We start from the raw sequence: 115097 nt of genomic DNA, 5'->3' as shown, positions 1-115097 counted from the left end.
GCCGGCGATCCGGCGGGCCTGTTCGAGCGCCCGGCCGCGGCCGAGTTTGTCCGCTTTCGTGGCGACGACGAGCGTCTTCAGGCCGTGGAAGACGAGCCACTGCCGCATGAGGCGGTCGTCTTCCGTCGGCGGGTGCCGGACGTCGACGAGCTGGAGCACGAGTCGGAGCGCCTCCCGCGTCTTGAGGTAGCCCTCGACGAGGCGGCCGAACTCGCGCCGCATCGCCTTCGACACCTGGGCGTAGCCGTAACCGGGGAGGTCGACGAGGACGAAAGTGTCGAAGCGATAGAGGTGGATGAGCCGCGTCTTCCCCGGCGTCCGGCTCGTCCGGGCGAGGTTGTTCTGCCCGGCGAGGGCGTTGATGAGGGACGATTTGCCGACGTTGGAGCGGCCGACGAGGGCGATCTCCGGCCGCTCCGGCGGCGGAAGGTCTTTAAGGCGCGCCGCCATCCGCCAGAGGTGGGCCCGGCCGCTCATGTTTTCACCAGCGCCGCGTCGAGCACCTGGTCCATGTGGTCGACCAAGATGAAGGTGAGCGCCCGGCGGACGACCTCGGGAATGTCCTCGAGGTCTTTTTCGTTGTCCTTCGGGAGGATCACCCGCCGGAGGCCCGCCCGGTGGGCGGCGAGGCTTTTTTCCTTGAGGCCACCGATCGGAAGCACCCGGCCCCGGAGGGTGATCTCCCCGGTCATGCCGACGTCGTTCGCCACCGGAATGCCGGTCAGGGCCGAGACGAGGGCGGTGGCGATGGCGATGCCGGCCGACGGGCCGTCCTTCGGGATGGCCCCTTCCGGAATGTGGATGTGGACGTCGGTCTTCTCCCGGAACGCCGGGTCGATGCCGAGGCGCTCCGCCCGGGAGAGGACGTAGCTCATCGCCGCCTGGGCCGACTCTTTCATGACATCTCCCAGCTGACCGGTGAGGAGGAGCTTCCCGCTCCCGGGAAAATGAGTCACCTCGATCGACAGCGTCTCGCCGCCGGTTTCCGTCCAGGCGAGGCCGGTAACGACGCCGACCTCCGGCGCCCGTTCGGCGATGCCGTGCCGGAACCGCGGCCGGCCGAGATACGCCTCCAGCGTCCGGGGCGTGATGACGACGCGCTTTTTCTCGCCGGAAACGATGAGGCGCGCCGCCTTCCGGGCGAGGGCCGCCAGCATGCGCTCCAGCTCCCGGACGCCGGCCTCCCGGGTGTAGCGGCGGATGAGCTCGAGCAGGGCCTCTTTTTCAAAGGCAACCTGCCCGCGCCGAAGGCCGTGGGCCTCGAGCTGCTTCGGGATGAGGTGCCGCTCGGCGATGTGGAGTTTTTCGATCTCGGTGTAGCCGCTGATGGAGATGACTTCCATGCGGTCGAGCAGCGGCCGCGGGATCGTGTGGATCGTGTTGGCGGTGGCGATGAAAAGGACCTCTGAGAGATCGAACGGCTCTTCGATGTAGTGGTCGGAAAAGGCGTGGTTCTGCTCCGGGTCGAGCACCTCGAGGAGGGCGCTCGCCGGGTCGCCGCGGAAATCGGCGCCGAGCTTGTCGATCTCGTCGAGGAGCATCACCGGGTTTTTCGTTCCGGCCGTCCGGAGCCCCTGGATGATCCGCCCCGGAAGCGCCCCGACGTACGTCCTCCGGTGGCCCCGGATCTCCGCCTCGTCCCGGACGCCGCCCAGGGCGATGCGGACGAAGCGGCGGCCGAGGGCCCGGGCGACGGAGCGGCCGAGGGACGTCTTGCCGACGCCCGGCGGGCCGACGAGGCAGAGGATCGGCCCTTTCATCCGGTCGACGAGCTGACGGACGGCGAGGTATTCGAGAATGCGCTCCTTGACCTTGGCGAGGCCGTAGTGGTCCTCGTCGAGGATCCGCTCCGCCCGCCGGAGGCTCTTGGCATCCTCGGTCCGCTCCTCCCACGGGAGGGCGATCAGCCACTCGATGTACGTCCGGATCACATGCCCTTCCTGGGCCATCGGCGGGATGCGCTCGAGGCGTTCGAGTTCCTTGTCGATCTTCTCCCGGACGTGAGCCGGGAGCGCCTTTTTCGCCGCCTCCGCCCTGAGTTCCTCCACCTCGGCGCTCCGACCTTCCCGCTCGCCGAGCTCCCGCTGGATCGCCTTCATCTGTTCCCGGAGGTAGTATTCTTTTTGCGTCTTTTCCATCTGCTTTTTGACGCGCTGACTGATGCGCCGCTCGAGCTCGAGCACTTCCTGCTCGTTCGAAAGGAGCTCGAGAAGCCGCTCCAACCGGCGCTTGACGTTCGTCTCTTCGAGGAGCGTCTGGCGATCCTGCAGCCGAAGGGCCAGGTGCGCGGCGATGACGTCGGCGAGCCGCCCCGGTTCGGCGATATCGGCGATGCTGGCGAGGGTCTCCGGCGAGATCTTCCGAGAGAGGCGGATGACCTGCTCGAATTCCCGGACGACGGCCCGCATGAGGGCCGTCGTCTCGACGTCGTCGCTCGTCTCTTCTTCGAGCCGCTCGTAGCGGACGGAAAAATACGGCTCCACCGTTTCATAGGCGACGATGCGGGCCCGGGCTTCGCCCTCGATCAGGATCCGCACCGTTCCGTTTGGGAGCCGAAGCATCTGCTTGATGAGGGAGATCGTGCCGACGCCGTAGATATCGTCCGGCGCCGGCGAATCGAGATGCGGATCTTTTTGCGCAGCGAGGAGCAGCCGATGCGCGTCGACCATCGCCGCCTCGAGGGCGGCGACGCTTTTTTCCCGCCCGACGTCGAGGTGGACGACCATTGTCGGAAAGACCATGAGCCCCCGAAGGGGAAGCAGGGGAAGGATGGACTCGGCGCCGCGGGCCATCTCGGTCATCGGCGACACCTCCGTCCCCTCATTCTAGGCCTCTTCCGACGGCGACGCAAGGTCGGCCACGCCGGTCCCCGGGGCGGCGGGCCGGTATCCGCCCTCCCGCCGGACGGCGGAGCGATCGAGAAACCCCGGCACCGGCGCGGACGCCGGGGCGGACGGCGCCGGCAGGAGGGCGGCGGCCAGCACCTCTTCGATCGTCCCGGCAAAGACGACCTCGAGGCCTTCGCACGAACGGGCTTCTTCGTTCGCCTTCGGGACGACGACGCGGCGAAGGCCCGCCTCCCGGGCGGCGTCGAGCTTGGCCCGAACCCCGCCGACGGGAAGCACCTCCCCGCGGACGCTGACCTCGCCGGTCAAGGCCGTCCGGGGATCGACCGGCCGGCCGGTGAGGGCGGAATACAGCGCGACGAACACCGTGACGCCGGCGGACGGGCCGTCCAGGGGAGCGCCGCCGGGAAAGTGAACGTGAAGGTCGTGGTCGACCACCCGAAAACCGAGGCGGCCGAGGAGCGTGCGGACGGTCTCGGCGGCGCCGAAGGCCAGGCTCTTTCGGGTGAGGGTCCGGCCCCGGCCGCCCAGAGCCTCTTCTTCGACGATCCCGGTGACGGTAAACCGGCCAGCGCCGGGGCGGCGGGCGGGGACCGCCGTCGCCTCGACGTCGATCACCGCGCCGAGGCTCGGCCCGTAGACGGCCAGTCCGAGCGCCCGGCCGACCTCCGGCCGCTCCGGCAGGCGGGCCTTCGGCCGCGGCTGAAGCCGGCTCGTGTCGATCACCCACCGGATGTCCCGGACGCGGAGGTCCCGCCGCCCCTCGGTGAGGGCGACGCCGTAGGCGAGCTGGACGACCGCGACGACCTCACGGCCGTTCTGGGCGTAACGGGCGAGGAGTTCCAGCGCTCCCGGCTCGACGGCGGCGCCGAGCTTGCCCGCCGCCCGCCGGGCGATCGTCTCGATCTCCCGCTCGGTGAGGGGACGGAAGTAGACTTCGACGCAGCGAGAACGGAGCGCCGGCGGAAGCTCCTCCGGCAGGCGGGTCGTCGCGCCGACGAGACGGAAGTCTGCCGGAAGGCCGTTCTGGAAGATGTCGTGGATGTGCGGCGGGATGTTCGGATTGTCGGGGCTGTAGTAGGCGCTCTCCAGCCGAACGAGGCGATCTTCAAGGACCTTGAGGAGCTTGTTCATCTGGATCGGGTGGAGTTCACCGATCTCATCGATAAAAAGGACGCCGCCGTGGGCCCGGGTGACGGCGCCGGGCTTCGGCTGCGGCACGCCGGCCTGACCGAGCGCTCCGGCCCCCTGGTAGATCGGATCGTGGACCGAGCCGATCAGCGGATCGGCGATGCCCCGTTCGTCAAAGCGGGCCGTCGTCGCGTCGATCTCGACGAAGGGGGCGTCGGCGCGAAACGGCGAGAGGGGATTTTTCTTCGCCTCTTCCAGCACGAGTCGGGCGGCGGCCGTCTTTCCGACGCCGGGCGGCCCGTAGATGATGACGTGCTGGGGGTTCGGCCCCATGAGCGCCGCCCGCAGGGCCTTGAGGCCCTCCTCCTGACCGACGATCTCATCGATCGACGCCGGCCGGGTCCGCTCCGACAGCGGCTCGCTCAGGGCGATCGCCCGAAGCCGCCGCAGCTCCTCCATCTCCCGGCCAGTGCTCTGGTGCTGGGCCAGCCGGCCGGAACGCTCCCGGCGGAGGAGGTTCCAGAAATACAGCCCGACGGCCAGCCCGACGAAAATCTGAAGCACGATGAGGAAAATCTGGACGCTGATCACGGCACCTTCGGCCTCCTCGCCCACGCCGCTCGAGGGCGGCGGACGTCTTCTGCCCATTATGGCCGAAGGGCCGAGGGGCTAAACGCCGCCGGCAAGATGCCGGGGTTTCGGAGACCGGGAGCTACCGCCGGCGCGCCCGGAAAGCCGCCGGAAGGTCGGAGGCGAGGGCGCCGGCCGGATTCCGTCCATCGGTTCCGCCCGTCGGTTCTGCGGCGTCGAAATCGGGACATAAAAAAGCCGGTGCCCGGATGCTTCCGGACACCGGCAAGCCCGCCGGCGGCGCGTTCAAAGCGCTGACCGATCGCGCGCTCGAGATCGATCGCGCGCTCGAGGGGTTTCCGCTCGCGCGTTCGAGGTTGTTCGCCGCGTGCGCCCTCAGGCGGTCTCCTCCGTCTTCAGGGCGATCAGGCGGCCGTCCTTCCCGTAAAGAAGGGGCGGCAACCGGCGGGTGACCGTCTCCGGCGTCACGACGACTTTGGCCACGTCCTTGCGGGACGGGATCTCGTACATGACGTCGAGCATGATCTCCTCGAGGATCGCCCGAAGCCCCCGGGCGCCGGTCTCCCGCCGGACGGCTTCCTTGGCGATTTCCCGAAGCGCCTCCGGCATAAACTCAAGCTCGACGCCGTCCAGTTCGAAGAGCTTTTTGTACTGCTTGACAAGCGCGTTCCTCGGCTCGGTGAGGATGCGGGTGAGCGCCTCTTCGTCGAGGGGATCGAGGACGGAGATGACCGGCACCCGCCCGACAAACTCGGGGATCATGCCGAACTTGATCAGGTCTTCCGGCGTGACCTTCTTCAGGTATTCGCCTTTCTTCAGGTTGACCGACTGGACATCGGCGCCGAAACCGATCACCTTCGCCCCGAGGCGGCGCTTGATGATCGTCTCGAGGCCGTCGAAAGCGCCGCCGACGATGAAGAGGATGTTTGTCGTGTCGATCTGGATGAATTCCTGATGCGGGTGCTTCCGGCCGCCCTGGGGCGGGACGTTGGCGACGGTGCCTTCGAGGATTTTGAGCAGCGCCTGCTGCACGCCTTCGCCGGAGACGTCCCGGGTGATGGACGGGTTTTCCGACTTCCGGGCGATCTTGTCGATCTCGTCGATGTAGACGATGCCCCGCTCAGCCTTCTCGATGTCGAAGTCGGCCGCCTGGATGAGCCGAAGCAGGATGTTTTCGACATCCTCGCCGACGTACCCCGCCTCGGTGAGGGTTGTTGCATCGGCGATGGCAAAGGGCACCTTGAGCATCCGGGCAAGCGTCTGGGCGAGCAGCGTCTTCCCGCTCCCGGTCGGGCCGATGAGGAGGATGTTGCTCTTCGACAGCTCGACGTCGTCTTTCTTCTTATCGGAATAGATCCGCTTGTAGTGGTTGTAGACGGCCACGGAAAGCGCCTTTTTCGCCTGCTCCTGGCCGATGACGTACTCGTCGAGGAAGCGGCGGATCTCCACCGGCTTCGGCACGTCTTTGAGCTCTTCCGTCGCCGTCTGGTCGTTGTCCTCTTCGATGATCTCGTTGACGAGCTCGATGCATTCGTCGCAGATGTAGACGCCGGGGCCGGCGACGAGCTTTTTCACCTGATCCTGCGTCTTGCCGCAGAACGAACAGCGGATCGGGCTCCGGTCGTCGGTCTGTTTGGCCATCTTCCTCACCCCTTTTCCCGGTGCATCGACTGGGCGCTCGTGATCACCTCGTCGATGATCCCGTACGCCTTGGCCTCCTCCGCATCCATGAAAAAGTCCCGGTCGGTGTCCCGCTCGATCCGTTCGAGCGGCTGCCCGGTCCGTTCGGCCAAGATGCGGTTCAGCCGATCCCGGGTCCGGATGATCCACTCGGCGTGGATCTTGATGTCCGCCGCTTGCCCGCGGGCCCCGCCCAGCGGCTGGTGGATCATGATCTCGCTGTTGGGAAGGGCGTAACGCTTCCCTTTCTCGCCGGCGGCAAGAAGCACCGCGGCCATCGACGCCGCCATCCCGATGCAGATCGTCGAGACCGGCGCCTTGATGAACTGCATCGTGTCATAGATGGCGAGCCCGGCGGTGACGGAGCCGCCCGGCGAGTTTATGTACAGATAGATGTCCTTGTTCGGGTCTTCCGCTTCCAGAAAGAGGAGCTGGGCGACGACGAGATTGGCCACGTGATCGTCGATCGGCGCTCCGAGGACGATGATCCGATCCTTGAGGAGACGGGAGTAGATATCGTAAGCGCGTTCGCCGCGCGTCGACTGGTCGATGACGATCGGAACGAGCATCCCTCTCCGGCCGGAGCAAAGCCTCCGCCGGACGTCACCTCCTTTTTTCTTCGATCCTTTCTACCCCTCATTGTACCGGATTCCGGCGCGTTTGTGAATGTGCGGCGCCCGAACCCGGGCGCCGCACGGGATCGGCGCCGGCCGACCACCCGGTGAGGCGCCGAACGGCCGACCACGCCCGACAGTCTATGCGTTTTCCGCGCCGTTTACACCTGTACCGCCCAAACCGCCGGAAGTTCGCGGCCCTCCTTCCGCCTCCGCCCCTTCGGCGCGGGCGTTTTTCGCGTCGGCGGCGCCTTCAGGCGGCACCGATCCGACGCCCGCCGCTTCCTCGCCGGAGGCGGTCCACTTCCCTTCGGCGCCGTCCGCTTCGCCGTCGGTGTCGGTCGCCTCTCGGACGGTGACGTCGGCATCGGCGAGGAGGCGATCGATCGCCTTCCGGACGCGGAGGGAACGCTCGATCACGGCCATGGTCCCCTGTCCTTCCAGCGCCCGGGCGGCCTCCTCCGGCGAGACGCGCCACGCCTCGGCGATCTTCCGGATCTCCGCTTCGCGCTCTTCCGGCGTCGGTTCCAGGCCGTGCTTTCTGGCATATGCTTCGAGGGCGAGGCGGATGGTGACGCGCTTTTTGGCCGTCTCCCAGAACTCGGTGATGAGGTCGTCTTCCGTCTTGTTCGTCATCTGAAGGTAGGCCTGAAGGGGGATGCCCGTCGCAAGGAGCGCATGCTCGAGCTCGTGGACCATGTCGTGCGCTTCTTCCCGGATCATGACGTCGGGAAGATCGACGGCGACCCGAGCGGCAAACGCCTCCGCCGCCTGATCCCGAAGCCGTTCTGTCGCCTCTTTTTCCCGCTCGGCTTCGAGCTCCCGGCGGATCGACGCCTTCAGTTCGTCCAGAGAATCGAAGTCGCTCACTTCCCGGGCGAAGTCGTCGTCAAGCTCGGGATAGCGCTTTTGTTTGAGCGTCTTCACGGTGACGGTGAACGTCGCCGTCTTCCCGGCGAGATCGGCCTCCCGGTAATCGTCGGGAAAGCGGACGTCCACCGTTCGCGTTTCGCCAACGGGAAGGCCGATGAGGCCCTGCTCGAAATCCGGCAGGGTGCGCCCGGCGCCGACCTCGATCTCGACATCGGTCCCCGCGGCGATCTGCTCGCCGTCGATGAACCCTTCGTAGTCGACGGTCGCCAGCATCCCCTCGGCCACCGGCCCGTCCACCGGCTCGAGAACGGCGACCTTCTCCCGCATGTCGCGGAGCTTCGCCTCGACGTCGGCGTCCGTCACCGGCCGGATCACCTTCTCGAGCACCAGGCGCTCCGCCTCCTCCGGCCAGGTGACGTCCGGACGGACGGTGACGACGGCCTTGAAGACGAGGGGGGCGTTTTTGTCCATGCGGACGATTTCGATCGCCGGCCGCTCCACCGGCTCGATGCCCGTCTCCCGGACGGCCGCCGCATACGCCTCGGGCAGAAGGTCGTCCAGCGCTTCGTCAAACAGGACCTGGACGCCGACCCGACGCTCGAAGATCGGCCGCGGCACGCGCCCTTTGCGAAAACCGGGGACGCTGACCCGTTTGACGACCTTTTTGAAGGCCTGATCGAGCGCCGCTTCCACCCGTTCGGCATCGACTTCCACCGTCAGGGCCACGCGATGCCGATCGTGCCGTTCCAGCGTCGCCTTTACGCTCACGTCGCTCCCTCCACTTCTTAAACTCCCTTATTATAGCACATGTTCCGCCGGAGGCAATCAGGAAAGCGATTGCCGGAGGCAATCGGGAAAGCGATGTCGGAAGCGACCGGGGGGCGGGCGGCCACCGGCGCCGTCCGCGACGCGCCGCATCCGGCGCGATCCGTTTCGAAACCGTTCGATGCTCGAGGTTCTTGCTCGACTTTTTTATTTTTCTTTGGTTTTTTCGTCATTCTTATTTTTTTCGTCATTCTTACGATACTCTTTATAGGATAAAATGACGCTCAGCAGGACGACGACCCAAAATACGGGTCTTCAAGCGAGATGACGCCCCGGCCGTGCACGCCCAAAAGCTTCATCGCGAGCAGCAAAGCGATGACATAAAGAACCAGGCCCACGTCGAAGAACACGTCCGAACGGCGCTTTCGAGGAGATTCGACGACAAAACCGATCAACATCCCCGCGACAAAAGCGAAAACAATGAAGAAGCGAAGCAGCGGACGCTCGCCTGCCGGGATAAATGCATCATAAAGAATGATCGAAGTGACCAGAATAAAATGGGCAATATGAGAAAAAGAGGCCCGGCGAAAAACCTCGTCCCGCGGCGTTCGCATCCGGAACCGATCCCCTCCAAAAGGCTAGCTTTTTCGCTTATAGCAAGAAACGCGCTTTAATTATCCTTTCTCTCATTTTCTACTAAGAAATATTGAACTTCAATGGGCTTAGTAAATGATGCATCTTGATAATGAACTCATGTAACGTAATAACCATAAGGACCGGGATCATATGGATCCGTCACGCGTGTGACCCATGACCCAACATAAGAGTAGGTTGAGGGATCGCAACAATTTTTTCACCCATTTAGCACTTGATGTGGAAACTAATGATTGGCTATAAGTTAGCACGAGGAAAAAGTCAACAATAACATTTTCAAGACCCCTCCTTTTCCACAGTTAATATTAATTACTGCCGAAATTGTACAAAGTCATGCAGGAAAAATCAAGAGGTGAAATCAATCTGATGATGTGCGTCCGTTCTCCGTTCAACGTCCTGCGAGCGCCCCGCTTCCCGCCTCCGGTCGACGTACCCCGTCTGTCCCGGCGCCAGGCGCCCGTCGCGAAGCCCCTCCGGCGAGACGAAAAGATCGAACGACGTCTGCCGGAGCGGCCGGTCGGAAGCCCCTTCTTCCTCGCCTGCCGCCTCGACGGGACCGACCCCCGCCGCGACGACCTCGACCGTCAACCGGACGGCCCGCCCTTCGTACGCCCGCCGCACGATGCGGACCGGAATCCCGGGCGGTCCCTCGCGAAACGCCCACTCCTCCGGTCGCACCGGGAAGCACCCGGCCGCGCGGAAAGCGAGAGGGATGCGGGTGCCGTCCCAAAGGCCGCCCGACATCGCCCGGTTTGCCCATCGATCATCCGAGGTTCGACCGTCCGCCGTTTCGCCGCTCGTGCGTTCACCGAGCGGTGAACGGTCAGCCAGGGCCGCATCGTTGGCCGACGCGCGCCCCGCATCCCCGACGTACCCGGCAGGCGCAAACCGCTCCCCCCGCCACGTTCCCGGGACGAGGGCCGCCCCGGCGACAAAGGCGGCGACAAACGGCGTCTTCGGCCTCAGATAGACCTCATCCGGAGGGCCGATCTGCACCACGCGCCCCGCTTCCATGACGGCGACGAGGTCAGCAAGCGCCAGCGCTTCTTCCCGGTCGTGGGTGACAAAGATGACGGTGCTTCCGGTCGCCCGATGAATCTTCGCCAGTTCCCTCTGCATGGCGGCCCGAAGCGGCGCATCGAGCTGGGAAAACGGCTCGTCCAACAAAAGGAGCCTTTTCGACGCCGCCAGCGCGCGGGCAAACGCCACCCGCTGCTTCTGTCCCCCGGAAAGTTCCTTTGGAAATCTTTTTCGGAAAGGCTGAAGCTCCGTCAGCTGAAGGAGCGCCTCCACTTCGCGCCTCATTTCATCATCGGCGTCGCGTTTCCCATCGCCCGCGCTTTTGCCGTCCCGGTCCGACGGGCGACTCGGCCGCCTTCCGCCGGCCACACGGCCGAAAAGCCCCTTCCAGCCGAATGCGGCCCGCTGAAGGCGGCGACGTCGCTGAAGCAGAGGAAAGGCGATATGCGCTTCGACCGTCATGTGGGGCCAAAGAGCGAACGATTGAAAAACCACTCCGACGTCCCGCTCTTCCGGCGGCACCCCCTCCCCCGCCCGGCTCACGACCCGTCCGTCAAAAGCGATCGTCCCCGCCTCAAGAGAGACGAAACCGGCGATGGCGTTCAAAAGCGTCGTCTTGCCGCTTCCCGACGGGCCGAGCACGGCCAAAAAAGCGCCGGACGGAACGGTGAGCGACACGTCCTTGAGCACCGTTCGCCCGCCCAGTTTGACCGAAACCCCGTAGAGTTCGACTTTCACGATCATCCCCCGCTTGCGGCCGGTGGCTCAGCTACCGTTCGGTCTCGCCCTTAAAACCGCCCCTGCGAAGCGCTTCGGCAAGGACAAAGAGAAGAAAGACAGAAACCGCGATGAGAAAAGCGAGCGCCCGCGCCTCCGTAAGCGCTCCGCCCTGTTCCAGCTGGAAAATGCGCATGCCGACCGTCTCCTGCCCCGAGGAAGCCAGAAGGACGGAAAGCGTCAGCTCCGTCCCGGCCAGCAGGACGACGAGCACCATGCCGCCCAGGAGCTCCCCGGCGATGAGGGGAAAGACGATGCGCCCAAGCCGCGCCAAAAGCCGCGCGCCGCTCATCTGGGCCGCCTGTTCCAAGCGCCGGTCGAGACGCGCCAGAGCGGCTTCGGCGGACCGCACGCCGATCGCGCCAAAGCGCACCGTATAGGCGATCCAGAGCATGGCGAGCGTCCCATAGACCCCGCCGGCCAAGCGCCCGACCGGCGACGCCCAAAAAACGATGAGCCCGAGAGCGACGACGATGCCCGGCAGCGCAAAAGGAAGGGTCATGAGCCCCCCCACCACCCGCCAGGTGAACCCCGGCCGCCAGCGCCGCCGAAGGGCCACCCCGGCGCCGAGGACGACCGTCGTCACCGCCGCCCCGATCGCAATCAGCCCGCTGTTGAACACCGCTTGCGCCGTCCGCCCATCGGCGAGCACGGCGGCAAAATGCTTCAGCGTCCAGTTTTCCGGCGTCGGCAGTAGCCCGTAAGCCCGGACGATCGCTCCCAGACCGAGCCCGACCAGAGGAAGAACGCTCGTCAGAAACAAAAAAGCGAGAATCAGCATAAAAAGCGGCCACCTGAGCGGCCCGAGATCAACACGACCTTCCCACCCGCCTTCGCCAAACGCCTCCGACACGTCGCGCCGGGACCCCATCCAAAAGCCGTAAAGCCCCATCAAAGCGATCGCCATGAGGAGCAGGCTGAGCGCCGCCGCCCGAGCGAAGGCCGACGGTCCGAAACCGGCGATCTGTTCGTAGATGTACGTCGAAAGCACCGGCACGTTCGCCGGAATGCCGAGAAAAGCAGGGATACCGAAATTGTCCAGGGCCGCCAAAAACGCCAACGCGCCTCCCGCGGCCAGCGCCGGGCGCAAAAGCGGCAGCACAATGAGGAGGAAAGCCCGAAGCGGCCGGGCTCCCGAGGCGCGGGCCGCCGTATAGAGCGCTTCCGGGACGCGACGCGCGGCCCGGATGACAAAAAGATACACGAGCGGATAATGCGTAAGCCCCATGACCACCGTCATGCCGCTTAAGCCGTAGACCGACCCATCGGGCCACGGAACGCCTAAAACGCCAAACGCCCGGTCCAGCAGGCCGTTTTTTTCGAACAGCGCCGCCCAGCTTAATGCGACGACATAAGACGGGAGAATCAGCGGTAGCCAAACGAGCGCCGAAATGAGGGAACGACCGGGTAGATCGGTGAAAGAGACGACCAGCCCGAGCGCCGCGCCCGCGGCCAGAGCGATCGCCGTCCCGCCGGCGACCATGACCGCCGTGTTCCAGAGCATCGCCGTCGTCCGTTGCGCGGCAAAAAGCGAAAGCACCTCAGCCGTCGGCCCATGGCGAAAACTTTGAACCAGGAGCGCCAGGAGCGGCCCAGCGAAAAAAGCGACGATGGCGATGACCGCCGCCGCCTCTCCTCCCCGGCGCACCGCGTTCCACCATCGCGCGTTTGCCTGCCGCGCGTGCGCTACGGCCTGCCCGTAACGTTCCTTCACCACGGTCGATCTCCACCGCCGATTGCCGTGGCTCTCGATGTCAGCGGAACAGGGCGGCGAACTTCTCTTTTTCCGCTTCCCGCGTCTGGGCCATCTCCTTCGGGTCCGCCGCCAGCACCTTGAGCGCCTCCGCCGGGCGCATCCCTTCAGGAGGCGCGATCCCCGGGCGGATCGGCGTGTAACCGAGTTCGGCCTCGAGCTTCTGCCCCTCTTCCGAAAGGATGAAGTCGACGAACGCCTGCGCCGCCTTTATGTTTTTCGTCCCTTTCACGATGGCCACCGGCTCGGTGATCACCGGCACGCCTTCTTTCGGATAGACGAGCTCGACCGGCGAGCCCTCTCGCTTCGCCCGGGCGGCCATAAAATCGACGAGCATGCCGTACGCTTTTTCGCCGCCGGCGACGGCCGTGAGCACCCCGCCGTTCCCTTTCCCGACGACGACGCCGTTTTGCTTCATGTCTTCATAAAATTTCCAGCCGAACTCCGACTGCCGCACGAACACGCCGAGGTTATAGGCGGCCGCGCCCGAGTAGAGCGGGCTCGGCATCATCGCCTTGCCGCGCGCCTCCGGAGAAGTGAACACACGCCAGGAATCCGGAAGCGTTTTGACTTTCTTCGTGTTTACGACGATGATGCTGGCCATGACCTTCGTTCCGGCGTACGTTCCGTCGGGATCGACAAACGCCTGGGGGATCGCCTCGACGTTCGGCGAGCGATACCGTTCGAGGAGCCCTTCGGCCTTCAGCGCTTCGAACGTCACCGCATCGGCCAGGAGGAGCACGTCGGCTTTCACCCCGCCGGCCAGCTTTTCCGACCTGAGCTTGGCGACGATTTCTTCCGTTCCCGAGCGAAAAACGACGACATCCACCGCCGGATACCGCCCGCGGAAGGCCTCGACGAGCTTGTTCGCATCGTCGTCCGGTTGCGAGGTGTAAAAATGAAGCGTCCCTCCAACCGGAGCTTTACCGCTTCCTTCGGCATCTTGAGCCTGACCTTGCCCGCTTTGTCCGCAACCCGAAAGCCAAAAACCGACCCCGACCGTCACGAAAACGAAAGCGAAGATCGGCCTTGCCAGCGCTTTTTTAACCATCGCTTTTCCTCCGCTCGTCCTCACGCTTTCTGGTCATTGCCGTCCATGTCGGGTGTACCCTAGCCCGCGTCTAGGTCAAGTATAGCGATCAAGTCCAGTATCATGTGTAAATTGCCCTCTTCGGCGAATGAAAGGACAGGTCACTCAGGCATTCACAACGTGCAGCATGGCCGGCTCAGTGGATTTCTGTTGTTCCTTCTTCCACTGCCAATACTCATCCATATTCAGGTAACGGTGCCCAGTGGTCCACGTCTCGTCTATCTCCATGAGTAGCGCTCCAAGCAACCGTATTACGGATTCCCGGTTGGGAAAGATGCGGATGACTCTTTCACGGCGGCGAATCTCCTCGTTGAGTCGTTCCACGCCGTTCGTGGTACGCAAGCGCCGCCGATAGCGATCCGGCAAGACCAGCACGGCCGTGACGTCGTCAAAGCCCTCCTCTAGCACCTTGACGGCCTTGGGTGCCTTCTCAGCGTACTCCTCCACAAATTCATTCATGAGCAGTCGGGCCGTCTTGAGGTCGGGCGCATCAAGAATGGCTCGTACACGCTTGTAGACCTCCTTCTGCAACGCCTTGGGTGTGGCGTCCAAGATATTGCGCATGAAGTGGGTCTGGCACCGTTGCCAGGTGCATCCCTGAAACTCCGTCTGCAGTGCCTTCACCAGCCCGCCATGACTGTCAGACACCACAACGTCAACGCCGCGGAGACCCCGGTTCTTCAGCCAGGCAAAGAACTCCCGCCAGCTGGCCTCCGATTCGCTGTCGCCCAACATCAAGCCAAGAATCTCACGGTACCCTTCTTCGTTGATGCCAACAGCGATCATGGCCGCTCGAGAGCGAACACGCCCTTCCTCCCGAATCCGGAGTACCAAAGCGTCCACCAGCAGGAACGGATAACGATGCTCAGCAAGGCTGCGATTATTCCATCCCTGAACGATGGGATCAAGGCGCTTGCACAGCTCGGAGACCGTGGACTTCGAGAACGTCGTGCCGCACAACTGCTCGGTGACTTTCGCCACGTCCCGGGTGGACACGCCGTTCACCACCATCTCCATCAGGGCGATGATGAACGCTTGTTCGCTGCGCTGGTACCGAGCAAACAGCTCTGTGGAGAACTGGCCATTCCGGACCCTCGGAACCCGCAACACCAGCCGCCCCACACGGGTTGTCAGGGTGCGGGTGACTGTTCCGTTGCGATAGCCTTGGCGTTCTTTCGTGCGCTCGTATGGCGCCGCTTTCAGATGCTCCTGCACTTGCGCTTGGAGGATCTGGTTGACCACACTCTCCACCAGCTTTGCCACGCCTCCATCCCGCTGAAAGAGGCCTTCCAAAATCTCGTCGTCCACGGTAATCTGGTACTGAGCCATCCGGTATCCCTCCTGGTGAAGTGGTTTCTTCTCCGTCTCACATTCTACCAAAGAGGGCCGGATGGCTCATTTTATGTCACCTGGACCATCCGTTTTTACACATGATACCGGACACGACTAGTATAGCGGAGATGTGTTAAGGCCAGATGAACGGAAGATAAAGATTGTGTAAAGCGGGCGATCATTGCGCCGACCACTGGCCGCGTGCCCGTCGCCGGCAGGGCGATGAACTTTACCTGAGCACCGGCTGCATTCAAACCGGTGATAAGGCCGTTCTGTTCGATGTCCCGGGCGAGTTCTTCGATGTCGCCGAAGACTTTGCGTATCCGGTCGCCGATTCCGATCTTGTCGATGTCGACGAGCATGTTCTCGTTTCCCGACCGTATCTGGGATTGACCGTCAAATATAACGTCCCCGTCGCCGGAGGCGCCGGGAGAAACCCCGCCCGTTTACCGGTCAACCGCGTGATTATCGAGCCGTCACGGGCGAAGACGGCTCAAAAAAGACGGCCCGGGTGGGCCGTCGGCAGGACATTTTCATTTCACGCCTTCGAAGAAGATGCGGGTATCTTTAGGAGAAAGAAATTCCTCCGTCGGGATCGTGCCTCTCCCGATCCCCGATGCTCACCGCCCGCTCTGCGCCGGCGAAACGGCCAGCGTCGGCACGCCGCGGAGCGTGTCTTTCACCGGGCAAATGCGCTCGACGTGTTCGATAAGCGCCCGAACCCGATCCGCGGCGGACGGGGAGTCGATCGCGATCCGATAGCGAATTTCTTGAAATCCCGGGCGGACGTCCGGCGCTTTTTCTAAAAATCCGTCCGGATCGAGGTCGCCCTCCACATCAATCGTCACGCCGCGCAGCTCCACGCCGTGCCGCTTGGCCAGCAGACTCACCAGGACGCTTATGCACCCGCCGAGCGCCGCGAGGACGAGCTCCACCGGGTTCGGGCCCTGGTCCGTTCCGCCGAGCACCGGCGGTTCGTCGATGACGATCTGTTTGTCGCGGATGTGCGCGACGGCGCGCACGCCCTCTCCGGACCACTCGACGCGAGAGGCAAAGGTCTGTTTGGCCATGCGGTTTCCCTCCACTCCTGATCTTCATCTGGCATGAACGTGATAGGCGCGGCGCCCTTGGCGGCGCCATCCGGATGCGGTCATCCGTCCCCCCTCGGTGAATCCTGAACCCGCCCCAGCAGTTCATCGCGCGTATTCACGCGCCGGCTCAACCGTTGATGCGGTCGGCGCAGACGATGGGACTCAACTTCATACACATATCCGTTGATGACCGTATCTTTGGGAATCAAGGGGTGATTCCGCAAATACTCGACCTGGGCAATGGTCGCATCGTCAACACTTTCAAAAGTCCGGAACCACCGAGCGAATGCTCCAGGGTCCGTCAGCGTCAGTTCGGGAAGCGAGGGGTCCAGCTGAACGCGTTCCACATCGATGTTGAATTTGGCCCGGAGCGCCTCGACGATTTCCTGGCCCTGAGCCGTCATCATTCCACATTCCGTGTGATTGATCACGATGATCTCTTTCGTTCCAAAGAAATTCACACTCAGAGCCGCCGAACGGATGACATCATCGGTGACCACGCCCCCGGCGTTGCGGTAGATATGAGCATCGCCGGGCTGGAGGCCGAGCATTTCTTCCACATCCAACCGCTCATCCATGCATGCCAGGACAAACAACCGCCGGTTATTGGGAATTCCCCTTTGTCTCCGAAGCACCCACGCTTCGTGCTTTTGGATGGTTTCGTCGATTTGCTGACTCAAGCTCACGGACCCTTCCCCCCTTCATCGAACCGGTAGATTGACGAACATCATCGTCCGCCGCACAGACGGCGGTCAGCCGGATACCGGCGCCGACACTTTGGCAAACGCCTGATCGAGATCCCAGATGAGGTCGTCGACGTTTTCCAGGCCGACCGACAGGCGGATGAGGTCCTCGCTCACCCCGGAGGCGCGGAGTTCTTCATCCGAGAGCTGCGAATGCGTCGTCGTCGCCGGATGGATGATGAGGCTTTTCGCGTCGCCGACGTTGGCGAGATGCGACCAGAGCGTGAGGCTTTCGATGAACTTCCGCCCGGCTTCCCGGCCACCGCGGATGCCGAAGGTGATGACGGATCCCGCACCTTTGGGCAGGTACTTCTTCGCCAGTTCGTGCGACGGATGCTCGGGAAGTTCCGGATAGTTCACCCACGCCACCGCCGGATGGCCCTTTAAGTACCGGACGATGCGCCGGGCATTTTCCACGTGCCGGGCCATCCGGAGGGGAAGCGTCTCCAGGCCCAGCGCGACCTGGAACGCGCCTTGCGGGTGAATCGCCGGCCCCATGTCCCTGAGGAGCTGGACGCGGGCCTTGACGATGTACGCCGCCGGGCCGAACGCCTCGCGGTAGACGACGCCGTGATAGCTCGGGTCCGGTTCGTGAAGCGACGGATAGCGTTCCTTCGGCCAGGCAAAGCGTCCGCCGTCGACGATGATCCCGGCGATGGTCGTGCCGTTGCCAGTGAGCCACTTCGTCGCCGAGTAGACGACGACGTCCGCGCCGTAGTCAAACGGACGCACCAACACCGGCGTGGCGAACGTGTTGTCGACGATGAGCGCCACCCCGTACTCGTGGGCGATCTTCGCCACCGCCTCGATGTCGAGCACGTCCAGGCTGGGGTTCCCGATCGTCTCGGCGAAAATCGCCTTCGTCTTCTCGGTGATCGCCCGGCGGAAGTTCTCCGGATCGCGCCCGTCGACGAAGCGCACCTTGATCCCATAGCGCGGGAGCGTCACGGCAAAGAGGTTGTACGTGCCGCCGTAAAGCTGGCTCGCGGCGACGATCTCGTCGCCGGCGCCGGCGATGTTCAGGATCGCCAGCGTGATCGCCGCCTGACCGCTCGCAAGCGCCAGCGCCCCAACGCCGCCCTCCAAAAGCGCCATCCGTTCTTCAAGGGCCGTCACCGTCGGATTGTGGATGCGGGTGTAAATGTAGCCCGGCTCTTTTAAGGCGAACAAATTGGCGGCGTGCTCGGTGTCGCGAAAGACGTACGACGTCGTGTTGTAGATCGGGAGGGCCCGCGCGCCCGTCACCGGATCGGGCTGAAGCCCGCCGTGGATGGCCAGCGTCTCCAGCGCCCACTGCCGTTTTTCGCCCATTCTCCGATCCCTCCCGGATAATGTTCAATCGGTGCACGCTTCAAGCGACGGTCGGAATGTCCGATCGGAATGACGACAGGGATGCCGAACTCTATAGGAATGCCGAGCGAAAGTCCTGCGTCACCGATCCGGGGCACGATTCGGCCTGTTCCAGCTGTTCCCGGATGATTCCGCCCCATTTTTCAAACTCGGTGAGAAATCCATCGTGGCCGTAGAGGGTGTCCACTTCAAAGTAGCGCGCTTCAACGCCACCGGCCCGAAGCCGATCGACGAAGGCGGCGATTTCCTGCGGCGGGTAAAGAAGATCGCCGCGATAGGCGAGGGCGACGACGCGGGCGCGGATGCGCTTGATGGCTTCCTCGATCCCGCCGCGACCGCGGCCGAGGTCGTGGGCGTCCATCGCCTTGAGCAAATACAGGTAACTGTTGGCGTCGAATCTCCGAGCGAGCTTTTCGCCGTGATGGATAAGATACGATTCGACCTGGAAGCTGACCTCGTCATGCCGACGCCCCCACCCATCGCGCTCGGCCCGTTCAAAGCGGCGGTTGAACTGATCGGGACTGCGGTACGTCACCATTCCCGCCATCCGGGCGATGATCATCCCCGCTTTGGGGGGATGCGCCGGGTCGTAGTAGCCGCCGTTCCACGCCGGATCGGAGAGGATCGCCAGCCGCCCGATGGCGTTAAACGCGATGGCGTAATCCGAAAGACGCGGCGTGACGGCGATGGGGATCAGAAGGTCCATCCATTCGGGGTACATCACCCCCCACTCGAGCGCCTGCATCCCGCCGAGCGATCCGCCGATCACCGCCCGCAGGCGGCGGATGCCGAGGCGCTTTAAGGCGAGATATTCCGCCTGCACCATATCGCGCACCGTGATGAACGGAAACTCGGGGCCGTACGGCCGGCCGGTTTCGGGATTGGTCGACGTCGGGCCGGTCGAGCCGTCGCATCCGCCCAGGACGTTAAACGTCACCACCTGATAGCGGTCGGTGTCGATCGGCTTGCCGCTCCCGATGAGCCCGGCCCACCAGCCCGGGTCCTCGTCGGTGCCGACGGCCACGTGATTGCCCGTAAGCGCGTGGCAGACGAGCACCGTCGGACCATCTCGCGGCCCGACCCGCTCGTAGGCCAGCCGCACATCCGGAAGGACGCGGCCGCTTTCCAGGCGGAGCGCGCCGATGGACACCGTTCCCACTTCACGCGTTTTAAGGTCCATGCTCACCATCGACGCTCCCCTCTTTCCGTCTTGGTCTGAAAAAAACCACAAAAATACGATGGCCGTGAAACCCGATGACCATGAAAAAATCCCTCTTCTGGATAAGAAGAGGGATTTCGAACCGCCGTCGAAATGCCCTCTTCTTATCTCTCGGCACGACCGCGCGCAGGACGCTCCCCCTTCCCCCGTCCATGGCGCTCGGCACGTTCCGCAGGAATTGGCACCAGATCCTGCGCGGCACCGCGCTTTCAGATTCACGCCGGGCCTCAAGCGGTTCCGACCGTGTGTGACCGGGCGTCCTCGCAGGATGGTTGCCGGGCTTCATCGGGCCAGTCCCTCCGCCGCTCTCGATAAGAAGCAGGGTCGGATCTTCGGTTGTCAGGTGCGGTCCGCTTTCACTCGGAGGAGGCCGCATTTCCGGTCGGCCGCATCTCCGGTCGCGCATCAAAAAATCCCTCTTCGTTGATGAAGAGGGATTTTCGCTCCCGCGATCCTCCCCCTTCTTATCTCTCGGAATGGCTAGGCACCCCGGACCTCCGGTCCAAGGCCTCCATTCCGCAGGAGTTGGCACCTTTTCCCGCGGATCCAGCGTCGGCACAGGCGGCTTCCCCGCCGAGTCGTGCCGACTCCCCGGGACGGTTGCCGGGCTTCATCGGGCCAGTCCCTCCGCCGCTCTCGATAAGAAGGTTTCGCTGAGACGCTTCGTGTTGGGTGTCATTCCGTTGTGACCGAAAGCTTGCGACCATTTTATCAACCGGTCCGCCGGTTGTCAAGAACTTGAGGGCTCGAGCTTTTTTCGCTGTGCCTGTATCTCGGTCTGACCTGCATCAGGCCATCTTCAGTTTTGGGGGATTCCACGATTCTTTCTTTAAACAAGATTGGTTTTCATGCATATATTCCCCGTGTTTTTAATAAAAAAGACAATACTCCACCTCCCTTTTTCCAATCCACGGAAAAAAGGTAAACAAATCTATCCTTCTTTTCCTCCACTACGCTACCTGCACAAAACTCCTCAGTTTCCCTGACCATCCCTCGCGCAGACGTCCAAGCGCCATCCCCAGCATGACCACCAGCGCAAACCCCACCCGCACGCGCATCTTCTTCAGCCCTCGGATGGTGTGCGTCTCAAAGCCGTACATCGTATCTAGACGGGAAAACACGCACTCCACCGCCGTGCGCTTGCGGTACTCTCGCGCCCATCTCGCGCTCCCGCGCGCAATCGGCGGAAACAAACGCCGATCCACGTCCATCCGAATGCGCAATCCTCTCGCCACGGGGCACTGAGCCACTCCGGCACAGGAGAGGCCGTAGGCCTTTGCCGGACACCGCTTTTTCAGCGTTCCGCGCTTCTCTTCAAAGCCTCCTTCGGCCATGGTCCGCATGGTTCCCGTTTCTGGACACACGCAGAACACGCGGCCTTTGTTGTCATACACCACGTTTGTTTGCCCCTCAAGAAGCCGCGTTGCCTCGCCGTCGCGCCAACTGGCCCGGATGTCGATCACCGGCCGGATGCGGTGTTCGTCCCACAGGCGCATGATAAGTTTTGAGTCGTCATAGCCTTTGTCCGCGGTAAGCACTTCGGCACGCGCGAGCACTTCTGGACGTTTTGCTTGCAGCTTTTCCAGAAAGGCATGGGCTGTGGCGACATCGGCTTTTGAGGCGGGTGTCACGGTGTAGGCCACCGGCAGTTCATGAGTGCTGTCGACGATGAGATGCAGCTTGTATCCAAACCACCGGAGCTTTGTCGCGTTTCCCTCGCGGTCGTGCACCGTCTTAAACCCATAATCCGCATCTCTGTCTCGCCGCCCGTCGGGTGCGGTGTTTTTCGGCCGGTAGCGCGCGTACGACCGGATGGCTTTGCTGTCCAGAGCCAGGCGTTTTCCGTAGTCGGGAAGGTATGTGGCCACAGCTTGCTGGAGCGCGACAAAGAGGGACTCCAACTCGGCCTCATGGGCTTCAATCCGTTTCCAGAAGCGACTGAAGGCCGCGGCACTTGGCACGCGGTCACCGAAGCCCAAAAGCCAGCGCAACTGTCCGTTTCGGCTCAGTTCGCGTCGCAGGGATTCGACGCTCGGGTGCTGGAACACGACGAGGGCGATATACGCATTCCACATGGCCCGCACGGGATAATCGTCCCGGCCCCTGCCGCGGGCTTTCTCCAGTTTTTGCATGAGCGCTTCGTCCGGGAGATGTTCAAGGACAAGCCTCAGGCGTTCGAGATCGCCGAGTCCGGCAATTTCGTTCCACGAAAACAGGGAGCCTTGTGGTATAATGGCCATACAGGTCTACTCCTTTGGGCAGGTTCTCCTCCTTTTGAGTTTACCAAAAGGAGCGGCAACCTGCTTTTTTATGTTCAAATTTTGGGTTCCTCTTTTGTGGGGTAAGTATTGTCAGACAACTTTTTCGACATGGCTCTGAACGACCCAGAAAGCGTTTGCCCCCACCTTTTCGGTGGGGGATTGACCGTTTTGTGAAGGTGAAAGTGAGCCGAATACCAAGGGATTCGGACAGCGAAAAAGGCTCGGCTCGAGCTTTTTTCGCTGTCCCTATTCTCGGCCTGATTTGCATTAGGCCATCTTCAGTTTTGGGGGATTCCACGATTCTTTTTTAAACAAGATCGGTTTTCATGCATATATTACCCGTGTTTTTAATAAAAAAGACAATACTCCACCTCCCTTTTTCCAATCCACGGAAAAAAGGTAAACAAATCTATCCTTCTTTTCCTTCACTACGCTACCTGCACAAAACTCCTCAATTTCCCCGACCATCCCTCGCGCAGACGTCCAAGCGCCATCCCCAGCATGACCACCAGCGCAAACCCCACCCGCACGCGCATCTTCTTCAGCCCTCGGATGGTGTGCGTCTCAAAGCCGTACATCGTATCCAGACGGGAAAACACGCGCTCCACCGCCGTGCGTTTGCGGTACTCTCGCACCCATCTCGCGCTCCCGCGCGCAATCGGCGGAAACAAACGCCGATCCACGTCCATCCGAATGCGCCATCCTCTCGCCACGGGGCACCGGGCCACTCCGGCACAGGAGAGGCCGTAGGCCCTGGCCGGACACCGCTTTTTCAGCGTTCCGCGCTTCTCTTCAAAGCCTCCTTCGGCCATGGTCCGCATGGTCCCCGTTTCCGGACACACGCAGAACACGCGGCCTTTGTTGTCATACACCACGTTTGTTTGCCCCTCAAAAAGCCGCGTTGCCTCACCGTCCCGCCAGCTTGCCCGAATGTCGATCACCGGTCGGATGCGGTGTTCGTCCCACAGGCGCATGATAAGTTTTGAGTCGTCATAGCCTTTGTCCGCCACAAGCACCTCGGCACGCGTGAGCACTTCTGGACGTTTTGCTTGCAGCTTGTCCAAAAGGGCATGGGCTGTGGCGACATCGGCTTTTGAGGCGGGGGTCACGGTGTAGACCACCGGCAGTTCATGAGTGCTGTCGACGATGAGATGCAGCTTGTATCCAAACCACCGGAGCTTTGTCGCGTTTCCCTCGCGGTCGTGCACCGTCTTAAACCCATAATCCGCATCTCTGTCTCGCCGCCCGTCGGGTGCGGTGTTTTTCGGCCGGTAGCGCGCGTACGACCGGATGGCTTTGCTGTCTAGGGCCAGGCGCTTGCCGTAGTCGGGAAGGTACGCGGCCACAGCTTGCTGGAGCGCGACAAAGAGGGACTCCAGCTCGGCTTCATGGGCTTCAATCCGTTTCCAGAAGCGACTGAAGGCCGCGGCACTTGGCACATGGTCACCAAAGCCCAAAAGCCAGCGCAACTGTCCGTTTCGGCTCAGTTCGCGTCGCAGGGATTCGACGCTCGGGTGCTGGAACACGACGAGGGCGATATACGCATTCCACATGGCCCGCACGGGATCATCGTCCCGGCCCCTGCCGCGGGCTTTCTCCAGTTTTTGCATGAGCGCTTCGTCCGGGAGATGTTCAAGGACAAGCCTCAGGCGTTCGAGATCGCCGAGTCCGGCAATTTCGTTCCACGAAAACAGGGAGCCTTGTGGTATAATGGCCATACAGGTCTACTCCTTTGGGCAGGTTCTCCTCCTTTTGAGTTTACCAAAAGGAGCGGCAACCTGCTTTTTTATGTTCAAATTTTGGGTTCCTCTTTTGTGGGGTAAGTATTGTCAGACAACTTTTTCGACATGGCTCTGAACGACCCAGAAAGCGTTTGCCCCCACCTTTCGGTGGGGGATTGACCGTTTTGTGAAGGTGAAAGTGAGCCGAATACAAGGGATTCGGACAGCGAAAAAGGCTCACCTTTTTACCACAAAAAGTGCCCCCTGCACCGAAGCCGTTCCTTTTTCCGACCGGTCGGGATATACCGAGCTGAGCCGGAAGGCGCTCACCATCGTGGCCAGGACGAGTCCGTAACTCGGAATTCGGAAGCCGCGCCCAAGCCGCGTCCGATCTCTCCCGTACCTTTGCGGCGCCCCGGGCCCAACGCTTCAAAACGGGCGGGCTCGGGCACCGGGGGCCCCGGCCCCGTCTCCCAGCCGGTAGCGCAGCACCCGCCGGCGGCTGAACGCCAGGAACCAGTACATCACGGTCATGCCGAAGGCGAAGACGATCAGCGTGTAGATGAGCGCCCGGTCGTTCTCCCCGTTGGCCACGGCAAAATAGATGGCCAGCGTCAGCGTATCCGTCTTCCCCGGGATGTAACCGGCGAGCATGAGCGTGGCGCCGAATTCCCCGAGCGCCCGGGCGAACGAGAGGACGATGCCGGCGAGAAGCGTCGGCCAGGCGAGTGGCAGGGTCACCGTCCAGAACACCGTCCACGGCGATTTGCCGAGCGTCCGCGCGGCAAGCTCAAGCTTTTTGTCGACGCCCGAAAACGCGGCGACGGCGTTTTGATACATGAGCGGGAAAGCGACGACGCTGGAGGCGACGACGGCGCCGAGCCAGTTGAAGACGAATTCGACGCCGAAAAGCTCGTAGAACCATCGGCCGAGCGGGCCGTTTTTGCTGAAAAGCGTTAGCAGAATAAACCCGAGCACCGTCGGGGGAAGCACCATCGGCAGAATAAACAGCGTCTCGAGGATATCTTTGCCGGGAAATCGACGGCGGGCCAAAAGATAAGCGACCGCAGATCCGGTGACGGCCACGATCGCGGTGGCGACGAGGGATACGCGGATCGAAAGCCAAAGCGGCCAGAAAAGTTCGTTCATCGCGCGACCTCCACCCCATCCCGATGACGCTCGCTCCCGTTCCTTCACGCCTCCCGTGTGGCGGGCTCGCGCACCGATCATCCTCGCGCCCCGATCATCATCGAGTCCATTGCGAATGATCCCGGCGAGGACGGGGGACGGCGTCGCGAAAAGAGCGAGCGGACGGCCGAGGACAAGAACATTACGGCGACCCGGGAACAAAGCCGTACCGCTCCAGCACCGAACGGCCGTCCCCCTCGGTCAGCGCCTTAATGAACGCTTCCGCCTTATCCGGATGTTTCGATCCTTTGATCACCGCGCCGGGATAGACGATCGGCCGGTGCCACGACGGATCGGCCGTGTCGGAGACCTCCACACGGTCGGAGATCGCCGCATCCGTCTTGTACACGAGCCCGCCGTCGACTTCGCCCGACTCGACGTAAGCGAGCACCTGACGCACATCCGTACCGAAGACGAGGCGTTTGGCCTTTTCCATCTCATCATAGACGCCGAGATGTTCCAGCACTTCCTTGGCGTACGTCCCGGCCGGAACGCTCTTCGGTTCACCGATCGCGAGCTTCGCCTTTTGGTCCGTCTTCAGCCGTTCAAACGTCAGCCGCAGGTCCTCGGGCGTCCCTTTTTTTACGGCCATCACGAGGGTGTTTTTCACCACGTCGACCCGCGTCGCCGGGTCGATCAACCCCTTCTGTTCGAGTTCATCGACCTGCTTGGCACCGGCGGAGATGAAGACGTCGACCGGCGCGCCCTGCTCGATCTGTTGCATGAGCTGCCCGGAAGCGCCGAAGTTAAAGCGGAGCTTGACGCATTCCTTCTGTTCGAACGTCGGCTGATATTCGGTCAGCGCGTCTTTCAGGCTGATCGCCGCGGAGACGATGAGCTCCGATGCCGCTTTGCAACCCGCCCGGCCCCTGCTCTTCTCGGCGTCTGTCCCGGCACCCTGGGACGTTCCGGTCGCGGTCGGGTCGCCCGATGAACCGTCTGCCGTGCCGGAGCCGCTTCCGCCGGAGGGCGCCGGGTTCCCCGAACTGCAGGCGGTCATGAGTCCGACGAACAACAAGACGACGAGCGCCCAGGCGAGCGTTTTTGAGCGAAGCGGTTTCCATCCTGGTGTGCTTCTCGTTTTCATCATTTTTCCTCCCCCTTGCTTCCGTGCAAGGCTTTTGATTCACCGCATCGTGTCGGTTTGATCGCATCGACATTCTTCCCTCTGCCGGCATGCCGAGATCGTCTCTCCCCATGCTTCCCATCGCGCGGTTTCGGTCGCCACCGGCGGGCGTCCGAGCGCCCGGCGCAAGCGGAGACGATTTCCTCCTTCGCTTGTCCGAGATTTCTTCCTTCGCTGGTCCGATCCCTTTGCAAAATCGAAAACGCCCCGACCGATAAGCGGCGGGGCGTCTACGCATCCACGCACGTCAACGCGACCCACCTCCTTATACCCTACCGAGGAAGGCATGTCCGTTTCCAGACATACCCCGTGAGCGCAGGACACCCGGGGACGATCGGGTGTGCCCAGCGCTCAGGCCGCCGTCCATCGCACCGGGGACGCACCGCGTGCGGAAGGGCCGAGCGGCTCGGAGTGGTCGAACGCCTTCAGGGATAAGATTGAATTTTAAACCAGGATAAACAATACCAAAACGAGCCGGGAAAGTCAAGCGCGATCCGGCTCTAAGCTAAAAAGTGGGGTTGTCTAAGCAGGAAAAAGGCGGTCGGAGCGCTCACGGGATCGTCCCCCCATCCCATCCCAAGGAGGCTCCGACCGCCTATAAAACGGTCTACGGACACGCGTTCGGTCTTCAAGGCCGGATCCTCGATCGCCTTGAGCAAAATGAGCATCACGTCGACGGGGTTGCCGGGCGGCCGAAAATGGTGAAGACGCCTTTTCCGGCAACGGTATCCCAATTCGTCATGCCGATTGGGAAATCAAGCGTCTGCAAAAGCGGCTTGAAGAGCTGGAGACGGAGAACGAGATCCTAAAAAAATTTCAGGCATACTGGAGGGAGGTCGAGAAGTCAAGTACCGATTCATCCGGGAAAACGCAAAGACCTACGAAGTAAAGGTGATGTGCCGTCTGCTGCGAGTAAGCAGGCAAGCCTACTACGATTGGTGCAAGCGCCGTAAGAGCCAGCGACAAATCGACAGTGAGTTGCTCATGGACGCCATTCGTGAGGTATACCGTGAATTCAAAGGTCGCTATGGGAGCCCACGTATTGCGCTGGAACTTTGTAAGCGAGGCATCTTCACGAGTAAGAATCGTGTGGCTCGGCATATGCAGCGAATGGGCCTTGTGGCTCTGCCATGGCGCCGCAAACATCGTCTGGGTCGCAAGCCGTCCGCCGGGCGGATTGTGGAGAATCTGGTTCAGCGAGCCTTTTCCGCTGAGACCAAGAATGTGCTGTGGGTCGGAGACATCACCTACATTCCGCTGCAACACGGGTTCCTGTACTTGGCCACCTACATCGACGTTTTTTCCCGCAAGGTGGTTGGATGGGCGATGAAAACCCGCATGACCGAGCAGCTTGTCATTGATGCATTCTTGCAAGCAGTAGGCCGGGAACAGCCGCCAGCGGGCCTCATTGTCCACACAGATCGAGGATCGCAATATACGAGCCGACGGTATCAAGAGACCGTGAAGCGTCATGGCGGCGTCATCAGTATGTCACGGCTGGGTGACCCGTACGACAATGCAGTGATGGAGGCGTTTTACAAGACGCTGAGTGCGACCCGTTGCGCTATAAGTCTTGCATGACCGGGACGAAAAGTGCGGGACGATAATGTCCTAACCTGCTTCCCGACGGCAGGAATGAGAGGCCCATGCCGCCTCGAAACTGCCGGCCTGAGACTCCGTGCGACACGTTGCGCGATAAGCCTTTAACGGCGAAACGCGCGGGATGCTAGACGTCCTAACTCGTTTACCGATGGCAGGTGTCAATAGCGGATTAAAACTCCCCAAAAAAATCGCGTTCGATTCCCCACAAACAGCGGATTCAGTTCCCCAAAATCATCGCGCATCATTCCCCAGACGTATGTTCGATCTACGCGGTCACCTCCTCCTTCAGCGCATGGGTCACCCCGGCGCGCAGCTTGTCCTTCATCCGGTAGCTGTTGCCGCGGATGTTGATGGTGGTGGCGTGGTGCAGGAGCCGGTCGAGCAAGGCAGAGGCCAGCACCTGGTCACCGAAGAGTGTCCCCCAGTTGGTGAAGCTGGTGTTGGACGTGATGATCAGGGAGCCATGCTCGTAGCGCTCCGACACGAGCCGGAAGAAGTTCGCGGCGTCCAAGGCGTCAAGCGGCAAGTAGCCGACTTCGTCGCAGATCAGCAGCTTCGGCTGGGTGTAGATGCGCAGGCGCTTGTCCAGCCGTCCCTCTTGGTACGCCCGTCGCAAGTCAGCGACCAGCTTCTGCATGGTCACGAAGTAGACGCTCATGCGCTGTCGAATCGCCTCCATCCCCAGGGCCACCGCAAGGTGGGTCTTGCCCACCCCCGGCGGTCCCAGGAAGATGACGTTGCTGCCCTCCCGGATGAACGTCAAGCCGGCCAGTTCGCGTATTTGTCGCTCATCGACGGACGGCTGGAACGAGAAATCGAAATCTGCAAGGGTCTTGTGATACGGGAAGTTGGCCATGCGGAGTCTGGCGTGCATGTAACGGCTGTATCGCTCCTCCTGCTCAGCATCCAGCAGTCTGTGCAGGAACTCCGCATAGGTCGCCTGGTGCCCCGCTGCCCACTCCACGCACGCCGGCAGCACCGCCGCGGCGCGCTTCAATCCCAGCTCCAGCAGCTGCTCCTCGGCCTTGGCCAAAACCAACGCCTCACTCATTGCCCCTGACCTCCCATCGCGATCTGCTCATAGACGGACAGCTCCCGCTGCTCCACGTCCGGCCCGATTTGCAACCCTGGCACCTTGCCTCGATCCGGATGAGGCGTCCCAGCCGGGATGCCCTTGAAGTGCTCAGGGTCGGTTGAGACCTGGTGCCTGCCTGTGAGCACGCGGTGTTCGGCAATGACCTGCCCGCCGTACTCGATCTGCAGGCGGCCTGACTCAAACTCCCGGACCAGCACGGTGTGCCCCACATACCGCCATGGAACGGTGTACATGTTCGTGTTCCAGGAGATGCGACAATCGCTCATGACCTTGCGCATATCGGCGTACGCCAGCGTGTACCGGCTCTTAGGCAGGGGCTTAAGCGTCTCGGCCTGAAACCGCACCACCGGCTGCTCCCGCGTCGTGCCGTGGATGCGCACATTAGCCACCGTATCCCGCCAGATGGCACCTTGCCGGTTCAGGTCGTCATGGTCCACGAACGAAACCGGCCAGAAGCTGGACCGGATATACCCGATGGGCCGTTCAATCTTCCCTTTGGTGCGACTTCGGTAGGGCTTACAGGCCTTGGGCACGAATCCGTAGTACTTGGCGAAGTCCATGTACGCCGGCTGCCAGTCGACGTGTCCATGACCGTCGTTGGCCACGACCAGCGGGGAGCAGTTGTCGCTGAGCATGACCTTTGGAACCCCGCCGAAGAACTCCAGCGCGTTCCGGAGCGCCTGGAGGATATGCCGTTGGTCCGCCGCTCTGATAAACTCCAGGTAGAGCATGCGGGAGTAGGCGAGGACCATGGCAAAGCACCATACCTTGCGCCGATGGCCCTGCGGATCCAGGTAGGGGAATGCGCCCAGGTCGATTTGCGCTTGTTCCCCCGGAGCCGTCTCAAACCGCACGGTTGCCTTGGCAGAGACAACCGGGCGGAGAGGGTGCATGAACTCGCGCAGTACGGTAATTCCGCCGGTATATCCCTGCTCCCGGATCTCGCGAAAGATTCGCTCCGCATTGAGGACGCCGATACGCATGCGCTGCTCCACATAGGCCTTGTACGGCTCCAGCTTGTGGCCTTTCACCCTACGGCTGCGCGACTTCACCCTCCCCTCCTCCTGCTGCCTCGGCTCACTCACAGCCTTGCGGATGGTTTTGCGGTCATGGCCGTATCTTCTGGCCAGTTCCGAGATGCTGACGCCCTCCTCATACAGCTTCCTGATCTCCATCTTCTCACTCTCCCTCATCACCGGCACCTCCCCAAAAGTGATGGCAGGTGCCATAGTTCGACACAGGGGTGGGGAATTCATCCCGATGATTTTGAGGAAATCATGCCGGTGATTTTGGGGAATCTTTATCCGCTGCTATTGGGGATTTTACATCCGATGTTGACACAGGAATGATGGGACCATGCCTCCCTGAAACTGCCAGCCTAAACTCCTGCAGGCGTCGGAAGGTACCGGCCTTCCGGGGTCTGAAGCCAGGTGAAGTCGGCGTCAAGGCACCTAAAGCCGTCAGGCCATGGTGTATACGCCGGGGCGCCATAAGGCCCGCATGGTGAGAATGGGAGTGGGTGGCTCCCTCCCCGACGAAGCCGCGAATGTACGGGCCGTCATCAGGGCCAGGGGGAAACCTCTGGTTGTCCTTTCGGACTAGCACCTGACGCGGAGTAAGAATGGAGTCTATGAAACGCGTCCACCCGGCTATGGGGGTGTGTGGGTGCTCGGCCCAAAGCGGTCACCTAAACGGGCGTATGTAAGGCTAGGGAAGCGGGAACGTGGAAAACCGACCACGGCCTAGACTCTTAGTGAGTCTATAAACCGCCGGTGCGGGGCCGGTCCCTATAAGGCGCAACGCCGAAATGGGTTTAGGTTTGTGAGAGCGCGGTCACGACTGATGAAGGCCCTGTAATGGGGCTGGAGGAACAGACCGCAGTCTACCGATTCAAGCGGCATCTCAACCCTCAGATCACCGGTCGGGTAAGAACGTGGGTACATCCCATGTCCTGCCTTGCCGTTGCAGGAGGGAGGGATGCCACAGTGATCGCCCTACGATACAACGAGTACTACGACCTGCAACATGTCTTTGACCACCTGTACGAGCGGTCCCGGAAGGCAGAGTCTCTGGAGGATCTATACGAAATCGTAACCTCCAGGGAGAACATTCTCCTGGCCTACCGGAACCTGAAAGACAATGAAGGTGCGGAGACCCCGGGCGTCGACGGCCTGACCGTTCGGGGCCTTGCCCGTATGAGCGAGGACGAACTGGTTAACATAGTCCGGGGCGCCCTGGAAAACTTCGAACCCCAGCCTGTCCGGAGAGTGTTTATCCCCAAACCCAACGGGGATAAACGACCGCTCGGCATCCCCACGATCCGGGATCGGCTCATACAGCAGGCGCTTAAGCAAGTGCTGGAGCCCATTGTGGAGGCCAAGCTGTACAAGCACAGTTATGGCTTTCGACCCCTGAGGTCGACCAAGCACGCGATCGCAAGGGTAAAATACCTAATTAACAACGCGGGGCTCCATTATGCCGTTGATATCGACATCAAAGGGTTCTTCGACAATGTCAACCATACGGTCCTCATGCGCCAGATTTGGAACATGGGGATTCAAGACCGGAGAATCCATGCGATCATCGGCAAGATGCTGAAAGCGCCTGTCGAAGATGAAGGCATTCCTTCGAAAGGAGTTCCTCAAGGAGGAATCCTCTCCCCACTCCTTTCGAACATTGCCCTTAATGACCTGGATCAGTGGGTGGCGGGTCAGTGGCACCATTTGCCTAGCCACCGCCAGTACTCAGGAGAGGATATAAAGATCAGAGCGTTGAAGAAATCCCGCCTTAAAGAAGGCTGGATCGTCCGATACGCCGATGACTTTGTCATCCTCACGCGTGACTGGCGGACGGCCTGGAAGTGGTTCCACGCGGTCAAGCAGTTCCTCAAGATTCGGCTGAGGCTTGACATCTCACCCGAGAAATCCAAAGTGGTCAACCTCCGGAAGGGGTCTCTGGAATTCCTGGGACTGGCCATTAAGGCCATCCCAAAACCCTCCTCACGTCAAGGACATGTTGCCGTCTCCGGAATCAAACCCAAGAAACGGCAACAAATCAAACAGACGCTGAGGAAAGGGATCAAGGAATTGGCCAGGTCCCCCTCCGGAAAGCTGGTCGCCTGGCTTAACAGTATCATCCTGGGCCTCCAGCGCTACTTCGAGATGGCTTCCCGGGTGCAGATAGAGTTCAGCCGAATCTGGTACGACCTCAGGAAGCTCCTTCACAATCGTCTCAAAAACAAAGCGGAATACGGGATTCCCCGCGATCCCCCGGAAACCTACCGTCGGCTGTACGGTAGACACCGGTACGCAACGTGGACCATCGAGGGAATCCCGATCTTTCCGCTTCCGGCGGTGAAACACAGTTGGCCTGATCAATTCAACCAGGCCGCCTGTATATACACCCCCAGCGGGAGGAAACTGGCCCACAAGTACCTCCACCCGAACGTGGCGACGGAGATCGAGAAACTCATGCGGTCAAACGTCGGCGATCGTTCGGTGGAGTACCTGGACAACCGCCTGAGCCGTTACTCCATGGTTCAGGGCCGCTGTGAGATTTCCGGGGTATTCCTCCCGGCTGAACTGGTGCACGCGCACCACGTCATCCCCGCTAGCCAGGGTGGTGATGACAGCTTTGGAAATCTCCGGATAATCCACAAAGCGTACCATGCTCTGATCCATGCGACGGCCCCTGAGACGATCGACCGGCTGTTGAAAGAACTTCAACCCGGTCAGAAGGAGCTTGCGAAGGTCAACAAATATCGTAGGGTTCTCGGGCTTGAGATGATACGTGCGAATCGGTAGATGGAACGCCGTGTGAAGGGAAACTTTCATGCACGGTGTGGGCCAGGGGAAAAGGGGGAGGAAGTAATCCCGGTAAGGGGTGAAACCAAACCCTTACCTATTGGCATTACGGCTTTGAGACGCACACCATCCGAGGGCTGAAGAAGATGCGCGTGCGGGTGGGGTTTGCGCTGGTGGTCATGCTGGGGATGGCGCTTGGACGCCTGCGCGAGGGATGGTGGTCATGCGCCCCTCAGACTGGACAAATGCTAAAACTATGTTGTATCCTTCTGTCAAAGGAGGGGCGACCTGTGAAACGAACAAAATCCATCCCCGGCTCCATCAAATTCAAAGCGGCTTTGGAACTGATCAAAGGCGAAAAAACGCTCGTCGAACTTTCCCGGGAATACGGCGTTCATCCGAATACCCTCTTGAAGTGGAAGCAAACCCTCCTGGAAAAAGGCGCTGAGCTCTTTGAACCCCCGAACAAAGAGCAGGAATACCAGAAGCGCATTCGTGATTTGGAACAGCTCCTCGGCAAAAAGGAGGTCGAAATCGCGCTCCTAAAAAACTTCCTCGGGCAGGGGAGCTAGATCAACTTCCGCTTCAGGAGCGCATCCGTCTGGCGCAAGAGGCGCTGGCCAGGCGGCTGGCTCCCCTGCCGATTCTCCTCAAGACACTTCGCATTCCACGAGCGACGTGGTATTACCAGAAAAAGCGCCGGGAAACCGAGAAGAAACGAAGGGAGTCTGATGCAGCGCTCAAAGCTGAGATCGAAGCCATCCTTCAGGAACATCCGGAGTACGGCTATCGCCGCCTCGAGGCCGAGCTTCGGCGGCGGGGAATGGTCGTCAATGGAAAGCGGGTCCGTCGTCTTCTCCACACGTTTGAGCTTTCCCTCAAACGAAAGGTGAGAAAACCGAAGCCCAATCCGCTGCTCGAGACGGTCGTCCTGGCCAAGGAACGGGCGAATCTCGTCGCCGGCCTTCTTTCCGAACGGGAACCAGACGCCTTTGAGGTGCTCTACACCGATTTCACCCAGCTCGTCTATGGCGGCGGGAAGGTTTGGTTTTTGCCGATTCTGGACCATCGGACCCGCATGGTGATCGGATATGCCATCTCTTTCTCGCCGGATGTTCGGACCGCGCTTCAGGCTTGGGAACGGGCCAAAGCGTTCATCCTGACCCAAAAGAGGGAGCGCCCGAAAGCCATCCTCCATCACGATCAGGGCGGCGCCTTCTTGAGTCACGCGTGGGTCGGTCATCTCCTGCTTGAAGAAGGACAGCGACTGTCGTACAGCCTGCGGGGACCGAAGGAAAATCCCATTGTCGAATCCTTCTTCTCGCGTTTCAAAGCAGAGCATCAAGACCTTCTGCTTGAAGCAAGGAGCATCGAAGCCCTCGATGCGCTTTTGGCCGAACGGATCCGGTACTACAACGAGCATCGGCTGCATTCAAGCCTGCGGTACAAAACGCCCCAAGAAACGCTCAAAGAAGCCCTGAGCACAAGCTAGGTCTGAATCACATAGGGATACCGATCAAATTGTCTAATTTAAGGGGCGCGGCTCCGGTCAGGGAAATTGAGGAGTTTTGTGCAGGTAGCGTAGTGGAGGAAAAGAAGAATAGATTTGTTTGCCTTTTTTCTGTGGATTGGAAAAAGGGAGGTGGAGTATTGTCTTTTTTATTAAAAACACGGGGAATATATGCATGAAACCCGATCTGGTTTAAAAAAGAATCGTGGAATCCCCCAAAACTGAAGATGGCCTGATGCCCATCAAGCCGAGGTATAGGTACAGCGAAAAAAGCTCGTGATTGCGCGGACTTGACCCGCGGAGCCATTTTCCTTACAATATTATTACAATATTATCAGTCCTCCCACAAGTCAAGCCTACGGCTTACAAACTTCCCGCCAATCCTACCTCCACAACTCGCCACCGGACACCCGGGGGCAACCGTCAGAGGCGTGACCTTCAACTTACCTGAGTGTTTCCCTCGATTTTCCAGGGTGCGGTGCAATAGAGGGGTGAGAAATGACTCAACTCTTCACCGCCTAACCGCCTGCCTGCGGAAAATTGCGGAACGAGGGACGCGACAAGAGCTTGGGAGGATTGACCGCATGGCGCGAAGATCAATTAGCGGCGGAATTACAATCATGCTGCTTACAACCATCCTCTTATTCTGGACAGGCATAGCCCAAGCAGCCGCTTCCATTTGGATAGACCTAGGAAGCGGGTGGCGTGCCCGCATAGACTCTCCTGATTCGGCAAAGCCTTACTACCACATCCACTTCTATTACAAGGGAGCTCACCGCAGTTGCGTGCGCCTCGACAACTTCCAGCCATGCGATAACACCCGCGGACTAAGCGACGTGCCAAATTCCCTTTGGGAGAAAGCACAGGCCAATGCGAAAGTACAACAAGCCATAAAGAAGCAACAACAACTTAGAAGGCCGGTGAAAAACCCCATCGTTTTGAAGGAAAACTGGACTCATGGATCGAATTCATTCCATCAAAGCAAGCAAGCATTCCTTTCCCAAAAAGGAGATTCAAACATGCGGCCTCGACGATTGACTTCCCATCAACCCAAATTGTTTCAGCACATTGATATGGAAGCCCTCGTGCCACACAATCACATCCTTCGCCAAATCGATCGCGTCCTGGACTTCTCTGCGATCCATGAGTGGGTCGCCCCGCTTTATTCGGAACGCACCGGACGTCCGGCCGTCGATCCGGAACTCGTCATGCGGATCATCTTACTGTCTTACCTCTTCAATCACTCTGAGCGGGAACTCTTTCAAATGCTCCCCATGCACGCCGGTTATTTGTGGTTCTTAGGGCTCGATTTCGAGTCCGTGCTTCACCCGGAGGCCGGGGGTCCGAGGCTTCCGGATCGCACGACCGTGGTCAAAACACGGAAACTTTGGCGCAGGCATGGCATTTTTGAGAAAGCCATGCGCCATGTGGTGGATCAGTGCATTGCCGCAGGGCTCGTTCAGCCGGAAGTGCATGTCGCGGTGGACGGCACCCTTGTACGAGCCAATGCTTCCATCCACAGTTTAAAGCCCATCGCGCCGGTCCCCGTGGAGTCGCTTGACGCTTATCTGGCCCGGCTGGAGGAAGAAGATCGCTCGTTTTCCGACGGCGGAGACGAAGACGACTCCTCTCCGTCTGACCCCCATCCTCCCGATCCGGGCCCGAACCTTTCATCCCCCGGCTCCCCTTCGGCTTCGTCGGGAAGGCCACCCAAGAAGCCGGGCGATTTTCGGGGGGAGCGGTTTTCCAACCGGACCCACCGGAGCATGACCGATCCGGATGCCCGCCTTTATCGAAAGAGCTCCGGTCAAGAAGCCCATTTGCGTTATCTCATTCATCATACGGTGGACACCCGCTCCTCCGTCATCTTGCGGACCCAGGCCAAGATCATCACGGGCACTGCGGAACGAGAGGCCGCCATCGAAGCTCTGCTGCACATCCGGCGTGAGCACCCCTCTCTTCGCATTCAAAGCGTCTCCGGAGACGGTGGATATGCCGATACGGAAACGCTCGATCGGCTTTTGAAGATGGACGTCGTTCCCCTTATTCCCGTGCGATCGCTTCAAAAAGAAGCGCTCCCCGGGTGGCGCCGAGCCGTTCGGGATCCGGAGAAAGCACGCCAAAGATGGAGCAAGATCAAGGCGGTGCTCGTTCGGAACAAAGTTCGTCGCCTGAATGGTCAAACGCATTACCGAGCCATTCGGAAACGACGCGTTGTCATTGAACGTCTTTTTGCCGAAGGCAAAGCGCAGCACGGCTTAAGCCGTGCTCGAAGCCGTGGCTTGGAAGCGATGCAAGAGCAAGCCATCCTGACGGCCGTGGTGCAGAATCTCAAACGATTAAGCCGGTATGTGCGGAAGCGCCCACAGACCGGGAGTTCCGTGTGCCTCAAACCGGCATACGAAAGGCTCACAAGGGGAGTGGCGGCGTTTTTGACGGTTCTATTCGTTCGGACGTCACACCTCGTCGGGCGAAGATGGTCGATCCAGTGGACTTAATTCACCAGCCTTTTAGTGAGGCGGCTAGACAGATAAAAAACAAACACCTCAACCTGTGGCACTACGCTGATATACTCATAGCAATCGGTCTCATTGTTGCTGCCACAGGCACCTTCTTCTTCCCAGCAGACGACATAGGGGCATGGGCCAACTTCATTCGGGCATTGGTGGGTATAGCTTGACTGCCACCCTTACCCCACGCGAGGCACTGGGCGGCCTTATTTGGTCGCCCGGCGCCAATCAAAGGAAGGGCAGCCCGAGACAATGATCCGCGCGATCAATCTGTGCATGCGCTTTGGTAAGAGGCTTGTATGGCAAGACGTGTCGGCCGAGTTCACTTCCTCTACCGTGACGTGCCTGTTGGGCCGCAACGGTACTGGCAAGACTACTTTGTTACGTTGCCTCGCGACCCTGATTGTACCAGTATCCGGAGAAATAATATGGTTTAATCAGTTTCGATGGTCAAGTGCAGCCGGATTGTGGACCAATTACATCAATATTCAACATGCACGATCCGAGATCTTTTATTTAGAAGGCTGGTGAATTAAGTCCACTGGATCGACCATCTTCGCCTGACGAGGTGTGACGTCATAACGAATAGAACCGTCAAAAACGCCGCCACTCCCCTTGTAAGCCCTTCGTATGCCGGTTTGAGGCACACGAAACTCCCGGTCTGTGGGCGCTTCCGCACATACCGGCTTAATCGTTTGAGATTCTGCACTACAGCCGTCAGGATGGCTTGCTCTTGCATCGCTTCCAAGCCACGGCTTCGAGCACGGCTTAAGCCGTGCTGCTCTTTGCCTTCGGCAAAAAGACGTTCAATGACAACGCGTCGTTTCCGAATGGCTCGGTAATGCGTTTGACCATTCAGGCGACGAACTTTGTTCCGCACGAGCACCGCCTTGATCTTGCTCCATCTTTGGCGCGCTTTCTCCGGATCCCGGACGGCTCGGCGCCACCCGGGGAGCGCTTCTTTTTGAAGCGATCGCACGGGAATAAGGGGAACGACGTCCATCTTCAAAAGCCGATCGAGCGTTTCCGTATCGGCATATCCACCGTCTCCGGAGACGCTTTGAATGCGAAGAGAGGGGTGCTCACGCCGGATGTGCAGCAGAGCTTCGATGGCGGCCTCTCGTTCCGCAGTGCCCGTGATGATCTTGGCCTGGGTCCGCAAGATGACGGAGGAGCGGGTGTCCACCGTATGATGAATGAGATAACGCAAATGGGCTTCTTGACCGGAGCTCTTTCGATAAAGGCGGGCATCCGGATCGGTCATGCTCCGGTGGGTCCGGTTGGAAAACCGCTCCCCCCGAAAATCGCCCGGCTTCTTGGGTGGCCTTCCCGACGAAGCCGAAGGGGAGCCGGGGGATGAAAGGTTCGGGCCCGGATCGGGAGGATGGGGGTCAGACGGAGAGGAGTCGTCTTCGTCTCCGCCGTCGGAAAACGAGCGATCTTCTTCCTCCAGCCGGGCCAGATAAGCGTCAAGCGACTCCACGGGGGCCGGCGCGATGGGCTTTAAACTGTGGATGGAAGCATTGGCTCGGACAAGCGTACCGTCCACTGCGACATGCACTTCCGGCTGAACGAGCCCTGCGGCGATGCACTGATCCACCACATGGCGCATGGCTTTCTCAAAAATGCCGTGCCTGCGCCAAAGTTTCCGTGTTTTGACCACGGTCGTACGATCCGGAAGCCGCGGACCCCCGGCCTCCGGGTGAAGTACGGACTCAAAATCGAGCCCTAAGAACCACAAATAACCGGCGTGCATGGGGAGCGTTTGAAAGAGTTCCCGCTCAGAGTGATTGAAGAGGTAAGAAAGTAAGATGATCCGCATGACGAGTTCCGGATCGACGGCCGGACGTCCGGTGCGTTCCGAATAAAGCGGGGCGACCCACTCATGGATCGCAGAGAAGTCCAAGACGCGATCGATTTGGCGAAGGATGTGATTTTGTGGCACGAGGGCTTCCATATCAATATGCTGAAACAATTTGGGTTGATGGGAAGTCAATCGTCGAGGCCGCATGTTTGAATCTCCTTTTTGAGAAGGGATGCTTGCTTGCTTTGATGGAATGAATTCGATCCATGAGTCCAGTTTTCCTTCAAAACGATGGGGTTTTTCACCGGCCTTTTAGAGAGTAGTGTTAGATTGAATGCAGATCTAACTGCGGAGGAGAATCTTCGGTACCTACAGACTCTTGAGCAGGTTTCTGTGTCGCGGCAGGAGCTTCATCGTCGCCTCTCAGAATTTCAACTCGATACTTATAGTTCTGTGCCAGTCCGCTATTTATCTAAAGGGCAACAACGCAAAGCCAGCCTGCTTCTATCAATGTTTACGCGACGGAGAATTTTGCTACTGGATGAACCCACCGAAGGGCTTGACGATCATGCACTTCAGACTTTTGAGCATTGGCTCCGTATCACAAAATACGGGCGCGTCGTTATTCTGTCTACGCACGATCTGTCTTTTGCGAAACGAATTTCTGACCAGATTCTAGTGTTGGATGAACATGGCATCAAATCTGGATAGAGACTTCCTTAGGTGAGGCAACAGAACAGGATGATCAAAATACCAGGTAAAGCATGCGCACTCAAGACATTTTCCACCATGAGGCAGTCGCGCCCGGCGTTCGTCCTTGGTCTCGTTGCGTGGCTTGGTGCTTCTGCTTATTTCGCCTTTCGTTTCGCTGCCGCTGAGCAGAGCGGAGATCCATGGTGGCGAGAGCTGCTTACCATGTTAGTATCTTTGCAGATTCTTTCGGGAAGTATCGCGCCTACCGCAAGCGAAGTAAGGACAGAGCTAACATCAGGCCGATTACCTACTGTTATGCTTCTGAGTGGAACGTTATGGAAGGCATTCAACGAGAGTGGAGTAGTACGATCAATTTATGTCTGGCTCCGCTCAGTAGCAACGTTCCTAATTATCGGCGCTATAAGCGGGTTCCCGTCTTGGCCACAACTGGCTTTCGGTCTTACATTGTTATTGGTCAGCGTCATTGGTTTACAAGCATTTGCAAATATACTGGCCAGTCTTACGATAGTGCTCGGCAGACATGCCACAATCGGCATTGCCATCGGACAGCTGGTCGTGATCGCGATGGTAGTGCTATCGAGCAAGCCCAGCGTCTTGCTGCCTTTTGGCTTGGGGAGGGTTCTTGTAAGAACAATGGTTCAGGGGGGAGACCTGCCGGCAGGGGGGGCGATACAAACACTCGCGAATGCCTTTCTGTACTTGATCGCCTCGTACGTTGTGATAACGTGGATAGAATGGAGAGCCCTCACCATGGGAAAGTTCTTCGATCACGACTGAGGGTGCCATAGTCATGGTAAGGAGGAAGGTTGTGCATGAAAGTATATCGGTACTTGCGAACGGAAACCTTAGAACTCTACCGCGTCTACCTTGAGGATTTCGCTACGGCGGCGCACATGGCGCTCATCGACCACCGTCGCCCCACACGCCTAGAGGACTACCCGGAGGCAGTCCGAAAAACGGAGTTGGAGGTTGGCAAGTTCGAGCCAGACGTGAATTTCGTTGCCGCTTATGTGTTCTTTCCAGCCGGGTTGACCCGGGATGTTGTAGGGAACTTGGTGGAACTGGCGGACGGTCTTCTGATGGACTCGGCCCCGATTAATTACTACCATAACATTTATTCGATCTCAGTGCCATCATCAGACGAAGAGAGAGTGAAAGGACACATGATGCAATATCTGCAATCCATGGGATACTACCTGACAGATCTTGAGGCGGCTGTGGATCCGGCAAGCTGGAATTATTTTCTCCAAAGGTTAACTTCAAGAGCGACTTCGGGCGCCTGAATCCGTGAACGGTTGGTCTGGGGCTGTTGTGTGGGGAAAGGGATGGATGAAGCAAAGGCGTCGAGTTCCACGAAATGCGGAAGTTCCCCAACAACCCTCTGGGCAGACGTTCCGCCGTCATGCCTCGGTAGCCAGCCTGTCCACCGCCTGGAGGGTCAAGAATCGCAACGGCACCGTATCCCCCGAGTTTGACAGTAACCGCATGGGCAAGCCATTCCGTGGTGGCTTTTTTCTGTCATCGCCGGTGTTAAACTGACCCGGGATCGCCGGGTAGGAACTGACCCCCCCGGCAAATACACCTTCCGAATCCAGCCACGGAGCGGGAGGTGTTCTCGGCAACATGCTGGGAGGTGGAAAGGTGAAACGCCTATACGAGCTTCACGGCGAGGGTCGGTCCATCCGGGAGATCGCGCGAATCCTCGGCATCTCCCGGAACACGGTGCGGCGGTACTTGCGCGCCACCGAGGTGCCCAAGCCGGCACCTCGGGCGACTCGCGGCTCGAAGCTCGACCCGTACAAAGCGTTTATCCTGCAACGGGTCGCGGAAGGTGTGGAAAACTGCGTCGTCCTTCTCCGCGAGCTGCGGATCCAGGGTTACGAGGGGAGCTACACCATCCTCAAGGAGTTCGTCCGGCCCCTGCGTCGCCCCCGATCCATCCCCGGTACGGTCCGGTTCGAGACGCAGCCAGGCATGAGGCGCAAGTGGATTGGGGCAGCTGTGCCTATACGCTGCCGGACGGCACGGTCCGGCGAAAGTGGGTCTTCGCGATGGTGCTCAGCTGGTCCCGGGCCCTGTACGTAGAGTTTGTCGACCGGGCCGACACCGCGACGTTCATCCGGTGCCATCTGAACGCGTTCCGGTCCTTCGGCGGAGTGCCCGAAACGGGCCTGTACGACCGGACCAAGCTGGTGGTGTTGGGACTGGACGAGAACGGCGAGCCCAAGTGGAATGAACGCTTTCTGGACTTTGCCCTGCGGCTGGGTTTTGCCATCCGGCTCTGCCAGGGCTACCGCCCCCAGACCAAGGGCCGGGTGGAAAGCGGCATCAAGGACGTCAAGGGCAACTTCTGGCCCGCGGTTCGGTTCACGGATCTGGATGACCTGAACCGGCAGGCACTGGCGTGGTGTGATCCCGTGGCCAACGTCCGCATCCACGGCACCACCCATGAGCGGCCCGTGGACCGGTTGGCGATCGAACGAGGGGCCTTGCGGCCGCTTGCTTCGCAGGAGCGGCTTAGGCCCTGGCTGCGCGAGCAGCGGCAGGTGGGCCGGGACGGTGACGTGCCGTGGGAACGGGCGTGGTCCGGCCTGCCGTGGCCCTGGCGGCCCGGCCAGCTCGTCCAGGTCCAGCCGGGCGAGGGCGTGGTCGAGCTCTGGGTCGGTGACCAGCGGGTGGCGGTGCATCCCCGAGCCCTCCGGCCGGGCCAGCGCTTCACGCACCCGCAGCAGTGGGCGGGGTTGTCCGCGAAGCGTGACCGCCCGCGGCCGGAGCCCCGGGCGGTGCAATGGCCCACGGTGGAAGTCGAGCGACGGTCTTTGAGCACCTACGAGGCTCTGGTCGAGGCGGTGAGTCGGCGATGATCGCCCTGGAGAAGGCCCGGCAGTCCCTGGAGCAGCTGGGCTTGAGCCACGCGGCGGCGGTTCTCGAAAGCCGCCTGGAGGCAGCCGCCCAGAAGCAGCTCCCCTACCCCGACTTCCTCGTGGACCTGCTGGGCCTCGAGGCGGCGGCGCGCCGGGAGCGCTACCTGCGGACACGGACACAACTGGCGCATTTGCCCTTTCACCGCACCCTGGAGCAGTTCGACTTCGGGTTCCAGCCGTCCGTCGATGAGCGCCAGATTCGCGAGCTGGCTACCCTCTCCTTCGTCGCCGACGCCGCCAATGTGATCTTCCTCGGACCCCCAGGCGTGGGCAAAACCCACCTGAGTGTGGCTCTCGGGATCAAGGCGATCGAGGCCGGCTATGGGGTGTACTTCGTGCGGGCTCACGAGCTGCTCGAAGACCTGCGCCGCGCCCAAGCCGAGCACCGGCTCGACCGGCGCATGCGAGTCTACCTGGCCCCCAAGGTGCTGATCATCGACGAATTCGGGGTCTGGCCCTACGACCGGGCTGCGGCAACCGCTCTGTTTGCCCTGATCTCGGCCCGTTACGAACGGGGCAGCATCATCTTGACCAGTAACAAGGGATTTGCGGAGTGGGGCGAAGTGTTGGGCGATTCGGTGATCGCCACCGCCATCCTCGACCGGGTGCTTCACCACAGCCACGTCATCAACATCCGGGGCGAGAGCTACCGGCTTCGGGAGAAGAAGCGGGCGGGACTGTTCGGCGGGACTCTAACCCGAAAGGGGGGATGCCGCGGCTCTAAACATAGTAAGTGACCGGAAGGGGTGGGTCAATTTCCAAGCGGCGCCAAGCGGGTCACTTCTAAGTCGGCGTTGACGGCAAAAGCCGATCGAGCGTTTCCGTATCGGCATATCCACCGTCCCCGGAGGCGCTTTGCATGCGAAGACAGGGATGCTCACGCCGGATGTCCAGCAGCGCTTCGAGGGCGGTCTCTCGTTCCGCAGGGCCCGTGATGATCTTTGCGGCCTTCCCGACGACGCCGAAGGGGAGCCGGGGAATAAAAGGTTTGGGGTCCGGATCGGGAGGATGAGGGTTGGACGGAGAGGAGTCGTCCTGGACCTCGTCCCCGCCGTCGGAAAACGGGCGATCTTCTTCCGCGTTTTGACCCCGGGCGTGCGATCCGGAAGCCTCGGACCCCCGGCCTCCGGGTAAAGCACGGACGCGAAATCGAGCCCTAAGAACCCCAAATCCTCGACGTGCATGGAGCATTTGAAAGCGTTCCCTCTCAGAGGGATGGAAGAGGGAAGAACGTCAGATGATCCGCATGACGAGTTCCGGATCGACGGCCGGACGTCCGGTGCGTTCCGAATCAAGCGGGGCGACCCCCTCATGGATCGCGGAGCAGTCCAAGACGCGATCGAATTGGCGAAGGATGGGATTTTGTGGCACGAGGGCTTCCATATCCCTATGCCGAAACCATTTGGGTTGAGGGGAAGTCAATCGTCGAGGCCGCAGGGTTGAATCTCCTTGTTGAGAAAGGGATGCTGGTTTGCTTTGATTAAATGCATTCGATCAATAGGTCCGGTTTCCCTTCAAAACGAAAAGTTTTTTCACAGGCCTTCTCGGCCTTTTTCGATGTCCCTTTTTCTTCGGACCTTCATCACGAGTCCCATCGGCGTGTTGAATCCGACATCCCCATGATCTGGTTGATCACCCGCAAGCTGGGTGATTCAGGCCATGCCAAACCAAGGCCAGGTTCTTGGTTACCTGGCCCAGGAGATCCGCCTTCTACGATCGCCTGCCGTTTAGGACACCCCTCGAACCAAGCGCCTCATGTGTTCTTGCTGCTTCTCCCGGACCTTCCCCAACGCCAGCGCCAGCATCACACACAGAGCCAACCCGCAGCGTAACCGCATCTTCGCCAACCCTCGAATGGGGTGCCGTTCAAACCCAAACGAGACGTCCCATCGGCTGTTCACCCGCTCGACCGCGTCCTCCCTCGGTACTCCTGGGTCCCTATATAGCTCTCCCGTGCAATCGGGGTGCAAATCCGCCGGTCCACCGCGAGCGCCACGCGTACCCCTCCTTCAGAATCTCCGGACGTCGTTTCGCCAGCTCGTCCAATAGGACATGCCTCTCTGACGTCCGAGCGCGACCCCTTGGTCCCCGTATACGCCACAGGCAACTCATGCTTGGCGTCGACCACCAGATGGAGCTTATAGCCAAACCACCGAACCCCTTTCTCCCAAATCGTCCCGTCCTCTCGGCCCCGACGGTAGGTTTTCGTCCCGTACTCTGCATCCAAATCCCGCCGTCCGTCTGCCTCCTTTTCTTTCGAGGGACGGGACGCCCACGAGGCGATCGCCTTACGGTCCATCACCAAACGACGCCCAAATTCCGGAAGCTCTTGGCTCAGGGCCTTCACCAACTCGTCGAACATCGATTCGATCCACGATCCGTGCGTCATCAAGCGGCGGAAAAATCGGATGTAAGCGGCTGCGCTGGGAACTGCGCGCAACCCACAGATCGATCGCAGTTGCCCGTTTCGAGACAGTTCCCGGCGCAGGCTCTCGATCGACGGGTGCTGAAACACGATACCGGCCCCCATCGAGTTCCATATCGCCCGTACCGGGTCGTCCTCTCGCCCATGACCTCTCGATTTCTCCAGTTGCACCATAAACTTCGTCCGGCAGATGTTCCAGAACCAGCCAGAGGCATTCCAGATCTCCAAGCGGCTCAATCTCGTCCCAGGAAAGTATTTTTTTCGGTGAGATCTCCATTCGCTTTGAACAGCGATGATCCCCGCCTGCCTCCCGAAACTTTACACGCTCCTTTGGAAGGCGCTTTCAGCCCGGCACCGGGCGATTATGGTATAATCACCCCAAGGCCACCAGAGCGACGCCATCGCCGCCTGCCGAGGGGGAGCCCGATGCCGCCGATCGTCCATCGGAAGACGTTCGTCCGGGAAGAAGGAATCCGGGATGAAGGGACCGGGAACGCGGGCGCTTCGATCGTCGTCGAGGGACCGCTTTCGCCGGAGGCGCTTCAGGAGCTCGCGATGCACCCGGAACTGACGGCCTTCCGGCCGCCGGAGGCGCAGCATGCGGCCCTCATCGCCATCGCTGGCCTGCCGGAAGGGCGGGTGATCGTGGCCCGGGACGGCCGGACGATCGTCGGCTACGTGACATTTCACCACCCGGACCCCCTCGAGCGATGGGCGGAGGCGCGGGACCCGCGGATCCTCGAGCTCGGCGGCATCGAGGTGGCGCCGCCGTACCGACGGAGCGGCATCGCAAAACGGCTCTTACGGGTCGCCTTTCAGGCGCCGGAGATGGAAGACTATCTCGTCTACTCGACGGAATATTACTGGCACTGGGACCTGCGCGGAACCGGGCTCGACGTCTGGGACTACGGCCGGCTGATGGAGCGGCTCATGGGCACCGTCGGACTCGAACGGATGGCGACCGACGATCCGGACATCGCCGCCCATCCGGCGAACGCCCTGATGGTGCGGATCGGCCGGAACGTGCCGTGGGAGACGGTCGTCGCCTTCGACCGGCTGCGGTTTCGGCGGCCGATGTTTTGAAGCCAAGCGAAAGGGGAGCGGCGATGCTCGTCGCCGACATCATGCATACCCCGGTCATCACGGCGCCCCGGACGGCGACGATCCGGGATGCGCTCGAGCTTTTGCACCGACATCGCATCCGGCATCTTCCGATCGTCGACGGGGACGGCCGCCTGTTCGGCATCGTCACCGACCGGGACCTCCGGGAAGCGGTGCCGTCCCGGCTGGCCGTCGACGACGCGTTGCTCGCCCGGCTGGCGGAACCGGTCGAGGCGATCGTCCGCCGGGAGGTGATCACGACCCATCCCGGGGAGTTCGTCGAAGAGGCGGCCCAGCTCATGCGTCAGCACAAGATCGGCTGCCTTCCCGTGATCGCCGACGACGCCATCGTCGGCATCGTCACCCACTCCGACCTCCTGAGCGCCCTCATCACCCTGCTCGGCGTCGACGCCCCGAGCACCCGGTTGGAAGTCGAGGTGCCGGATCGGGTGGGGATGATCGCCGACCTCACGGCGATCTTCAAACAGCAGGGCATCAACATCGTGAGCCTCTTCGTCTATCAGAGCCCGGAGCCCGGCCGGCGGCGGGCGGCGATCCGGGCCCGGACGATGGACCCCCGGCGGCTCATCGCGGCCATCCGGGCGGCGGGTTTCGTCGTCCGCTGGCCGAAGCTTTCGGACGACCGGCCTGAAGGAGGCAAAGGGCCGGCATGAGGCCGTCTGAAGACGCAGGGGCGCGGGAGACGCAACCGCTCAGGCCTCCGTCGCCGGAGCCCCCGTCGTCGAGGTCGGGCCGAACGGATTCGCCCGGGCCGAACGTCGGGGCGCCGGAGCCGGGCGGGAAGGCGGCGCCCGGGCCGGGTGGACCGCCGCCGGAGCTGTTTTCGCCGAAACCCTGGCCGAGGCCGATCTGGCCGGCGCGTCCCGTCGGATCCGGCGGCCAGGCCGTCCTCATTCACCACCCCGACCTCATCCGCTACCGGTTTCACGATGAGCATCCGTTCGACCAGCGGCGGCTTCTCCTCGTCCTGGACCTGCTGGAGGCCCTCGGGCTCGTGGCGCCGGAAGAGCGCCTCGTGCCGGACCCAAGCGCCTGGGACGAAGAACCGCTCCTTCGGGTCCACGGCGCCCGCTATGTCGAGGCGGTGAAGGCCGCCGGAAGAGGCGGCCGTGCCGGAACGCCGCCGCTTATTCCCGGAACGGCCGGCGAGAGCATGGAGATGGCCGGCGCGGGCGATGCGGCGGTCGACGAAGACGAGGCAGAGCCCCACACAGCGCCGGCCGCCTTTTCCGCCGACGATTTCCTCGACTACGGCCTCGGCACCGAAGACGTGCCGATCTTCCCCGGCATGCACGAGGTGGCCTTTCTGACCGTCGTCGGCGCCCTGACCGGCGCCCGGTACATCATGGACCACCCCGGACACCACGCCGTCTTCCTCGGCGGCGGGCTCCATCACGCCTTTCCGCACAAAGCTTCGGGATTCTGCATCTACAACGACGCCGCCGTCGCCATCCGCTACCTTCTCGACCGCTACGACGTCCGGGTGCTCTACATCGACACCGACGCCCACCACGGCGACGGCGTTCAGGCGATCTTCTACCGGGAGCCCCGGGTGATGACCGTCTCGATCCACGAGACGGGCCGCTACCTCTTCCCCGGCACCGGCCACGTCACCGAGCGAGGCGAAGGCCCGGCCTTCGGGACGAAGGTAAACGTCCCGCTGGAGCCGTTTACCGAGGACGATGACTACCTCGCCATCCTCGAGCGGGTGCTGGTGGCCGCCTTTGAACGCTTCCGGCCGGACGTCGTCGTGAGTCAGCACGGGGTCGACGCCCACCGCTACGATCCCCTCACCCACCTCGCCTTAAGCACCCGGGCCTATCGGGCCATCCCGCGCCTCATCCACACCCTTGCGGACACCTACGCCGGCGGCCGCTGGCTCGCCCTCGGCGGCGGCGGCTACGACCTCTGGCGCGTCGTCCCCCGGGCGTGGACCTTCCTCTGGGCCGAAGCCGCCCACCGGCCCCTCGTTGACGCGGAGGTGCCGACGGTGTTCCTCGACCGCTGGCAAAAAAAAGCGCCGGTCCCCCTCCCCCGGCGCCTGCTCGATCCTCCGTTTCCGCTGATTCCTCGGCGCAAAGCGATCCGGGAAAAAAATGCCGTCGTCTTAAAACGCGTGCTCGAATTCCTCCGCTGAACGGACGATCGCCCGGGCGAGGGCGGCGCTCCGGCCGGCCGCCTCTTTTAAAAAAGCGGGGAAATCCGCCGGCGCCGCCCCGTCCGCCCGGTCGGAGATCGTCCGGATGAGGAGGAAGGGCACGCCGTTTTTGTGTGCCACCTGCGCTGCGGCGGCGCCTTCCATCTCGACGCACAGGCCGCCGAAGCGCTCCCGAAGCGCCTTCACCATCTCCCGGTCGGCGACGAACCGGTCGCCGGAGAGCACCCGGCCGACGGCCGGCCGGCGGCCGAAAAGCGCCTCGGCCGCCGTCACCGCCCGCCGGATCAGGCGGGGATCGGCGGGAAAGACGCTCACCGGCTCAAAGGGGATCTCTCCCGGACGAAAACCGAGAGGCGTTGCGTCGACGTCGTGCTGGAGGGCGTCTTCGGCGACGACGAGATCGCCGATCTCAAGCGCCGGATCGAGGGCGCCGGCAACGCCGAGAAAAAGGAGCGCCTGAGGCCGGAGGTGGTCGATCGCCGCCTGCACCGCAAGCGCCGCGTTCACCTTGCCGACGCCGCTTTTTAAAACGGCGACCGGCCGGCCGTCCATCCGGCCGACGCGGGCCTCGACCGGCCCCGCCCGGCGGACGTCCACCGCTTCCATCCCTTGAAGGAGCTCGGCGATCTCTTCGTCCATCGCCCCGATGATCGCGACCATGGCGCCCTCCTTACGCCGGCCGGGTCGACTGCCGGAACTCGATCCGGTGCGGCAGCACGACCGTCTTCGTCGGCACGTCTTCGTTCTGGATGAGCTTGGTAAGAAGCCGCATCGCCACCGCGCCGATGTCGTACATCGGTTGCACGACGGAGGTGAGCATCGGCCGGACCATCTGGGCGATGCGGGTGTTGTCGAAGCCGATCACCTCGACGTCGTCCGGGACGCTGAGACCGGCGTCCTGCACGGCGTGGACGGCGGCGATGGCCAGCTCGTCGCTCGCGGCAAAAATCGCCGTCGGCCGCGGCTGGAGCGCCAGGACCGTCTTCATCCCTTTCAGGGCCGCCTCGTAGTGGGGCGGCACCTCGACGATGAGCGTCTCGTCGACCTCGACGCCGCCTTCGGCGAGCGCCTGCCGGTAGCCTTCGTACCGGCCCCGGCCGAGGCTCGTCGAGAGGCGGTCGGAGAGGAAGGCAATCCGCCGGTGACCTTTTTTGAGCAGATACGAGACGGCATCGTACGCCGCCTGCCGGACGTCGATGTGGACCGACGGAAGCTCGCCTTTCGGGTCTTCCGTCGCCACGAGAACGACCGGCACCGGCGATTTGAAGAGCCGGCGGTGCTCTTCCGTCACCTGTGAGCCGAGGAAAAGGAGGCCATCGACCTGTTTTTCGAGCAGATTCCCGATCAGCTTGAGCTCCTTGTCGATGTTCTGGTCGGAGTTCGTCAGGATGATGTTGTAGTGGTACATCGTGGCGATGTCCTCGATCCCCCGGGCGAGCTCGGCGAAAAAGACACTCGAGATGTCCGGCAGGATCACGCCGATCGTCGTCGTCTTCTTGCTGGCGAGCCCTCGGGCGACGGCGTTCGGTCGGTAGCCGAGCTCCTCAATCACCCGGAGGACCTTCTTCCGGGTGCTCGGCTTGACGTTGGCGCTCCCGTTGATGACCCGCGACACCGTCGCCATCGAAACGCCGGCTTCCCGGGCGACGTCGTAGATCGTCACGCCCATCGGATCCCCTCCCCCGGGTCTGGAACCGCTTTTATACTTCTTTGACTATGATACGCCGTCCGGGGGATTTTCGCAAGTGGTTTGATGTTTTTTCATAAATGGCCAAAAGCCTTTCTGCCGGGCCGCGGGAAGCGCTTTCGTGTCGGAGGGAAACGAACGGCGTTTTTCGGCTGAAGGCGCTTTCGACGGAAACCGGCGTGAAAAACGATCGCCGCAGGCGATCATCTCGCCTGCGGCGTTTCGGTCGTCTCCGGCATTGCGCTTTTGCCCCGCGGGACCCCGCCGGGCGGCCGGCACTGCGTCGGCGCCCGGCGGCCCTCAGCCGAACCGGCGCCCGGCGGCCCCTCAGACGAACGCCGGCGCGGCGGTTTTGAGCTCGGCCATGAAACGGCGGAAGGTGTCGAGGTCGATCTGCTGCTGAGCGTCGGAGAGGGCAACCGACGGGTCCGGGTGTACCTCGATCATCACGCCGTCGGCGCCGGCGGCGAGGGCCGCCTTCGCCAGCGGGAGGAGGATATCCCGGCGCCCGGCGGCGTGTGAGACGTCGACGAGGACGGGAAGGTGCGTCTCCTGCTTCAAGATCGGCACGGCGGAGATGTCGAGGGTGTTCCGCGTCGCCTTTTCGTACGTCCGGATGCCCCGCTCCGTGAGGATGACGTTCGGGTTGCCGTGGGAGAGGATGTACTCGGCGGCAAACTTGAACTCTTCGATCGTCGCCGCCATCCCCCGCTTGAGGAGGACCGGCGTGCTCAGGGCGCCGACTTCCTTGAGCAGCGCGAAGTTCTGCATGTTCCGGGCGCCGATCTGGATGATGTCGACGTACCGGACGGCGACGTCGAGGTCTCCCGGCGTCATAATCTCACTCACGACTTTGAGGCCGTAGCGGTCGGCGACCTCCCGGAGAATCTTCAGCCCTTCGACGCCGAGGCCCTGGAAGTCGTACGGCGACGTCCGGGGTTTGAAGGCGCCGCCCCGGATGAGGCCGAGGCCGTGCTCGGCGATCACCCGCGCCACGGCGTCCGTCTGCGCCTCGCTTTCCACCGAGCACGGGCCGGCGATGATGACCGGCGTGCCGCCTCCGATCCGGACCGAACCGACGGTGACGACCGTGTCTTCCGGCTTCCGGGCGCGGCTCACGAGGAGGGCGTCCTCGTGCTGCTTCTGCTGAAGCTTGAGGGACGCGGCGAAGATCTGCTTGAAAAGCGCCCGGATCGTCTGGTCGTCGAAGGGCCCGGTGTTGATCCGGACGAGGTGGTCGAGCATCTCCCGCTCCCGCACCGGGTCGAAGCGGTTGATCCCCTGCTTGAGCTTGAGCCGCCCGATCTCCTGCACGACTTCCGCCCGCCGGTTGAGCCATTTCAAGATCTCCTCGTTGATCCGGTCGAGCTCCCGGCGGAGCGCCTCCAGCTGGCTGGTCATGGCTTCTCCCTCTCCTTACGCTGGCGGTCGGGCCTCCTCCGCGGCCGCCGCGGCCCCTTCCGCCGCGGCGCGGTTGGCGGCGACCTTTCATGTTTCTTTAGGGCTTTTAACCGCTAAAGCTCTATTGTCCGCTATTATAGCAGCCGCGGCGCCGGCTGTCACGCCACAAGCGCCCGACAGCCTCTGTATAAATTGCTCGCTTTACAACCGGCCGGCGTTGGCGTACAATGAGGCACAAGGATCGTTCGGAACGCGAAATATTCGTCCTTCCAGGGAGGCCGGCAGCGTGCGACGGACGTTCCGCCATCTCGGCCCGTTTCTCAGGGAAAACCGCCATCGGTACGCCTGGGGGATTCTTTTCATTTTCCTCGCCGACGTGGCGCAACTCCTCACGCCGCGGCTCATCGGCGGCGCCGTCGACCGGCTCGCCGCGGGGGCGATGGAGCCGGGCTTCCTCGTCGCCACGGCGACGATCCTCCTCGTCGCGGCGGCGATGACGTTTCTCTTTCGCTACGCCTGGCGGATGCTCATCTTCGGCACCGCCCGGAAGCTCGAGTACACCCTGCGGGACCGGCTGTTCCGCCACCTCGTCACCCTCTCCGCCGGCTGGTACGACCGGCACAAGGTCGGCGACCTCATGGCCCACGCGACGAACGACATCGGCGCCGTCCGGTTTGCCTTCGGCGGCGGGGTGGTCATGTTTTTCGACACCGTCATCCTCGTCGTCCTCGTCGTCGGCACGATGATCGCCACCGTCGATCTCCGGCTGACCGCCTTGGCCACCGCCGTCTTCCCCTTGATCGCCTTCCTCTCCCGGCGCTTCGGCCGGGAGATCCACCGGCGGTTCAAGGACGTCCAGGCGGCCTTCGGCCGGGTGACGGAGCGGGTGCAGGAAAACTTAAGCGGCGTCCGGGTCGTCCGGGCCTACGGCATCGAAGCGCTGGAAGAAGCGGCGTTCGATGCCGCCAGCCGGGAACTCCTGGAGAAAAACCTTCACCTCATCCGGCTGCAGGCGCTGTTCCAGCCGCTGGTGCAGCTTTTCGTCGGCATCGCCATGTTCGTCGTCCTCCTCTACGGCGGCTTCCTCGTCCTCCGCCAGGAGATCACCGTCGGCGCGTTCGTCGCCTTCAGCGCCTACCTCATGATGCTCGTCTGGCCGATGCGGGCCATCGGCTGGGCGATCAACATCCTCGAGCGGGGGGCGGCGTCAATGGAGCGGCTGAACGCCCTCTTCGACGCCGAACCGGAGATCCGGGATGACGAGCGGACGGATCCGGCGATCCGCTCGATTCGAGGCGAGATCGCGGCCCGGAGACTTTCGTTCCGGTATCCCGGCAATGAGGCGGCCGCCCTCGCCGACGTCTCCTTCACCGTGCCGGCCGGCGGGACGCTCGGCATCATCGGACCGACGGGGAGCGGCAAGTCGACCCTCGCCGCCCTTTTAAGCCGGCTCTACGAGGCTCCCGACGAGACGCTGTTCATCGACGGCCGGCCGATCGCCGCCATCCCGCTTTCGGTCCTTCGCTCATCGATCGCCGTCGTGCCGCAGGAGCCGTTTTTGTTTTCGGCGACGATCGAAGAAAACCTCCGCTTCGGCGCCGAAGACGCCTCGCCGGAGGCGATCGCCTGGGCGGTGGAAGCGGCGGGGTTTCACGAAGCCCTCGAGCGCTTCCCGGACGGCCTGAACACCGTCGTCGGCGAGCGGGGGGTGACGCTTTCCGGCGGGGAAAAACAGCGCCTCGCCCTCGCCCGGGCCCTCCTCCGCCGGGCGCCGATCCTCATCCTCGACGACGCCCTCTCGGCTGTCGACGCCCGGACGGAGCAACACATCCTCGCGCGGCTTCGGGAACTTCGCGGCCGGCAGACGATGATCATCATCGCCCACCGCGTCTCGGCGGTCATGTTCGCCGATGAGATCCTTGTCCTGGACGGCGGCTGCATCGTCGAGCGAGGCACCCACACCGAGCTCATGCAAAAAGGCGGGCGTTACGCCCGCCTGGCGCGGCTTCAGTCCCTCGCCCTGGACGACCCGTTCGACGGTGAAGTAGCCGTGAAAACGACGGCCGAAGGCGGCACCCCGACCGATCCGGCACCGAGCGGCGCCGGCCAGAGCGCCGCCGATGGGGCCGATGCCGGCAAGAACGTTGCCGAAACGGCCGAAGCCGGCGAAAACGCCGCCGGAAAGGTCGATGCCGGCGAGGGCGCCGCCGAAACGGCGGCCGCCGGGGCGCCGGGCGGCCGGGCCGACGCTCTGCCTGCCGAACGCCCCGCCGAACGCGCCGGCGAAAGGAGCGTCCGCCGATGACCGACCGCGATCGACGCCCACGGGATCCCCGCAAGCGACGGGAACAACCGGAAAAACGTCCGACGACCGAACGTCCGCAGGGAGAAACCAAACCGCGGGAGGATCCCGGCGCCGCCGGTCGGCCGTCCGACCAGGCCCTCGTCCGCCGACTCGCCCGCTTTGCCCGGCCGTACGCCCGACCGCTGGGGGCGGCTGTCCTCCTCGTCCTCGCCGCCACCGCCGCCGAACTCGCCGGACCGCTCGTGATCAAGACGGCGATCGACGCTTACTTCGTCCGAAGCGGCGGCGCGCCGGCGCCGGACGCCGTCCCGGGCCTCGTCCGCCTGGCCTTTTTCTACCTCGGTCTCGTCGTCGGCGGGTTTTGGCTCACCGCCGTTCAGACGCGGCTGCTCCTCGCCACCGGCCAGCGGATCCTCTACGACATCCGCCGGGCGATTTTCCGCCATCTGCAGACGCTCTCGATCGGCTTTTTCGACCGGATGCCGACCGGCCGCATCGTCACGCGGGTGACGAACGACGTCGAAGCGCTGTCCGAGATGTTTTCCACCGTCTTTGCCGTCCTGATCAAAGACGCCGTCGTCCTCGCCGGCATCGCCGCCGTCATGCTCGCGCTGGACGTCCGGCTCGCCCTCGTCGCCTTCCTCACGCTGCCCCTCGTCGCCCTGACCCTCCGGATCTATCAAAAGATCGCCCGGGAGGCGTTCCGCCGCGTCCGAAGCCGCCTCGCCCGGATCAACGGGGCGCTCGCCGAATACCTCTCCGGCATGCGCGTCATCCAGCTGTTTCACCGGGAGGCCGCCGTCGCCGACCGCTTCGCCGCCACGAACCGCGACCACTACGACGCCAGCCTCAAAGAGCTCCGGGCGCAGTCGGTGTTCCGACCGGCGATGGACGTCCTCTACGCCCTCGGCCTCGCCCTGCTCCTCGTCGCCGGCGCCCGGACCCTATCCGGCGACGGCGCCGCGGCGGAGGTGGGGCTTGTGTACGCGTTCATCGATTATCTCGGCCGCCTCTTCCAGCCCATCCGGGAGATTGCCGAAAATTACACCGTCGTCCAGCAGGCGATGGCCTCCGCCGAACGCATCTTCGCCCTCCTCGACACGCCGCCGGAGGTGACCGAACGGCCTCGGGCCCGGCCCCTGCCGACGGTCCGGGGGGCCATCCGCTTCGAAGGCGTCTGGTTCCGCTACCGGGACGACCGTTGGGCGCTTGAAGATGTTCACCTCGCGATCGAGCCCGGCGAGACGATCGGCGTCGTCGGCATGACCGGCGCCGGAAAAAGCTCGCTCATCCAGCTTCTCGTCCGCTTCTACGATCCGACCCGCGGACGGATCACCCTGGACGGCATCGACCTTCGGGACCTCCGCCTCTCGGACCTCCGGCGGGCGATCGCCGTCGTGCTGCAGGACCCGTTTCTCTTCGACGGGACCCTCCTCGACAATATCCGCCTCGGCGATCCGTCGATCGACGAAGCGGCCGTCCGGCGAGCGGTCGAGGCGATCGGCCTGGAAGCGACCGTTCGCCGCCTTCCGGAAGGTCTCCGGACCCGCGTCGGCGAACGGGGCGGGCGGCTTTCCGCCGGCGAGCGGCAGCTCGTCGCTTTCGCCCGAGCGTTCGTCCGGGACCCCCGGGTGCTCATCCTCGACGAAGCGACGGCCCACATCGACAGCGAGACGGAGATCGAGGTGCAAAAAGCGCTGGAGCGGCTTGCCCAGGGTCGGACGACGATCGTCATCGCCCACCGCCTCGCCACCGTCCGAAACGCCGACCGCATCATCGTCCTTCACCGGGGCCGCATCCGGGAGGTCGGCTCCCACCGGGAGCTCATGCGCCAGGACGGCCTCTACGCCGCCATGGTCCGGCTCCAGGAAGCCGCCGGCGCGGACGTTTTGGACCTCCCGGACGGGATATTCCGCCGCTTTCCGACCGAAGCGGCCGGCCGCCCCTGAACCGGGGTGTTCGACCGGCCGCTGAATCGGCCCTCGTTCGCCGGGCCGGCGCCCGCTAGCCGCGCCGGAACCCCCGCTTTCGTCTGGGAAAGCGGAGCGTGAGCCGGAAGCGGACCGTCCGCCGGGCCGCCCGTTCGACCACCGCCGGAACATCGTTCGCCCCTCCGACCTCCGGCCGGCCGGCCCCGCCGGACGAAAACGGAAACGTGACGACCCGCCCCGCCGTCTCGCCCTGCAAGCGCCCGAGGAGCGGGCGAAGGGCCGCCTTGGTCTGGGCATCCAGCCGCACTTCCCCGCAGGCCGGGCACGTCCACACCGGGACGCCCCGGATGAGATGCGGCGGATAATGAACCGCCCGCCGCTTCAGCACCATCGGTCCCCCGCACCGGGGACAGCGGTCGAACAACCCCATCCCTCCGTCCTTCGCCGGCGGTTTCCCGCTTTACCCCCAACCGTTCTGGACGTTTACCGGACCTATGTTAAAATAAAGAACAGCGCACGCACAATATGAAAAAATGGAGGGAAGGGCATGCGGCGCGTCGAAAGCCCTCTCATTGGCCGGACCTACCGGTTCGGCCCGTTTCGCGACACCGTGGAAAGCCTCGGCTTTGCCATGAACGAAACGTTCGATTACCATACCGCCGCCTTTGATTACGTGCTCCATAAGAGCAAGACGGACGTCGACTTTTACCTGCGGCTCGACGTCGACGCGGTTCGAGGCTACATCGAACAGCCGCAGGCCGAAATCATCGTCCGAGATATCCGCCTCCTCCGGGCCGTATACCATCGCGGCTTTGATTACGACGGCGACATCCCCCGGGAGATGATCGCCAAGGCGGAAGCCGTCCTCCGGACGCTGCACGAGCGGCTGAAGGCGGAGGCGGCGTTTCGCATTGCCTGACGCCGACCCTAACGTTAAGGAGAGACCGGACCCGATGGCCATGGACGAAGACCGCGGATCGGTCCGTTCCGTCGAACGGGCGCTCGACATTTTGCTCGCCTTTACCGAACAGCGGGAGCTCGGGCTGACGGAGGTCGCCAAAGCGGTCGGCCTCCACAAAAGCACCGTCTTTCGCCTGCTGCACACCCTGGAGCGGAAAGGGTTCGTCGTCCGGGACCCGGACACCGACCGGTACCGCCTCGGCTTTCGCATCTTCGAGCTCGCCGCCAGCATGAACCACGCCGACGATCCGCTGGCCCTCGTCCTGCCGGAGATGGAGCGACTCCGGGATGCCGTCGAAGAGACCGTGAGCCTTTACATCCGAGACGGTCTGGAGCGCATCCGCGTTCAGGCCGTCCAGAGTAATCAGGTCATCCGCCGCGTCGCCCCCATCGGTCAGCGGCTGCCGCTTTTCGTCGGCGCCTCCAGCAAGGTCCTCGTCGCCTTCTCGCCGTCGGACGTGCTCGAGGCGCTCCTCGAACATCCGGACTGGCCGGCGGGCGTCGACAAGGCCGCCTTCCGGCGGGAGATCGACGACGTCCGCCGGAAGGGCTACGCGATGAGCTTCGAAGAACGGGAGGAAGGGGTGGCGGCGGTGAGCATCCCCGTCTTTCGACCGAACGGCGACATCTTCGCCGCCCTGACCGTCTCCGGACCGGTGCAGCGCCTCTCCCGGCGGCGGATGGAAGAGATGCTGCCGGAACTCCTCGCCTCCGGCCGGCGAATGGAAAAGCTGGTCCGCTGACGCCGGCCCGCGGCGTCCGACGAAGGGAAAAACCCGTTTCCGACGGCCTCATCAGCCGCTCGTCGACCCTTCCGCCGGCGGCGTGACGATGAGCCCGTTTTTGAGCGCATAGTCGACGAGCTCGGCCCGGGTTTTGAGCTCGAGCTTGCGCAAAATGTTCGCCCGGTGCGTTTCCACCGTCTTGACGCTCAGGTGGAGCGCCTGGGCGATTTCTTTGTTCGAATGGCCCTGCGCCATGAGGACGAGCACTTCCGTCTCCCGCGTCGAAAGGAGCTTTTGCCTGCCGGCGGACGGGTTCCCCACGTCCCGGATCATCCCCCCGTAGCGAAGGCGGACCCGCTCCGGGAGATACGGCCGCCCTTTTGCCCCCTCCCGGAGCGCCCGCACGATCTCCTCCGGTTCATCGTGTTTGAACACCACGCCGGCCACGTCGGCGGCCAGCATCGCCTGCAAATGCGCCGTGTCGTCGAACATCGTCAGCATGACGACCCGGACGCAGGGAAAATCTTCCGCCAGCCGCCGGGCCACGGTGATCCCGTCGAGCCCTTTCGGCATGTGGACGTCCAGGAGAACGGCGTCGACCGGTTTCCGGAAGACTTCCCGCAGGGCTTCCTCCCCCGAAGCCGCCTCGCCGACGACGGCGATGTCGCCTGCCCGCTCCAGGATGAGCCGGAGCCCCTGCCGGACGACGGCGTGATCGTCCACGATGACCACCCGGATCATCGCCTTCCCCCCTTTGCATCGCCCCGCGCCCTGGACGCCCACGCCGCCTCTGACCAGGGCGCCTTCGGCGGACAGAGGCGTTCACAGCGGTCCGCCGCCTACGGCGGCTCCGGCCGGGGAAAGCAAAACCAAAGGCGCGTGCACCGCCCCGGCCGCGACTTGATCCAGAGCCGTCCGCCCATAGACGCCGCCCGTTCCGCCATGCTGCGGAGGCCGAGCCCCGACGCTTCGGCCGCCCGGCGGACGTCAAATCCCCGGCCGTCGTCGACGATGAGCACCCGACACGTACACGTTCCGCAGCCGACCCGGACCAGCACCGTCCGGGCTCGGCCGTGAAAGACGGCGTTGTGAATCGCCTCCTGCACGATCCGGTAAACGTGGGTCGCCTGCCGGCCCTGAAGCGCCGCTTCGACCGTCGGGGGAAAGGCCCCAACCACCTCGATCTCCACCGTACGGCCGGTCCACTGCGCCGCCAGCTGCCGGAGCGCCGACGTCAGGCCGAGATCGTCGAGGGCCGGCGGATAGAGCGCCTGCGACAGCGCCCGGAGCTCCCCGACCCCTTCTTCCAGCAGTCCGATCAGGTGACGCACCTTCTGCTCCTTCTCCGGGACGCCCTGCACCTCGTAGGCGAGATCGTCCAGGCCGAGGCGCACGCCATAGAGCAGCTGCAGCACGCCGTCATGGATTTCCAGCGACAGGCGCCGGCGCTCTTCTTCCAGCACCTCCAGCGTCCGGCGGTGGAGCTCCGCCCGGCGTCGGAGCGCCTCCGCCTGGCGTCGGACCGTCGCGTCCCGGATCGTGATCACCATATGCCCCGCCTTCGGCTCGACGTCGACCAGAAACGACCGCGTCATCGTCACCGGTACCATCGTCCCCCAGCGGGTCGGCATCTCCGATTCCAGCTCATCGATCGCCTGCTGGGCGGCAAGAAAACACCGCTCCTGGCCTTCGGCGACTTCCCGCTCCTGACAGAACCGGCAGTACGGCACCGGCTCTCCGAGCTGCCAGCCGGTCATTCGCTCTGCCGCCGGGTTGAGGTACGTGATCGTCCGGCGGCGATCCATGACCACGACGCCGTCGTTTAAGGCGTTCAAAATTTTGCCCAACGTCTGGGCATCGAGCGCCGGCGTCCCCATCGGCCCCCTCCTTTCCCGGCCGTGTTTCCGGCGATCCGGCGATCGTTTCGGCTCCGTTCCGGCCGGATGCCCCCGGCCGAGATGCGACGACAGACATATGAAGCGAAAACACCATCGATTCAGTGGATTCCCCGATAGGCTTGAAAGCGGTCCCATGATACGCTTTTCTCAACCGCCGTTCTGGGTTACCAAAACCATACCATACTCCGGATGGGGGAGGAAACCGATGCGCTTCAAAATCGTTATCGTTGGCGGCGGGACCGGCGGCATCACCGTCGCGGCGCAGCTCCTTCGCCGCTGGCGGGCCTTATCCGGCGAAATCGCCATCGTCGAACCGTCGGAAAAACATTACTACCAACCGCTCTGGACGCTCGTCGGCGCCGGCATCACGCCCCTGGACGTCACCGTCCGGGAGGAAGCGCGGGTCATCCCGCCGGGGGCCGTCTGGATCCGCGACGCCGTCGAACTGTTCCTCCCGGGAGAAAACCGAATCGTGTTAAAAAGCGGCGAATCGATCCACTACGACTGGCTCGTCGTCGCCGCCGGCATCCAACTCGACTGGAACAAAATCGACGGCATCCAAGAAGCGCTGGAATCCGGGCCCGTCGGCTCGAACTACGCCTTCGACACCGTCGAAAAAACGTGGAACGCCCTTCAGCGGTTTGAAGGCGGGACCGCCCTCTTCACCGCCCCCAACACCCCGGTCAAGTGCGGCGGCGCGCCGCAGAAGATCATGTACCTCGCCGAAGACTACATGCGCCGAAAAGGCGTGCGCGCCAAGGCGACCGTCCGCTTCGTCTCCGGCGGCACGATGATCTTCAGCGTGCCGAAGTTTGCCGCCACCCTAAGCCGCATCGTCCGCGAGCGAAACATCGAGACGCAGTTTCGCCACAACCTCGTCGCCCTCGACTCCGTCAAGCAGGAAGCGATTTTTGAAAATCTCGAAAGCGGCGATCGGGTGCGGATGCCGTACGACTTCATCCACGTCGTCCCGCCGCAGAGCGCCCCCGACTTCATCAAAGAAAGCCCCCTCGCCGACGCCGCCGGCTGGGTCGACGTCGACATGCACACGCTCCAGCACAAACGCTACCCGAACGTCTTCGGCATCGGCGACAACACGAACCTCCCGACGGCCCGAACCGGCGCCGCCATCCGCAAGCAGGCCCCGGTCCTCGTCCACAACCTCCTCGCCGCCATCCGGGGCGAACCACTTTCCGCCCGTTATGACGGCTACGCCTCCTGCCCGCTGGTAACCGGCTACGGCCGCCTCATGCTCGCCGAATTCGTCTACGGCGACGTGCCAAGCGAGACGTTTCCCTTCGACCAGGCCAAAGAGCGCTTTTCCATGTACGTGCTCAAGAAGGAACTCCTCCCGATCATCTACTGGGACGGCATGCTCAAAGGCGTGATGTGACGCAAAGGAGGAACGCCGATGACCGCCGAACACGCCTCCCGCACCACCCTCGATGCGCCAACCCTCGAAGCCGTCCTCGCCGATCCGGCCGTCGAACAGGCCCTCGTCGACCTCCTGCACGACCTCCCCGAGTGGGCGGCCCGCCTCAAGGCCCTCGGCAACCTCCTCGCCTTCGCCGAACATCTCTTCGCCGACCGGGAGTCCCTGACGTACCTCCTCAGCGGCCTGAAAGAAGATTTGCCCCCGGTCACCCTCGACCGGGAGACGCTGGCCGCCCTGCTCCGGCTGCTCGACAAGGCGCCGCGCCTCGTCGCCTTCCTTGACAAGATCGAACCGATGGTCGAGTTTGCCGTCGCGCTGGCGGAGGATCAGGAGTCGCAACGCTACCTCCATGAAAGCGTCCAGAGCTACGTCGCGCCGTTCAAAGAAAAGGCCGACGAGGCCAAAGCCCTCGTCGACGCCATCCGCCGCCGGGCGCAGGAAGACCGCACGCCGGTCGGCGTCTTCGGCTTGATGAAACTCCTCAAAGAGCCCGTCGTGCAGGAACTTCTCATCACCCTCCGGGCCGCCGTCGCCGTCCTCGGCGAACGGAAAGGAAACGTACGATCGTAAGCAACAAGAATCAAAGGAGGCGACCGGCATGCTCCTTCGGACGTTTGTCGATGAAAAGCTCGCCCACTACTCGTACCTCGTCGGCTGCCAGGCGACCGGCGAGGCGATCGTCATCGACCCGATGCGGAACATCGAGCCGTACCTCGAGACGGCCGCCCGGGAAGGCGTCCGCATCGTCGGCGCCGCCGAAACCCACATCCACGCCGACTTCGTCTCCGGCGCCCGGGAGCTCGCCGACCGGGTCGGCGCCACCCTCTACCTCTCCGACGAGGGCGACGAAAACTGGAAGTACTGCTATCTCGACGGCCTGCCCCACCGCCTCCTCAAGGACGGCGACGTCATCCAGATCGGCAACATTCGCCTGGAGGTCCTCCACATCCCCGGCCACACCCCCGAGCACCTCTCCTTCCTCCTCTACGACCTCCCGGCGACCCAAAAGCCGATCGGCATCTTCACCGGCGACTTCGTCTTCGTCGGCGACGTCGGCCGCCCCGACCTCCTCGAAGCGGCCGCGGGCCTCGCAGGCACCGCCGTCCCCGGCGCCCGGCAGATGTTCCAAAGCTTAAAGCGCTTCAAAGCCCTCCCCGACTACCTCCAGGTCTGGCCCGCCCACGGCGCCGGAAGCGCCTGCGGCAAGGCCCTCGGCGCCGTCCCGTCGTCCACCGTCGGCTACGAGAAGCTCACCAACTGGGCGCTCCAGATCGACGACGAGGACGCCTTCGTCGAGGCGCTCCTCGCCGACCAGCCGGAGGCGCCGAAGTACTTCAAGCACATGAAGCGGATCAACAAAGAAGGCCCGGCGCTGCTTCGAGAACTCAAAGAACCGGTCCGCTTCGGCGCCGACGACGAGACGCTCGAGCGCCTTCAGGCGGAAGGGGTCCAGATCGTCGACGCCCGGCCCCAGGCCGCCTTCCAGGAGGGGCACCTCCCCGGCTCGATCAACATCCCCCTCGGCAAGTCGTTTACCACCTGGGCCGGCTGGCTCGTCGACTACGACCGGCCGCTCGCCGTCGTCGCCGATGAGGCGGCGGCGGAGGAGATCCGCATCGCCCTCCGCTCGATCGGCATCGACCGGCTGGAAGGCATCATCGCCCCGACCGACGTCCTCGCCCGCGGGCCGGAAAAGCTCGACCGCTACGCGAACGTCCGGCCGGAAGACGTCAAAGACCGCCTCGGCGACTTCTTCATCCTCGACGTCCGGAGCGAAAGCGAGCGGAAGGCGGGGGCCCTCGAGGGCTCGACCCACATCATGCTCGGCGATCTCCCGGACCGGCTCGCGGAGGTGCCGAAAGACCGGCCGATCCTCGTCCACTGCGAGCTCGGCGGCCGCTCGACGATCGCGGCGAGCATCCTCCGGGCGAACGGCTACCGGGAGGTCTACAACCTCCTCGGCGGCTACGCCGAGCTCAAGCAGGCCCTCGGCCGCGTCGACGCCCCGCTCAACGCGTAACAGCTTCGAACGCATCGGCGCCTTTTTGAAGGAGTAAGAAGGCGTAACGGCCATGAACGCGTAACGGCCTTGAACGCTTCGACGCCTTTTTGAAGGCGGAACGGCAAACCAGACGCGACGGCAGCGCGACGGGTGTTTTACCTGCCAGTCCAAAACCGGCCGTTTAAAACGGCCGGTTTTTCCTTTATTCGCGATGATTACGTTGGGAACATCAAAAATCAGCGAATTCCCCGATCCATATACCGGTATAGGGATGTTACCTTAGCCGTAAGGGGAAGGCCTTATTCGACGAAATCGCGGCTTCCTCGCCGCGCCGAAAGCATTGTGTCGGGCCGCCGTCGTAAGCGCTTACTTCAAGATGGACGAAGGACGGTCGAACACCGGGAAGGAGGAACGCGATGAAATACCGCATCGTCATCGCCGGCGGCGGAACCGCCGGCATCACCGTCGCCGCCCGGCTCCTTCGCGCGCGCCGCGATCTCGCCGGTCACATCGCCATCGTCGAACCGTCCGACGTGCATTACTACCAGCCCCTCTGGACGCTCGTCGGCACCGGCCTCGTCCCCCGGGACGTCACCGTCCGGCCGCAGGCCCCGCTCATCCCAAAGGGAGCGACGTGGATTCGGGACGCCGTCGAGACGTTCCTCCCGGAAGAAAACCGCATCGTTCTCACCAGCGGCGAAAGCATTCGCTACGACGTTCTCATCGTCGCCGTCGGCCTCAAACTCGACTGGGACCAGGTGCCCGGCACCCGGGAAGCGATCGAAGCCGGCGTCGCCGGCAGCAACTACACCTTCGACACCGTCCTGAAAACGTGGGAGGGGATCCGGCGTCTCGAAGAGGGCGTCGGCCTGTTCACCTTTCCCCACACCCCGATCAAATGCGCCGGCGCGCCGCAGAAGATCATGTACCTCGCCGACGACCGCCTGCGGCAAAGGGGCGTCCGCTCCCGCGTCACCCTTCGCTACGTTGCCGCCACGCCGTCCATCTACAGCGTGCCGAAATACGCCGCCACGCTGGAGAAGGTCGCCCGGGAACGGAGGATCGAGACCGTCTACCGCCACACCCTCACAGCAGTCGACCCCATCAAGCGGGAGGCGACGTTCCGCAACCTCGAAAGCGGGGAAACGGTGGCCATGCGCTTCGACTTCCTCCACATCGTCCCGCCGATGACGGCCCCGGACGTCGTGCGGGAAAGCCCTCTCGCCGACGCCGCCGGCTGGGTCGACGTCGACAAGCACACCCTGCAGCATACCCGCTTCCCGAACGTCTTCGCCCTCGGCGACGTCGCCAACGTGCCGACGTCCAAAACCGGCGCCGCCATCCGCAAACAAGCGCCGGTTCTCGTGGAAAACGTCCTTCAGTTCTTGCGGGGCGAACCGCTCACCGCCCGTTACAACGGCTATTCCTCCTGCCCCTTCGTCACCGGCATCGGCCGTCTGGTGCTGGCCGAGTTCGGCTACGACGGCGAAATCATGGAATCGTTCCCGTTCGACCAGGCGGAAGAGCGCTTCTCCATGTACGTCCTGAAAAAAGACCTGCTTCCGGTGATCTACTGGAACGGCATGCTGAAGGGCGTGCTCTAAGTCGCCTCGGCCAGGGCCGCGCGGAGGGCGTCCGGGTCCGTCACCGGCGCCCGGCAGACCATCCTCCGGCAGACGTACGCCGCCGGCCGGCCGCCGACCGGCCGCATGGCCGCCGTATCCGGAAGCGCCCGGTCCCACGCCTCGGCCTCCGGGCCCGCCGGCGGCCGGACGAGGACGAGGGTGTGCGGCCGGTACCCCTCCCGCGTCGCGCGAACGAGCGCCGCCGTCGCCGGATGCTCCCGCTCGCCGACGATGACGACTTCCGCCCCCGATCCTTCGACGACGAGCCGGGCCGCGAGCAAGAAGGCGTGTTCCGCCGGCCGCGCAAAGGCCCGCCCGCCGAAGGCCGTAAACAGCGCCTCCAGCGCCTCGGCATCCTCCGGCCGGCCCAAAAGCCGCGCGAAGTGCGCTCGGACGAACGCCAGCACCGCGTTTCCCGACGGGATCGCGCCGTCGGCCGCCTTCCGCACCGAAACGCCGCCGGGGCCGGCGGCGGCGGTGTGGCGGTACCCCCCTTCCGGCGCCCGAAACCGGGCGTCGGCGTAGGCAACCCAGCGCCGCGCTTCCTCGAGGTAGGCCGGCGCTTGGGCGGCAAAAAAGAGTTCCAGCGCTCCCCAGGCCAGCGCCGCGACGTCGTCGAGCGTCGCGATATTTTTTCGCTCCCCGTCGATATAGCGCACATACAGCGTCCCGTCGCCGCCTATGAGCCGCTCGCGGACGAACCGGTACGCCGCCTCGGCCCGTGCCACCCACGCCGGGCGTCCAAGAAGCTCGCCGGCCCGGGCGAGGGCGGCGATCATGAGGCCGTTCGGACCGGACAAAATTTTCCGATCGACAAACAGCCGGTGCCGCGCCTCCCGGTACGCCCGAAGGCGCTTGCGGGCCGCCTCAAGGCGCTGAAAAAGCGCCGCTTCCGACATTCCGAATCGATCCTGAAGGGCCTTCGGCTCAAAGCGCGTCAGGTTCGGCGCGCTTTTCCCTTCGATCGGCCCCGGCGATCCGATGTCGTACGCCGCGGAAAAAAGGGCGCCGTCCTCCTCCCCGAGCACCGCGCGCACCTCCTCCGGCGTAAAGAGATAGTACGCCCCTTCGACGCCATCAACGTCGGCATCTTCCGCCGTGTAAAACGCCCCCTCCGGCGCCCCGAGCCGCTCGAAGACGTACGCGACCGTCTCCTCGGCGAGATCCCGAAACGTCGCCTCCCCCGTCGCAGCCGCGGCCTCGGCGAGGGCGTAGAGGAGGAGCGCCTGATCGTAGAGCATTTTTTCAAAATGCGGCACCCGCCAGGCGCGGTCCGTCGCGTAGCGCATCCAGCCGCCGCCGAGATGGTCCCGGATCGCCCCGGCGGCCATCTTCCGAAGGGACTCCGCCGCCATCGCCGTCGCCTCCGGCTCCTTTTTCTCTGCGCCGTAGCGCAAGAGAAAAAGGAGCCGGTGCGCCAGCGGAAACTTCGGCGCCGTGCCGAAGCCCCCGTGCACCGGGTCGTACTCCCGCCGGAGCGCCCGGTACGCTTCGTCGACCAGGCCCTCCTCGAAGGGCCGCGCCTCAAAGGCAAAAAGCGACCGGAGGCCGCGACGAGCATTTTCCGCCACCTGGCGGACGTCCTCCGGCCGCGTCCGCCAGAGCTCCACGATCCGCGGCAAAAGCTCCAGGAGCCCGATGCGGCCGAAGCGGCGCGTCTTCGGAAAATACGTCCCGCCGTAAAAGGGGAGTCCCTCCGGCGTGAGGAAGACCGTAAGCGGCCAGCCGCCCTCCCCCGTCATCGCCTGCACGGCGGTCATATAGAACTCATCGACGTCCGGATGTTCCTCTCGGTCGACCTTGATCGGGATGAAATGCTCGTTCAGCCACCGGGCGACGTCGGCATCCAGGAACGACTCCCGATGCATCACATGGCACCAGTGACACGTCGAATACCCGATCGAAAGAAAGATCGGCTTTCCGGCCTGCCGGGCCTCCTCCAGCGCCGCATCGCCCCACGGTCGCCAGTCGACCGGATCATCGGCGTGCAGCAAAAGATACGGCGATCGCTCCTCAGCCAACCGGTTTCGCCCCATCCGCTTTCCCTCCCCAAAGCCTCGCCGAAGACGTCCGGCCTCCATGACTTCGCAGCCCAAAGCGGCTACAATAAATGAATGAATGAAGGGCCGAAAGAAACAAACGCCCAGGAGCAATCATCGAACACCCAGGAGAAGAATGACAGAACAGAGAAAAGAATGACAGAAGAGAAGGAGAACGCAAACGGCGGAGGGATGTCGATGTCGGCCGAACTGTACCACGCGCTCGGAGGCGAAACGGGGATCCGACGGATCGTCGAGGCCTTCTACCGCCGGGTCGCCGAAGACCCGATCCTCAAGCCGATCTTCCCCGAAGACCTCACGGAAACCGCCCGCAAGCAGTTTCTCTTTCTCACGCAATTTTTCGGCGGACCGGCCCTCTACTCGGCCGAGTTCGGCGCCCCGATGCTTCGGGCGCGGCACCTCCGCTTTCCGATCAGCCCGCGGCGGGCCCGCCGCTGGCTTGAACTTATGCGGGAAGCATTCTCTGAGGCGGGAATCGACCCGGCCACGACGGAACTCGCCTTTCTCCGGCTGACCAAAACGGCGATGCACATGGTGAACATCGACGACGGCGAAGAAGACGTCCCCGACGCGCCGCGGCGCCGGCCGCGCCTTGATCTGTGATCACAAATACACCATTTTTCTCGTCATCCCGCCGTCGACGATGAGGTGGGCGCCGGTGATGAAACCCGCCTCCCGGGAGGCGAGAAACAAGATCGCATACGCCACGTCTTCCGGCCGGCCTACCCGGCCGACGGGATGCCACGCGTGGTCTTCCGGCGTCGGCCGCGCCGCCGGATCCGGATCGTCCGCCCAGTCCGCCGGATCGATCCACCCCGGCGAGACGGCGTTCACCCGTATCCGTGGACCGAGGGTGATCGCAAGGGCGTGTGTCAGGGCGACGAGTCCCCCTTTGGCGGCGCTGTACGGTTCCGTATGCGGTTCGCTCATGAGGGCCCGCGTCGAGGCGACCATGACGACCGCCGCCCCGTCGCTGAACGCCGAAAGCAGCGCTTCCGTCAGCCGGTACGGAGCTCTGAGATTCACCGCGAGCACCTCATCCCAGGCCGCAAGCGGCCGCTCCCCCAGGCGACCGGTCCAGCCGATCCCGGCGACGTGCGCGAGCACGTCGATCGTCAAAGCGGCGGCCCGGACTTCGGTCGCCACCCGGTCGATCGCTTCCGGATCGCGAAGATCGCCCACCACCGCCCGCCCGGATCCGCCGACCGAATCGACCTGCGCCAGCGTCCGACGAAGGCCCGCTTCGTTCCGGTCGATGAGCACGACGCGGGCCCCCTGTCGGGCGAAGACGACCGCCGTCGCCCGGCCGATGGCGCCGGCGGCGCCGGTGATGACCGCCGTGCGCCCGTCGAAACGAAACGGCGCCTGCTCCATCGAACCCCTCCTTTGCCTCCCGGCGGTTGCCACCTTCTCTTCGGGCCTTCTTTTCGGGCGGATTGGGCCCGAGGCTCGCCACCCAAGCCTTCCCGACTCGGGCAACGGCCGGCCCTTCGCACCGCGGTCTCACGTTACCGGGATTATACCCGATCGCCCAAAAAACGCCAAACCGCCGGCCCGTTCGGACCGGCGGCTTGGTCCCATTGCCGGAGGAACCGCGCCCTTGATTTAGACATTTTGTTCGGTCTTCCTATGGGATGCAGACCTCGCTTGTGCTCAGGGCTTCTTTAAAGCGTTTCTTGGGGCGTTTTGTCCCGCAGGCTTGAATGCAGCCGGTGCTCGTTATAGGTCCGGATCCGTTCGGCCAAAAGCGCATCGAGGGCTTCGATGCTCTTTGCTTCAAGCAGAAGGTCTTGATGTTCTGCTTTGAAACGCGAGAAGAAGGATTCGACGATGGGATTTTCCTTCGGTCCCCGAAGGCTGTACGACAGCCGCTGCCCTTCTTCAAGCAGGAGATGACCGACCCACGCGTGGCTTAAGAAGGCGCCGCCCGGATCGTGATGGAGGGTGGCTTTCGGGCGCTCCCTCTTTTGGGTCAGGATGAACGCTTTGGCCCGTTCCCAAGTCTGAAGCGCCGTCCGAACATCCGGCGAGAAAGAGATGGCATATCCGATCACCATGCGGGTCCGATGGTCCAGAATCGGCAAAAACCAAACCTTCCCGCCGCCATAGACGAGCTGCGTGAAATCGGTGTAGAGTACCTCGAAAGCGTCCGGCTCCCGTTCGGAAAGAAGGCCGGTGACGAGATTCGCCCGTTCTTTGGCCAGAACGACCGTCTCGAGCAGCGGATTCGGCTTTGGTTTTCTCACCTTTCGCGTGAGGGAAAGCTCAAACGTGTGGAGAAGACGACGGACCCGCTTTCCATTGACGACCATCCCTCGCCGTCGAAGCTCGGCCTCGAGGCGGCGATAGCCGTACTCCGGATGTTCCCGAAGGATGGCTTCGATCTGCGCTTTGAGCGCTTCATCCGCCAGAGCCCGTCTCTTTTCGGCCTCCTCTCGCTTTTTCTGGTAATACCAGGTTGCCCGCGGAATGCCAAGCGCCTTGAGGAGAATCGGCAGGGGAGCCAGCCGCCTGGCCAGCGCTTCTTGCGCCAGACGGATGCGTTCCTGAAGGGAAAGTCGATCTAGCTCCCCTGCCCGAGGAAGTTTTTTAGGAGCGCGATTTCGACCTCCTTTTTGCCGAGGAGCTGTTCCAAATCCCGGATGCGCTTCTGATATTCCTGCTCTTTGTTCGGGGGTTCAAAGAGCTCAGCGCCTTTTTCCAGGAGGGTTTGCTTCCATTTCAGGAGGGTATTCGGATGAACGCCGTATTCCCGGGAGAGTCGACGAGCGTTTTTTCGCCTTTGATCAGTTCCAAAGCCGCTTTGAATTTGATGGAGCCGGGGATGGATTTTGTTCGTTTCATGAGTCGCCCCTCCTTTGACAGAAGGAGACAACATAGTTTCAGCATTTGTCTAGTATGAGGGGCGCATGACTCATTCACCGTTCGGCCGTTGACAAGATCCGGACCGGCCGCCTAGAATGAAAAGACGAAAATCGGACTGTTTCCGATTGAAAACAATGCGAAAGGAGATGTCTGCCGATGGCCACGACCGACACCCACACCGCGCCGGCGAAGGCGGCCGATCGTCCACGCGGTCTGCAATATTTTCCGATCGCCCTGTTCGCCAGCGTGATGGGTTTTTCCGGAACGACGATTGCAGCGATGCGGATTGAGCCGCTGCTCGGACTTCCGCCGGCGGTCTCGCTTCTTTTGCTCGGGCTGACTTCCCTTCTTTTCATAGTGCAGCTCTTTCTCCTTCTCTATCGCATGTTTGCCTACCCGGAAGAAGTCCGGCGAGACTTCGACCACCCCGTCCGGATGAACTTTTTTGGCGCCGTCTCGATCAGCTTTATGCTCCTCGCCGTCGCCTACCTCGATGTGGCGCCTTCGGTTGCCGCCATCCTCTGGTGGATCGGCGCGCCGCTTCACCTCCTCATCACCCTCTCCGTGCTCCGCAAGCTCATCGTCCAGTCGCGGTTTGAGATCGTCCACTACAACCCGGCATGGTTCATTACGATCGTCGGCAACCTCATCGCGCCGATCGCCGGCGTCGCCGTCGCGCCGCCGGACGTCAACTGGTTTTTCTTCAGCATCGGCCTCGTCATGAGCGTCGTCTACATTCCGATGTTCTTCTACCGGATTTTTTTCCACAACCCGATTCCCTTGAAGCTCCTGCCGACGTTCTTCATTTTGATGGCGCCGCCGGCGGTCGGCCTCGTCAGCTACGTAAAACTCACCGGCCAGTTCGACGGTTTCGCCCGGGTCCTGTACGGCTTTGCCTTCTTCATCGGCCTCCTCCTCGTCGTTCTTTTCCCGATGTTCTACCGCGTGCCGTTTTTCCTTTCGTGGTGGGCGTACACTTTCCCGTCGGCAGCGATCACCATCGCGACCGTCCTCATGTACCACGAGACGGGCGTCGAAGCCTACCGCTACCTCGCCTACGTTCAGATGATCGCCCTCCTCATCCTCATCGTCGACTTCAGCCGCCGGACCCTTGGCCTCATGGCCCGGCGGGAGCTGTGCGTGAAGGAAGACTGATTCAAAAAGCTCCGGCAGCGGTCGACCGGAAGCGCTTCCTCCGGCGGACCGCGTGTCCGGAGCTTTTTGCGCCTTTTTCGCTTTTTTCCGCCCTTCATCGGGCGGGATCGCCCGACGACCGGCGGAGGCGATCGAGCGTCCGCGAGCGGCCCCCGCCGCCAGAAGATGCCCGTCGTAAGAGGCGTAAGATACGCCTGACGGAAGAAACGCCCGCCTTTAAAACGCCCGCCGCCGGATGCGCCCGCCCCCGCCCGGCGAACGCCTCCCTATGCGCTCCGCCCTTCTTTTCGGGCGACGATCCAGACGAGGACGCCCCGGGCCCACGTCCGCTTTTCTTCGATCGCAAAACGCTCGGCGATCCACCGGTCCGTCAGCCGGTTGAGATGGCAGCCGTCGGCGAGACGGGACCACGCCGGCGTGAGCCGGTCGAGCGCCCAGCCCGCCCAGCGAGGATCGTCGATCCGGACGTGCTCCAGGGCCAAAAACCGGCCGCCCGGCTTCAGCACCCGTCGGATTTCCGCCAGCGCCTTTCGGGGGTCCTGCACCGAGCAGAGGACGAGCGTCGAGACGACGGCATCAAACCTTCCGTCGGCAAACGGCAGCGCTTCGGCGGAGGCCGCGATGAGCGCCCCCGCTAGGCCCCGTTCCCTGAGGCGGCGCTCGGCCTGCCGGCGCATGGCGGGATTCGGCTCGATGCCGGTCCAGCGAACGCCGGGGCCGTAAAACGGCAGATTTCTCCCTGTCCCCACGCCGATTTCCAGCACCTCGCCGGCCAGCGGCCGAAGAAGCGCCCGGCGCAGGCGCTCGAGAAAGAGCCGCTCGAGGGGGGCCATCAGCGGATCGTAGAGCCGGGGAAAAAGCTCCATGAACTTCTTCCTTTCGCTCCGAATCAGTCCGAATGCGCTCAAATGCGGTGCGATCATCATACCACATTTTCGGCCGCCGTTTCGCCGTCAGCGCTTAAGCACGTGCACCGGCTTGCCAAGAAAGACGTCCGCCGCCTCCATGACCGCTTCCGAAAGCGTCGGGTGAGCGTGGACGGTGAGCGCGAGATCCTCGACCTGGGCGCCCATCTCCACCGCCAGCGCCAGCTCGGCGATCAACTCCGAGGCCCCGGGTCCGACGGCTTGGGCGCCAAGGAGCGCCCCCGTCTCGGCATCGCCGACGAGGCGGACGAACCCTTCCTTCTCCCCCAGCGTGAGCGCCCGGCCGCTCGCCGCCAGTGGAAATGTCCCCACCTTCACCCGGTGACCGGCCGCTTCGGCCTCCGCCGCCGTCATGCCGACCGCCGCCACCTCCGGATCGCTGTAGACGACCGTCGGCACGGCCCGGAAATCGGCCTCCGCCCCGGCCACCCCGGCGATCGCTTCCGCCGCGACTTTTCCTTCCGCCGACGCCTTGTGCGCCAGCGCCGGACCCGGGACGACGTCGCCGATGGCGTAGATCCCGTCCGCGCTCGTCGCCATCCGCCGGTCGACGGCGACGAGCCCCCGACCGTCCACCCGGACGCCGGCGGCTTCCAGGCCCAAGTCGTCGGTGTTCGGCCGCCGCCCGACGGTGACCAGGACGTAGTCCGCCGTGAGCGTCCGTTCGCCCTCGGCGGTCTCTACGCGCACGCGCACCCCTTCCGGCCCTGCTTCGGCCCCCAGGGCCCGGGCGCCTTCCAGAACGGTGACCCCGTCGGCCTGAAGGCGGCGTTTCACCGGCCGGACGAGGTCCACCTCAAAGGCGGGAAGAATGCGCTCCGCCCCCTCGACGATCGTCACCCGGCTGCCGAGCCGGGCATAGGCCTGTCCGAGCTCGACGCCGATGTATCCGCCGCCGATGACGACGAGGCGCTCGGGAAGCGCCGGCAAGGAGAGGGCTTCCGTGGAGGAGAGGATCCGCCCGGCGAGCCCCCCGAACGGAAAGCCCGGAAGCTCGATCGGCCGGGAGCCAGTGGCGACGATCGCCGCCCGAAAGCGGTAGTTGATCGCCTCCCCGCCCGCCTCGATGACGCGAATTTCCCGCGGTCCGCGAAAGAAGGCTTCGCCGCGGACGATCTCCACACCGTTTCCTCGGAGGAGCTTTTCCACGCCGCCGGTGAGCGTCCGAACGACGTCCGCTTTCCAGGCCATGAGCCGCGGAAAATCGAGGGAAAGCTCCCGGGCGGCAAGGCCGAAAGCGGCGCCTTCCCGGAGGCGGCGGACGTCGTGGGCGACGGCGATGAGGGCTTTGGAGGGAATGCATCCGACGTTGAGACACACGCCGCCCAGCGCCTCCCGTTCGATGAGCGTCACCTTCCGGCCGAGCCGGGCGGCGCGGATGGCGGCGACGTACCCGCCGGGCCCGCCGCCGATGACGACGACGTCGGCGTCGATCGTCGTCTCGCCGACGACCATGCTCATCCCTCCATGAAAAGCGCCTGGGGATTTTCCAGCAGGCGCTTCACGTGATTCAAAAAGCGCTGCGCCGTCGCCCCGTCCAGCACCCGGTGGTCAAAGCTCAAAGACAGGTCGAGCACCTGGCCGACCTGCACGAGGCCGCTTCGGACGACCGGCTTTTCGGCGACGCGGCCGAGGCCGAGGATCGCCGCCTCCGGCGGATTGAGGATCGGCGTGAAATGACCGCCGCCGACGGTGCCGAGGTTGCTGATGGAAAACGTGCTCCCGCGAAGTTCCTGCGGTTTGAGCCGCCCCTCCCGGGCGCGGGCGGCGAGGTCCTGAATTTCCCGGGCAATCTCCCAGCCGTTTTTTCGATCGGCATCGAAGACAACGGGCACGACGAGGCCCTGCGGGGCATCGACGGCGATGCCGATGTGGTAAACGCGCTTTTTCACGATCTCCTGCCGCTCTTCGTCCAGATAGGCGTTGACCTCCGGGTAGGCTTTCAAGGCGGCGACGACCGCCTTGACGACGAAGGGGAGGTAGGTGAGCTTAATTCCCCGGGCTTCGGCCTCCGGCAAAAGCGCCCGCCGGAGGGACACAAGTGCCCCGGCATCGGCCTCGTCCATGAGCGTCACGTGCGGCGCCGAACGCTTGGCCCGCACCATCGCCTCGGCGATCACCCGGCGCACGCCGCGAAAGGGCACCCGTTCTTCCCCGGCGGCCTCAACCGCATCGGGCGCCCCGGGCGGCGCCGTTTCGTCGACCCGAGCCGGCGCTTCCCGCGGCGCGACCGCCGCCGGGGCAGCCGCCGCCGGCTCCGGCGCCGCTTCCCGCTCCGGCGCTTTTTCGGCGCTTGTTTGTTCCACCGCCCGGTCTTTTGCTTTCGCGGCCCGAAGGACGTCCTCCCGGGTGATCCGGCCGCCGGGGCCGGAACCCTTCAGCGTCCGGAGATCGACGCCCCGCTCTCGGGCGAGCCGCCGGACGCTCGGCATCGCCCGGACCGCCGCCGCGGCGCCCGGCAACGGCGGCGCCGCGGCCGCTCCGTCGTCCGGCGCCTCCTCCGCCCGCCCGGCTTCAGGCCGGCCGTCCCCGCCCGCCGGCCCCCGTTCCGGCGCCGGGGCGGCCTCCTCCGGCGCGATCGTTCCCCGGACTTCGGCCCCGCCTTCATCGGCGCTCCGTTCTTCGGGCTCGCCCGCGCCCGGCACCGCGATTCGGACGAGCGGCGTGCCGACGGCGACGATCGCCCCCTCGTCCGCCAAAAGCGTCTGCACCGTCCCGGCGACGGGGCTCGGGATTTCCGTCACCGCTTTGTCCGTCTGCACCTCGACCAGCGGCGCATCCTCTTCCACGGCGTCACCGGGCCGGACGAGCCATTTGACGATCTCTCCTTCGTGGATGCCTTCGCCGATGTCCGGCAGCTTGACGGTGATGACCCCCACGCCCGCACCTCGCTTTCGAACGACGTCTTTTGCGCTCTACGCCTCGGCGACTTCCCGGATGGCCGCAGCGATCGCCTCCGGTGACGGCAGCCAGTCGTCTTCATGCTGGGCCAGGGGATACGGCGTGTTCGGCGCCGCCACGCGCCGCACCGGCGCTTCCAGGAAGTAGACGCCGTGCTCCATGATCTGGGCGATGATCTCCGCCGCCGCCCCGGCCTGCGCCTGCGCCTCCTGCACGACGACGGCGCGATTCGTCTTGGCCACGGAGGCGAGGATCGTCTCCCGGTCGAGCGGCCAGACGGTGCGGAGATCCAGAATCTCCACCGACAGGCCGTCCTCCTCGGCGACGATCGCCGCCTTTTCCGCCGCCTGCACCATCGCGCCGTAGGCGATGATGGTGACGTCCTCGCCTTCCCGGACGAGACGGGCTTTTCCCAGCGGCACGGTGTACGCTCCTGCCGGCACTTCCGCCCGGAACGAACGGTAAAGCTTCATGTGCTCCAGAAAGATGACCGGATCGTCGTCCCGGATGGCGCTGATGAGAAGCCCCTTGGCGTCGTACGGGTTGGAAGGGATGACCACCTTGAGCCCCGGCGTTGCGAGCAAAAGCCCTTCCAGGCTGTCCGAGTGGTGCTCCGCCGCCCGGACGCCCCCGCCGAACGGCGCCCGGATGACGATCGGGGCCGGGTGTCGCCCCCGATAACGGAAATTCATTCGCGCGATATGGTTCACCTCGTCGAACATCTTGAGGACAAATCCAAAAAACTGCACTTCTGCCACGGGACGGAAGCCCGTCGCCGCCAGCCCCACGGCCAACCCTCCGATGGCCGACTCCGCCAGCGGCGTGTCGAACACCCGCGTCTCGCCGAACTGCGCCTGCAGCCCTTCGGTGACGCGAAACACCCCCCCGTATCCCCCGACGTCCTCGCCGAAGACGAGCACGTTGGGATCTCGCTCGAGCTCCAGCCGGAGGGCGTCGCGGATGGCCTGGATCATCGTCATCTCCGGCATGATCCTCACCTTTCCTTCCGGTCGTCCGCCCGTCGCCGCTCTCCGGAACCGGTCCCCGGATCGGCGCTGTCTCCCAAAGGCCTGCGGTCCGCCTCTGGCTCCGAACGCCTGAACACCGAGCGAACGAGGTCCGCCACCGTCATCTTCGGATACGCCTCCGCTTCCTTGAGCGCGGCGGCGACCGCTTCCTTGGCCTCGGCGATGGCCCGCCTCTCGTCCGCTTCGCTCCAGAGTCCCCGCTCACGCAGAAACTGCCGAAACCTGAGCAGCGGGTCGAGCCGTTCCCATTCGCCGAGCTCCTCCGCCTGCCGATAGCGCGTCGGATCGTCGCCGGACATCGTATGGGGACCGTAACGATAGGTCAGCGCTTCGATCAGGATCGGACCCTTCCCCTCCCGGGCGTGGGCCAGCGCCGACCGCACCGCTTCGACCACCGCCAGAACGTCCATTCCGTCGACCAGGCGGCCGGGAATGCCGGCGGCCACCCCTTTTTGGGCCAGCGTCCGGGCGCGGGTCTGCTTTTCCACCGGCACGGAGATGGCGTACCGGTTATTCTGGATCACGAATACCGCCGGCACGCCGAAAGCGCCGGCGACGTTCAGCCCTTCGTAAAAATCCCCCTGCGACGTGCCGCCGTCGCCGATGAAGGTGAGCGCCGCCGCTTTTTCCCCTCGGAGCTTAAGCCCCAGGGCCACGCCGGCCGCCTGCACGATCTGAGCGCCGATGATGATCTGCGGCCCGAAAGCGTTCAGATCGTCCGGCACGGCAAAACCGTGCATGTGCCCTCGGGAATACAGGAAAGCCCGAAAAAGCGGATATCCCCGCCAGACGAGGACCGGAAGATCCCGGTAGGTCGGCAAAAGCCAATCTTCCGGCCCGAGGGCAAAAGCCGAGCCGATCATCGTCGCCTCCTGCCCGGCGACCGGCGCGTAAAAGCCGAGGCGCCCCTGGCGGCTTAAGCTCACCGCCCGCTGGTCCCAGACGCGGGTAAACACCATCCGATCCATGAGGGTCCTGAGCGCCTCGTCGGAAAGGTCCGGCAGCCGGGCTTCGTCGACCGGCCGGCCGTCCGGCTCGAGGAGGCGAAACGGCCGGATCGCCTCCGCGTCCGGCAGGGGCACCCACCCCTCTTCCGGCGCAAGAGCCCCCTTCGCTCCGGATCGCTCTCGCGTTCTGGTGGTCATCCGCGCTCCTCCTTTCTCATCACCGTTCCCCGATGATCCCGCGGGCGAGACGATTGGACCGGCGTTTTCCGGTCTATGATGTGGACGAGGCGCTTCCCTGCGCCAAGGCCGGACGACGGAAAACGGCCGTACGGCGAGGTGCCCGCAAAGGGCCGCCATCCGACCGCACAAAAACCGCCGCTCGATCCCAAAGGACGCGTCTCAACCGAGGAGGGAGCGGGCTCATGAACGGCCGATTTCCGGAAGATGCCTACCGGCGCAAAGTCGTCTCCTTCGACGTCCCTTCCGCCTGCCTCGGCCGCCATGTCACCGTCCGGGTCTTTCTCCCGCCGGGCGATGCCGACGCCGAAGCGCGCCGGGCGCTTCCGGCCGTCTACGCCCAGGACGGGCAGCACGTTTTCCAGTACGGACGGGCGGCGACCCTCGCCCATGCGCTCATCGCCGAAGGCGTCCTTCGCCCGTTCCGCCTCGTCGGCATCGAAGTCAACCTCGCCACGCGCCTGGACGAATACCACCCGGAAGGACGGCGAAACGCCGCCTACCGCTGCTTTTTCTTCGAAGAACTCCTCCCGGCGGCCGAGGCGCGCTATCCGGTGCCGCCTTCCGGCCTCCGGCGGATCGCCGCCGGCGATTCCCTCGGCGGAACCGTCTCCTTCGACCTCGCCCTGGATCGACCGGATCTTTTTCAGGGCGTCATCAGCCTCTCCACGGCCTTCGTCCCGGCGCTCCTCAGGCGCCTTCAGGCGACAAAGCCCGAGGCCATCCGCCATCTCCGGGTTTTCCAGTACGTCGGAACGGAAGAGACGGCGGTCCAGACGCGCCTCGGCACCCTGGACATTCTGGCCATGAACCGGGAAGGCCGCCGGCTCCTGGAAGCGAACGGGGTCGACGTCCGTTACGTCGAACGGCCCGGAGCGCACACCTGGGGCGCCTGGCAGAAGATCCTGCCTGAAAGTCTGCGTCATTTTTTCGGTTCCTAGTCCGTCCGTCGCCGTCCGCCTCCCCGCCTTTTCCGCCGACCCCCCATCCGCCGCCGTTCGCCTCCGAGTTTCGGGGCCATAAAAAACCCCGCCGTTTCGGCGGGGTTCCATCGGCCTCGTTTTTTGTTTGCCCGCGCGACGGCGATCACCGCCGCCTGGGGGCCGGCCCCTCGTCAGGCGCCCGCCCCCTCCCCGAATCGCCGCCCTTTTCCCGACTCAGCCGCTTGGCCCGGACGCTGCCGGCCGCGGCGTCCGGAGATAGCGGATCCCCATCCACACCTGAACGACGGCAAAAATGAGGCGCAGCGCCTGCTCCGTGAGTTCGTGAGCCGTCAGCCCTCCGGCAAATGACCCGATGAGAATCCCGGGAATGAGGCCGACGAGGACGTCGGGGCGGACATTGCCCAGCCGCCCGTGGGTGTAGGCGCCGACGGCGCCGGAAGGCACCATCGCCAAAAGCGACACCCCCTGGGCCGTGACCTGAGAAAAACCGCCGAGGAAGACCATCGCCGGCACCATGATCGACCCGCCGCCGACGCCCATCATCCCGGACAGAAAGCCGGTGAAAAGGCCGGTCAAAAGAAGAAGCGCCGCCTCCCCCGCCGCCGGAAGCCGGGTCGCGACGTGGGGGAGGTACGGCTTCGACACCAGAAGGACGGAGACGAAAAGCAAAAACGCCCCGAAGGCCCGCTTGAGCTTCCATTCCGGAAGTGCGTGGGCATACCGGGCGCCGAAGCGGGCGGTGAGCATCGCCGTCGCCGCGAGAAGGAGCGAGGCGACGACATCCACCGATCCCCCCAGCGCATAGGCCAGGGCCCCCGAAAGGCCGGTGAACACGAGCGCCACCAGGCTCGTCCCGTGGGCCTGATGCTGCGTCAATTTCAAAAGCGCCACCATGAGCGGGATCATGATCACCCCGCCGCCCAGCCCCACGAGTCCACCGAAGTAACCGGCGAGAAGCCCGATGCCGACGCCGAGGACCGCCGCCCGCCGCCGGGAATCCGAAGCCACCGTCCATCCCCTCCTTCGGTCCGCGCCTTTCAGGGGCCGGTGAGAGAGGCGCCGCCCCATCGCCGAAAGGCGCCGGCTCATCCCTCGAGCAAAACCGGCAGCGTTCCGGCGAGGGCGACCTCCTCCGGAGACGGCCGGGTGCCGATTGCCCGGATGAAGACGCCCGAACGAGCCGCCGCCTTGAGCTCCGCGGCAAAGGCCGGATCGACCGCCTCCGCCGGCGCCACGCCGGCGACATCGCCCCGCAGGGCGACAAACCATAAAACCCCCGCCTCGCCGGACGCCGCCCGCTCCGCCAGCGCCGCCAGGTGGCGCCGCCCGCGCTCCGTCACGGCATCGGGAAACCGGCCGAGGGCCCCGTCCCGAAGCGTCACCGCCTTCACTTCGATCCAAAGGGACGGCGCCGCCGGCGCGTCCAGACGAAAATCAAAGCGATGCCGCTTCCACCGCGCCTGTCGCCGGAGCACGGCCCCGGGAACGGGCAGGATCGCCGAACGAAGCACCGCCTCGACCACCCGTTCCGCGAGCGTCGGCACGACGGCGACGAACCGCCCCGGCTCCGGTTCGGCGAGCACCGCCCGGTGCGTCGTCCGCGGCCCCTCCGACCGCCCGGACGCCGACGCGCCCGATGGGGCCGGAAAGCCCGCTTCCTTCCCGGGCGCCTCCTCCCCCGACGATCCCCCCCGCCCCTCCTCCCTTGCCGGCGTTTGACTGGCGACCGACGGTTGCCGCACCTCCACCCACACCCGACCGCCCGGCACGAGGACCGTCTCGAGCCGCCCCGGATCGCCGAGATGGGCGCGGAAGAAAACGCCGCTGGCCTCGTCCTCGGCGATCACCACGAAGCGGTTTTCCCGGCGAAGAAAGCGGGCCGGGCGAAGCGGCGGCAACTTAAGCCGGGGCGTCTTCTCTCCCGCTTCGGCGACTTCGGCCAGGGCCGCATCGATCGCGCGAAGAAGCGCTTCGATCGCCGTCCCGCACGCCCCCTTTCGCGGCCGGGCCTTCTCGCCCGGCCGTGACGGCTCCGGCCTTGCTCAGCCGGCGGGCGGCCGCGGGCCGAAGATCGCCGACCCGACGCGGACGATCGTCGCCCCTTCTTCCACCGCCAGCTCCAGATCCCCCGACATGCCCATCGAAAGTTCGACCGGCGGCGTCTCCCCGAGGCCTAAGGCCAGCGCCCGGTCGCGGATCTCCCGCAGGCGGCGAAAGCTTTCGCGCACCGCCGCCTCATCGTTGGTATGGGCGCCGATCGTCATAAAGCCCCGTACCCGAAGCGCCGGCAAGCGGACGACCTCCTTGTAAAACGGAAGCGCCGCCTCCGGCGCCACGCCGAATTTGCTCTCTTCGCCGGACGTATTCACTTGCAGGAGCACATCCAGCGTCCGGCCTTCCCGTTCCAGCCGCCGGTTTAGCGCCTCGGCGAGGGTCGGCCGATCGAGCGAATGGAGCAGACGAATGTAAGGCAAGACGTCTTTCACCTTGTTCGTCTGCAGGTGCCCGATAAAATGCCACTCCACCTCGAGGTCCGAAAGGGCCGGCGCCTTGTCCCGAAGCTCCTGGGCCCGGTTTTCACCAAAAGCCGTCGCCCCGGCCAATGCGGCCGCCCGAAGCCGCGCCGCCGACACCGTCTTGGTCGCCAGGACGAGGCGGACCGTCGCCGGGTCGCGCCCACTCCGCTCCGCCGCCTGCCGAATTCGGGCCCGGACCGCCTCGATCCGCGCCCGAAGCTCGGCGACGTCCGCGCCGGCGAAACCCTCCTCGCGCACGGCCATCCCTCCCGACGCCTTCGCTTCGCTGGCTTCATTGTATCGGCCGCCCCGGACGATGGCAAGAAAAATCCCCGAAGCGCCGCTTCGATCGACACTTCGGGGGACGACCTCCGTTTTCGGCTTAGGCAAGCGCTCCCGGGTCGCATCGCCCGGCCTCAAACCGCGGCAGCCGGTACCGGTCTGCGACGTCCGATCTCGAGCCGCGACCGCCGGCACCGGGCCACGGCGCCGGGCATCCGTCCGGCACCCAAGCGCGAAGCGAAGCGACAGGCCCGCCCCGCCCGCGCCGAAGGTCGAGCCTTAAAGCGTCTTTTTCGCCAGATACCAGTCGATCACCTCCAGCGACGCGTCCTCCAGCCGCGCCCGGGCTTCGTCAACCGTCTTGGGCGTCGGTACGATGACCGGGTCGCCCGGCCGCCAGTTGGCCGGAAGCGCCACCTGATGCTTGGTGTTTACCTGAAGCGCGTCGACGAGGCGGAGGATTTCGTCCATGTTCCGTCCGGCTTCCATCGGATAATACAGGATCGCCCGGAGGATTTGCCGGTCGTCGATGATGAACACCGCCCGCACCGCCGACGTGGCGCTCTGAGCCGGCATGATCATCCCGTACGCCTTCGCCACCGTCAAGTTGAGGTTTTCGATGATCGGAAACTCGATGCGGAGTCGAACCGCAACAAAGCGGCCGCACGGCCCAATGGCCGCTACGACCGCCGCGTCGCGTCGTCCGGACCCTAAGTCCCGAACGGGCCGGTCGACCCGAACGCCCGGAGATCCTTTTCCGTCCCTGGGTTTTCACACGATGATCCGCCTTTGACAAGCCGACCTGCCGAATAGAAGGAAGCCCTGAATGGGCACAGCGATGACCACGACGATCAAACCAATGGTCGACCGAAACGACAACGACCGGTCGCAGCGATCAAAAAGCGGTTCGGGGTTGTCATGCGCCGCAAAGAACATGGTTCCCCGTCAGGGCCGCATCCCAAGGAGCCGCGCCGAATTGGCCAGGATGAGCACGTCCGGGATCGACTGCGCCGCCGCCAGCACGGGAGGTAAAATCCCGACGGCGGCCAGCGCAGGCCCGAGGACGCTGTAGCCGACGGTAAAGCCCAGATTGCCCTTGATGACCCGCACGGTCCGGCGCGCGAGGCGGAAGGCTTCGGTGACGAGGCGAAAATAGTCGCGAAGGAGCACGACATGCGCCGGTTCGGCGGCGATGGCCGTCCCCGCCTCGCCCACGGCGATGCCGACGCCGGCCTGGGCCAGGGCCGGGGCATCGTTCACGCCGTCGCCGACAAAGGCCACGCGGCGGCCGCGGTCTTGATACGCTTTGACCGTGCGCTGTTTGTCCTCCGGAAGGAGCACCGCCCTCACTTCGATCTTAAACCCGGCAGCCCGAAGGCGGTCGGCGAGGGCGCGGGCGGCCGCCTCGTGATCGCCGGTAAGCATCACGATCTCCTCGATGCCGAAGGCCTGCAGCTCGGACAGCGCCTCCAAAACTTCCGGGCGCAGGCGATCCTGGGCCGCGAGCACAGCGCGAAGCCGGCCGCCTACCGCCCCGGCAAGCGGCGTCTTGCCCGCGCCGAGATGGCGCTCCAACGCCGGCGGAAGATCCACCGAATGGGCGACGACTTCCTCCACGATCCATTTCGGGCTGCCGACGGCAACGAGCCGGTCCTGTACCCGCGCGCGGACCCCCCTGCCGGGAAGCGCCTCAAACGTTTCCGGCTCCGCCGGAGAAAGGCCGCGTCTGCGGGCCGCCTCCACGACGGCCTGCACCAGAGGATGTTCGGAATACCGTTCGGCCGAAGCGGCGAGGGACAAGATGTCCTCAAAGTGACCGACGACAACGGTTTTGACGAATTGTGATCGCGGCGACCTGTTTGGGAACCTTGCGTCTCAACGGGTCTTTTGTGTTGTGTCATGCAACTTCTGTTGGACGCGCGCGTCAAATTTACCAAACGATCGAAGGGGTGAACGCCAAATGAAATCTTTTTTTCGCAACATGCTTGAAACGCGCGAACCGTGGCGCGCGACCGCCGTTTTGATCCTCGCGTTGTCCCTGATCTTGGTAGGCGGCGCGCTGTGGGCTTTTCGCCTCCCGCATACGGACGCCGCCGGAGATCCCGCCGTCGTGAACGCCGTGCAGGACGCCAAGTCGTCGATCCAGGTGGAAGGGCACGGGCGTATCAGCGGAACGCCGGACGTCGCCTGGGTGACGCTGGGTGTCGAGACGGAGGCGGAGACGGCCGAGAAGGCGCTTTCCGACAACGCCCGGATCATGGATAACATCCGCAAGACGATCAAAACGCTCGGCATCGACGACCGCGACGTAAAGACGGCCGTCTTCAACACGCAAGCGGTCTATGACTACAACGAACGCCGGCGCGTGTTGCGAGGATATCAAACGATCCATCTGCTCCAGGTGACGGTGCGGCGCGTCGATCGCCTCGGCGAATTGCTCGATCGGACGGGTGCCGTCGGGGCCAACCGTATCGACGGCGTGCAGTTCGGCGTGGAGGAAGCGGCCGCGCTTCAAAAAGCGGCTCTTGAACGAGCGGTGTCCGACGCCCGAGCCAAAGCCGAGGTGCTGGCCGAAAAGAGCGGGCTGAAAATCGTCGGCGTGCGGACCGTCGTCGAATTGCCGAGCAATCCGTCGCCGATGCCTCGCATGATGTACGATATAAAGAGTGAAGCGACTTACAGCGGAGCGGCGCCGGCGACGGAAGTTTTGCCGGGCGAACTGGTGTGGGAAGCCGCCGTGCAAATGGTCTTCGACGTCCGTTGAATGTCGAACATTCGCCGAACGCGCGTCGCCGGCCGGCGCCTATCGATTGCCTGCCGGCGACGCGTCGTGTACAAGGGGTGACTTTCTCAGGGGAAGGGCTTCCTGGCGGCAGGCAGGCCTGCCGGGTTACACCGCAGGCTACTCGCCTGCGGAGGGAACCGTCACTTAAGTCCCGACTGCGTCAGGTGCCGGACTTATGCCCCGGCCCTTGACGATACGTGCACAAAACGGCTCACCCGTTTGTCCCAGCGCCAGTGCCGGATCACACGGACGGGCAGACGGTGACCCGCTCCGGATCGATGGCGACCTTTGCCTTTTCTGTGGACAAAAAGACCTGGACATGCTGAACGCCGGGCAAGGCCGATAAAGCCGCCTCCACGTTCCGGGCACAGCTGGCGCAGTCCATGCCGCGGACGGTGAGTTCGAGCATTGGATAAAGAGGCGCAAACCCGGTGACCGACGGTTGCGCCTTCATTGCCGATCCTCCCTTTCTGCCTCTTGCGTCCAATCGCCGGAGGCGCTCAGCCCCGGCCGAACGTTCCTTCATCCGCCGCCGCTTTTCATCATCCCCATCGGGAACGATCCGCTCGGCGGCAAGAGGACCTTCCGGGCGAAGCGGACCGATCTCGCTGCGGCATTTCCGGCGGCATGAACGTCGGCGCAAAGCCGGGCGCAGAGCGGATGCAACCTCGGCGCTCAGCGATCGCTTTCCGGCACACCGCCCTCGGCAAAGGCGCGGATGCGCGCTTCGATTTCGTCCCGCACCTTCCGGAACACCGCCAGGCGCTCCGCTTCCGTCCCCTCTGCCCGGGCCGGATCGGGAAACTCCCAGTGCAGCCGCCGCACATGGGGCGGCGTCGGCGGACACGTGTCGTAGGCATCGCCGCAGAGGGTGATCACGAGCGCCGCCCGGTTCAAAATCTCGCGATCGATCGTCTTCGAGCGATGGTGAGAAATGTCGATGCCGACCTCGGCCATCACCTTGACCGCCAGCGGATGGAGTCCGTGGGCCGTCACCCCGGCGCTCAGCACCGTATATCGATCGCCGAGATACTTTTTGCCGAAGCCTTCGGCCATCTGGGATCGGGCCGAATTGCCGGTGCAGAGGAAATAGAGAATCGGCTTGTCCATCGGCTGATCCATCTTCATCCAGCCTCCCGTTCTTTACGGTCATGCGATGATGCTCAACCAGAGCGCCAGGGCCAGAAGGGTCACAAAGAGCGTGGGGATCGTCAGGACGAAGCCCGTTTTCATTTTCGTCCACCAGCCGATGACCCCTTTATTTTTCGCCAAAACGAGGAGCCAAAGGAGCGTCGCCGGCGATCCGATCGGCGTAAGCTACGATCCCAGATCCGAACCGAATCACATTGGCAAAAATAAGCGCTGCTTTAAACAGCCCCGTCACGCCAGAGGCTTCGTTGGCCGGCGCCTCCACCATCACCGGGGGCACATTGTTCATGACCGAAGATAATAACGCCGCCAGAAAACCCATGCCCACCGGCGCCAGAGTCACCCCGCCCTTTTCCAAACGGGCGATGAGCGCCCCAAGAGGGTCGTCGAACCGGCATTTTTCCAACCCGCAGACGACGACGTACATCCCGATGGAAAAAAAGACGATCGACCACGGCGCCTCTTTGAGCACGCGCACCGGGGAAACGGCGGAAGAGCGCCGGGACGACCAGAGAAAAACAAAAGAAAGCGGCAAAACGATCAGCGAGACGGGCACTTTCAGCAGATCGCCGACGATGTAACCGAAAAAGAGAACGCCAGGCACCCACCGGTGGCCCTCGTGGTGGTTTTGTGGCGGATTTTACGACCGGCCGCTATACTGTTTCTGTTTCGACCTTTTCCCGCCAAACGCCGAACCTTAACGCCGACACACCGGCGCCGCAACCCCGGACATGAGGCGCCCGATCTCGTCGGACATGTCGGGCAAATCCTTCAGGAGACAGACGAAAGGGGCAGGGAGCGCGTCGTTCAAGCGATAAACCACCCACTGCCCCCGGCGCTCTCCGGCGACCAGGCCTGCCTCCCGCAGTCGGCGCATGTGCTGCGAAATGGCCGACTGACTGATCCCGAGAAGCGGCACGAGCTCGCAGACGCAAAGGGGCCGGACCCGCAAAAGCGCCAGGATTTTAAGCCGCGTCGCATCCCCGAGCGCCCGAAAGAGCACCGCCCGGCGCTTGAAGACATCGAAAGAAGCAACGGCCGCCGGACGCTCTTCGACGCCGGCGGGACCGTCGGAGTCTCGGCGCCCGCCGAGCGTGAAAGACCCGTCGGCCTGCCCCCGAAAGGCTTCCAGAGCGATGCGCCCCTCCCCGCCGGCCGTCTTTGCTCGCCCCTGTCCTCGGCCGCTCGCCTTCTGCGAAAGCAGCCCGCCTTCCCACGATCGCATCGTCTCCCCCCTTGGGCCCGAAAGGCTGCCTTTGCCGTTCCGCAAGGAAAAAGCCTTACCGGCTGTTCGATCGCCCATAAGGATATTAGCATATGCTTATGTATCTCGCAACCAGGGTGCCCGCGCGTCACGGGAGCCATCCGGCTCTGCGCTTGCACGCCGCGAGACGGACGCAGGCCGCAAAAAGCCTCCGTAACCGCCGGCTCCTTGGATCCGGCGCCACGGAGGCAAGAGGGCGGCCAAGCGGCCCGTCGCCGAAGTTTCCCGCTTTACCCGATGTTCCCCGCTTCACCGGAAAAACGAAATTGCGATCGGATAGCGGAACGGTCGCCCGTCCTTTGCCCGAACGGCCCCGACGATCGGGGCGATCAACCAAAGCAAAAAGAGCGCCAGGACGACGGCCGCGCAAATTAAAATGAGTCCCGTCCGAACCGGAACCCCCGTTCCGACCGTCAACCGGCCTTCCAACGACGAGTGCAGCTCCCAAGGAACGGTCTGTTCCATCCCTATGAGCTCCGGCCGGAAGGGAAACATCAAAAGCACCGCGAGGAAAATCAGCCCTCCGCCCAGGAGAAGAACGGTCAGCTGAAAATTAAGGACGGCTTTGCCGTTCCGATCGATCATCGGATGGGCGTCCTTTTTCCAGAGCCAAAGCCCGAGCGGCACCAGCACGGCAAGAAACGGGACGCTTGGCATCAGAAAAACAAAAAAGGGACTCAGGTGAAGCGCCATCGCCCAGTTGCGGGCTTCCCGTTCGCCCATCTCTCCTCCGGCCATCGCCGGCTCTCCTCCTCGCCTGTTTGTCGTTTTATGCTGTTTTACCCTTTTCATTCCCTCTTTTTCATTCTACCTTCAACCGCCGGTCGACCGCAAACCGCCCCGCACCCGCAACCGGACGCCGGTGCCCGACGTCTAATTGGTTAAAGCAACCCGATCGAAAGGAACGATGCCGATGAGGACCGACCGATTCGATGTCTCGGCGCCGATGCCCCGGACCCGGCTCGATGCGGCCGCCCGGCGATCGCCCGAACCGGCGCCGGCTTCGCCCGATGCGCCCCGATCCCGCCGGGCATATGCCGCCGTCGGCCCGCCCGGCGGAAAGCCTCGCTTCGCTCTTTTCGTTCTCCTCGCCCTGGCGATCGGCGCCCTCCTTCTCCGCTTTGAAGGCGCCCGGCCGGCCACCGCCGCCGCGGCTTTTCTCGCGACGCTCCCCGAGCGAAAGGCGGCGGCCGATGCCGCCGCCGCCCGCCTCCGGGATGACGGCTGGATCCGAGGCGATGGCGCCGCCGGGCTCGCGCTCGACCGGCCGATTCGGTACGGCGAGGCGGCCGTCGTCCTGGCCCGCTTCTTTCCCGAGCCGCGCCGCGCCGTCTGGCCCGAGACGCCGATCGAGGGGCGCTATCTGAACGTCCGGAAGGAAGCGTGGTACCGATCGGCGCTCGCCGTCCTCGCCGACGCCGGCGTCTTCTTCGACCTTCGGGCCAATTTTGAAGCGCCCATCCCGTACGGAGAACTCATCATCGTCCTCGCCCGCACGGCCTCCGCCCTGCACCTCATCGATCCGAACGCGCCGATCGCCTCCGAACCGACGGCGCCCTCGCCCGCCTCTCCGCCGGTAAGCGAACGCCCCAAACCGCTTCCGATCCCGGAACCGGAGGGGCCGCGCCGCTCCGACGCCGAAGCCGAACTCGCCCTCACCGCCCTCCGGGCGCTCGGCGTCATCGAGGACGGCGATGCGAGGGCCCTCGGTTTCGAAGCGCCGCCGGCTGAGGGACGCCGCGACGACGCCGCGACGAGGTCGGAGGAGCGGCGGCGCCCCCCTCTCTGGACGGCGCCGGTGGAACGCCGGCTCGCCTTTCTCTGGATCGACCGGCTCCGGGATGTCGCCCGCCTCCACGCTCCCGCCAACTCGGACCCGAGCGCCGAGCGGCCGGGCGGAAGCGATCCCGTCGCCGAGGAGGAGTGGAGCGTGCCCGTCACCGTGCACGAGACGCGCCTTCATCCCGAAGTCAAGCGGGTCGTCCTGAGCGCCGATCTGCCGAACCCCGGCTACCGCCTCACCGTCCTTCGGGTGGAATTTTCCGACGGAGGGCGCCGGGCGGCGATCGTCTACCGGATCGAGGCGCCCGAACCGGGACGGTTCTACCCGCAAGTCATCACCCGGCGGGAGGCGGTCGCCTACGTCCCGGCCGACGCCGCCGTCGTGGCGGTGCCGGAGCGCTCCGTCCCGCCGAAACCGCCGGGCGTTTCACCGCCCGAAAGACCGCCGTCCGGTGATCTTATAGAACGCCGCGGGAAGACCCGCCTCCTTCAGGGGGCGGGATGAAAGCGGCGCTTGAACGTTTGTGCGAATTTCGGTATCCTCGGCTTAAAGGAGGTGAAAGGCATGGCCTGGAGTTCCGCCTCCCATCCCGATCGACTGCTCCTCACCCGGCAGTTTCCGATCGGACCCGACCGCCGGCCGGAGTTCGAACCGATCATGCAGGCGGCCAACCGGATCTGGAATTCGTGCGTCTGGCATTCGCGGGAGATCCGGGAAAAAGAAAACCGGTGGCCGAACGAAGGGGAGCTGAAAGCGAAGTTCAAGTTCTTCAAGGTCTGGAAGGAACTCCACTCCCAGTCGGCTCAGGCGGTCGTGGAAGAGTACTTTGAGGCCGTCTCCGGCTACCGGAAGCACCGGGAAAACGGTCACGATGAAATGCGTCCGCCGGATTTCAAACCGAAGAAACACCTTCGGACCGTGACCTGGAAAAAGCAGGGCTTTGACGTCCGACCGGACGGCCTTGGGCTGAAGCGATCGCGGGGAAAAGATCCCGTTTCGGTTCCGCTGCCTGCGGGATGGAACGTCATCGTCCTGCCGGATGGACAAAGCATCACCGGGACTCCGGTCGAGGTCAAGGTGAAGGCGATCGTCCGTCGCCGGAAGGTGGAAAACCTGATCCTCCACGTGACCTTCGATCTCGGGGTCATGCCGGTCCGCCCTGAGGCGGGTCCCGTTGCGGCGTACGACTACAACGCGGCCATGCTTGCCCGGGCGACCTCCGCCGGTGTGCTGGATCTTTTCGTCGGCCGCGAACTCCTGGCCCAGATTCAGTACCGCAACAAGGTGCTGGCGGAATTTCAGGCGAAGATGAGCCGCCTCAGGGAAGGGTCGCGGCGCTGGCGCCGGCTTCAGACGGCCAAAGCCCGGGTCCTTGAGAAGCTCGATCGCCGGATCCGGCACATGGAGCACGCCCTGACGAAAGCGCTGGCCGAACTCGACCGGAAAGAAGGCATCGCCGTCAGTGTCCTCGGCGATCTGACCGGCCTTCGCCGCTCTGCCGGAACCGGGATGAAGGGGAAGAAGGCCAGTCAGAAGATCCACCAGATGGCCTACGATCGCCTCGGCTCCCAGCAGGGGTACAAAAACCTCATGCGCGGGATTCGGACGATCTTTCTTCCCGAAAAGTACACGTCATCGACCTGTTACGCCTGCGGCCGGCGAGACCCGTCGTCGAGAAGACATCGCGGGCACTGGAAGTGCAGGCGATGCGGCTTCTCTTTGCAGGCGGATCTGAACGGCGCCGGCAACCTGCTCAAGTTCCGGCTTGCCGAAAACGTCGTCGGCGTACCCGGTCCGGTGTCTTTCCACACGATCCGGCACTGGCGCTGGGATAAGCGCTACAACCGGTACGTACACGTATCGTCAAGGGCCGGGGCTTAAGCCCGGTACCTGACGTAGTCGGGACTTCAGTGACGGTCCCCTCCGGAGGCGCGAAGCCTTCGGTGTAACCCGGCAGGACATCCTGCCGCCAGGAAGCCCTTCCCCTTCAGGGGGAGGGAGAAAATCACACTCCTCTCGGTTTTCGGTCCTCCGTCGTCGGGCACCGAAGGGGAAGCTGGCCTGAGGAGGTGACTTGGCTGATCCCGCCCAAGCTCGTCCGCCGCCGCCCTCCTTCGCCGATATTGCTTCGAGCGCTCGGCGGCCTCATCCACGGGAGCGGCCTTATGGCGATCGTCTTTCGCCTGCCTTTTGTTCAGATTTTGCTTCCGCTCGCCCTCTGGGTCCTGCTCGGACGCCTCGACCCTCTCCTCTACGACCACGGTCGGGAGGCGACTCGCTTTCAGTTCACCTGGACGGGGCTTGCGACGCTGGCGTTTTTGCCGGCGGCGATCGCCGTCGGCCGCGGGACGGCACCACCCCTCGACGTCGGGCCGGGCGGCGGCGCGGAGGGATGGCCGGGGATCGTAGGGACCGTCGCTTCCACGCCGTTTCTTTGGCCGTTTGCCGCCGTCTTCACGGGCTGGCTGATCCTTTCGTTCTGGGGCGCCGTCTCCGCTGCGGCAGGGCACGTCGTCCGCTATCCGCTCACGCTCCGGCTATTTTGAAGCGCCGGCGGCTGATGCGGCCCAAACCGAGCGCAAACGACGGAAAGGAGCCGACGCAGGTCGTACAGGACCGGTCTCTGGTTTGCCGTCGTGCAGGGCATCCCGAACTGTTCCCCGTCTCGAGCGTCGCTCACGCCGTCTTGATCCCGGGCGTCATTCGCCTGAACATCCACGAAGAGGCCGACGCCGATCACGAAAACGGCCGTCCGACCTTCGGTCAGAACGCCCTCATCGGTTTCTCTAAGCTCCACTTTCTCTGCGCTTCTCTTTTCCCTTCCTCGCCCCGGCGTTTCCCCACCACGCGGCACGCCCTGAGTGCCGGCTCCGGCATCGCTCCCATCGCGGGCGGCTTCCGACCGCAGGCGGCGCCGACCCGAAGGATCCGCGGCATCGAGGGAGGGAAGCTCCAGAATGAAAAATAGCCCCCAAACCGGCGGTCCGGCGGCCGATCCCGGTCGCGACCGGGCCGCGGCTCTCGCGACTTACGTCGCGCTCATGGCGGAGGGCCGCTATTTCGACGCCCATGAAGCGCTGGAAGACGTCTGGCGGGCCCGGGGGCGCGACCCCTTTTTGCAGGCTTTGATCCAGATCGCCGCCGCCTACCATCACGCCGCCCGGGGCAACCGGCGCGGCGCGGGCCGGCTCCTCGCCACCGCCCGGGCCCACCTCCGCCGGGCCGCCGACGTGCCGGAAGGCTGGTCGAAGGCCGCCCTCTTTGAGGCGATCGAGGCGGCCGATCGCCTTTTGCAGGACCCGACCGCGACCGGTGCGCACGACCGGTGGCCGTTCCCCTTTCCCGATCCGGCCGACGCCTGACCCCGCTCCGGCCGAGGTCGGCCGCCCCGAGGCGGGCCTTTCGCGTGCTTCGGGGCCGAACGTCTCATGAACCGGCGCGCCCGATCTGGGCTCCCGTTCCGCAACTCATAGACAAATCTCCCATCGAAGGGATACTGTCCGGTTGCTTCCTGCTTCATCCACCGGCACCGGCCGGAGCCTGCAACCTCCGGTGTCCACAGGCTTAACTTCCCGCGGAACTCACGGTAGGACCGTCTTACGCCACGGTCAGGGCAAACCTGAGCAGATTCTTGGCCGCATTCACGTCCCGATCGTGATGCGTGCCGCACGCCGGACACGTCCACGCCCGGACGAAAAGCGGGAGTTCTGACAGAACGTGGCCGCAGGCGTGGCACGTCTTCGACGTCGGCTCAAAGCGCCCTGCCTTCACGATCCGCACGCCTCGAAGTTTGGCTTTCGCTTCGAGGAGCGCCCGGAAGGTGCCCCAGCCGACGTCGGCGATGTGCCGCGCCAGGTGGTCGTTCTTCAGCATGCCGGCAACGTTCAAATCCTCGATCGCGATCACCGGATGCGTCCGGACGAGTTCGGTCGTGCGCTTGTGGAGGAAGTCCAGACGAATGTTCCGGATCTTCCGGTGCAGCCGGGCCAGGCGAAGGGCCGATTTTTGTCGGTTCTTTGAACCTTTTTCCTTCCGGCTGTGGGCGCGCTGGCGTCTTTGGAGGAGGCGGAGCCTTTTGGCGAGGGGCTTGGGCGCTTCGATTTGAGTGACGCCGCCGGCTTCTTCCGCCTTCGTCGCGAAGGAATTGAGCCCGAGGTCAATCCCGGCGGCCGGACCCTTAGGAGGGGTGGGATCCGGAATTTCTTCCTCCACCGTTACGCTCACAAACCAGCGGTCAGCCTCCCGGCTGACGGTGGCGTGGAGGATGCGCCCCTGCGGGAAGCGGGTCTTTACGCCGCCTTTCTTCCGGCGGACGGGCTTCTCTTTCAGGCGCACGGCGCCGATGCGAGGGAGCACGATGTGGCGCGCCTTTCCGGGATAACGCCTGTCACTCCCGTCCAGAAGCAGGCGAATCGTGCCGGAACTGTTATCCAGCCGGAAACTGTCCCGCCGGTCGTGTTTCCGCCGGAACTTCGGATAGCCGATCTTCCGGCAGATCTTCCGCCCGCGAAAGAAGTTTTGGAACGCCTTTTCCAGATCCCGCAGCGCCTCCTGCGGCGCCCATTTGGACACTTCGTACATCCACGGGAAGTCCGTCTTCTTCACAATCGTGCGGCAAGGGAAGTGAGGACCTCGGTCATGTCGCGCACCAGGTCATCGTCAACCTCTCTTTCTTCTTGCCCTCTTTGACCCAGCGCCACGCCGTCTTGTAGGTGATGCCGCGATTTTTGGCCCATTGGCTGAGTTTCATGGGTATATTTTATCCGAGAAAGTGACGAAGATCAATCGTATTTTCAGCTGCTGGCAGCCCTCCTGCCCAGAGCAACCCCCACCCTGCGCCGGCGGCGACGACGGCCGCCGGCGGTAGGCGATAGACATGAAGAAGAAGAAAAAGGACGACGACCCCCGCCGCGTCGGCCGGCGAGCGGACCGCCTCCGTCCACAGCGGGTCGTAGAGGGCCGCAAGCATTAGCCCGACGACGGCCGCGTTGACGCCGGCAAGCACCGTCCGGGCCGGGCGAAAGCGCCGGACGGCCGTCCAAAACGGAAGCGCCGCGAGCACGAGAAGAAGGCCGGGGAGAAACAGGGCCAGAAGCGCGACGGCCGCCCCGCCGGCGCCGGCGATCCGCCCGCCGAGGAAGGCGGCAAAGGTAAAAAGCGGACCGGGAAGCGCCTGCGCCAGGCCGTAGCCGGCCATGAAGTCTTCCGGGCTGACCCAACCGGTCGGCACGACCTCCCGCTCGAGGAGCGGAAGCACGACGTGCCCGCCGCCGAAGACGAGCGCGCCGGCGCGATAAAACGGCCCGAACAGCCGCAGCGCCTCCGCCGATCCGAAGGGCGGCCAAAGCGCCGGAACCCCCCACAGGAAAAGGAACAGAGCGAGCGCCGCGACCCCCGTCCGCCAGCCGACCGGCGACGTCCAGGATGAGGAGGTGGAAGCTTCCTGGTCGCTCCGTTCTTCCGCTCCGGCAGAATCGGAAGCGCCCGCCCTCTGACGAGATAACAGGAGAAGTGCCATCAGGCCGGCGGCCACAACGACCGCCACCTGCGTCCAGGGTGTGGGGACGATCAGGACGGCCGCCGCCGCTCCGGCCGCAAAGGTCGCTCGCGGGCGGTCCGGCGCCAGCGTGCGCGCCATCCCGAAGACCGCTTGCGCCACCACGGTCACGGCGACGAGCCCAAGCCCGTGCAACCACCCCGGCGCTTCGCCGCCAAGCGGGAACGGCGAATTCACCCTCACCGCCAGATACCGTGCAAAACCGTACATGATAAGTGCCGACGGCAACGTAAACGCGAGCCAGGCGACGATCCCGCCGATCAGCCCTCCCCGGAGCACCCCGACGGCAAAGCCCACCTGACTGCTCGCCGGCCCGGGCAAAAACTGGGCGATCGCCACGAGCTCCGCATAGGTGGTTTCGTCGAGCCAGCGCCGCTTTTCTACGTACGCCCGGCGAAAATACCCGAGATGGGCCGTCGGGCCGCCGAACGACCAGAGACCGAGCCCGAGCGCCGCGGCCCCGATCTCCCCCCACGTCCGCCACCGGCCCTTCGGCCGTCCTTCCTTTTTCCGCCGGATCGCCTTTGCCGTTTCGATCGCCTTCTCCCCCCACGCCGTCTTCGACTCTTGAAATTTTATCATAAATTCCTTCGTCCGGGGGAACGGCCCCTTCCCGGCCATGCGTCCCAAAACCCGAAGAAACGCCCTTCCGGGCCCGAGCTCGAAGGGCGTTTCTTTGGATCGAACGAGAAAACCGACGCTCGCTGGTCCCCCGTCTCTTCCGGATCTCCAGGCGGGCGCTCAAATGGTGATCACATAATCCGGCCGCCGTTCGGCAAGGGCCGCGTAAAGATCGGGAAAACAGCCGACCCGAACGCCCCGAACCGTGTCCTTTGGCCGGATCTCTCCGGGCGTCGTCCGGCCGCTTCCGTCCGGCGCACACCAGCGGAGCTCCCCTTCCGCCAGGCCCCGCTCCAGGGCGCAGGCATCGCACATCATCAGCAAAATGCCGAGCCGCTCGGCGACGGCGGCGATCCGCTCCCCCAGCGGATGGCCGGCCCGAAGCGGATAGACGTTGTCGTCGAAAAAGAACATGGCAACGACATCAACGCCATGCGTTCCCGCTTCCAGCTGTGGCAGGATCATCTGCCCGAGGCGGTAGCTGGCCGCCCGAGGCGTCGAGATGATGTACGCAACTTTCGACCGTTCCATCGGATTCCCCCCAAACCTTTATAGGTTGCGATGTTCGAATCAGCGATGCGGATGATCGTGGCCTTCCGTACCGGCGAGCGCCGTCCGAACGGCCTCCAGCCAGGCGGCATCGACGGGAGCCTGCGGATGGAAGCGGCCTGCCGCATCGACGAGCGCCGGCACCCGGACGACGAACGTCCGGACGGCCGCTCGAGCCCTAGGCGCCACTGCCGCCCCGTCGACCGGAAGATTCCCCTTCCCGGCGCCTTCGTCCGGGAGGGCCAACGCCCGCATCAGCCCCACCGCCGCCTCCTGGCGGGTCACAGGCCGATCGGGTGCAAAGCCCCGGCCGTCGCCCCGCATCCAGCCGCGTGCCAGCACCGCCTCGACGACCGGTGCCGCCGGATGGTCCGCCGGCACGTCGGCCATGGGGCCGATCCCGTTTTTTCCGGACGTCGGCGCCCAGTCGGGTTTGACCAGGCGGAGCAAAGGGGCGGCAAAGGCGCTCCTGCTGTACGGCGCCGCTTCCCATCGGAAGGTCTCCGGGCGGGAACCGGCGGCCGGCAAAAAGGCCAGACGCGTCGGAGCCCCGCCGGTGACCACGGTCCGGAGCAGCGCTCCTCGTTCGAGATCGACGAGGACGACCCGCCCTTCATGGGGCAGGCTCGCCCAGGCCGCCGTCTCATCTCAGGGTCGAATGTCCGGCATCGCCGCCCGTCCGGCATCTTCATCCAGATCTTCGGGGAACGCCGAGGCGATCTTGACCGACCGGAGTGGCCGTCCGCTTCGACCGTCGAGCACCCAGAGGACGCCGTCTTCCGCCGGCAAAAGAAGCTTAGAGGAGCCACCTTTCGTCGCGGCCACCCGGATCGCTCCGGAGGCGTCGACCGGTTTCAGGCGGTAAGCGTCCGTTCGAAGATCGAGACGATAGACGACCGGAAGCGGCCTCTCGGTATAGCCCCAGAGGAAGCGATCTGCTCCGGCGGCAAAGGCGGCGACCCGAACCGGCGCCCCGTCGGGAAGCGGGATGCGGTCGACGCGCTTCCCTTTTTCCGGGCCGCGGGTTCCGACGACCATTACATCGTTTTTGCAGCCCCAAAACGTCCGGCCGGTGTCCGGATCGTAGGCCGCGCCGCGGAGCGCCGGACAGCCGGAGAGGCGGGCGAACTCGGCGCCGGTCGCCTTGTCGATCGCCCGAACAAACCCCTGCCGCAAAAGCCCGCGTACAACGCATCGTCCGTCTCGACGAAATGGATGTGATCCGGAGCGGCCAGCCGAATCGTCCGGACCTGAACCCCGCCCGGCCGGCCCCAGTCGCCGTCGTAGACGGTCAAGACGCCCGTCTTTTCCATCACGATCGCCGGGCGGCCAAAGGCCTGCGCCAGGTCACCCGCCTCGACGCCGCCGGGCGCCTCCCCCTGGAAGCTCGCGAGCACGACCAGCCGACGGGCCGCCTTGGCCTCAGCGTCGAACCCCGTGCGGATGACCGTCACCCAGTCCTCTTCGGTCGAGCGGCCGCGAAAGACGAAAAGGAGCTCGCGATCCGGCGAAAGGCCCATGCCGAGCGGATGCGGCGGCACCGGAAGCCGCGCCACCCGGCGGCCGTCCGGAAAATCGATGACGTCGACGGCGCTCCCGTCACCGTCTGGGATGAAGAGGCGCCCGTCCGCCGGCCAGACGTCCGGCTTTCGCTCGACCGGTTGGTGGGCAAGCGCCGGCGAAACCAGACCCAAAATAATAAACAGAACGATTACGATTATGAAGCGGCGCCAATGGCGAACGGATCGAAGGCCACAGGTCGATGTCCTCCTTTCTTGTGGATGTCTCCCTTCCTTAATAAAAAAAATAAAGAAATGCAGCGTCAGAGGAGCGTCGGAGGGAGGAATGCAGCGCCGATACGCTTCGTTTGATCCGCCCGGTGGCCGAACGAAGGGCATCTCCGGGCCAAAAGAGGGCTTGCCCCATCGCGCCCGATGATCCTGATTATAGGAATCATTACGATTTTGTCAAGATCCACCGGCGCCGTATGCTATAATGCGGCCGACATGGCCTCAGGAAAGGAGCCGACGTCGGCGTGAACCTCCCCGACCGCGAATCGCTGTATGGCCTGGAACGCTACCGGCCAATTATCGACGACTGGGATGCTTTTCGCGCCGCGCTGTTTCGGCCGCAGCCGGCCACGATTCGGACCAACCGCCTGAAGACGACGCCCGAAGCGCTTCGGCAGGCCTTGGAGGCGCTTGGCTTTGTCCTCGTTTCGGAGCCGTTTGACCCTCACCTTTTCCGTGTGGAACGCGCGCCCATCCCGCCGGGGAAAACCGTGCTTCACTGGCTCGGACACTTTTACGTCCAGGAAGCGGCGGCCGCGCTGCCGGTGCTTGCCCTCGCGCCGGAACCGGAAGAGCGGGTGCTCGACCTCGCCGCCGCGCCCGGTGGAAAGACGACGCAGATCGCCGAACGGATGGGCGATCGGGGGTTCGTCGTCGGCAACGATCCGGACGGAGCGCGTCTGCAGAGCCTCCTCGCCAACGTGTATCGCCTCGGGACGACCGCCGTCGCCGTCACGCGCCAAGACGGCCGCCGGTTGTCGGGCGGCCGGCCGTTCGACCGGGTGCTCGTCGACGCCCCCTGTACCGCCGAAGGAAACGTCCGGCGCCGCGCCGGCGCCCGGCGCACCCGAAGCCCGGGGGAACACCGGCGCCTCGCCGCCCTGCAGACGGCGCTTCTTGAGCGGGGCCTCGCCCTCGCCCGGGACGGCGGCGTCGTCGTCTACTCCACCTGCACCTTCGCGCCGGAAGAAAACGAAGCCGTCGTCGACGCCGTCGTCCGCAAGGCCGGGGGCGCCGTCCGGATCGAACCGCTGCCCGAAGGCCTCCCCGGCGTTCCGGGCCTCGAGGCGTGGGAGGGGGCGCGCTATTTGCCCGAGATGGTCCTCACGCGGCGGATCTATCCGCACCATCTCGACTCCGGCGGCATGTACATCGCCCGGCTGCGGCGGCTCGCCCCGCCCCCCTGGGCCGACCGCCTGCCGCCAAGCCCCGGCGCCCGGGGCGCCGGCCTCGAGCGGCCGGACCCTGCGCTCGTCCGGGCACTCCTCGACGGTTTTCGCGACCGTTTCGGCCTTCCCCCGACGGCCCTCGAAGGGCTTTCGTTTTTTGTCCGCGGCGGCGACGTCTGGGCGACGCGCCTGGCCGACGTCCCCGACGGGCCGGAGCTCGTCGCCGCCGGCATTCGGCTCTTTCGCCTTCAGCCGGGAGAAGGGAAATTGCCGTCCACCGGGCCCCTCCGGAACGCCAAGCCGACCAGCTTCGCCCTCCTGCACTTCGCCCAGGAAGCGCGCGCCAACGTCGCCGACGTCGATGCGGAAGCGCTGCTCGCCCTCCTCGAAGGCCGGCGCATCGCGCCGCCGGCCGCCGCCGCCCTCGAGCGGGGCTTTGTCGCGCTTCGCTTCCGGGGGACCGTGATCGGCCTCGGACACCTCGACGCCGACGGGCTCCGTTCCGGTCTGCCGCGGGGACGGGCGGAAGATCTCCGGGCCGCCCTCCTGGAAGAGCGGGCGCTCCACGAGGCTCCGTAGACGCCGCTCGAAAGCCCGGGCCAAACGCTTGCGCACTCCAGCCGAACGAAAGAACCGGCGATTCACAGCCGGCCCCAACATCACCGGCCCCGGGATGCCCCGGGGCCGGTGATGTTTTGTTTTTTGTATTGACGCGGAATCCCGCGCCCTCACCGCGGCGAACCCGCCGCCAGCGCCCGGATCGCCGCGTCGACCGTCACGAGCGCCGCCTTGTGAATGCCGGCCATGTGCCGGAGCGCGAAGCGATGGGCCTCGGCATCGAGATCGGCGACGGCGTCCTCCAGGACGTGCACGCGAAAACCGCGGAAGTAAGCCCCCTGCGCCGTCGCCATGACGCAGATCGACGTGTTGATGCCGGCCAGATACACGTCCGTCGTCCCACGCGCATTGAGCACCCGTTCGAGGTCGGTGCCGAAGAAAGCGTCGTACTTCGTTTTTTCCAGATGCACGAGGTGCGGATGCCCGCGGAATTCCTCCTTCAGCGCCTCACCGGTCCGGCCGTACACCTCGGCGCCCCACGTCCCTTTGACCGCATGCCGCGGCCAGAGGCGAAATTCCGGATCGTCCTCGGCGTGAGCGTCGGAAACGACAATGACCGGCCGCTCCGCTGCGAGAAAGGCCCGCACCGCCCGAAGGATCGCCGCATCGATCGCCTGCGCCGGAGCGCCCGCCGTCAGCGCTCCCTCCGGATGGGCAAAATCGTTCAGGTAGTCGACGACGACCAGAGCCTCCATCGCCAGCTCCCCCCCTTCGCCGTTTGCCTGAAGCATACGACGGGGAGCGACTTATGTCAAGACATTTGTTAAACAAGCCTTTTTCGGTCAGACGAGCTGCGCCCACACCGTCCCCGGGCCGTGAACGCCGAGCGTAAGCTGCATCTCGATGTCGGCGCTCCGGCTGGGGCCGGTGACGATCTGAATCGCTGACGGAAAACCGTCCTTCCGACCCCGCTCCGCCAGAGCGTGAAGTGCCTCCCCCAGCGTCGGGTACACCGTTGCCCGCGAGACGACGATCCAGAGGACGGGCGGAAGCAGGCTTGCCGTCCGACCCGCCGTCGCCGAAGTGAGAAACACGACGCTTCCCGTCTCAGCGATCGCCGCATCCGCCGCCACCACGCCGAGCGTCGCCCGGGCGGCGAAGGTCCGGTCGGCGCCCCGTTCCGGCCGCACGTCGACCCCGAGGCGCCGGAGCGTTAAGGCGGCCGAAAGCAGCGCTTCGCGCGCCGCCGGCGCCGCCTCTAAGAGGTCCCCGCTTCCGGAAGGCTCGGCCGTCGAAAGGGCGGCCGGACCGTCGTCCGGCCCTTCCCGCCCGTCGATCGGCCGGCTTAAGCCGCCGACCAGCGCTTCCCGCACGGCGTGGCGCGCGACAAGAGCCGGCAGGGCGGCCTCCGCCGGTTCGCCGACGACCGCCCCGCCGGCCTTTTCCCAGTTCTCGAGAAAAAGCGATGCCGGCGCTTCCGGCGGCCGCATCCCGAGCCGGCCCGGCCCCTCAAGACGAACGGGCTCCGGCCGACTTCTCCGCCGGGGTTTGCCCAGCCGGGCGGCGATGCGGTTCAAAAACGCTTCCCGATCGCCCATCACCGTCCGCCTCCTTCCGCTCCTCCGTTCGCCGGCGGCCTTCGCGCCGGCGGCCGCCCGGCCGGCGTTCCCTTCTGCCGATCCCGCCTTGGCGCCGGTGGAATTCGGCCTCGCCGCTTTCGTTCGGCGACCCACCGGTCGAGGAACGGCCGTCGGGCCGGAAGCTGAAAATACCGCATCTTTGTCCAGCCGGCCAAGGGGCCGATCGCCCGGCGAATCCAGCCTTCCCGATCCGCCAGCGGCCGAAGCCAAAACCGCGCCAGGCGGATCGCCCGGCGATAGAAGGCCGGGCGCGTCACGAGCGCGCCGTAAAGTCGAAACAAAAGCCGTTCCGCCGCCGGCCGCTTCCCCGCGGCCGCCTGATCCGTCCGGTGCTCGATCAAAAGCTCGTGCAGCGGAATGCGCACCGGGCAGGCGTCGGTGCAGGCACCGCAGAGGCTCGAGGCGTGCGGAAGCTCCGCCCACGCGTCTCCGCCGAGCAGGGGAGAGATCACCTTCCCGATCGGCCCGCTGTAGACGCTCCCGTAGGCGTGGCCGCCGATCTGCCGGTAGACGGGACAGACGTTGAGACAGGCGCCGCAGCGGATACAGTGAAGGGCCGCCTGGTACGGCGTCCCGAGGAGGTCCAGCCGACCGTTGTCGACGACGACGAGGTAGAACTCCTCCGGCCCGTCCGACTCCCCCGACCGGCGGGGCCCGGTGAGGGCCGTGACGTAGCTCGTGATCTTCTGCCCCGTCGCCGACCGGGGAAGGAGCGCAAGGAGCACCGCCAGCTCCTCCCACGTCGGCACGACCCGCTCCGCCCCCATCACGGCGATGTGGATCCGGGGGAGCGCCGTCGTCATGCGGGCATTGCCTTCGTTCGTCACGAGGACCAGCGTCCCCGACTCTGCCACAGCAAAATTCACGCCGGTGATGCCGAGCTCCGCCGTCAAAAACGCCTCCCGGAGCCTTTCGCGGGCAAACCGGACGAGCGCCTCCGGGTCGTCCGAAAGCTCCGTTCCCGCCGCCCGGGAAAACAGCGCCGCAATCTCCCGGCGGTTTTTGTGGATCGCCGGCGCGATGATGTGGGACGGCGCCTCCCCGGCGAGCTGGATGATGTACTCGCCGAGGTCCGTCTCCAGCACCTCCACTCCGGCCGCCTCGAGGGCCCGGTTGAGGGCGATCTCTTCCGAGACCATCGATTTCGATTTGACCGCCCGCCGGACGCCCCGCGAACGGGCGACGTCGACGATGTAGCGCACCGCTTCGTCGGCCGTCTCGGCAAAAAAGACGTGCCCGCCGGCCGCTTCGACCCGGTCCGCAAGCTCGGCCAGATACAGGTCGAGGTTTTCGATCGTCCGCCGGCGGATCGCCTCACCGAGGGCCCGCCACGCCTCCCAGTCGCCGAGCTCAACCTCGGCCGCCCGCTTGCCGCTTCGAAACCGCTCCTGCGCCGCCCGCACCGCCGCCCGCATGGAATCATCGCAGAGGGCCTGCGCCACCCGCCGCTCGAGCGACGGCTCATCGCTCGTTCGCATCGGCATCCCCCTCCGGCCCATCCGCCGCCCTTCCGACCCACTTCGCCGGAGGCGACGTCCTTCGCGCACCGTCCGCAGCGTCCGCAGGCGACATCTCCGCTTGCGCGCCCTCTGCCGGAGACGTCGCCCTTGGCGCCCCGTCCGTCGGCGACATCGCCCTTCCTTCGTCTTCCGACGAACCTGTCCCCTGCCCTTGGTCCGCCGCCAAACTCTCCCTTCCCTCGCCGGCTCCGGGCGCACCCTCGGGCCCGCTTCCTGCCCTGTCGAGCACCTGCGTCAGATGGAAGACGCGCACCGATTTGTTCAACCGGCGCAGCCGGCCGGCCAGGTGCCAGAGGCAGCCCATGTCGCCGCCGATGAGGACGTCCGCCCCCGCCTCCTCGACGCGATCGATCTTCTCGTCGGCCATCGCCGCCGAAAGCTCCGGCATCTTCACGGCAAACGTGCCGCCGAAGCCGCAGCAATCGTCCGCCCCCGAAAACGGAACGAGCTCGAGGCCTTCCACCCGCTCCAACAAGAGGCGCGGCTCGTCACGAACGCCGAGACCTCGCGTCATGTGGCAGGACAGGTGCACCGCCGCCCGGGCAGGAAACGATGCCGCCCCGGCGTCGGCCCCGACGACGTGCACGAGGTACTCGGAAAACTCGTACGTCTTGGCCGCCAGCGCCTCCGCCTTTTCCCGCCATTCGGGCTCATCGGCCAAGAGCCGCAGATACTCCCGGCGGATCATCGCCGCGCATGACCCGGACGGCACCACCACCGCTTCGCTGTCCGCAAAGGCGCGGAGGAAAACCTTCGCCGCCGCCTTCGTTTCCTTGCGGTAGCCGCTGTTGTACGCCGGCTGGCCGCAGCACGTCTGCTCCGGCGGAACGTCGACCGACACCCCGTTCCGCTCGAGCACGCGGACGGCGCTTTCGGCCACCTCCGGAAAAAACGCATCCACCAGACACGTGACGAAAAGCGATGCGCGCAACGCCGTCCCTTCTTTCCCTTCCGTTTGATTTTTATTATCCGTCTTTTCCGCGTCGCGCACAATCTCCGGAAGGCGGCTCGACCGCGGCGTCCTCCGCCGGCACGACGAAAAGGACGAGTTCCGGCGCCCCATCGTCGAACCGAAGGCCGCGGCTCTCCTTCAGCCAGCCCATGGACCGGCGGAGCGCGGACGCTTCCGCCCGCTCCGCCGGCGGCGTTCAGAGAAGCGTCCCTTCTTGAACGGTCATCGCCGTCCCTCCAGTCTTCCTCATCAAAGACTTTTCTTCGATCAGCGCTCGGCGACTTACCCATCGGTCACTTTACGAGGAGCCGTATCGAGAAACCGCCGGAGATGCGTGAGCCAGTCCGACGCCAATAAGGATGAGCGCGCTGCCGATCAAAAACGGCGCCGTCAGCCGTTCTCCGAGGAAAAGTGCGCCGAAAAAAAGACCGAGAACCGGGACGGAAAGCACCGATAAGGTGGCGGTCGCCATATCCAGGCGTTCGAGGAGCCAATACCAAATGGAAAACGCCAGTGCCGATGCAAAAACACCTGTAAAAACCACCGCGCCGACCGCCACGACCGTCCAGCGGGTTCTCGGACCGCCTTCCACTCCCCAGACAAGCGGCCAGAGGAAAGCCGTGCCGACCCACGTCTGCACGGCATTGACCCAATGCCGCGGCAACGCCGTCAGGCGCTTACGATAGAGGATGTTCGCTCCCGCCCAGCACCACGACGCCAGCAGCACTTCACCGTCAGCGATCAGCACCGATCGCACAGCGTCGGCGCTCCCCGGCGCGAGGAAGTCCCGCCCGACGATCAGCCCGATTCCCGTCATGCCGAAGCACAGGGCCCATTTTTTGACGGGCGGCAGCGGATCACCCAACGCCCAACGGGACAAAAGGGCACTCCAGAGCGACATGGTGTACAACAAGACGGAAGTTTTGCCGGCCGCAAGATTGAGCATCGCGGCGTTGACCAGCCCGTAGACGGCTGTCGTCTGCACGAGCCCCAATATGACCAGCGCCGGCCCAACCTGCCGGGCAACGGCACGAAGGAGCAGGGGACGGGCGGCCTGCGATCTGCGCCGAATCCACGCGGGGGCGACCAGCGCTGCCAGCGCCACCGACGCCGCCGTAAACCGTAACGCCGCAAACGTAAACGGACCCATGTCCTGAAGCGCCACCTTCATCGCCACCCAGGCCAGGCCCCAGATCACGCTCAGCGCGGCCACCGCCAGCAGAACGATCGCCGCTCACCTCGATCCCCGGTAAAATGAAATCGGTCCGTTCATCCGATGACAAACGTTCGATTCAAAAGCCAGATCAAAATCAACACCGTCGGAACATGGAACAAAAACTGGAGCATGGAATACCCGATCAGATCTCGCGCCCGCACGCCCATAATGCCCATCAGCGGCAACATCCAGAACGGATTGATCAAATTGGGCAATGCTTCCGTCACGTTATAAATCTTCACGACCCACGCCAGCTGCAGATGCAGCTCCTTGGCCGTTTCGAGAAAATACGGTGCCTCCACCACCCATTTTCCGCCGCCGGAAGGGAGAAAAAAGCCGAGAATGGCGGTGTAAATCCCCATCCAGATCGGAAAGCTTCCCTGATCGGAAATCGCCAAGAAAAACCGGACAAGAAGTTCCGACACGCCGGCGCCGATCAAGACACCAAAAATCCCTGCGTAAAAGGGAAACTGGAGCAATACGCCGGTCGTCGCCGGGACTGCCCTGGCCACGGCCTGGATAAAATTTCGAGGTGTCCAATGCATTAAAAGACCAAGCATGAGAAAAGTAAAATTATAATTATTCAGATCTAATGCGGCGAGCGGTCCTTTTTGATCAATTTGCTCGATAATATAAACGAGGCCGGCGATGAAGATCAATAGATTCAGAATCGGACTGGTTTCCAGCTTTTCGCCCGGCGTTCGGGCGCGGAACCGCTGCGGTTCGTCGATCGCTGGTGGGCCTAGATCGATGCCCAGCTCACGGGCCGTTTTGGCATTGTCCTCCGACGGTGCGGACAAATAGGCGATCGCAACCGACAGCGCCACGAGCACGAGGATCATGACGCCGTTTTGCCAGGTAAAAATCGTCTCTGACAGCGGGATGACGCCGCTGATTTTCAGCAAGGCTTCCGGAATCGCATTTGAACTCGCCATCATGAGTGCCGCAGAAGACGAAAGACCGAGCGCCCACACGCTGCCGAGGCCGAGATACCCTGCCGCTCCGAGCGCCCGATAATCGACGCGCTTCATCCGTCGGCTGATTTCCCGGATCAAGATGCCGCTGAAGATCAAGCTGAATCCCCAACTGATCAACGAAGTCAGCAAAGCAAAAAAAGCGACAAACGCCACCGCGCCTTTGGCCGTCCTCGGAAGTCGCGAAAGGTGCATGATCAGCCGATAAACGGGTGGGCTCGAAGCGACGACGAAACCCGAAATGATGATGAACGCCATCTGCATGGTAAACGGAACCAGATCCCAAAAATGACCGCCAAAACTGACGGCGACGTCCCGCAGCGAATGCCCCAGCAAAAGCGCGACCGCCATGACGACAAGCGTCGCCAGCATCGCAAAAACAAAGGCATCCGGAAACCAGCGCTCGGACCAGTCGGCAAGCCGAAGTCCGATTCGCTCCAGCGTTCCAAGGCGTCGGGAATCGTGGTTTGTCGACATATTTCCGCCTCCATATCCATTGAAAAATTAATCCATTAAAAACTTACCATAACTCATACTAAACGTCAATGAAACATTATTTCCGTGCATGTCAACGTTCGGTAGGCAAAGACCTCACCGGCACCGGTTCTCTTCACCCCAACCGTTGCTCCGCTCGGGCCAACTCCCGAAGCCCATGTTTGACCCCTGGCCGGTCTCTGCAGGGCTTACCAATACCGGTCAATGAGTCCGCAACCCTTCCCGGCCGCCCGAGCCCGCTGCCGGTCCCACCGTCGCGTCACTCGGCGCTCCAATTCCTTGGAGACCGTCCTCTCCCGGCGGCTCGCCCATCGGTCCCATTCCCCGCTGGCTTTTCCGGCCACCAGACGCGCCAGACGATCCGCCCCTCGCGCACTCCACCGCGCCCCGTGCCGCTTCCTCCGTCGCGCCCCATGGTGAAACCCCTGCCCCTCCATCGCTCCCAACCGCCATGCCTCCGGCCGCTTCACCATCCCTCTTTACAACCAGCCCGCCCCGTCGCTCCCCGGCCAACGCCGCCGCACCGCACTCCAGTCCCAGGTCTGTCCGAACATCGCCACTGTCTGCTCCCAGAAATCTTCCGGCGCCCTCACACCCGCCACCACTTTCCGCCCCTCGAGCCGACCCGTCTCGGTCCGCCCTTCATACGCCACGGCCCGTTTGATCTCGACGTGCCGCAGATCCCCTTCCTGTTCTCTCCTCGCCGGGACCCACAACCCATCGGCTTTAACCGCCAACTCCCGCCCTTGACGTTCCCCAGGCGACATTTCTCCCCTCGCGAACGCCAACGCCTGTTTCTCCTTGGCCCTTTGCCGTTCTTGCTCCCCGACCCGCTGCCCCTGTTTCCAGAGGGTCATGGCCCTGACCCCGGGGGCCCAACTCCGAAGAACTTTTGCCGCCCGGGGGGAGAACATCTCCGCGGCCAGGTCCACCATCCGCTCCTTAAGGCGATCCGATACCCGCTGCCGAGGCGCAAGACCCAAGGCTTGATCCAGCCAATCAACCCGCCGATGATTCAAGGAGAGGGACGCAAGGACAAGGATTTTGTTGAGGAATTGAAGGACAACAGGGATCCGGCGTCGAATGAATTCCATCGGAGACCTCACCTCTTGTTCGGCCTCTTTGGCCGTTGATTTTGGCGTTCGGTGAGGTCTCCTTTCTACTTGGGCAGGGTCAAATCCTGCTTGCCTACCCTAAATTTACACGCCCCGGAACGTGAAACGGCGACCGCGCGACGGCCGGCCAAACGAAAAACGGGGGTGGGGCCGGGCGCCGCAAACAACCGCGGCGCGGCCCATCCCCCGACGAAGTCAGAAGTTAACGCAGGACCATCGCAGACGAAACCGAGAGAATTAGGGGGTCCGCCAGGGCGGTCTCCGCCCGGCCTGGATCCGCGCTGAAACCGTCGAGGACGTAGATGCGCACCTCGTAGCCGTCGCCCGCTTCGTTGAAGCGGGCGATCAGCTTGGAATGGAGGCGCGGATGCCGCCGCCGTTGGTGATTGCCGCCTGCGTCTCGGGGACGAACCGTCTCGCAAACGCGACCATCCCGTCGGCGATGAGATCGCCCAGATTGGTCTCCCGGGTCCGCACGTCAACCCGTTCGCCGTTCAGGTTGACCTCGGTCTCGCCGACGATCTGTTCTTTTAGTGCCTTGATCTCCGCATCATAGCCGTCGATGAGCGCCTGGATCTCCGGATCGGCCGCGATCAATTCCTGGTTGTTCTCATCTTTTTGGCTCGTCGGGATCAGCGTTCCCTCGATGCGGGCAAAACGGCCGTCCGCCGTCCGCTCGAGATCGAGCTGACCCAGATATTTGCGGTGTTCGCTGGCCTGAACGATGACCGTCTGCGCCCCGTCGGCCCCGGTAACGATGGAGGGCCGATCAAGCTTGGTGTGGGAATGGCCGCCGACGATGACGTCGATCCCCGGCACCGCCTGAGCGAGTTTGACGTCCTCGTCAAAGCCGATGTGGGTGAGGGCGATGATCAGATCGACGCGTTTGTCTTTCAGGATCCGAACCATGCGCGTTGCCGTCTCGATGGCGTCGGTGAACGTCACGTTCTCTCCCGGGCTGGAAATCGCCTTCGTCTCTTCGGTCACGAGGCCAAAGAGGCCGATCCGCTTTCCTCCGACTTCGAGTACGATCGCCGGATACACGTGCCCGGGCTGAATTTCGGCGCCTTCGGCGACGTCGGTCGAAACGAGGTCGCGAAGTTGAGGCTCCCGGCTGGCCTCGAGATTGGCGGCCAGAACGGGGAAGTTGAGCGCTTTGAGAAATTTGGCCAGCCCCTTCGGCCCTTTGTCGAACTCGTGGTTGCCGAGCGTCATCGCCTGATACCCGATGCGGTTCATAACCTCGGCGTCCGAAAGCCCCTCGAATCGGGTAAAGTAGAGCGTTCCCGTGAATACATCCCCGGCATCGAGCAAAAGGGCGGGGACGCCCGCGGCCTCCGCTTCGGCTCGCGCCTGCTTGATGAGCGTCGCAAGGCGCGCCGCATGTTCGAGGTGACTGTGCGTGTCGTTGGTGTGGAGGATGCGAAGCGACCAGACGCGCGGCGCCTCGCCCGGGTCCTTTTCCCTGGCGGCGACGATGTCCGCGGCGCCGCGGGGTTTGATTTGATACACCGCGTCGTAGACGCTCGCGATGCCGACGACGTCGACCCGATCCCCGTTTTTGAACGGGAAATCTTTGTAAGCGAGGCCCGTGCGGCTGTCGACGCGGATGAGGGCGGCAGCTCCGTCTTCCGTGGTCGCCGTAAATTCAAACGTCCCGTACTTGTTGACTTCCTTCAAACCGCTGATCGTAACGCCCGGCAGGCGGACAAGCTCGCCCTGTACCTCCGGAAGGTCCGCCGGCCTGATCGTCTTCGGATTCGGGAGCGGGGCGCCCGTCTCGAGGGTCCGGACCTCGAGCGGCGAGTCGATCTCCCACTCGCCGTTGTATTCCTTCGTTTTCCCAATGACCTCGACCGCGTGGCCGGGCGCAAGCCCGTAATCGGTCGGGGTGTAGACGTACAGCCCCGACGTCTCGTCCTGCAGATAAAAGCCCTTCGCCCCCCAGGAACCGGGCACCGTCGTCACCGTCCCCCGAACACGGACAACCGCCCCTTCCTGCACCTTCCGGGCCTCGGCGATCGAGATCAGAGGAACGTCCGGCTGATCGGCTGCGTCCCGCTCGACGGTGATGCGCCCTTCCCGGGTCGCTTCGACGCTTCCCCGCTCCTGGGTGAGCTTTCCAGCGTACCACTCGAGGGCGTCCCGCACCAGCCAGACGGCGGTGTACAGCGTCTCGCCCAGCGCAGGAAAGGGATAGCCGGAGCCGCCCGAGCCGATGTAATCAGGAACGAGCACGTCGTAGACGGCGTTCTCATCCAGCGGCTCACCATTCACCGTCGCCCGCACCGCCTTGAAATTGCCGAGGGCGTCGGTGACGATGGTGTAGTTCATGCCGGAGACTTGCAGATCGATCGAATTGCGGCCGTCACGCGTGTATGAGTACTTGAGAATTTCCAGGATGTCTTTTCCCCGCATCCGGATCACGGAGATAAAGTTGCTGAACGGTTCAATTTCGAAGATCTGACGGCGGGTGATCTCGCCCGCCGGGATGTCGCCGCGGATGCCGCCGGCGTTCATGAAGGCGATCGTCGGCGCCAGGTCGACGTGGGCGACCTCCCGGACGTACGCGCGCATGGCGTCGGTCCAGAAGTTGCCGAGCGCCACATCGCCGGTGTTTTTACCGCTTTGCGAAAGCCCCTTCTCGGTCTTCCCGATGACGACGCTGAGCGCGCCTTCGACCGCCTGCGCATAGCGGTCGACGATCGCCTGAATGTCCGGATCGGCCTCCGTGAGCGACCGGGTCGGCAGCAGTTCTCCCATAACGCGGCGCTTGCCTTCCGCGTCGCGGGCGACCGTGTAATGGCCGTTTTCGTCCCGGGCAAGTTCCAGCCACGTGTGACCGACGTTGTCCATGTGGGCGCCCGTCTGCACGATCGGAACGCCGTGAACAAAAACCGGTCTGGTCAGCGTCGTATGGCTGTGGGCACCGACGATGAGGTCAATCTGCGGAAAAGCTTCCGCAAGCACGCGGTCGTCAGGATAGCCGATGTGGGTCGTCAGGATGAAGACGTCGACCTGATCCCGGAGGAAGAGATATTTTTCGATCGTCGACGCGTAGTCGTCAAAGCGGAGGCCCACGACGTTCTTGGGGGCGGTCGCCGGCGGATTTTGTGTAATGGCCAACAGGCCGATCGTGAGCACGTCCGGCGTCCGTTCGAAGGGCGCCCCGGGCTTATACAGCGTTCGGTGCCCCGCGCGATCGATCTGGATAATGACGTACGGATCCGGCTGGGTGATTGGCGTCTTCGTCGGGTCTTCGACGGCGACGTTCGCCGCAAGCCACGGGGACGTCGCTTCGTCTCTCCGCGCCTGGAAGATGTCCGGCCCGTAATCGAAGTCGTGGTTGCCGACGACCATCGCATCGAGATTCATCGCGTTAAAGAGTTCGACCATCGGCTTACCTTTGGCGAGGTCGGTCACCGGATCGCCGCCGAACTGATCCCCGACGTCGATAAACAGGGTGAAGGCGTGCTCATCGCGGGTTTTCTCGACGACTTTGGCCAGCTTGGCAAAGTCGTGGATGTTCCCGTGGATGTCGTTCGTATGAATGATGTGCAGCGCGCTTGTGTCTTTGGCGTCACTGCCGTCGGCAGGCGGCGCCGCCAACGTCGCCTTCGTATACAGGGCGATGTCGTCGATGTTGATGCGGGGGGCGGTGTCCGTCGATCCGTCCGTCTTCACCACCCGAATGCGCACCGGACCGTCGAGGGGCTCGATCTGATAGGCGATCGGGGTGAGGGCCGCCGTCGGGGTGACGATCGGTTCGTCCGCCCCGATCGGCGTCGCGTCGTGCCAGCTGGCCCCTTGATCGGTCGAGTACTGCAGTTTCCAGGCGGCGCCTCGGTCGGTTCCATAAAGGGCGTGATACAGCTCGACGTAGACCGCCTTGGTCGCGGTCACGTCAAACGCCATGGCGAGGATCCCGCTTCTTGTCATCCGGACGGCTTTGTTGCCGTTCTTTTTGTCATTGTCTCTAGAAGGCTGGTGAATTAAGTCCACTGGATCGACCATCTTCGCCTGACGAGGTGTGACGTCATAACGAATAGAACCGTCAAAAATGCGGCCGCTCCCCTTGTGAGCCTTTCGTATGCCGGTTTGAGGCACACGAAACTCCCGGTCTGTGGGCGCTTCCGCACATACCGGCTTAATCGTTTGAGATTCTGCACTACAGCCGTCAGGATGGCTTGCTCTTGCATCGCTTCCAAGCCACGGCTTCGAGCACGGCTTAAGCCGTGCTGCGCTTTGCCTTCGGCAAAAAGACGTTCAATGACAACGCGTCGTTTCCGAATGGCTCGGTAATGCGTTTGACCATTCAGGCGACGAACTTTGTTCCGAACGAGCACCGCCTTGATCTTGCTCCATCTTTGGCGCGCTTTCTCCGGATCCCGAACGGCTCGGCGCCACCCGGGGAGCGCTTCTTTTTGAAGCGATCGCACGGGAATGAGGGGAACGACGTCCATCTTCAAAAGCCGATCGAGCGTTTCCGTATCGGCATATCCACCGTCTCCGGAGACGCTTTGAATGCGAAGAGAGGGGTGCTCACGCCGGATGTGCAGCAGAGCTTCGATGGCGGCCTCTCGTTCCGCAGTGCCCGTGATGATCTTGGCCTGGGTCCGCAAGATGACGGAGGAGCGGGTGTCCACCGTATGATGAATGAGATAACGCAAATGGGCTTCTTGGCCGGAGCTCTTTCGATAAAGGCGGGCATCCGGATCGGTCATGCTCCGGTGGGTCCGGTTGGAAAACCGCTCCCCCCGAAAATCGCCCGGCTTCTTGGGTGGCCTTCCCGACGAAGCCGAAGGGGAGCCGGGGGATGAAAGGTTCGGGCCCGGATCGGGAGGATGGGGGTCAGACGGAGAGGAGTCGTCTTCGTCTCCGCCGTCGGAAAACGAGCGATCTTCTTCCTCCAGCCGGGCCAGATAAGCGTCAAGCGACTCCACGGGGGCCGGCGCGATGGGCTTTAAACTGTGGATGGAAGCATTGGCTCGGACAAGCGTACCGTCCACCGCGACATGCACTTCCGGCTGAACGAGCCCTGCGGCGATGCACTGATCCACCACATGGCGCATGGCTTTCTCAAAAATGCCATGCCTGCGCCAAAGTTTCCGTGTTTTGACCACGGTCGTACGATCCGGAAGCCGCGGACCCCCGGCCTCCGGGTGAAGTACGGACTCAAAATCGAGCCCTAAGAACCACAAATAACCGGCGTGCATGGGGAGCGTTTGAAAGAGTTCCCGCTCAGAGTGATTGAAGAGGTAAGAAAGTAAGATGATCCGCATGACGAGTTCCGGATCGACGGCCGGGCGTCCGGTGCGTTCCGAATAAAGCGGGGCGACCCACTCATGGATCGCAGAGAAGTCCAAGACGCGATCGATTTGGCGAAGGATGTGATTTTGTGGCACGAGGGCTTCCATATCAATATGCTGAAACAATTTGGGTTGATGGGAAGTCAATCGTCGAGGCCGCATGTTTGAATCTCCTTTTTGAGAAGGGATGCTTGCTTGCTTTGATGGAATGAATTCGATCCATGAGTCCAGTTTTCCTTCAAAACGATGGGGTTTTTCACCGGCCTTCTAGAGCCATTGGGACCGATCAGCGCATCATCCAAGGTCCACGTCCCAGATGGGAGAGTGACATCTCCTTTTGCGTATCCAATTTTTGTTCCGTTTTCGAAGTCTTCCTTAAAGAGAAGCTTCCATTCCGCGCCCGGCGACGCCGTCTCCCCGGCGGGAGCGGCCGCATGGGCCGAAGCGTCCAACCGGGGAATGAGTCCCGTCGCGAGAACCAGCCCGGCGAGAAGAAGCAGGGCCAGCGAGCGAAGCCGAAAGGGCAAAACGCTCCGCGCTGAAGCGCGTCCTTTCACGGTTTCTCCCCCCGTCGATCTAAAACCGCCTGTCGGCATCGGACCGCGTCTGAGACGGCCTTCTTTACGGCCACGCCAGCGACGAACTTGTTTCAGAACCGGCGCTCAAGCGCCCGGCGGGGAAAAGCCGGCAAAACGCCCTTCCGCGCCGGGCGTTATGGGGCCGCCCCCATCGCGATCCGGTAAAAACGGTCGCCGCCTCCGCCCGTTTGACCGGCGCCTTGGGCAAGAAGCGGTTGCCGTCCACCCCGCTCATCCACCCGCGTTGCTGGGCGTATGCCACCGCCGGCCTGGCCCAGAGGCTGATCGCCTCCCGATCGACAAAAGACGGCACGGCGCGATCGGAGGACGGAGTCGCAGCCGTCTCTGCAGGCCGAAGTGCCTGGACGAGGACGACCGCCATTTCCTTGCGGGTGATCGGATCGTTGGGACGAAACCGAATCCCGTCGCCTTTCATCAGGCCGGAAGCATACGCGGTCCCCACGACAGCGCTGTACCAGGCGGAAGCGGGGACGTCCCGAAAAGGCGCCCGTTTCGGTTCGATTTCGATGCCGAGCGCCTTCAGCACCATCGCCGCAAATTCTGCCCGGATGACGCTTCGATCGGGTTCGAAGCGGCCGTCGCCGACGCCGGAGAGGACGTGGCGGCTCGCCAAAACTTCGATGGCGTCTTTCGCCCAGTGATCGCGGACGTCGACAAACGTTTTTTCGACCGCCAGGACGGCAAAGGTCCCCAACGCCGCCGTTTCTGCCTCGGATCGGAGGGGGCTTCCCTTTCGGCCGCGGCGAAAGCCGCAGGCGTTCCGCCAAAGCCGGAGCCTTCCAGAAACAGGACCGCCCCCAGCAGGGCAAGCCCCATCCGGATCATCGCGGTTCGCCACCGGCGCCTCGCCTGAGCGATCACCTTCGCTTCCTCCTCGAACAAGGGATCTTCATGCCATCAAGCCACGGATCGTATCATCAAACGACAGAAGGCCGCAGGCGTTCCCCATCCCCCGGTCAGACGGACTGCAGCACATTTCTGGTCCAGGAGAGGCCGAGATTTTCCCCGCTTTTCGGGTCGAAAAAATGAACGTCCCGCCAGGAAAACACGAGGAGCATGCGCGACGTCACTTCGATGCCGCCCGCCGGGACGACCCCGCCCACCTCGGTCCGCCCCCAGGCCGCGTACACGTATCGCTCCCGGCCGACGTCTTCCACAAAGCGAAGGTCGACCGGGATGCGAACCGTCCACGGCCCATCCGGTTCGCGATCCCGAAGCGCTGCTTCCGTCCCGGCAAAAGGCGCAAATTGGATGCGCTCCGGCCGGATGCCGACGACGACCGAACGCCCCCTTCGTTCCGCCAAAGCCGAGGCGATCGCGGTCGGGAGGGACACCGAAACCTCCGGGCGTTCCTCGAAGCAAAGGGTCTCGCCCTCGACCCGGGCATGGATGAGATTCATCGGCGGGGTGCCGATAAATCCGGCCACGAACAGATTGGCGGGCCGCTCGTATACGTCTTTCGGAGTCCCGTACTGCTTGAGGCGGCCGCCGGCCAGAACGGCGATGCGCGTTCCGATCGTCATCGCCTCGGTTTGATCGTGCGTCACGTAGACGAGGGTGAACCGAAGTTTTTCCTGCAGACGGACGATTTCCGATCGGGCCTTCACGCGCAGCCGGGCGTCCAGGTTGGAAAGCGGCTCGTCCATCAGCACGATCGGCGCCCGTTTGACGATCGCCCGGGCAAGGGCCACCCGCTGCCGTTGGCCGCCGGACAGCGCCCGCGGCAGGCGATCTTCCAGCCCTTCCAGATCCAAAAGCCGAAGCGCTTCCCGGGCGCGGGTCTCGATGACGGTCCGGGGAACCCGCTGCATGCGCAGGCCGAAGGTGACGTTCTCCCAGACCGTCATATGCGGATAGAGGGCGTAATTTTGAAAGACCATGGCGATGTCCCTTAACCCGGGATCCACGTCGTTGGCCGGCCGGCCGCCGAGATACAACGTTCCGGTATCAACGCTTTCCAGGCCGGCGATCAGCCGAAGCGTCGTCGTCTTGCCGCCGCCGGAAGGACCGAGGAGAACGGCCCGCTCGCCCGGTTCGACGGTAAAGGTCAGCCCCTCGACGGCCGTCACCGATCCGTATCGCTTGCTGACGTTTTCGAGGCGAATTTCGCCGCGGCGATCGATTTCCCCCGCTGACTCCGTCCGGGACAAGGTCGGTCTCCCTCCGTTCTATAAGTGGCCCGCCTATCCTTTCACACCGGAGTGCATAAAAGTTTCCATAATTTGCCTTTGCGCCAAAGCGTACGCCAGAAGCGGCACGAGCGACGTCAGCGTCGAAGCCGCCATCATCGCCCCCCAGTTCGTGCCGCCTTCCAGGTTCGTAAACATCTGGAGCGCGATCGGCAGGGTATAGGAACTTTTTTCCTTCAAGATGAGAAAGGGCCAGAAATACTCATTCCACGTGTTGATGAAAAAGAGGATGGCAAGCGCCACCAAGCTCGGTCGCACCAGCGGCAGAAGGACATGCCACAAAATGCTAAGCGGACCGACGCGCTCCATCCGGGCCGCCTCGTAAAACGAAAGGGGCACGCTCCTAAACGCCTGTCGCAGCAAAAAGATGCCAAGCCCATCCGCCAGCTGCGGCAGCGCCACCCCGAGCACCGAGCTGAGAAGCCCCAGGCGGGCGACGATCAAATAATTGGGGATCATGGTCGCGGTAAACGGGACGAAGGCGGTCAGCAAAAGCGCGTAAAACAGCACCTCTCGACCCCGAAAGCGATAAAACGAAAAGGCGTACGCCGCGAGGACGCTCGTGCCCAGCTTGGCGGCCGTCACGATGAGGCTGACCCAAAAGGTGTTGACGATGTATCGGGCAAAGGGGACCTGCGTCCAGACGTAACGATAATGCTCGAGCGTCGGCCGAGCGGGCCAGAGGCTGAGCGGATCGTTGCTGATGGCGACGTTCGTCTTCAAAGAGGCACCGATCATCCACAGCATCGGAAAGGCCGTCCAGACCGCCACCAGCAAAAAGAGGAACCCCAGCGCCCCGGCCTCGAACATCGTGAATCTCCGCTTTGGCTTCCTCTCCAGAATGAACGCGTTCTCCGGGATCCCCACATCCGGCGAGCCGATCGCCTTACTCATGCTCGTAGTAGACTCCTTTTTCGAGCACTTTTTTCTGCAGGAAAAGAAATGCGGCAAAGATCAAAATGACCATCACGGCAGCGGCCGCGCCCCGACCCGTCTGGAAAAACTGAAACGCATACTGATAGGTGAGGAAGATGAGGTTCGTGCTCCCCTTATCGGGCCCGCCGCCGGTCAGCATCTGGATCGGCACAAACACGTACTGCGCTCCCATCACCACGGTGAGCACAAGGACGTACAGGGCGGTGGCCGACGTCAGCGGTCGGACGATGTGCCAGAAGATTTTCCAGGGCGACACGTTGTCGATGCGGGCCGCTTCGATGAGCTCTCTGGGAATGCTGGCCATCCCGGCCAAAAATACGATCAGATGGTAACCGAAGCTTTTCCAGGCGGTGATGAGAGCGATGGCGACAATCACCCAGCCAAAAGAGGAAAACCAGGCCGGGGCGTCGAGCCCAAAAAGCGAAAGGAGCCGGGCGATGGGACCGCTTAACGGATGAAGAAGCCAGAAGTACAGGATCGAGGCGACGGCCAGCGAAAGGACGCTCGGCAGAAAGTAAAGCCCTCTAAGCACCTGCCCCGCTCTGGGCGCTCTGAACGCCATCCCGTAGGCCAAAAGATACGGCAGGGCAAAGACGATCCCGAAAAGAAGCGCCGTATAAAGAACCGTGTTGCTGAACGCGATCCAGAATTCTGGAGCGGTGAGTACCGCGGCGTAGTTCGCCAGGCCGACCCATTTTTTTACGGGGCTGATCATGTTCCACTGCAAAAAACTGAGATAAAGCGTGTATCCGACGGGGAGGTACACGAACGCTCCGAGGAGAAGCGCCGCCGGCGCAATCAAGGCTGCGGCGACCCACCCCGTTAACCGGGGTGGGCGCCACCGCTTGAACGCACGCATGGTCTCGCCCCTCAGCGAATCAGCCCATTGACTTTTTCGGCCGCTTCCTTAAGGGCCGCTTCCGGAGACTTTTTCCCGGTGAGGATGGCGTCACGGGCATCCAGCAGCACCTGTTCCGCCTGCAGGCCGTTGGCCCCCGGAAAGCTCACCCACGGCACAACGTCCGGCAGCTGGGCGACGGCGACTTTCATCAGCGGGTTTTGGTCCATAAAGTCTTTCAAATAGCGCGGGTCGTCGGCGACGCCCTTTCGGGCCGGAAGATATCCGGTTCCCTTGGTCCAGACGGTGATCGCCTCCGGGGAAAGCAAGAATTTGATGAACGTCCAGGCCGCTTCCTGCTCCTTCGGATCCTGCGCGAAGATGAAGAGATTGTTCCCTCCTGCCGGGAGGCGACGGGACTTTCCGTCAAACGCCGGAAACGGCGCGCCCTTGACCGTAAATTGGGCATTCGACTCGACGTAATTCCGCCGCGCGATGGTCGTGATGTACATGGCGACTTTCCCCTGAACGAACGCTTCGGACCCTTCGTCCCACGTCGCGTGTAGCGCCGTCTTGTCTTTCAGGACGAGATCCTGATACAGCTGAAACGCTTCGATCGCCTCGGGGCTGTCGAAACCCGCGACGAGTCGCCCGTCTTTTTCGATCAACATGCGGGCGCCGTTGGACTCGATGAGCGCCTGCTGTCCCCAGAAATCGCTCGGCTCCTGAAGATACAGCCCGTAGGCGCCGGTCTTTTCCCGTATGG

Annotated in this window: 101 protein-coding genes, 3 pseudogenes and 3 riboswitches (2 of these 107 cut by a window edge); of the genes and pseudogenes, 33 read left to right on the top strand and 71 right to left on the bottom strand. The window is 63.7% G+C overall.

The genetic code is table 11. The features are described 5' to 3' along the window. The 20 genes from yihA to modA all read right to left on the bottom strand — a co-directional run. Positions 1-477, bottom strand: the 5' portion of a protein-coding gene (yihA, locus tag K2M58_RS03755) for a ribosome biogenesis GTP-binding protein YihA/YsxC (RefSeq protein ID WP_220678342.1). It extends 111 nt beyond the left edge of the window; 477 of the gene's 588 nt are visible here — the first part of the coding sequence; its start codon is at positions 475-477; its stop codon lies beyond the left edge, outside the window. Then, a complete protein-coding gene (gene lon / locus K2M58_RS03750) occupies positions 474-2801 on the bottom strand; it encodes an endopeptidase La (protein WP_252393587.1) in 2328 nt (775 codons plus the stop codon). The genes yihA and lon overlap by 4 nt, the downstream gene beginning before the upstream one ends. Before the next feature lie 24 nt (positions 2802-2825). Further along, the gene (lonB, locus tag K2M58_RS03745; protein WP_220678780.1) at positions 2826-4565 is read right to left on the bottom strand and encodes an ATP-dependent protease LonB; all 1740 of its coding nucleotides are present in this window, start codon (positions 4563-4565) and stop codon (positions 2826-2828) included. Between the two features lie 378 nt (positions 4566-4943). Further along, entirely contained in the window at positions 4944-6209 is a 1266-nt protein-coding gene (clpX, locus tag K2M58_RS03740) for an ATP-dependent Clp protease ATP-binding subunit ClpX (protein WP_220678341.1), read from the bottom strand. A gap of 5 nt (positions 6210-6214) precedes the next feature. Continuing rightward, entirely contained in the window at positions 6215-6817 is a 603-nt protein-coding gene (gene clpP / locus K2M58_RS03735) for an ATP-dependent Clp endopeptidase proteolytic subunit ClpP (protein WP_220678340.1), read from the bottom strand. A 186-nt stretch (positions 6818-7003) separates the two neighbouring features. Then, positions 7004-8503 carry a trigger factor gene (gene tig, locus K2M58_RS03730; protein WP_220678339.1) on the bottom strand — a complete coding sequence of 500 codons (1500 nt, stop codon included), beginning with the start codon at positions 8501-8503 and terminating at the stop codon, positions 7004-7006. A gap of 281 nt (positions 8504-8784) precedes the next feature. Beyond that, the gene (locus tag K2M58_RS03725) at positions 8785-9114 is read right to left on the bottom strand and encodes a hypothetical protein (RefSeq protein ID WP_220678338.1); all 330 of its coding nucleotides are present in this window, start codon (positions 9112-9114) and stop codon (positions 8785-8787) included. A gap of 385 nt (positions 9115-9499) precedes the next feature. Further along, positions 9500-10918 carry an ABC transporter ATP-binding protein gene (locus tag K2M58_RS03720; RefSeq protein WP_220678337.1) on the bottom strand — a complete coding sequence of 473 codons (1419 nt, stop codon included), beginning with the start codon at positions 10916-10918 and terminating at the stop codon, positions 9500-9502. 25 nt (positions 10919-10943) lie between these two features. Next, complete coding sequence (locus K2M58_RS03715) at positions 10944-12599, bottom strand: ABC transporter permease (protein ID WP_220678336.1); 1656 nt, start codon at positions 12597-12599, stop codon at positions 10944-10946. A 106-nt stretch (positions 12600-12705) separates the two neighbouring features. Further along, positions 12706-13755 carry an ABC transporter substrate-binding protein gene (locus tag K2M58_RS03710; RefSeq protein ID WP_220678335.1) on the bottom strand — a complete coding sequence of 350 codons (1050 nt, stop codon included), beginning with the start codon at positions 13753-13755 and terminating at the stop codon, positions 12706-12708. A gap of 144 nt (positions 13756-13899) precedes the next feature. Then, positions 13900-15123, bottom strand: coding sequence for an IS256 family transposase (locus K2M58_RS03705; RefSeq protein ID WP_220676936.1), 1224 nt, complete (start codon positions 15121-15123; stop codon positions 13900-13902). A gap of 95 nt (positions 15124-15218) precedes the next feature. Beyond that, positions 15219-15488, bottom strand: coding sequence for a ParB N-terminal domain-containing protein (locus tag K2M58_RS03700; RefSeq protein ID WP_220678935.1), 270 nt, complete (start codon positions 15486-15488; stop codon positions 15219-15221). Positions 15489-15746: 258 nt separating this feature from the next. Continuing rightward, complete coding sequence (locus K2M58_RS03695) at positions 15747-16196, bottom strand: OsmC family protein (protein WP_220678334.1); 450 nt, start codon at positions 16194-16196, stop codon at positions 15747-15749. Between the two features lie 80 nt (positions 16197-16276). Continuing rightward, the gene (locus tag K2M58_RS03690; protein WP_220678333.1) at positions 16277-16903 is read right to left on the bottom strand and encodes a beta-class carbonic anhydrase; all 627 of its coding nucleotides are present in this window, start codon (positions 16901-16903) and stop codon (positions 16277-16279) included. Positions 16904-16969: 66 nt separating this feature from the next. Continuing rightward, positions 16970-18271: an O-acetylhomoserine aminocarboxypropyltransferase/cysteine synthase family protein gene (locus K2M58_RS03685; protein WP_220678332.1), complete on the bottom strand. Its 1302-nt coding sequence runs from the start codon at positions 18269-18271 to the stop codon at positions 16970-16972. Between the two features lie 91 nt (positions 18272-18362). Next, entirely contained in the window at positions 18363-19499 is a 1137-nt protein-coding gene (locus tag K2M58_RS03680; protein ID WP_354667526.1) for a homoserine O-acetyltransferase MetX, read from the bottom strand. Between the two features lie 131 nt (positions 19500-19630). Then, a riboswitch (SAM riboswitch) is annotated at positions 19631-19847 on the bottom strand. Between the two features lie 143 nt (positions 19848-19990). Further along, positions 19991-20175: riboswitch (SAM riboswitch) on the bottom strand. 304 nt (positions 20176-20479) lie between these two features. Then, the gene (locus K2M58_RS03675; RefSeq protein ID WP_220678331.1) at positions 20480-21769 is read right to left on the bottom strand and encodes a transposase; all 1290 of its coding nucleotides are present in this window, start codon (positions 21767-21769) and stop codon (positions 20480-20482) included. 449 nt (positions 21770-22218) lie between these two features. Further along, entirely contained in the window at positions 22219-23508 is a 1290-nt protein-coding gene (locus tag K2M58_RS03670) for a transposase (protein WP_220678330.1), read from the bottom strand. A 432-nt stretch (positions 23509-23940) separates the two neighbouring features. After that, complete coding sequence (modB, locus tag K2M58_RS03665) at positions 23941-24660, bottom strand: molybdate ABC transporter permease subunit (protein WP_220678329.1); 720 nt, start codon at positions 24658-24660, stop codon at positions 23941-23943. A gap of 181 nt (positions 24661-24841) precedes the next feature. Continuing rightward, positions 24842-25789 (bottom strand): molybdate ABC transporter substrate-binding protein, encoded by a 948-nt coding sequence (gene modA, locus K2M58_RS03660; protein ID WP_220678328.1) that lies wholly within the window; start codon positions 25787-25789, stop codon positions 24842-24844. A 297-nt stretch (positions 25790-26086) separates the two neighbouring features. Further along, a riboswitch (molybdenum cofactor riboswitch) is annotated at positions 26087-26237 on the bottom strand. Positions 26238-26638: 401 nt separating this feature from the next. On the opposite strand from modA, the gene K2M58_RS03655 reads away from it, so the two are divergent. Next, positions 26639-27406: an IS3 family transposase gene (locus tag K2M58_RS03655; protein ID WP_220678778.1), complete on the top strand. Its 768-nt coding sequence runs from the start codon at positions 26639-26641 to the stop codon at positions 27404-27406. 286 nt (positions 27407-27692) lie between these two features. Here K2M58_RS03655 and istB (K2M58_RS03650) read toward each other — a convergent pair whose 3' ends face one another. Together istB (K2M58_RS03650) and istA (K2M58_RS03645) are read right to left on the bottom strand one after the other, a co-directional pair. Continuing rightward, the gene (gene istB, locus K2M58_RS03650) at positions 27693-28478 is read right to left on the bottom strand and encodes an IS21-like element helper ATPase IstB (RefSeq protein WP_220676869.1); all 786 of its coding nucleotides are present in this window, start codon (positions 28476-28478) and stop codon (positions 27693-27695) included. Further along, positions 28475-29752, bottom strand: a complete 1278-nt coding sequence (gene istA / locus K2M58_RS03645; RefSeq protein WP_252393391.1) for an IS21 family transposase — start codon at positions 29750-29752, stop codon at positions 28475-28477. The genes istB (K2M58_RS03650) and istA (K2M58_RS03645) overlap by 4 nt, the downstream gene beginning before the upstream one ends. A gap of 627 nt (positions 29753-30379) precedes the next feature. Between istA (K2M58_RS03645) and ltrA the strand changes: the two genes are divergently transcribed. From ltrA to K2M58_RS12950, 5 genes are all read left to right on the top strand, one after another. Next, the gene (ltrA, locus tag K2M58_RS03640; RefSeq protein ID WP_252393520.1) at positions 30380-32326 is read left to right on the top strand and encodes a group II intron reverse transcriptase/maturase; all 1947 of its coding nucleotides are present in this window, start codon (positions 30380-30382) and stop codon (positions 32324-32326) included. A gap of 290 nt (positions 32327-32616) precedes the next feature. Further along, positions 32617-32898 carry a transposase gene (locus K2M58_RS03635; RefSeq protein ID WP_082910488.1) on the top strand — a complete coding sequence of 94 codons (282 nt, stop codon included), beginning with the start codon at positions 32617-32619 and terminating at the stop codon, positions 32896-32898. A 23-nt stretch (positions 32899-32921) separates the two neighbouring features. Beyond that, positions 32922-33818: an IS3 family transposase gene (locus K2M58_RS03630; protein ID WP_220678726.1), complete on the top strand. Its 897-nt coding sequence runs from the start codon at positions 32922-32924 to the stop codon at positions 33816-33818. A gap of 1037 nt (positions 33819-34855) precedes the next feature. Beyond that, the gene (locus K2M58_RS03625) at positions 34856-36334 is read left to right on the top strand and encodes a transposase (protein ID WP_220678327.1); all 1479 of its coding nucleotides are present in this window, start codon (positions 34856-34858) and stop codon (positions 36332-36334) included. 264 nt (positions 36335-36598) lie between these two features. Beyond that, positions 36599-36877 (top strand): ATP-binding cassette domain-containing protein, encoded by a 279-nt coding sequence (locus K2M58_RS12950; RefSeq protein WP_220678326.1) that lies wholly within the window; start codon positions 36599-36601, stop codon positions 36875-36877. Position 36878: 1 nt separating this feature from the next. On the opposite strand, the gene K2M58_RS03615 is transcribed toward K2M58_RS12950, so the two are convergent. Next, positions 36879-38357 (bottom strand): transposase, encoded by a 1479-nt coding sequence (locus K2M58_RS03615; protein ID WP_220677919.1) that lies wholly within the window; start codon positions 38355-38357, stop codon positions 36879-36881. An 84-nt stretch (positions 38358-38441) separates the two neighbouring features. On the opposite strand from K2M58_RS03615, the gene K2M58_RS12945 reads away from it, so the two are divergent. The 6 genes and pseudogenes from K2M58_RS12945 to istB (K2M58_RS03585) all read left to right on the top strand — a co-directional run bounded on the left by K2M58_RS12945 (position 38442) and on the right by istB (K2M58_RS03585) (position 42525). Beyond that, positions 38442-38861 (top strand): ABC transporter ATP-binding protein, encoded by a 420-nt coding sequence (locus tag K2M58_RS12945; protein WP_220678325.1) that lies wholly within the window; start codon positions 38442-38444, stop codon positions 38859-38861. 12 nt (positions 38862-38873) lie between these two features. Beyond that, the gene (locus K2M58_RS03605) at positions 38874-39641 is read left to right on the top strand and encodes a hypothetical protein (protein WP_220678324.1); all 768 of its coding nucleotides are present in this window, start codon (positions 38874-38876) and stop codon (positions 39639-39641) included. Between the two features lie 35 nt (positions 39642-39676). Then, on the top strand, positions 39677-40147 hold the full coding sequence (locus tag K2M58_RS03600) for a hypothetical protein (RefSeq protein ID WP_220678323.1): 471 nt from the start codon (positions 39677-39679) through the stop codon (positions 40145-40147). Positions 40148-40487: 340 nt separating this feature from the next. Continuing rightward, positions 40488-40604, top strand: a pseudogene (locus K2M58_RS12555) (helix-turn-helix domain-containing protein); the annotation flags it as partial. Positions 40605-40705: 101 nt separating this feature from the next. Then, positions 40706-41728, top strand: coding sequence for an IS21 family transposase (istA, locus tag K2M58_RS03590; protein ID WP_354667532.1), 1023 nt, complete (start codon positions 40706-40708; stop codon positions 41726-41728). Then, entirely contained in the window at positions 41725-42525 is an 801-nt protein-coding gene (gene istB, locus K2M58_RS03585) for an IS21-like element helper ATPase IstB (RefSeq protein WP_220678321.1), read from the top strand. The genes istA (K2M58_RS03590) and istB (K2M58_RS03585) overlap by 4 nt, the downstream gene beginning before the upstream one ends. Positions 42526-43515: 990 nt before the next feature. Here istB (K2M58_RS03585) and K2M58_RS12940 read toward each other — a convergent pair. Next, a pseudogene (locus K2M58_RS12940) lies at positions 43516-44490 on the bottom strand (transposase). Between the two features lie 149 nt (positions 44491-44639). Between K2M58_RS12940 and K2M58_RS03575 the strand changes: the two are divergent. The 3 genes from K2M58_RS03575 to K2M58_RS03565 are packed head-to-tail and all read left to right on the top strand — an operon-like array spanning position 44640 to position 47472. Next, positions 44640-45296 (top strand): GNAT family N-acetyltransferase, encoded by a 657-nt coding sequence (locus K2M58_RS03575; protein WP_220678320.1) that lies wholly within the window; start codon positions 44640-44642, stop codon positions 45294-45296. Between the two features lie 23 nt (positions 45297-45319). Next, a complete protein-coding gene (locus tag K2M58_RS03570) occupies positions 45320-45988 on the top strand; it encodes a CBS and ACT domain-containing protein (protein WP_220678319.1) in 669 nt (222 codons plus the stop codon). Next, a complete protein-coding gene (locus tag K2M58_RS03565) occupies positions 45985-47472 on the top strand; it encodes an acetoin utilization protein AcuC (RefSeq protein WP_220678318.1) in 1488 nt (495 codons plus the stop codon). Before K2M58_RS03570 ends, K2M58_RS03565 begins: the two co-directional genes overlap by 4 nt. Here K2M58_RS03565 and K2M58_RS03560 read toward each other — a convergent pair. The 3 genes from K2M58_RS03560 to K2M58_RS03550 form a co-directional block, all read right to left on the bottom strand. Then, a complete protein-coding gene (locus tag K2M58_RS03560; RefSeq protein WP_220678317.1) occupies positions 47443-48153 on the bottom strand; it encodes a 5'-methylthioadenosine/adenosylhomocysteine nucleosidase in 711 nt (236 codons plus the stop codon). The two genes, K2M58_RS03565 and K2M58_RS03560, sit on opposite strands and share 30 nt — an antisense overlap. Before the next feature lie 10 nt (positions 48154-48163). Continuing rightward, on the bottom strand, positions 48164-49162 hold the full coding sequence (gene ccpA, locus K2M58_RS03555; RefSeq protein ID WP_220678316.1) for a catabolite control protein A: 999 nt from the start codon (positions 49160-49162) through the stop codon (positions 48164-48166). A gap of 345 nt (positions 49163-49507) precedes the next feature. Further along, complete coding sequence (locus tag K2M58_RS03550; RefSeq protein ID WP_220678315.1) at positions 49508-50581, bottom strand: bifunctional 3-deoxy-7-phosphoheptulonate synthase/chorismate mutase; 1074 nt, start codon at positions 50579-50581, stop codon at positions 49508-49510. A 286-nt stretch (positions 50582-50867) separates the two neighbouring features. Here K2M58_RS03550 and K2M58_RS03545 point away from each other — a divergent pair, with 286 nt between their 5' ends. Both K2M58_RS03545 and K2M58_RS03540 read left to right on the top strand, forming a co-directional pair. Then, positions 50868-52886, top strand: coding sequence for an ABC transporter ATP-binding protein (locus K2M58_RS03545; protein WP_220678314.1), 2019 nt, complete (start codon positions 50868-50870; stop codon positions 52884-52886). Continuing rightward, positions 52883-54835, top strand: a complete 1953-nt coding sequence (locus K2M58_RS03540; protein ID WP_220678313.1) for an ABC transporter ATP-binding protein — start codon at positions 52883-52885, stop codon at positions 54833-54835. The genes K2M58_RS03545 and K2M58_RS03540 overlap by 4 nt, the downstream gene beginning before the upstream one ends. Before the next feature lie 55 nt (positions 54836-54890). On the opposite strand, the gene K2M58_RS03535 is transcribed toward K2M58_RS03540, so the two are convergent. Then, positions 54891-55247, bottom strand: a complete 357-nt coding sequence (locus K2M58_RS03535) for a phage terminase large subunit family protein (RefSeq protein ID WP_220678312.1) — start codon at positions 55245-55247, stop codon at positions 54891-54893. A 117-nt stretch (positions 55248-55364) separates the two neighbouring features. Between K2M58_RS03535 and K2M58_RS03530 the strand changes: the two genes are divergently transcribed. After that, a complete protein-coding gene (locus K2M58_RS03530; RefSeq protein WP_220678311.1) occupies positions 55365-55736 on the top strand; it encodes a YugN family protein in 372 nt (123 codons plus the stop codon). A 40-nt stretch (positions 55737-55776) separates the two neighbouring features. Then, a complete protein-coding gene (locus K2M58_RS03525) occupies positions 55777-56520 on the top strand; it encodes an IclR family transcriptional regulator (RefSeq protein WP_220678776.1) in 744 nt (247 codons plus the stop codon). Between the two features lie 51 nt (positions 56521-56571). Here the strand turns inward: K2M58_RS03525 and K2M58_RS03520 are convergent, their stop codons facing one another. Together K2M58_RS03520 and K2M58_RS03515 are read right to left on the bottom strand one after the other, a co-directional pair. Further along, positions 56572-57243, bottom strand: coding sequence for a response regulator transcription factor (locus K2M58_RS03520; protein WP_220678310.1), 672 nt, complete (start codon positions 57241-57243; stop codon positions 56572-56574). A gap of 98 nt (positions 57244-57341) precedes the next feature. Then, a complete protein-coding gene (locus K2M58_RS03515) occupies positions 57342-58379 on the bottom strand; it encodes a sensor histidine kinase (protein ID WP_220678309.1) in 1038 nt (345 codons plus the stop codon). A gap of 226 nt (positions 58380-58605) precedes the next feature. Between K2M58_RS03515 and K2M58_RS03510 the strand changes: the two genes are divergently transcribed. The 4 genes from K2M58_RS03510 to K2M58_RS03495 all read left to right on the top strand — a co-directional run bounded on the left by K2M58_RS03510 (position 58606) and on the right by K2M58_RS03495 (position 63441). Continuing rightward, positions 58606-59793 (top strand): NAD(P)/FAD-dependent oxidoreductase, encoded by a 1188-nt coding sequence (locus K2M58_RS03510; RefSeq protein ID WP_220678308.1) that lies wholly within the window; start codon positions 58606-58608, stop codon positions 59791-59793. A gap of 18 nt (positions 59794-59811) precedes the next feature. Continuing rightward, positions 59812-60405, top strand: a complete 594-nt coding sequence (locus K2M58_RS03505) for a hypothetical protein (protein ID WP_220678307.1) — start codon at positions 59812-59814, stop codon at positions 60403-60405. 28 nt (positions 60406-60433) lie between these two features. Continuing rightward, positions 60434-61855 carry an MBL fold metallo-hydrolase gene (locus tag K2M58_RS03500; RefSeq protein ID WP_220678306.1) on the top strand — a complete coding sequence of 474 codons (1422 nt, stop codon included), beginning with the start codon at positions 60434-60436 and terminating at the stop codon, positions 61853-61855. Positions 61856-62253: 398 nt separating this feature from the next. Then, positions 62254-63441, top strand: a complete 1188-nt coding sequence (locus tag K2M58_RS03495) for an NAD(P)/FAD-dependent oxidoreductase (RefSeq protein WP_220678305.1) — start codon at positions 62254-62256, stop codon at positions 63439-63441. On the opposite strand, the gene K2M58_RS03490 is transcribed toward K2M58_RS03495, so the two are convergent. Then, complete coding sequence (locus tag K2M58_RS03490) at positions 63438-65498, bottom strand: thioredoxin domain-containing protein (protein WP_220678304.1); 2061 nt, start codon at positions 65496-65498, stop codon at positions 63438-63440. The two genes, K2M58_RS03495 and K2M58_RS03490, sit on opposite strands and share 4 nt — an antisense overlap. Before the next feature lie 201 nt (positions 65499-65699). Between K2M58_RS03490 and K2M58_RS03485 the strand changes: the two genes are divergently transcribed. Continuing rightward, the gene (locus K2M58_RS03485) at positions 65700-66125 is read left to right on the top strand and encodes a globin domain-containing protein (RefSeq protein WP_220678303.1); all 426 of its coding nucleotides are present in this window, start codon (positions 65700-65702) and stop codon (positions 66123-66125) included. On the opposite strand, the gene K2M58_RS03480 is transcribed toward K2M58_RS03485, so the two are convergent. Together K2M58_RS03480 and K2M58_RS03475 are read right to left on the bottom strand one after the other, a co-directional pair. Then, positions 66126-66896 carry an SDR family oxidoreductase gene (locus tag K2M58_RS03480; RefSeq protein ID WP_220678302.1) on the bottom strand — a complete coding sequence of 257 codons (771 nt, stop codon included), beginning with the start codon at positions 66894-66896 and terminating at the stop codon, positions 66126-66128. It lies immediately after the preceding gene. Positions 66897-67186: 290 nt separating this feature from the next. Continuing rightward, positions 67187-68014 (bottom strand): IS3 family transposase, encoded by an 828-nt coding sequence (locus K2M58_RS03475; protein ID WP_252393584.1) that lies wholly within the window; start codon positions 68012-68014, stop codon positions 67187-67189. A 529-nt stretch (positions 68015-68543) separates the two neighbouring features. On the opposite strand from K2M58_RS03475, the gene K2M58_RS03470 reads away from it, so the two are divergent. Continuing rightward, complete coding sequence (locus K2M58_RS03470; RefSeq protein WP_220678301.1) at positions 68544-69542, top strand: SLAC1 anion channel family protein; 999 nt, start codon at positions 68544-68546, stop codon at positions 69540-69542. Between the two features lie 266 nt (positions 69543-69808). Here the strand turns inward: K2M58_RS03470 and K2M58_RS03465 are convergent, their stop codons facing one another. The 5 genes from K2M58_RS03465 to pdhA all read right to left on the bottom strand — a co-directional run bounded on the left by K2M58_RS03465 (position 69809) and on the right by pdhA (position 75542). Further along, positions 69809-70408: a class I SAM-dependent methyltransferase gene (locus K2M58_RS03465; RefSeq protein WP_220678300.1), complete on the bottom strand. Its 600-nt coding sequence runs from the start codon at positions 70406-70408 to the stop codon at positions 69809-69811. 87 nt (positions 70409-70495) lie between these two features. Then, positions 70496-71923 carry a dihydrolipoyl dehydrogenase gene (gene lpdA / locus K2M58_RS03460; protein ID WP_220678774.1) on the bottom strand — a complete coding sequence of 476 codons (1428 nt, stop codon included), beginning with the start codon at positions 71921-71923 and terminating at the stop codon, positions 70496-70498. Between the two features lie 2 nt (positions 71924-71925). Then, positions 71926-73347 (bottom strand): dihydrolipoamide acetyltransferase family protein, encoded by a 1422-nt coding sequence (locus K2M58_RS03455; protein WP_220678299.1) that lies wholly within the window; start codon positions 73345-73347, stop codon positions 71926-71928. Between the two features lie 36 nt (positions 73348-73383). Beyond that, positions 73384-74358 (bottom strand): alpha-ketoacid dehydrogenase subunit beta, encoded by a 975-nt coding sequence (locus tag K2M58_RS03450; RefSeq protein ID WP_220678298.1) that lies wholly within the window; start codon positions 74356-74358, stop codon positions 73384-73386. 5 nt (positions 74359-74363) lie between these two features. Next, positions 74364-75542: a pyruvate dehydrogenase (acetyl-transferring) E1 component subunit alpha gene (gene pdhA / locus K2M58_RS03445; protein ID WP_220678297.1), complete on the bottom strand. Its 1179-nt coding sequence runs from the start codon at positions 75540-75542 to the stop codon at positions 74364-74366. 224 nt (positions 75543-75766) lie between these two features. Here pdhA and K2M58_RS03440 point away from each other — a divergent pair, with 224 nt between their 5' ends. Beyond that, positions 75767-76522, top strand: coding sequence for an alpha/beta hydrolase (locus tag K2M58_RS03440; protein WP_220678296.1), 756 nt, complete (start codon positions 75767-75769; stop codon positions 76520-76522). Positions 76523-76738: 216 nt separating this feature from the next. Here the strand turns inward: K2M58_RS03440 and K2M58_RS03435 are convergent, their stop codons facing one another. From K2M58_RS03435 to K2M58_RS03415, 5 genes are all read right to left on the bottom strand, one after another. Next, positions 76739-77533: a sulfite exporter TauE/SafE family protein gene (locus K2M58_RS03435; RefSeq protein ID WP_220678295.1), complete on the bottom strand. Its 795-nt coding sequence runs from the start codon at positions 77531-77533 to the stop codon at positions 76739-76741. A 77-nt stretch (positions 77534-77610) separates the two neighbouring features. Next, positions 77611-78423 carry a DNA/RNA nuclease SfsA gene (locus K2M58_RS03430; protein ID WP_220678294.1) on the bottom strand — a complete coding sequence of 271 codons (813 nt, stop codon included), beginning with the start codon at positions 78421-78423 and terminating at the stop codon, positions 77611-77613. A 144-nt stretch (positions 78424-78567) separates the two neighbouring features. Next, positions 78568-79305: a YggS family pyridoxal phosphate-dependent enzyme gene (locus K2M58_RS03425; protein ID WP_220678293.1), complete on the bottom strand. Its 738-nt coding sequence runs from the start codon at positions 79303-79305 to the stop codon at positions 78568-78570. Positions 79306-79602: 297 nt separating this feature from the next. Next, positions 79603-79905 (bottom strand): peroxiredoxin, encoded by a 303-nt coding sequence (locus K2M58_RS03420; protein ID WP_220678292.1) that lies wholly within the window; start codon positions 79903-79905, stop codon positions 79603-79605. A gap of 363 nt (positions 79906-80268) precedes the next feature. Then, positions 80269-81123 (bottom strand): HAD-IC family P-type ATPase, encoded by an 855-nt coding sequence (locus K2M58_RS03415; protein ID WP_289628267.1) that lies wholly within the window; start codon positions 81121-81123, stop codon positions 80269-80271. A 160-nt stretch (positions 81124-81283) separates the two neighbouring features. Between K2M58_RS03415 and K2M58_RS03410 the strand changes: the two genes are divergently transcribed. Further along, a complete protein-coding gene (locus K2M58_RS03410; protein ID WP_220678290.1) occupies positions 81284-82087 on the top strand; it encodes an SIMPL domain-containing protein in 804 nt (267 codons plus the stop codon). A gap of 262 nt (positions 82088-82349) precedes the next feature. On the opposite strand, the gene K2M58_RS03405 is transcribed toward K2M58_RS03410, so the two are convergent. The 6 genes from K2M58_RS03405 to K2M58_RS03380 form a co-directional block, all read right to left on the bottom strand. Then, a complete protein-coding gene (locus K2M58_RS03405) occupies positions 82350-82562 on the bottom strand; it encodes a heavy-metal-associated domain-containing protein (RefSeq protein ID WP_220678289.1) in 213 nt (70 codons plus the stop codon). Between the two features lie 221 nt (positions 82563-82783). After that, positions 82784-83218 carry an arsenate reductase (thioredoxin) gene (gene arsC, locus K2M58_RS03400; protein ID WP_220678773.1) on the bottom strand — a complete coding sequence of 145 codons (435 nt, stop codon included), beginning with the start codon at positions 83216-83218 and terminating at the stop codon, positions 82784-82786. Positions 83219-83257: 39 nt separating this feature from the next. Next, the gene (locus K2M58_RS12935) at positions 83258-83380 is read right to left on the bottom strand and encodes an ArsB/NhaD family transporter (protein WP_354667525.1); all 123 of its coding nucleotides are present in this window, start codon (positions 83378-83380) and stop codon (positions 83258-83260) included. Continuing rightward, positions 83367-83861: an ArsB/NhaD family transporter gene (locus K2M58_RS03390; RefSeq protein ID WP_220678288.1), complete on the bottom strand. Its 495-nt coding sequence runs from the start codon at positions 83859-83861 to the stop codon at positions 83367-83369. Before K2M58_RS03390 ends, K2M58_RS12935 begins: the two co-directional genes overlap by 14 nt. 93 nt (positions 83862-83954) lie before the next feature. Then, a complete protein-coding gene (locus K2M58_RS03385) occupies positions 83955-84482 on the bottom strand; it encodes an ArsR/SmtB family transcription factor (RefSeq protein ID WP_220678287.1) in 528 nt (175 codons plus the stop codon). A gap of 288 nt (positions 84483-84770) precedes the next feature. Continuing rightward, on the bottom strand, positions 84771-85259 hold the full coding sequence (locus K2M58_RS03380; protein WP_220678286.1) for a DUF4870 domain-containing protein: 489 nt from the start codon (positions 85257-85259) through the stop codon (positions 84771-84773). Between the two features lie 175 nt (positions 85260-85434). On the opposite strand from K2M58_RS03380, the gene K2M58_RS03375 reads away from it, so the two are divergent. From K2M58_RS03375 to K2M58_RS03355, 5 genes are all read left to right on the top strand, one after another. Further along, positions 85435-86808, top strand: a complete 1374-nt coding sequence (locus K2M58_RS03375; protein WP_220678285.1) for a protease complex subunit PrcB family protein — start codon at positions 85435-85437, stop codon at positions 86806-86808. Between the two features lie 60 nt (positions 86809-86868). Then, entirely contained in the window at positions 86869-88185 is a 1317-nt protein-coding gene (locus K2M58_RS03370) for an RNA-guided endonuclease InsQ/TnpB family protein (RefSeq protein WP_220678284.1), read from the top strand. Positions 88186-88373: 188 nt separating this feature from the next. Then, positions 88374-88850 (top strand): magnetosome magnetite crystal formation protein family, encoded by a 477-nt coding sequence (locus K2M58_RS03365; protein WP_066202642.1) that lies wholly within the window; start codon positions 88374-88376, stop codon positions 88848-88850. A gap of 14 nt (positions 88851-88864) precedes the next feature. Continuing rightward, positions 88865-89272, top strand: coding sequence for a hypothetical protein (locus tag K2M58_RS03360; protein ID WP_220678283.1), 408 nt, complete (start codon positions 88865-88867; stop codon positions 89270-89272). Beyond that, positions 89262-89666 carry a DUF309 domain-containing protein gene (locus K2M58_RS03355; protein ID WP_220678282.1) on the top strand — a complete coding sequence of 135 codons (405 nt, stop codon included), beginning with the start codon at positions 89262-89264 and terminating at the stop codon, positions 89664-89666. Before K2M58_RS03360 ends, K2M58_RS03355 begins: the two co-directional genes overlap by 11 nt. Before the next feature lie 235 nt (positions 89667-89901). Here the strand turns inward: K2M58_RS03355 and K2M58_RS03350 are convergent, their stop codons facing one another. The 7 genes and pseudogenes from K2M58_RS03350 to K2M58_RS03320 all read right to left on the bottom strand — a co-directional run bounded on the left by K2M58_RS03350 (position 89902) and on the right by K2M58_RS03320 (position 94725). Continuing rightward, positions 89902-90909 carry an RNA-guided endonuclease InsQ/TnpB family protein gene (locus tag K2M58_RS03350; protein WP_289628266.1) on the bottom strand — a complete coding sequence of 336 codons (1008 nt, stop codon included), beginning with the start codon at positions 90907-90909 and terminating at the stop codon, positions 89902-89904. Beyond that, a pseudogene (locus tag K2M58_RS03345) lies at positions 90909-90980 on the bottom strand (IS607 family transposase); the annotation flags it as partial. The pseudogene K2M58_RS03345 and the gene K2M58_RS03350, both read right to left, overlap by 1 nt. Before the next feature lie 83 nt (positions 90981-91063). Then, positions 91064-92443, bottom strand: coding sequence for a chromate efflux transporter (gene chrA, locus K2M58_RS03340; protein ID WP_220678280.1), 1380 nt, complete (start codon positions 92441-92443; stop codon positions 91064-91066). Between the two features lie 159 nt (positions 92444-92602). Then, positions 92603-93013 (bottom strand): SaoD/DsrE family protein, encoded by a 411-nt coding sequence (locus K2M58_RS03335; RefSeq protein ID WP_220678279.1) that lies wholly within the window; start codon positions 93011-93013, stop codon positions 92603-92605. A 39-nt stretch (positions 93014-93052) separates the two neighbouring features. Continuing rightward, a complete protein-coding gene (locus tag K2M58_RS03330) occupies positions 93053-93421 on the bottom strand; it encodes an S-layer homology domain-containing protein (protein ID WP_220678278.1) in 369 nt (122 codons plus the stop codon). Positions 93422-93679: 258 nt separating this feature from the next. Then, on the bottom strand, positions 93680-94069 hold the full coding sequence (locus K2M58_RS03325) for a hypothetical protein (protein WP_220678277.1): 390 nt from the start codon (positions 94067-94069) through the stop codon (positions 93680-93682). Next, a complete protein-coding gene (locus K2M58_RS03320; RefSeq protein WP_220678276.1) occupies positions 94069-94725 on the bottom strand; it encodes a YncE family protein in 657 nt (218 codons plus the stop codon). The genes K2M58_RS03325 and K2M58_RS03320 overlap by 1 nt, the downstream gene beginning before the upstream one ends. Before the next feature lie 341 nt (positions 94726-95066). On the opposite strand from K2M58_RS03320, the gene K2M58_RS03315 reads away from it, so the two are divergent. Further along, positions 95067-96569, top strand: a complete 1503-nt coding sequence (locus K2M58_RS03315) for an NOL1/NOP2/sun family putative RNA methylase (protein ID WP_220678275.1) — start codon at positions 95067-95069, stop codon at positions 96567-96569. A gap of 149 nt (positions 96570-96718) precedes the next feature. Here K2M58_RS03315 and K2M58_RS03310 read toward each other — a convergent pair whose 3' ends face one another. From K2M58_RS03310 to K2M58_RS03240, 15 genes are all read right to left on the bottom strand, one after another. Further along, positions 96719-97303, bottom strand: a complete 585-nt coding sequence (locus K2M58_RS03310) for a cysteine hydrolase family protein (RefSeq protein ID WP_220678274.1) — start codon at positions 97301-97303, stop codon at positions 96719-96721. An 87-nt stretch (positions 97304-97390) separates the two neighbouring features. Next, complete coding sequence (locus K2M58_RS03305) at positions 97391-98146, bottom strand: LutC/YkgG family protein (RefSeq protein WP_252393583.1); 756 nt, start codon at positions 98144-98146, stop codon at positions 97391-97393. After that, complete coding sequence (locus tag K2M58_RS03300) at positions 98146-99672, bottom strand: LutB/LldF family L-lactate oxidation iron-sulfur protein (protein ID WP_220678272.1); 1527 nt, start codon at positions 99670-99672, stop codon at positions 98146-98148. The genes K2M58_RS03305 and K2M58_RS03300 overlap by 1 nt, the downstream gene beginning before the upstream one ends. Further along, on the bottom strand, positions 99650-100639 hold the full coding sequence (locus K2M58_RS03295; protein ID WP_220678271.1) for a (Fe-S)-binding protein: 990 nt from the start codon (positions 100637-100639) through the stop codon (positions 99650-99652). The genes K2M58_RS03300 and K2M58_RS03295 overlap by 23 nt, the downstream gene beginning before the upstream one ends. Before the next feature lie 319 nt (positions 100640-100958). Beyond that, the gene (locus tag K2M58_RS03290; protein ID WP_220678270.1) at positions 100959-101873 is read right to left on the bottom strand and encodes a DMT family transporter; all 915 of its coding nucleotides are present in this window, start codon (positions 101871-101873) and stop codon (positions 100959-100961) included. Between the two features lie 56 nt (positions 101874-101929). After that, positions 101930-103327, bottom strand: a complete 1398-nt coding sequence (locus tag K2M58_RS03285) for a short-chain fatty acid transporter (RefSeq protein WP_220678269.1) — start codon at positions 103325-103327, stop codon at positions 101930-101932. A 497-nt stretch (positions 103328-103824) separates the two neighbouring features. Then, the gene (locus K2M58_RS03280) at positions 103825-104439 is read right to left on the bottom strand and encodes a UPF0236 family transposase-like protein (RefSeq protein ID WP_220678268.1); all 615 of its coding nucleotides are present in this window, start codon (positions 104437-104439) and stop codon (positions 103825-103827) included. 366 nt (positions 104440-104805) lie between these two features. Further along, positions 104806-108375, bottom strand: coding sequence for a 5'-nucleotidase C-terminal domain-containing protein (locus tag K2M58_RS03275; protein ID WP_220678267.1), 3570 nt, complete (start codon positions 108373-108375; stop codon positions 104806-104808). A 77-nt stretch (positions 108376-108452) separates the two neighbouring features. Beyond that, complete coding sequence (locus K2M58_RS03270) at positions 108453-109931, bottom strand: transposase (RefSeq protein WP_220678266.1); 1479 nt, start codon at positions 109929-109931, stop codon at positions 108453-108455. Beyond that, complete coding sequence (locus K2M58_RS03265; protein ID WP_220678265.1) at positions 109913-110326, bottom strand: hypothetical protein; 414 nt, start codon at positions 110324-110326, stop codon at positions 109913-109915. The genes K2M58_RS03270 and K2M58_RS03265 overlap by 19 nt, the downstream gene beginning before the upstream one ends. Before the next feature lie 64 nt (positions 110327-110390). Continuing rightward, positions 110391-111062, bottom strand: a complete 672-nt coding sequence (locus K2M58_RS03260; protein ID WP_220678264.1) for an S-layer homology domain-containing protein — start codon at positions 111060-111062, stop codon at positions 110391-110393. A gap of 262 nt (positions 111063-111324) precedes the next feature. Next, complete coding sequence (locus tag K2M58_RS12825) at positions 111325-112518, bottom strand: ABC transporter ATP-binding protein (protein WP_289628265.1); 1194 nt, start codon at positions 112516-112518, stop codon at positions 111325-111327. 33 nt (positions 112519-112551) lie between these two features. After that, positions 112552-113451: a carbohydrate ABC transporter permease gene (locus K2M58_RS03250; protein WP_220678263.1), complete on the bottom strand. Its 900-nt coding sequence runs from the start codon at positions 113449-113451 to the stop codon at positions 112552-112554. Then, on the bottom strand, positions 113444-114352 hold the full coding sequence (locus K2M58_RS03245) for a carbohydrate ABC transporter permease (protein ID WP_220678262.1): 909 nt from the start codon (positions 114350-114352) through the stop codon (positions 113444-113446). Before K2M58_RS03245 ends, K2M58_RS03250 begins: the two co-directional genes overlap by 8 nt. A gap of 11 nt (positions 114353-114363) precedes the next feature. Continuing rightward, positions 114364-115097: the 3' portion of an ABC transporter substrate-binding protein gene (locus K2M58_RS03240; protein WP_220678261.1), read on the bottom strand. The gene runs 628 nt beyond the window's last position; the window shows 734 of its 1362 coding nt (coding positions 629-1362); its start codon lies off the right edge, out of view; the stop codon is at positions 114364-114366.

This window comes from Hydrogenibacillus sp. N12, assembly GCF_019645935.1.
GTDB lineage: Bacteria > Bacillota > Bacilli > Thermicanales > DSM-22653 > Hydrogenibacillus > Hydrogenibacillus schlegelii.
Note: the sequence above shows the minus strand (reverse complement) of the source record. Positions and strands in the feature narration are given on the sequence as shown.

What these genes read in the sequence shown, in the direction of transcription:
- ccpA (WP_220678316.1), bottom strand. Translation starts at nt 49,162, where the DNA reads ATGGGCGTGACGATCTACGACGTCGCCCGGGAAGCCGGCGTTTCGATG.
- K2M58_RS03725 (WP_220678338.1), bottom strand. Translation starts at nt 9,114, where the DNA reads ATGCGAACGCCGCGGGACGAGGTTTTTCGCCGGGCCTCTTTTTCTCAT.
- K2M58_RS03270 (WP_220678266.1), bottom strand. Translation starts at nt 109,931, where the DNA reads ATGCGGCCTCGACGATTGACTTCCCATCAACCCAAATTGTTTCAGCAT.
- K2M58_RS03615 (WP_220677919.1), bottom strand. Translation starts at nt 38,357, where the DNA reads ATGCGGCCTCGACGATTGACTTCCCATCAACCCAAATTGTTTCAGCAT.
- K2M58_RS03405 (WP_220678289.1), bottom strand. Translation starts at nt 82,562, where the DNA reads ATGAAGGCGCAACCGTCGGTCACCGGGTTTGCGCCTCTTTATCCAATG.
- clpP (WP_220678340.1), bottom strand. Translation starts at nt 6,817, where the DNA reads ATGCTCGTTCCGATCGTCATCGACCAGTCGACGCGCGGCGAACGCGCT.
- ltrA (WP_252393520.1), top strand. Translation starts at nt 30,380, where the DNA reads ATGGGGCTGGAGGAACAGACCGCAGTCTACCGATTCAAGCGGCATCTC.
- K2M58_RS03250 (WP_220678263.1), bottom strand. Translation starts at nt 113,451, where the DNA reads ATGAGTAAGGCGATCGGCTCGCCGGATGTGGGGATCCCGGAGAACGCG.
- K2M58_RS03695 (WP_220678334.1), bottom strand. Translation starts at nt 16,196, where the DNA reads ATGGCCAAACAGACCTTTGCCTCTCGCGTCGAGTGGTCCGGAGAGGGC.
- K2M58_RS03325 (WP_220678277.1), bottom strand. Translation starts at nt 94,069, where the DNA reads ATGGTCGTCGGAACCCGCGGCCCGGAAAAAGGGAAGCGCGTCGACCGC.
- K2M58_RS03275 (WP_220678267.1), bottom strand. Translation starts at nt 108,375, where the DNA reads ATGGCGTTTGACGTGACCGCGACCAAGGCGGTCTACGTCGAGCTGTAT.
- K2M58_RS03515 (WP_220678309.1), bottom strand. Translation starts at nt 58,379, where the DNA reads ATGGGGACGCCGGCGCTCGATGCCCAGACGTTGGGCAAAATTTTGAAC.
- K2M58_RS03385 (WP_220678287.1), bottom strand. Translation starts at nt 84,482, where the DNA reads ATGCGATCGTGGGAAGGCGGGCTGCTTTCGCAGAAGGCGAGCGGCCGA.
- K2M58_RS03245 (WP_220678262.1), bottom strand. Translation starts at nt 114,352, where the DNA reads ATGCGTGCGTTCAAGCGGTGGCGCCCACCCCGGTTAACGGGGTGGGTC.
- K2M58_RS03330 (WP_220678278.1), bottom strand. Translation starts at nt 93,421, where the DNA reads ATGGCCGACGTGCCGGCGGACCATCCGGCGGCACCGGTCGTCGAGGCG.
- K2M58_RS03540 (WP_220678313.1), top strand. Translation starts at nt 52,883, where the DNA reads ATGACCGACCGCGATCGACGCCCACGGGATCCCCGCAAGCGACGGGAA.
- K2M58_RS03280 (WP_220678268.1), bottom strand. Translation starts at nt 104,439, where the DNA reads ATGGAATTCATTCGACGCCGGATCCCTGTTGTCCTTCAATTCCTCAAC.
- K2M58_RS03370 (WP_220678284.1), top strand. Translation starts at nt 86,869, where the DNA reads ATGGCCTGGAGTTCCGCCTCCCATCCCGATCGACTGCTCCTCACCCGG.
- K2M58_RS03680 (WP_354667526.1), bottom strand. Translation starts at nt 19,499, where the DNA reads ATGGTGAGCATGGACCTTAAAACGCGTGAAGTGGGAACGGTGTCCATC.
- K2M58_RS03500 (WP_220678306.1), top strand. Translation starts at nt 60,434, where the DNA reads ATGCTCCTTCGGACGTTTGTCGATGAAAAGCTCGCCCACTACTCGTAC.
- K2M58_RS03670 (WP_220678330.1), bottom strand. Translation starts at nt 23,508, where the DNA reads ATGGCCATTATACCACAAGGCTCCCTGTTTTCGTGGAACGAAATTGCC.
- K2M58_RS03470 (WP_220678301.1), top strand. Translation starts at nt 68,544, where the DNA reads ATGGCCACGACCGACACCCACACCGCGCCGGCGAAGGCGGCCGATCGT.
- K2M58_RS03505 (WP_220678307.1), top strand. Translation starts at nt 59,812, where the DNA reads ATGACCGCCGAACACGCCTCCCGCACCACCCTCGATGCGCCAACCCTC.
- K2M58_RS03380 (WP_220678286.1), bottom strand. Translation starts at nt 85,259, where the DNA reads ATGGCCGGAGGAGAGATGGGCGAACGGGAAGCCCGCAACTGGGCGATG.
- K2M58_RS03560 (WP_220678317.1), bottom strand. Translation starts at nt 48,153, where the DNA reads ATGGTCGCGATCATCGGGGCGATGGACGAAGAGATCGCCGAGCTCCTT.
- K2M58_RS03305 (WP_252393583.1), bottom strand. Translation starts at nt 98,146, where the DNA reads ATGGGCGATCGGGAAGCGTTTTTGAACCGCATCGCCGCCCGGCTGGGC.
- K2M58_RS03335 (WP_220678279.1), bottom strand. Translation starts at nt 93,013, where the DNA reads ATGGAACGGTCGAAAGTTGCGTACATCATCTCGACGCCTCGGGCGGCC.
- K2M58_RS12950 (WP_220678326.1), top strand. Translation starts at nt 36,599, where the DNA reads ATGATCCGCGCGATCAATCTGTGCATGCGCTTTGGTAAGAGGCTTGTA.
- K2M58_RS03710 (WP_220678335.1), bottom strand. Translation starts at nt 13,755, where the DNA reads ATGGTTAAAAAAGCGCTGGCAAGGCCGATCTTCGCTTTCGTTTTCGTG.
- K2M58_RS03525 (WP_220678776.1), top strand. Translation starts at nt 55,777, where the DNA reads ATGGACGAAGACCGCGGATCGGTCCGTTCCGTCGAACGGGCGCTCGAC.
- K2M58_RS03530 (WP_220678311.1), top strand. Translation starts at nt 55,365, where the DNA reads ATGCGGCGCGTCGAAAGCCCTCTCATTGGCCGGACCTACCGGTTCGGC.
- K2M58_RS03360 (WP_220678283.1), top strand. Translation starts at nt 88,865, where the DNA reads ATGCGGCCCAAACCGAGCGCAAACGACGGAAAGGAGCCGACGCAGGTC.
- lpdA (WP_220678774.1), bottom strand. Translation starts at nt 71,923, where the DNA reads ATGGTCGTCGGCGAGACGACGATCGACGCCGACGTCGTCGTCATCGGC.
- K2M58_RS03575 (WP_220678320.1), top strand. Translation starts at nt 44,640, where the DNA reads ATGCCGCCGATCGTCCATCGGAAGACGTTCGTCCGGGAAGAAGGAATC.
- K2M58_RS03410 (WP_220678290.1), top strand. Translation starts at nt 81,284, where the DNA reads ATGAAATCTTTTTTTCGCAACATGCTTGAAACGCGCGAACCGTGGCGC.
- K2M58_RS03685 (WP_220678332.1), bottom strand. Translation starts at nt 18,271, where the DNA reads ATGGGCGAAAAACGGCAGTGGGCGCTGGAGACGCTGGCCATCCACGGC.
- K2M58_RS03310 (WP_220678274.1), bottom strand. Translation starts at nt 97,303, where the DNA reads ATGGAGGCTCTGGTCGTCGTCGACTACCTGAACGATTTTGCCCATCCG.
- K2M58_RS03625 (WP_220678327.1), top strand. Translation starts at nt 34,856, where the DNA reads ATGCGGCCTCGACGATTGACTTCCCATCAACCCAAATTGTTTCAGCAC.
- K2M58_RS03355 (WP_220678282.1), top strand. Translation starts at nt 89,262, where the DNA reads ATGAAAAATAGCCCCCAAACCGGCGGTCCGGCGGCCGATCCCGGTCGC.
- K2M58_RS03565 (WP_220678318.1), top strand. Translation starts at nt 45,985, where the DNA reads ATGAGGCCGTCTGAAGACGCAGGGGCGCGGGAGACGCAACCGCTCAGG.
- clpX (WP_220678341.1), bottom strand. Translation starts at nt 6,209, where the DNA reads ATGGCCAAACAGACCGACGACCGGAGCCCGATCCGCTGTTCGTTCTGC.
- K2M58_RS03480 (WP_220678302.1), bottom strand. Translation starts at nt 66,896, where the DNA reads ATGGAGCAGGCGCCGTTTCGTTTCGACGGGCGCACGGCGGTCATCACC.
- K2M58_RS03285 (WP_220678269.1), bottom strand. Translation starts at nt 103,327, where the DNA reads ATGTCGACAAACCACGATTCCCGACGCCTTGGAACGCTGGAGCGAATC.
- K2M58_RS03510 (WP_220678308.1), top strand. Translation starts at nt 58,606, where the DNA reads ATGCGCTTCAAAATCGTTATCGTTGGCGGCGGGACCGGCGGCATCACC.
- K2M58_RS03440 (WP_220678296.1), top strand. Translation starts at nt 75,767, where the DNA reads ATGAACGGCCGATTTCCGGAAGATGCCTACCGGCGCAAAGTCGTCTCC.
- modA (WP_220678328.1), bottom strand. Translation starts at nt 25,789, where the DNA reads ATGATGAAAACGAGAAGCACACCAGGATGGAAACCGCTTCGCTCAAAA.
- K2M58_RS03535 (WP_220678312.1), bottom strand. Translation starts at nt 55,247, where the DNA reads ATGGGGTTGTTCGACCGCTGTCCCCGGTGCGGGGGACCGATGGTGCTG.
- K2M58_RS03705 (WP_220676936.1), bottom strand. Translation starts at nt 15,123, where the DNA reads ATGGCTCAGTACCAGATTACCGTGGACGACGAGATTTTGGAAGGCCTC.
- K2M58_RS03375 (WP_220678285.1), top strand. Translation starts at nt 85,435, where the DNA reads ATGAGGACCGACCGATTCGATGTCTCGGCGCCGATGCCCCGGACCCGG.
- K2M58_RS03600 (WP_220678323.1), top strand. Translation starts at nt 39,677, where the DNA reads ATGAAAGTATATCGGTACTTGCGAACGGAAACCTTAGAACTCTACCGC.
- K2M58_RS03570 (WP_220678319.1), top strand. Translation starts at nt 45,320, where the DNA reads ATGCTCGTCGCCGACATCATGCATACCCCGGTCATCACGGCGCCCCGG.
- K2M58_RS03485 (WP_220678303.1), top strand. Translation starts at nt 65,700, where the DNA reads ATGTCGGCCGAACTGTACCACGCGCTCGGAGGCGAAACGGGGATCCGA.
- chrA (WP_220678280.1), bottom strand. Translation starts at nt 92,443, where the DNA reads ATGATAAAATTTCAAGAGTCGAAGACGGCGTGGGGGGAGAAGGCGATC.
- K2M58_RS03495 (WP_220678305.1), top strand. Translation starts at nt 62,254, where the DNA reads ATGAAATACCGCATCGTCATCGCCGGCGGCGGAACCGCCGGCATCACC.
- K2M58_RS03465 (WP_220678300.1), bottom strand. Translation starts at nt 70,408, where the DNA reads ATGGAGCTTTTTCCCCGGCTCTACGATCCGCTGATGGCCCCCCTCGAG.
- istB (WP_220678321.1), top strand. Translation starts at nt 41,725, where the DNA reads ATGATCGCCCTGGAGAAGGCCCGGCAGTCCCTGGAGCAGCTGGGCTTG.
- lon (WP_252393587.1), bottom strand. Translation starts at nt 2,801, where the DNA reads ATGACCGAGATGGCCCGCGGCGCCGAGTCCATCCTTCCCCTGCTTCCC.
- K2M58_RS03420 (WP_220678292.1), bottom strand. Translation starts at nt 79,905, where the DNA reads ATGATCATGCCGGCTCAGAGCGCCACGTCGGCGGTGCGGGCGGTGTTC.
- pdhA (WP_220678297.1), bottom strand. Translation starts at nt 75,542, where the DNA reads ATGACCACCAGAACGCGAGAGCGATCCGGAGCGAAGGGGGCTCTTGCG.
- arsC (WP_220678773.1), bottom strand. Translation starts at nt 83,218, where the DNA reads ATGGACAAGCCGATTCTCTATTTCCTCTGCACCGGCAATTCGGCCCGA.
- K2M58_RS03490 (WP_220678304.1), bottom strand. Translation starts at nt 65,498, where the DNA reads ATGGGGCGAAACCGGTTGGCTGAGGAGCGATCGCCGTATCTTTTGCTG.
- K2M58_RS12945 (WP_220678325.1), top strand. Translation starts at nt 38,442, where the DNA reads ATGGGGTTTTTCACCGGCCTTTTAGAGAGTAGTGTTAGATTGAATGCA.
- K2M58_RS03300 (WP_220678272.1), bottom strand. Translation starts at nt 99,672, where the DNA reads ATGCCGATGCGAACGAGCGATGAGCCGTCGCTCGAGCGGCGGGTGGCG.
- modB (WP_220678329.1), bottom strand. Translation starts at nt 24,660, where the DNA reads ATGAACGAACTTTTCTGGCCGCTTTGGCTTTCGATCCGCGTATCCCTC.
- K2M58_RS03675 (WP_220678331.1), bottom strand. Translation starts at nt 21,769, where the DNA reads ATGGCCATTATACCACAAGGCTCCCTGTTTTCGTGGAACGAAATTGCC.
- K2M58_RS03550 (WP_220678315.1), bottom strand. Translation starts at nt 50,581, where the DNA reads ATGACCAGCCAGCTGGAGGCGCTCCGCCGGGAGCTCGACCGGATCAAC.
- K2M58_RS03425 (WP_220678293.1), bottom strand. Translation starts at nt 79,305, where the DNA reads ATGGCCGTGCGCGAGGAGGGTTTCGCCGGCGCGGACGTCGCCGAGCTT.
- istA (WP_252393391.1), bottom strand. Translation starts at nt 29,752, where the DNA reads ATGGCACCTGCCATCACTTTTGGGGAGGTGCCGGTGATGAGGGAGAGT.
- K2M58_RS03520 (WP_220678310.1), bottom strand. Translation starts at nt 57,243, where the DNA reads ATGATCCGGGTGGTCATCGTGGACGATCACGCCGTCGTCCGGCAGGGG.
- K2M58_RS03450 (WP_220678298.1), bottom strand. Translation starts at nt 74,358, where the DNA reads ATGCCGGAGATGACGATGATCCAGGCCATCCGCGACGCCCTCCGGCTG.
- istB (WP_220676869.1), bottom strand. Translation starts at nt 28,478, where the DNA reads ATGAGTGAGGCGTTGGTTTTGGCCAAGGCCGAGGAGCAGCTGCTGGAG.
- K2M58_RS03700 (WP_220678935.1), bottom strand. Translation starts at nt 15,488, where the DNA reads ATGCTCGTCGACATCGACAAGATCGGAATCGGCGACCGGATACGCAAA.
- K2M58_RS03720 (WP_220678337.1), bottom strand. Translation starts at nt 10,918, where the DNA reads ATGATCGTGAAAGTCGAACTCTACGGGGTTTCGGTCAAACTGGGCGGG.